The 115,343-nt window shown below is 60.9% G+C and carries 71 protein-coding genes, 1 pseudogene and 1 riboswitch (1 of these 73 running past the window's edge); of the genes and pseudogenes, 59 read left to right on the top strand and 13 right to left on the bottom strand.

What is annotated here, in order from left to right:
* The 3 genes in view from recC to recD are tightly spaced (each overlapping or abutting the next) and all read left to right on the top strand, a layout consistent with a single transcriptional unit that may run on beyond the window.
* On the top strand, window positions 1-542 hold the 3' portion of the coding sequence (gene recC, locus ACJO3M_RS12290; RefSeq protein ID WP_407001646.1) for an exodeoxyribonuclease V subunit gamma. Its footprint begins 3,052 nt before the window's first position; the window shows 542 of its 3,594 coding nt (coding positions 3,053-3,594); its start codon lies off the left edge, out of view; its stop codon occupies window positions 540-542.
* Window positions 539-4,261 (top strand): exodeoxyribonuclease V subunit beta, encoded by a 3,723-nt coding sequence (gene recB / locus ACJO3M_RS12285; protein WP_407001645.1) that lies wholly within the window; start codon window positions 539-541, stop codon window positions 4,259-4,261. The genes recC and recB overlap by 4 nt, the downstream gene beginning before the upstream one ends.
* Window positions 4,258-6,531: an exodeoxyribonuclease V subunit alpha gene (gene recD, locus ACJO3M_RS12280; RefSeq protein ID WP_407001644.1), complete on the top strand. Its 2,274-nt coding sequence runs from the start codon at window positions 4,258-4,260 to the stop codon at window positions 6,529-6,531. Before recB ends, recD begins: the two co-directional genes overlap by 4 nt.
* Window positions 6,532-6,712: 181 nt before the next feature.
* On the opposite strand, the gene ACJO3M_RS12275 is transcribed toward recD, so the two are convergent.
* On the bottom strand, window positions 6,713-8,521 hold the full coding sequence (locus ACJO3M_RS12275; protein WP_407001643.1) for an ABCB family ABC transporter ATP-binding protein/permease: 1,809 nt from the start codon (window positions 8,519-8,521) through the stop codon (window positions 6,713-6,715).
* A 213-nt stretch (window positions 8,522-8,734) separates the two neighbouring features.
* Here ACJO3M_RS12275 and ACJO3M_RS12270 point away from each other — a divergent pair, with 213 nt between their 5' ends.
* From ACJO3M_RS12270 to ACJO3M_RS12255, 4 genes are all read left to right on the top strand, one after another.
* Complete coding sequence (locus ACJO3M_RS12270) at window positions 8,735-10,573, top strand: ABC transporter transmembrane domain-containing protein (RefSeq protein ID WP_407001642.1); 1,839 nt, start codon at window positions 8,735-8,737, stop codon at window positions 10,571-10,573.
* A 116-nt stretch (window positions 10,574-10,689) separates the two neighbouring features.
* Window positions 10,690-11,967: a 4-aminobutyrate--2-oxoglutarate transaminase gene (gabT, locus tag ACJO3M_RS12265; RefSeq protein WP_407001641.1), complete on the top strand. Its 1,278-nt coding sequence runs from the start codon at window positions 10,690-10,692 to the stop codon at window positions 11,965-11,967.
* Window positions 11,968-12,341: 374 nt separating this feature from the next.
* Window positions 12,342-14,060 (top strand): carbohydrate-binding module family 20 domain-containing protein, encoded by a 1,719-nt coding sequence (locus ACJO3M_RS12260; RefSeq protein ID WP_407001640.1) that lies wholly within the window; start codon window positions 12,342-12,344, stop codon window positions 14,058-14,060.
* Between the two features lie 97 nt (window positions 14,061-14,157).
* Window positions 14,158-14,919, top strand: coding sequence for a VC0807 family protein (locus tag ACJO3M_RS12255; RefSeq protein WP_407001639.1), 762 nt, complete (start codon window positions 14,158-14,160; stop codon window positions 14,917-14,919).
* Between the two features lie 93 nt (window positions 14,920-15,012).
* On the opposite strand, the gene gyrB is transcribed toward ACJO3M_RS12255, so the two are convergent.
* The 5 genes from gyrB to dnaA form a co-directional block, all read right to left on the bottom strand.
* A complete protein-coding gene (gene gyrB / locus ACJO3M_RS12250) occupies window positions 15,013-17,427 on the bottom strand; it encodes a DNA topoisomerase (ATP-hydrolyzing) subunit B (protein WP_406988786.1) in 2,415 nt (804 codons plus the stop codon).
* A gap of 83 nt (window positions 17,428-17,510) precedes the next feature.
* Window positions 17,511-18,641, bottom strand: a complete 1,131-nt coding sequence (recF, locus tag ACJO3M_RS12245) for a DNA replication/repair protein RecF (RefSeq protein WP_407001638.1) — start codon at window positions 18,639-18,641, stop codon at window positions 17,511-17,513.
* Window positions 18,642-18,799: 158 nt separating this feature from the next.
* A complete protein-coding gene (locus tag ACJO3M_RS12240) occupies window positions 18,800-20,074 on the bottom strand; it encodes an ABC1 kinase family protein (RefSeq protein ID WP_407001637.1) in 1,275 nt (424 codons plus the stop codon).
* A gap of 91 nt (window positions 20,075-20,165) precedes the next feature.
* Window positions 20,166-21,266: a DNA polymerase III subunit beta gene (gene dnaN, locus ACJO3M_RS12235; protein ID WP_407001636.1), complete on the bottom strand. Its 1,101-nt coding sequence runs from the start codon at window positions 21,264-21,266 to the stop codon at window positions 20,166-20,168.
* Window positions 21,267-21,322: 56 nt separating this feature from the next.
* Complete coding sequence (dnaA, locus tag ACJO3M_RS12230) at window positions 21,323-22,774, bottom strand: chromosomal replication initiator protein DnaA (RefSeq protein ID WP_407001635.1); 1,452 nt, start codon at window positions 22,772-22,774, stop codon at window positions 21,323-21,325.
* A gap of 647 nt (window positions 22,775-23,421) precedes the next feature.
* Between dnaA and rpmH the strand changes: the two genes are divergently transcribed.
* From rpmH to ACJO3M_RS12200, 6 genes are all read left to right on the top strand, one after another.
* Window positions 23,422-23,556, top strand: a complete 135-nt coding sequence (gene rpmH / locus ACJO3M_RS12225; RefSeq protein WP_008172542.1) for a 50S ribosomal protein L34 — start codon at window positions 23,422-23,424, stop codon at window positions 23,554-23,556.
* Window positions 23,557-23,571: 15 nt separating this feature from the next.
* Window positions 23,572-23,976 (top strand): ribonuclease P protein component, encoded by a 405-nt coding sequence (rnpA, locus tag ACJO3M_RS12220; protein ID WP_407001634.1) that lies wholly within the window; start codon window positions 23,572-23,574, stop codon window positions 23,974-23,976.
* On the top strand, window positions 23,976-24,269 hold the full coding sequence (gene yidD, locus ACJO3M_RS12215; RefSeq protein ID WP_406988777.1) for a membrane protein insertion efficiency factor YidD: 294 nt from the start codon (window positions 23,976-23,978) through the stop codon (window positions 24,267-24,269). The genes rnpA and yidD overlap by 1 nt, the downstream gene beginning before the upstream one ends.
* A gap of 4 nt (window positions 24,270-24,273) precedes the next feature.
* The gene (gene yidC / locus ACJO3M_RS12210; RefSeq protein WP_407001633.1) at window positions 24,274-25,980 is read left to right on the top strand and encodes a membrane protein insertase YidC; all 1,707 of its coding nucleotides are present in this window, start codon (window positions 24,274-24,276) and stop codon (window positions 25,978-25,980) included.
* A gap of 96 nt (window positions 25,981-26,076) precedes the next feature.
* Window positions 26,077-27,441: a tRNA uridine-5-carboxymethylaminomethyl(34) synthesis GTPase MnmE gene (gene mnmE, locus ACJO3M_RS12205; protein ID WP_407001632.1), complete on the top strand. Its 1,365-nt coding sequence runs from the start codon at window positions 26,077-26,079 to the stop codon at window positions 27,439-27,441.
* A gap of 144 nt (window positions 27,442-27,585) precedes the next feature.
* A complete protein-coding gene (locus ACJO3M_RS12200) occupies window positions 27,586-28,332 on the top strand; it encodes a substrate-binding periplasmic protein (protein ID WP_407001631.1) in 747 nt (248 codons plus the stop codon).
* Window positions 28,333-28,392: 60 nt separating this feature from the next.
* Here the strand turns inward: ACJO3M_RS12200 and thpD are convergent, their stop codons facing one another.
* On the bottom strand, window positions 28,393-29,328 hold the full coding sequence (thpD, locus tag ACJO3M_RS12195) for an ectoine hydroxylase (RefSeq protein WP_407001630.1): 936 nt from the start codon (window positions 29,326-29,328) through the stop codon (window positions 28,393-28,395).
* Window positions 29,329-29,512: 184 nt separating this feature from the next.
* Window positions 29,513-30,274, bottom strand: coding sequence for a thioesterase II family protein (locus tag ACJO3M_RS12190; protein WP_407001629.1), 762 nt, complete (start codon window positions 30,272-30,274; stop codon window positions 29,513-29,515).
* Between the two features lie 85 nt (window positions 30,275-30,359).
* Here ACJO3M_RS12190 and ACJO3M_RS12185 point away from each other — a divergent pair, with 85 nt between their 5' ends.
* The 5 genes from ACJO3M_RS12185 (at window position 30,360) to ACJO3M_RS12165 (ending at window position 36,562) form a co-directional block, all read left to right on the top strand.
* Window positions 30,360-32,651, top strand: a complete 2,292-nt coding sequence (locus ACJO3M_RS12185; protein ID WP_407001628.1) for a TonB-dependent siderophore receptor — start codon at window positions 30,360-30,362, stop codon at window positions 32,649-32,651.
* An 84-nt stretch (window positions 32,652-32,735) separates the two neighbouring features.
* Window positions 32,736-33,545, top strand: a complete 810-nt coding sequence (locus ACJO3M_RS12180) for an ABC transporter ATP-binding protein (RefSeq protein ID WP_407001627.1) — start codon at window positions 32,736-32,738, stop codon at window positions 33,543-33,545.
* A complete protein-coding gene (locus ACJO3M_RS12175) occupies window positions 33,542-34,561 on the top strand; it encodes a FecCD family ABC transporter permease (RefSeq protein WP_407001626.1) in 1,020 nt (339 codons plus the stop codon). Before ACJO3M_RS12180 ends, ACJO3M_RS12175 begins: the two co-directional genes overlap by 4 nt.
* Window positions 34,561-35,610 carry a FecCD family ABC transporter permease gene (locus ACJO3M_RS12170; RefSeq protein ID WP_407001625.1) on the top strand — a complete coding sequence of 350 codons (1,050 nt, stop codon included), beginning with the start codon at window positions 34,561-34,563 and terminating at the stop codon, window positions 35,608-35,610. Before ACJO3M_RS12175 ends, ACJO3M_RS12170 begins: the two co-directional genes overlap by 1 nt.
* A gap of 19 nt (window positions 35,611-35,629) precedes the next feature.
* On the top strand, window positions 35,630-36,562 hold the full coding sequence (locus ACJO3M_RS12165; RefSeq protein WP_407001624.1) for an ABC transporter substrate-binding protein: 933 nt from the start codon (window positions 35,630-35,632) through the stop codon (window positions 36,560-36,562).
* 25 nt (window positions 36,563-36,587) lie between these two features.
* On the opposite strand, the gene ACJO3M_RS12160 is transcribed toward ACJO3M_RS12165, so the two are convergent.
* Window positions 36,588-36,797 (bottom strand): MbtH family protein, encoded by a 210-nt coding sequence (locus ACJO3M_RS12160; protein ID WP_407001623.1) that lies wholly within the window; start codon window positions 36,795-36,797, stop codon window positions 36,588-36,590.
* 195 nt (window positions 36,798-36,992) lie between these two features.
* Between ACJO3M_RS12160 and ACJO3M_RS12155 the strand changes: the two genes are divergently transcribed.
* The 8 genes from ACJO3M_RS12155 (at window position 36,993) to ACJO3M_RS12120 (ending at window position 69,490) form a co-directional block, all read left to right on the top strand.
* Entirely contained in the window at window positions 36,993-37,988 is a 996-nt protein-coding gene (locus tag ACJO3M_RS12155) for a TauD/TfdA family dioxygenase (RefSeq protein ID WP_407001622.1), read from the top strand.
* 71 nt (window positions 37,989-38,059) lie between these two features.
* On the top strand, window positions 38,060-40,117 hold the full coding sequence (locus ACJO3M_RS12150; protein ID WP_407001621.1) for an AMP-binding protein: 2,058 nt from the start codon (window positions 38,060-38,062) through the stop codon (window positions 40,115-40,117).
* Complete coding sequence (locus ACJO3M_RS12145; protein ID WP_407001620.1) at window positions 40,114-44,778, top strand: non-ribosomal peptide synthetase; 4,665 nt, start codon at window positions 40,114-40,116, stop codon at window positions 44,776-44,778. The genes ACJO3M_RS12150 and ACJO3M_RS12145 overlap by 4 nt, the downstream gene beginning before the upstream one ends.
* Before the next feature lie 70 nt (window positions 44,779-44,848).
* Entirely contained in the window at window positions 44,849-54,358 is a 9,510-nt protein-coding gene (locus ACJO3M_RS12140; protein ID WP_407001619.1) for a non-ribosomal peptide synthetase, read from the top strand.
* A gap of 34 nt (window positions 54,359-54,392) precedes the next feature.
* Window positions 54,393-63,263, top strand: coding sequence for a non-ribosomal peptide synthetase (locus tag ACJO3M_RS12135; protein WP_407001618.1), 8,871 nt, complete (start codon window positions 54,393-54,395; stop codon window positions 63,261-63,263).
* On the top strand, window positions 63,260-67,138 hold the full coding sequence (locus ACJO3M_RS12130; RefSeq protein ID WP_407001617.1) for a non-ribosomal peptide synthetase: 3,879 nt from the start codon (window positions 63,260-63,262) through the stop codon (window positions 67,136-67,138). Before ACJO3M_RS12135 ends, ACJO3M_RS12130 begins: the two co-directional genes overlap by 4 nt.
* On the top strand, window positions 67,135-68,832 hold the full coding sequence (locus ACJO3M_RS12125; RefSeq protein ID WP_407001616.1) for a cyclic peptide export ABC transporter: 1,698 nt from the start codon (window positions 67,135-67,137) through the stop codon (window positions 68,830-68,832). Before ACJO3M_RS12130 ends, ACJO3M_RS12125 begins: the two co-directional genes overlap by 4 nt.
* 10 nt (window positions 68,833-68,842) lie before the next feature.
* Window positions 68,843-69,490: a nitroreductase family protein gene (locus tag ACJO3M_RS12120; protein ID WP_407001615.1), complete on the top strand. Its 648-nt coding sequence runs from the start codon at window positions 68,843-68,845 to the stop codon at window positions 69,488-69,490.
* Between the two features lie 42 nt (window positions 69,491-69,532).
* On the opposite strand, the gene ACJO3M_RS12115 is transcribed toward ACJO3M_RS12120, so the two are convergent.
* Window positions 69,533-70,243, bottom strand: a complete 711-nt coding sequence (locus ACJO3M_RS12115) for a 4'-phosphopantetheinyl transferase family protein (RefSeq protein WP_407001614.1) — start codon at window positions 70,241-70,243, stop codon at window positions 69,533-69,535.
* 393 nt (window positions 70,244-70,636) lie between these two features.
* A complete protein-coding gene (locus ACJO3M_RS12110) occupies window positions 70,637-72,457 on the bottom strand; it encodes an acyl-CoA dehydrogenase C-terminal domain-containing protein (RefSeq protein WP_407001613.1) in 1,821 nt (606 codons plus the stop codon).
* A gap of 246 nt (window positions 72,458-72,703) precedes the next feature.
* Between ACJO3M_RS12110 and ACJO3M_RS12105 the strand changes: the two genes are divergently transcribed.
* The 19 genes from ACJO3M_RS12105 (at window position 72,704) to ACJO3M_RS12015 (ending at window position 93,112) form a co-directional block, all read left to right on the top strand.
* Window positions 72,704-73,273 carry a DUF3833 domain-containing protein gene (locus tag ACJO3M_RS12105; RefSeq protein WP_407001612.1) on the top strand — a complete coding sequence of 190 codons (570 nt, stop codon included), beginning with the start codon at window positions 72,704-72,706 and terminating at the stop codon, window positions 73,271-73,273.
* Window positions 73,274-73,284: 11 nt separating this feature from the next.
* On the top strand, window positions 73,285-74,379 hold the full coding sequence (locus ACJO3M_RS12100; RefSeq protein ID WP_407001611.1) for an efflux RND transporter periplasmic adaptor subunit: 1,095 nt from the start codon (window positions 73,285-73,287) through the stop codon (window positions 74,377-74,379).
* Between the two features lie 3 nt (window positions 74,380-74,382).
* On the top strand, window positions 74,383-77,529 hold the full coding sequence (locus ACJO3M_RS12095) for an efflux RND transporter permease subunit (RefSeq protein WP_407001610.1): 3,147 nt from the start codon (window positions 74,383-74,385) through the stop codon (window positions 77,527-77,529).
* 384 nt (window positions 77,530-77,913) lie between these two features.
* Entirely contained in the window at window positions 77,914-79,800 is a 1,887-nt protein-coding gene (gene mnmG, locus ACJO3M_RS12090; protein ID WP_407001609.1) for a tRNA uridine-5-carboxymethylaminomethyl(34) synthesis enzyme MnmG, read from the top strand.
* Between the two features lie 9 nt (window positions 79,801-79,809).
* Window positions 79,810-80,454, top strand: a complete 645-nt coding sequence (gene rsmG / locus ACJO3M_RS12085; protein ID WP_407001608.1) for a 16S rRNA (guanine(527)-N(7))-methyltransferase RsmG — start codon at window positions 79,810-79,812, stop codon at window positions 80,452-80,454.
* 22 nt (window positions 80,455-80,476) lie between these two features.
* Complete coding sequence (locus ACJO3M_RS12080; protein WP_406988756.1) at window positions 80,477-81,271, top strand: ParA family protein; 795 nt, start codon at window positions 80,477-80,479, stop codon at window positions 81,269-81,271.
* A 50-nt stretch (window positions 81,272-81,321) separates the two neighbouring features.
* Complete coding sequence (locus tag ACJO3M_RS12075) at window positions 81,322-82,194, top strand: ParB/RepB/Spo0J family partition protein (RefSeq protein ID WP_407001718.1); 873 nt, start codon at window positions 81,322-81,324, stop codon at window positions 82,192-82,194.
* A 208-nt stretch (window positions 82,195-82,402) separates the two neighbouring features.
* On the top strand, window positions 82,403-82,795 hold the full coding sequence (locus tag ACJO3M_RS12070) for an ATP synthase subunit I (RefSeq protein WP_407001607.1): 393 nt from the start codon (window positions 82,403-82,405) through the stop codon (window positions 82,793-82,795).
* 15 nt (window positions 82,796-82,810) lie between these two features.
* Window positions 82,811-83,665, top strand: a complete 855-nt coding sequence (gene atpB / locus ACJO3M_RS12065) for a F0F1 ATP synthase subunit A (protein ID WP_406988751.1) — start codon at window positions 82,811-82,813, stop codon at window positions 83,663-83,665.
* A 56-nt stretch (window positions 83,666-83,721) separates the two neighbouring features.
* Complete coding sequence (gene atpE, locus ACJO3M_RS12060; RefSeq protein WP_203299202.1) at window positions 83,722-83,949, top strand: F0F1 ATP synthase subunit C; 228 nt, start codon at window positions 83,722-83,724, stop codon at window positions 83,947-83,949.
* A gap of 94 nt (window positions 83,950-84,043) precedes the next feature.
* Window positions 84,044-84,514 (top strand): F0F1 ATP synthase subunit B, encoded by a 471-nt coding sequence (locus ACJO3M_RS12055; RefSeq protein WP_406988749.1) that lies wholly within the window; start codon window positions 84,044-84,046, stop codon window positions 84,512-84,514.
* Between the two features lie 12 nt (window positions 84,515-84,526).
* Window positions 84,527-85,063 (top strand): F0F1 ATP synthase subunit delta, encoded by a 537-nt coding sequence (locus ACJO3M_RS12050; protein WP_407001606.1) that lies wholly within the window; start codon window positions 84,527-84,529, stop codon window positions 85,061-85,063.
* A gap of 28 nt (window positions 85,064-85,091) precedes the next feature.
* Window positions 85,092-86,636: a F0F1 ATP synthase subunit alpha gene (atpA, locus tag ACJO3M_RS12045; protein ID WP_407001605.1), complete on the top strand. Its 1,545-nt coding sequence runs from the start codon at window positions 85,092-85,094 to the stop codon at window positions 86,634-86,636.
* Between the two features lie 66 nt (window positions 86,637-86,702).
* On the top strand, window positions 86,703-87,563 hold the full coding sequence (gene atpG / locus ACJO3M_RS12040) for a F0F1 ATP synthase subunit gamma (protein WP_407001604.1): 861 nt from the start codon (window positions 86,703-86,705) through the stop codon (window positions 87,561-87,563).
* A 55-nt stretch (window positions 87,564-87,618) separates the two neighbouring features.
* Window positions 87,619-89,013 carry a F0F1 ATP synthase subunit beta gene (gene atpD, locus ACJO3M_RS12035; protein ID WP_407001603.1) on the top strand — a complete coding sequence of 465 codons (1,395 nt, stop codon included), beginning with the start codon at window positions 87,619-87,621 and terminating at the stop codon, window positions 89,011-89,013.
* A gap of 37 nt (window positions 89,014-89,050) precedes the next feature.
* Window positions 89,051-89,473 carry a F0F1 ATP synthase subunit epsilon gene (locus tag ACJO3M_RS12030; protein WP_406988743.1) on the top strand — a complete coding sequence of 141 codons (423 nt, stop codon included), beginning with the start codon at window positions 89,051-89,053 and terminating at the stop codon, window positions 89,471-89,473.
* A gap of 164 nt (window positions 89,474-89,637) precedes the next feature.
* The gene (glmU, locus tag ACJO3M_RS12025) at window positions 89,638-91,005 is read left to right on the top strand and encodes a bifunctional UDP-N-acetylglucosamine diphosphorylase/glucosamine-1-phosphate N-acetyltransferase GlmU (RefSeq protein ID WP_407001602.1); all 1,368 of its coding nucleotides are present in this window, start codon (window positions 89,638-89,640) and stop codon (window positions 91,003-91,005) included.
* Window positions 91,006-91,048: 43 nt separating this feature from the next.
* The gene (gene glmS / locus ACJO3M_RS12020) at window positions 91,049-92,881 is read left to right on the top strand and encodes a glutamine--fructose-6-phosphate transaminase (isomerizing) (protein WP_407001601.1); all 1,833 of its coding nucleotides are present in this window, start codon (window positions 91,049-91,051) and stop codon (window positions 92,879-92,881) included.
* 99 nt (window positions 92,882-92,980) lie between these two features.
* Window positions 92,981-93,112, top strand: coding sequence for a hypothetical protein (locus ACJO3M_RS12015; protein ID WP_407001600.1), 132 nt, complete (start codon window positions 92,981-92,983; stop codon window positions 93,110-93,112).
* Here ACJO3M_RS12015 and ACJO3M_RS12010 read toward each other — a convergent pair.
* Window positions 93,105-93,465, bottom strand: a pseudogene (locus tag ACJO3M_RS12010) (integrase core domain-containing protein); the annotation flags it as partial. The gene ACJO3M_RS12015 and the pseudogene ACJO3M_RS12010 overlap by 8 nt on opposite strands.
* A 440-nt stretch (window positions 93,466-93,905) precedes the next feature.
* Here ACJO3M_RS12010 and ACJO3M_RS12005 point away from each other — a divergent pair.
* The 11 genes from ACJO3M_RS12005 to ACJO3M_RS11955 all read left to right on the top strand — a co-directional run bounded on the left by ACJO3M_RS12005 (window position 93,906) and on the right by ACJO3M_RS11955 (window position 108,047).
* Window positions 93,906-94,199 carry a helix-turn-helix domain-containing protein gene (locus ACJO3M_RS12005; protein ID WP_407001599.1) on the top strand — a complete coding sequence of 98 codons (294 nt, stop codon included), beginning with the start codon at window positions 93,906-93,908 and terminating at the stop codon, window positions 94,197-94,199.
* On the top strand, window positions 94,199-94,516 hold the full coding sequence (locus ACJO3M_RS12000) for a HipA N-terminal domain-containing protein (protein ID WP_407001717.1): 318 nt from the start codon (window positions 94,199-94,201) through the stop codon (window positions 94,514-94,516). Before ACJO3M_RS12005 ends, ACJO3M_RS12000 begins: the two co-directional genes overlap by 1 nt.
* Before the next feature lie 115 nt (window positions 94,517-94,631).
* Window positions 94,632-95,471: a type II toxin-antitoxin system HipA family toxin gene (locus tag ACJO3M_RS11995; RefSeq protein ID WP_407001598.1), complete on the top strand. Its 840-nt coding sequence runs from the start codon at window positions 94,632-94,634 to the stop codon at window positions 95,469-95,471.
* 210 nt (window positions 95,472-95,681) lie between these two features.
* On the top strand, window positions 95,682-96,656 hold the full coding sequence (locus tag ACJO3M_RS11990) for a helix-turn-helix transcriptional regulator (protein ID WP_407001597.1): 975 nt from the start codon (window positions 95,682-95,684) through the stop codon (window positions 96,654-96,656).
* Window positions 96,657-96,769: 113 nt separating this feature from the next.
* Window positions 96,770-98,875, top strand: a complete 2,106-nt coding sequence (locus ACJO3M_RS11985; protein ID WP_407001596.1) for a TonB-dependent siderophore receptor — start codon at window positions 96,770-96,772, stop codon at window positions 98,873-98,875.
* A gap of 186 nt (window positions 98,876-99,061) precedes the next feature.
* Window positions 99,062-101,188: a TonB-dependent siderophore receptor gene (locus tag ACJO3M_RS11980; RefSeq protein WP_407001595.1), complete on the top strand. Its 2,127-nt coding sequence runs from the start codon at window positions 99,062-99,064 to the stop codon at window positions 101,186-101,188.
* 133 nt (window positions 101,189-101,321) lie between these two features.
* Window positions 101,322-101,421: riboswitch (glycine riboswitch) on the top strand.
* A 187-nt stretch (window positions 101,422-101,608) separates the two neighbouring features.
* The gene (locus ACJO3M_RS11975; RefSeq protein ID WP_407001716.1) at window positions 101,609-102,832 is read left to right on the top strand and encodes a D-amino acid dehydrogenase; all 1,224 of its coding nucleotides are present in this window, start codon (window positions 101,609-101,611) and stop codon (window positions 102,830-102,832) included.
* 310 nt (window positions 102,833-103,142) lie between these two features.
* Window positions 103,143-104,648 (top strand): sodium/proton antiporter NhaB, encoded by a 1,506-nt coding sequence (gene nhaB / locus ACJO3M_RS11970; protein ID WP_407001594.1) that lies wholly within the window; start codon window positions 103,143-103,145, stop codon window positions 104,646-104,648.
* Window positions 104,649-104,733: 85 nt separating this feature from the next.
* A complete protein-coding gene (locus ACJO3M_RS11965; RefSeq protein ID WP_407001593.1) occupies window positions 104,734-106,221 on the top strand; it encodes a SulP family inorganic anion transporter in 1,488 nt (495 codons plus the stop codon).
* Window positions 106,222-106,306: 85 nt separating this feature from the next.
* Complete coding sequence (locus ACJO3M_RS11960) at window positions 106,307-107,158, top strand: universal stress protein (RefSeq protein ID WP_407001592.1); 852 nt, start codon at window positions 106,307-106,309, stop codon at window positions 107,156-107,158.
* Window positions 107,159-107,234: 76 nt separating this feature from the next.
* Complete coding sequence (locus ACJO3M_RS11955) at window positions 107,235-108,047, top strand: substrate-binding periplasmic protein (RefSeq protein ID WP_407001591.1); 813 nt, start codon at window positions 107,235-107,237, stop codon at window positions 108,045-108,047.
* A gap of 1 nt (window position 108,048) precedes the next feature.
* Here the strand turns inward: ACJO3M_RS11955 and ACJO3M_RS11950 are convergent, their stop codons facing one another.
* Complete coding sequence (locus ACJO3M_RS11950) at window positions 108,049-108,771, bottom strand: DUF3047 domain-containing protein (RefSeq protein ID WP_407001590.1); 723 nt, start codon at window positions 108,769-108,771, stop codon at window positions 108,049-108,051.
* A 728-nt stretch (window positions 108,772-109,499) separates the two neighbouring features.
* On the opposite strand from ACJO3M_RS11950, the gene ACJO3M_RS11945 reads away from it, so the two are divergent.
* The 3 genes from ACJO3M_RS11945 to ACJO3M_RS11935 all read left to right on the top strand — a co-directional run bounded on the left by ACJO3M_RS11945 (window position 109,500) and on the right by ACJO3M_RS11935 (window position 115,311).
* Window positions 109,500-112,271 carry a ribonucleoside-diphosphate reductase subunit alpha gene (locus ACJO3M_RS11945; protein WP_407001589.1) on the top strand — a complete coding sequence of 924 codons (2,772 nt, stop codon included), beginning with the start codon at window positions 109,500-109,502 and terminating at the stop codon, window positions 112,269-112,271.
* Window positions 112,272-112,333: 62 nt separating this feature from the next.
* Complete coding sequence (locus ACJO3M_RS11940; RefSeq protein ID WP_407001588.1) at window positions 112,334-113,392, top strand: ribonucleotide-diphosphate reductase subunit beta; 1,059 nt, start codon at window positions 112,334-112,336, stop codon at window positions 113,390-113,392.
* Between the two features lie 738 nt (window positions 113,393-114,130).
* Window positions 114,131-115,311 (top strand): IS3 family transposase gene (locus ACJO3M_RS11935; protein WP_407001579.1). Its coding sequence is split into 2 segments (ribosomal slippage): window positions 114,131-114,427 and window positions 114,430-115,311, totalling 1,179 coding nucleotides; the frame shifts between segments, so codons are not numbered across the junction.
* Window positions 115,312-115,343: the final 32 nt, after the last annotated feature.

The raw sequence follows: 115,343 nt of genomic DNA, 5'->3' as shown, positions 1-115,343 counted from the left end.
ACCCCGAGGGCCAGTTGTGCCGGCTGGTGGTCGCCAGTTCCGGCCTGCTGACCGGCTCCGGTTACAGCAAGAAAGTACGTTACGCCAACCTGATGCGGGACTGGGTGATTCACCTGGCCGGTCAGCTCAGCGGGCAGCCCTTCGAAACCCTGATCTTGGGCAAGGAAGAAGGCCGCAAGTTCCGCTTTGCCCCGATGGCGCCGGAACAGGCCCGGCAGCATTTCGACGCGATCCTCAGCCGCTGGATGGACGCCACCACCCGGGCACTGCCGATTCACTGCGAAGCCGGCTTTGCCTGGATTACCAGCTTCTACCAGAGCAAGAAATTCCTGGGCGACCACGAACGGGCGATCAGTGATGCGGAGCAGGCCTACAGCACAGCCCTGGAACGGGACACGGGCTACCTGCGGGGGGCGTTCGAGAACGCAGAGTTACTGCTGGCCAGTGGTGAATTCGAAGCCCTCTTGCATGAACTCTATGTGCCCCTGTGGGAAGCAGAGCAGGACAAGTCGGCCGCAGAGCAGATCGGGAGCATGGAATGACTGACCAGATGAACAACCGCAATCCGAATCTGAACCCGTTAACCCTGCCCCTGAGCGGCAGCGCCCTGATCGAAGCCAGTGCCGGTACCGGCAAAACCTTCACCATTGCCATTCTTTATGTGCGCCTGGTGCTGGGCCATGGCCAGCCAACCGACAGCCCGCTGCAGAACCTGCTGCCGCCCAACCTGCTGGTGGTGACCTTTACCGATGCCGCCACCAAGGAACTGCGGGACCGTATCCGTACCCGCCTGACCCAGGCCGCCGAGGTGTTTTCCGATGCGCCGGACGAAGCCGATCCGCCGGCGGAAACGGCGCTGATCTATCAGCTACGCAAAGACAGCTACCCGGACCCGGCCACCTGGCCGGAGTGCCGCAAGAAGCTGCTGCTGGCCGCGGAATGGATGGACGAGGCCGCCGTCTCCACCATTCATGCCTGGTGTAACCGCATGCTCAGCGAGCACGCCTTCGACAGCGGCAGCCTGTTCAAGCTCACCCTGGAAACCGACCAGAGCGAGCTACTGGACGAAGTGGCCCGGGATTACTGGCGCACGTTTGTTTACCCGCTGCCACCGGCAATGATGGACGAAGCCCTGAGCCATTGGAAAACCCCGGCTGACCTGCGCAAGGCCGTGCGCAACCTGATCGATGACCCGGAGAGCCTGGGCACACCGCCGGAAAACGTGCACCAGGCCATCAATCAGGTGGTGAGCGAACGCCTGGAACGATCGCAGGAACTGAAGGCAAAACCCTGGGCTCAGTGGCAGGGGGAAGTGATCGACCTGCTGAACGAGCTGAACAAGAGCAAACGGCTCCATGGCGGCAGCAAGAACGCCATGGTGAAAACCTGGGACACTCTGATTGCCTGGACCGAATCCGAGGACCTGCTGCCGGAAGGCCTCGATAAGGCCGGCTTCAGGAACCAGACCCCCGAAGGCCTGGACAATATTCTGAAAGGGGATGACTCCGCCCCCCATCACCCGGCCTTCGAGGCTATCGAAGCCCTGATGGCATTCAGCCAGAACCCGCCCAGCGCCAAATCCGACATCCTGCGCCACGCCAGCAACTGGATTGCCGAACGGCTGGAATCGGAAAAACAGAAGCGCTCGGAAATGGGCTTTGATGACCTGCTCACCCGCCTGGACGACGCCCTGCACGGCCCCCGGGGCGACCAGCTGGCCGCCACCATCCGCCGCCAGTTCCCGGTGGCGTTGATTGACGAATTCCAGGACACCGACCCGGTGCAGTACCGCATCTTCAACCGGGTCTATAACGTGGCCGGCAGCGACCCGGACACCTGCCTGCTGATGATCGGTGACCCGAAACAGGCCATCTACGGCTTCCGCGGCGCGGATATCCACACCTATCTGCAGGCCCGCCAGGGCGTACAGCAAAGCACCTACACCCTGGGCAGGAACTTCCGTTCCGCCAAACCCATGGTGGCTGCGGTAAACCGGGTGTTCGAACACAGCGACCAGCACAGCCGCGACGGCGCCTTCCTGTTTGGCAAGGGTGAGAGCTCGCCGCTGCCGTTCCAGGGGGTGGATGCCAACGGCACCAAACGACTGTGGTCAATCAACGGCGAGCTGCAGCCGAGCCTGGTGTTCTGGACCCACGAATCCGATGAAGAGGGCAAAGACGGCAACCCGAAAGGCCTGGCCAAGGGCGCGGCTACCGCCGATGTGGCCGAGACCTGCGCCAGCGAAATCGCCCGCCTGCTGACCCTGGGTCAGGCCGGACAGGCCGGTTTCGCCGTACCGGACAACCCGGATGACCTGGATCCGGTCACGCCAAAAGACATCGCCATCCTGGTCAACAACCGCAACGAAGCCGGCGCGGTGCGGGACGCGCTCGGCCGCCGTCGTATCAAGAGCGTGTACCTGTCGGACCGGGATTCGGTGCTGACGTCTCAGGAAGCCAAAGAAATGCTGTGCTGGCTGCGGGCCTTTGCCGAGCCCCGGCAGTTGGCCTACATCCGCGCGGCCCTGGCCACACCGACACTGGGGCAGTCCTGGCAGGCCATGAATCTGTTACTCACCGATGAGATCGCCCTGGAGCGGGAAATCGAACGCTTTATGGGTTACCAACAGCAATGGCAGAAACAGGGTGTGCTGCCGATGCTGCGCAGCTTCCTGGTGGATTTCCAGGTGCCCGGCCGGTTGCTGCAGCGGGCCGATGGTGAACGGCGGCTGACCGACATTCTGCACATCGCCGAACTGCTGCAGCAGGACAGCCTGCAACTGGACGGTGAACACGCCCTGGTCCATCACTACACCCAGGTCCTGCGGGCGGCGGACGAGGAAGACGAACACCGCACCCTGCGCCTGGAAAGCGATGCCGGGCTGGTAAAAGTGATTACCGTGCACAAATCCAAGGGTCTGGAATACCCGCTGGTGTTCCTGCCTTTCGGCACCGCTTACCGCGCCCAGAGTGAAAAGCAGGCCTTTGTGCGCTACCACGACGATAAGGGCACACTGATCACCGTGTTCGACCCGACCCCCGAAGACGTCGCCAAAGCCGATCAGGAACGACTGGGAGAAGACATCCGCAAACTCTACGTGGCCCTGACCCGCGCCCGCTTCGCCACCTGGGTGGGCGCTGCCGCCATCGACAACTGGCAGCAAAGCGGACTGGGCTACCTGGTCACCGGCGAAGCGGAGAGCCTAATCCCGGATTGCCTGGGCAGACTGGCCGATGGCGGACCGGAAATCACCGTGACCCCGCTGCCGGAGGCGGAAGAAACCCAATACACTGAGCAGGCTCCCGAAGCCCTTGGGCCGGCGCTGGTTTCTGCCCGGGAGGCGAAAGAGGATTGGTGGATTGCCAGTTACTCCTCCATCGAATACACCGGGATGACCGGCACCGGAATCGCCTTCACGGGAGAAGTGGAAGACGCCCAGACCCAGAACCTGCTGGAAGAAAGCGCCCAGGATGAAGGGGAAGAAACCATGCCAGCGCCGGACACCCGCAACCACCACAACTTCCCCAAAGGCGCCGGCCCCGGCACCTTCCTGCACGATTTACTGGAATGGTGTAGCCAGCAGGGCTTCCAGCGAGTTGTGGATAACCCCGCCATGCTGCGGGAACAACTCAGCCGCCGGTGCAGCACCCGCGGCTGGTCTGACTGGGTAGCGCCGCTGGAGCAGTGGCTGCTGTCACTGATCACCAGCCCCCTGCGGCTGGATCGCTCCGGCAGCGAATCCGTCAGCCTGGGTGAGCTGTCTGCCCTGCGCCCGGAGCTGGAGTTCTGGTTCGAAAGCCGCAACGTCAGTATCACAAAGCTCGATCAGTTGGTTACCCAAAACACTCTGAATCGCGCTGACCGGCCCCGGGTGGAGGAGAACCACTTCAACGGCATGCTCAAAGGCTTTATTGATCTGGTGTTCGAACACAACGGGCAGTATTACGTGCTGGACTACAAATCCAATACCCTGGGCGAGAACGACAACGCCTACACCGATCAGGCCATGGGCGACGCCATTCTCGACAAACGTTACGACCTGCAATACGTACTCTACCTGCTGGCCTTGCACCGCCTGCTGAAAGCACGGCTGCCGGATTACGATTACGACCGTCATATCGGCGGTGCCGTCTACCTGTTCCTGCGCGGGGTAAATTCAGCGACTGGAGGCGCCTTCACCGACAAACCACCGAGGGCCCTGATCGAGCAACTGGATGCCCTGTTTGATGGCGAGTCCGTATCAGGGGAGGTGGCCGCATGAGCCGGACCCGCAAATCCGAAAACCAGATCGCCCTGGACCTGGGGGATGACCTGCCGACGTCAGCCCCGCAGCAAAAAGGCACTAACCCGGTCGTCGATACTGCCGGCCTGTTGGCGAGCCTGGCGCAAACCGAAGCCCTGCTGGATCAGTGGCAACAGGCGGAATGGGTTCGCCCCCTGGATGTGGGTTTTGCCCGACTGATCCGGGAGCTCTCGGAAGAGCAGGGCGAGTGCCCGCATCCACTGATCCTGCTGCTGGCGGCCCTGACCTCCCATCAGGTGGGCCGGGGCCATGTCTGCATTGATCTGGCCAACCTGTTGGCCGATGCCGGCAACACCTTGTCGCTGCCACCGGAAGAGCCGGTTCGCGACACGCTCACCGAATCCGAAGCAGCGGAGCTCAACCATCTGAAACCCGCGGATGTGCTGGCCCGCATCACCCTTTCCGAATGTCAGTCAGCTCTGGACGCCTCTAATGCCGTTAGTGATGGCTCACTTACATCGCCATTGGTCTTGAACGGAACCCGGCTGTACCTGCGCCGTTTCTGGCGATACGAACAGCGTATTGCTGAAGGCATTTTGCAGCGCCTTGCCCTGCCGTCGCCCCTGACAAACCCCGACGCCGGCCCGGCCCGAACTCTGTCCAAAGCCCTTGGCCAACTGTTCCGGTCAGCGGAAGCGGTGGATTACCAGAAACTCGCCTGCGCCCTCGCTGCCCGTAACCGCTTTGCCGTCATCACCGGCGGACCAGGCACTGGTAAGACCACCACCGTGGTCAACCTGCTGGCAGCGTTGCAGGCCATAGCGGGAGAAACCCCGGAGCGGGCCGGCCGCAAATACCGCATCCGTTTGGCGGCGCCCACCGGCAAGGCCGCTGCGCGTCTGAATGAATCGATCGGCGGTGCGGTCAGTCGTTTACCACTGGACCAGTTGCCGGGCAACGTGCAACTCGAAGACATTCCCGCCAAAGTCACGACCCTGCACCGCCTGCTCGGCAGCCGGCCCGATACCCGTAAGTTCCGCCATAATAGGGACAACCCGCTGCTGGTGGATATCCTGGTGATCGACGAAGCCTCCATGGTGGACGTGGACCTGATGGCCTCGGTGATTGACGCCCTGCCCGCCAACGCCCAGCTGATCCTGCTGGGGGACAAGGACCAACTGGCCTCGGTGGATGCCGGTGCGGTGCTCGGGGAGTTGTGCCAGCGGGCTCTGGACGCCCACTACACCGAGGAAACCGGCCAGTGGTTGCAGGCGATAACCGCAGATCCGGTGCCGCACGCGCTGATCGACCCGGACGGCCAGGCCCTGGACCAGGCCGTAGCCATGCTGCGCAAGAGTTACCGGTTCCAGGAAGACAGCGGCATTCGCCGGCTTGCCGAAGCGGTGAACACCAGCACCCTGGATGCCAGCGTGCTACGACAGAGCCGCGATGGCGGGTTCGACGACGTTATCTGGCTCAACGGTCACCAACCGAAACCGGAACTGGAAGAGTCCCTGGCGCTGATCTGCCGCCATGCCGTATCCGGCACGCCGGAGGCGTTCCGCAACGCCGGTCAGGATCGGGTAGTGAAGGAAAAGCGGTTGCCGCCCCCGGTCGGTTACCGGTGTTATCTGGAAAGGATGAACAATCACGGCCTGACCGACAGCAGTTCTCGCGAAGACTGGGACGCCCTGGCAGTTAATGTCCTGGAGGCCTTCTATGATTTCCAGGTCCTCTGCGCCCTGCGCAAGGGCCCCTGGGGTGTGGAAGGGCTCAACGACCGGATCGCCCGGCACCTGCTGGCCGAGAAACTGATTCCCCGGGCCGAAGGCTGGTACGCCGGCCGGCCGGTGCTCATCACCGGTAACGACTACAACCTGGGCCTGATGAACGGGGATATCGGCATTGCCTTCAACGTGCCCTGGGACAAAACCGAATCCGGTGAGCCCAAATACACCCTGCGGGTCGCCTTCCCGAGCGGAGACAGCAGCGGCGGCATCCGCTGGATCTCTCCCAGCCGGCTGCAGCAACTGGAAACCGTGTACGCGATGACCGTGCACAAGTCCCAGGGCTCGGAGTTCAACCATACCTGCCTGGTACTGCCGGACCGGCTCAGCCCGGTAATGACCAAGGAGCTGATCTACACTGGCATTACCCGCGCCAGAAACTGGTTCAGCCTGATTACCGGCGATGCCCAGGTGCTGAAGGACAGTGTGGGGCAGCAGGTGGTCCGGGCCTCCGGGCTGGCGCTTAGGCTTGCTGATAACGAGCCCCCGGGACGCCAGTAAGCGGAGGGCCCTGCCAAAACACGCTCCTTCGGCACATCCATGTGACGCTCGGGCTCCGCCCTTCAGCGCTTTTTGCTCCTGCGTCGCGCTGAAGGTCCAGGGCAGGCCATCCATGGCCAGCCCGTGAAGAGCTATTCGCTCTTCACCCATGGCTCCGCACGGTTTTGGCGAGGCCCTCCGCTTACTGGCTCAACTGGGAGTTATCATCGCTCCGATGCTGCTGCTCCCACAGATGTGCATAGCGGCCACCCCGGGCTAACAGGTCGTTGTGGTGGCCGCTTTCCACAATCCGGCCGCCATCCATTACCAGAATGGCGTCGGCATCCCGCACCGTGGAAAGTCGGTGGGCGATGACCAACGTCGTCCGCTGCTGGCTGACTTCCTTCAACGCCCCCAGAATGGCCTGCTCGGACAGCGAATCCAGTGACGACGTGGCCTCGTCCAGAATCAGCAGCGGCGGGTTCTTCAGAATCACCCGGGCAATGGCCACCCGCTGCTTTTCGCCACCGGACAGTTTCAGCCCGCGTTCACCGACCCGGGTCTCGTAGCCATCGGGCAGGCTGTGGATAAAGTCTTCCAGATGCGCCATACGCGCCGCTTGGTACACCTCTTCCTCGCTGGCCTCCGGTCGGCCATAGGCCAGGTTGCGATAAAGCGTATCGTTGAACAGCACCGTATCCTGGGGCACCACGCCGATGGCGGCGCGCAGGCTGTCCTGGGTGACGTTGCGGATATCCTGACCATCAATGGTAATAGCGCCCTTATCCACATCAAAGAAACGGAACAGCAGCCGGGCGAGGGTAGACTTGCCGGCACCGCTGGCGCCGACCACGGCCACGGTATGGCCCGCCGGAATCGAAAAATCCACGTCCCGCAGAATCGGGCGGTCCGGGCGGTAGGCAAAATGGACGTGGCGGAAGCGAACCTCTCCGTTATCCACAGCCAGAGCCCTGGCATCAGGAGCGTCCTCAATGCCCGGCTGGTCACCCAGCAGCCCGAACAGACGCTCCACATTCACCAGCGCCTGACGGATTTCGCGGTAGACAAACCCCAGGGCATTCAGCGGGATAAACAGTTGCAACAGGTAGGCGTTGATCATGGTGAAGTCACCCAGGGTGATCTCGCCGCTGGCCACTTCCCGCACGGCCATGGCCATAATGGCAATCATCGCCAGACCGATGATCAAGGCCTGACCCGAGTTCAGGGCCGCCAGTGACAACCGGTTTTTCAGACGGGCCTTTTCCCAATCTTCCAGATCCCGGTCATACAGTTGAGCCTCAAAGTTCTCGTTATTGAAATACTTCACCGTCTCGTAGTTAAGCAGACTGTCCACTGCACGGGAATTGGACTGGTTGTCCCGGGCATTGGCTTCCCGTACGAACTTGGTCCGCCACTCGGTAATTTTGATGGAGAAGACCACGTAAACGACCACCGCCACCAAAATCGCCAGCACGTAGCCCACGTTGAACACCACCAGCAGAATCCCTGCGACCAGCAGGATTTCCAGAATGGTGGGCACTATGTTGAACAGGGTAAAACGCAGCAGGAAACTGATGCCATTGGTACCGCGCTCGATATCCCGGGCCAGGCCACCGGTCTTCCGGTCCAGATGAAAGGCCAGTTCCCGATTGTGCAGATGTTCAAACACCCGCAACGACACCCGCCGCATCGCTCGCTCCGCTACCCGGGCAAACACCGCATCCCGCAGCTCACTGAACAGGGTGCTGCCAAACCGGAGCAGGCCGTAGGCCACCACCAGCAGGACCGGAATCCACAACAGCAATTCGCCGCCCCGGTTCTGGTCCAGGTAATCGACGATGTACTTCAGCGCCACCGGCGTCGCCACGGTGGCCAGCTTGGAGATCACCAGAAAGCCCAGGGCCAGGAATACACGGCCGCGGAATTCCGCCAGATAGGGCCAGAGACCGGCTATTACCTTCCAGTCCGGTTTGTGGTCAGCGGGGTAGTCGTTATCGGCGTAAGCGCGCACTAGGGGGTATCCTTTGGTAGTTTTGTCGGATTACGCTGCGCTAATCCGACCTACGGTCTCCAGAGTTTGGGAGCGCGGGTGGGTGGCAGGGTCTTCCGGGACCGTCAAAAACCAGGGATGGTTTTTGCCGAGCGTACAGGGACGTATTCACAGCGTGTCCCGGAAGACCCTGCCACCCACCCGTGCTCTTCCCGGATGTATGATAGGTCTTGTATGGAGTACAAACCGTATTGTTGCCAGAGTCTACCGCACCCCGTATCCAGGAGGCACATCATTAATACCCGTCATCGCAAGGCCTTGAAGCTGGTTATTGGATTTATCAGCCCCTACCGTCGGGCGGTGGTTGGCGCCGTGGTGGCGCTTATCATCACGGCCGGTATTACCCTTGGTCTCGGACAGGGTTTACGAATTCTGGTGGACCAGGGACTGGCTACCCAATCGCCCGGGAACCTGGCGAGGGCCATCGGTCTGTTTTTTGTGCTGGTGCTGGGCCTGGCGGTCGGGTCGTTTTCGCGGTTTTACCTGGTGTCCTGGATCGGGGAGCGGGTGGTGGCGGATATCCGCAAGCAGGTCTTTAACCACCTGATTGACCTGCATCCCGGCTTCTTTGAAAAGAACCGGGCGCTGGAGATCCAGTCCCGGTTTACCGCCGATACCACGGTGTTGCAGTCGGTGATCGGCTCCACGATCTCTATTGCCCTGCGCAATGCGCTGATGCTGGTGGGTGGTCTGATGTTGTTGTTTGTCACCAACGCCAAGCTGGCCAGTGTGATTTTTCTGGGCTTCCCGCTGGTGATCGTACCGATTCTGTTTTTCGGTCGCCGGGTCCGTCAGTTATCCCGTCTCAGCCAGGACCGGGTGGCCGATGTCGGCAGTTACGTGGGTGAAAATCTGGCCCAGATAAAAACCGTTCAGGCGTTCAATCATCAGCCCCACGACCGCCGCTTTTTCGCTGAAGTGTCGGAGCGGGCGTTCGACATAGCCCGTGCCCGCATTCAGCAACGGTCCTGGCTGACAGCGTTGGCGATCGCGCTGGTCATGGGGGACGTTGGGGTGGTGCTGTGGATCGGTGGGCTGGATGTCATCCATGGCCGGATCAGCCCCGGTGAACTGGCCGCTTTCGTGTTCTACAGTCTGCTGGTCGGGGTGGCCGCCGGCGCACTCAGCGAAGTGATCGGAGAGCTCCAGCGCGCCGCCGGTTCCGCGGCCCGATTGTTTGAACTGTTGCAGACGCCATCGGAACTGACCAGCGAACCGGAGAACGCGGTACCGCTGCCAGCCAACGTCAGCGGTCGGATCGACATTCAGGGGCTGACTTTTCGCTATCCGTCGCGGCAGGAAGTAGCCGCCATCAACCACCTGGACCTCCACATCCGTGCCGGTGAGACGCTGGCGCTGGTGGGCCCTTCCGGTGCCGGTAAATCCACCCTGTTCGATCTGCTGCTGCGCTTCTACGAACCGGAAGCCGGCACCATCAACATCGACGGCATTCCTGCCTGCAAGCTCACCCTGGCGGACCTGCGACGGTGTTTTGCCCTCGTGCCCCAGGATCCGGCGCTGTTTCATGGTTCCGTGCTGGACAACATTCGCTATGCCCGGCCAACAGCCAGTCTGGAGGAGGTGAGGGCAGCCGCCGTGATTGCCCATGCCGATGAATTCATCCAGGCGCTGCCACAAGGGTATGACACCCGGTTGGGAGACAGCGGTCTCGGATTATCGGGCGGTCAACAACAACGACTGGCCATTGCCCGTGCGTTACTGGCGGATGCCCCCATTCTGCTGCTGGATGAGGCCACCAGCGCGCTGGATGCGGAAAGCGAACACCTGATTCAGCAGGCGATGCCGGCGCTGACCGAACAAAGAACCACACTGGTCATTGCCCACCGTCTGGCCACGGTTCGCGATGCCGACCGGATTGCGGTGATGGATCAGGGCAAACTTCAGGATATCGGTCGCCATGACGAGCTGATGCAGCGTAACCCGCTCTACCAGCGCCTGGCACGGCTGCAGTTCCGCGATTCCGGGGAGGAAACGGCCACTGCTATCAATTAGTCGGTTTGTGAACCGTCACCGTACTCCTTACACTGATAGAGAGATTCCAGGGCGGCGACCCGGCATAGCCCGGTCGCCGCCGAATATTCGAACCTGATACCAGGGAGAATGGCAAAGTGAGCAATAAAGAATTGCAGGCACTCAAAGAACGCTACGTTGCAGCGGGCGCGGCAAGTCCCAATGAACAGTTTGCCGATCACGCAACCAACGCGGAACTGTGGGATGCCGATGGCAACCGGATGATCGATTTTGCCGGCGGCATCGGTGTCCTCAACATCGGCCACCGCCACCCGAAGGTGGTGGAAGCCGTGAAGGCCCAGCTCGACAAGCTGATGCACACCTGCCAGACGGTCATGCCCTATGAGGGCTACGTTAAGCTGGCAGAGAAACTCAGCAGTGTGAGCCCGGTACGCGGCCACGCCAAGGTCATGCTGGCCAACTCCGGTGCCGAAGCCCTGGAAAACGCCATCAAGATTGCCCGTGCTGCCACTGGCCGCACCAACGTGATCTGTTTTGACGGCGGCTACCACGGACGTACCTTCTACACCATGGCGATGAACGGCAAGGCCGCGCCCTACCAGACCGACTTCGGTCCGATGCCCGGCACGGTGTACCGCGCGCCTTTCCCGGTGCCCTATCACGGCGTCAGCGAAGACGAGGCGCTGCGCGGCCTGAAGATGGCGATGAAGGCCGATTCCCCGGCAAGCCATACTGCAGCAATCGTCATTGAGCCGGTATTGGGTGAGGGCGGTTTCTATGCTGCACCGACGAGCTTTCTCAAGGAGATCCGCAAGATCTGCGACGAGAACGATATCCTGATGATTGTGGATGAGGTGCAGAGTGGCTTTGGCAGAACCGGCAAGATGTTCGCCATTGAACACAGTGGCGTTGAGCCGGATATGATTACCATGGCCAAGAGCATGGCTGACGGTATGCCGATTTCCGCCATCGTCGGTACCGACAATTACATGGATGCGTCCGGCCCGAACTCGCTTGGCGGCACCTACACCGGCAGTCCGACGGCCTGTGCGGCGGCGTTGGCGGTGTTCGAGGTGTTCCAGGAAGAGGATATTCTGGGTAAGGCCCAGGCACTCGGCGACAAGCTGAACCAGCGTTTCAGTCAGTGGCAGGACCAGTTCGAGCATGTGGATAATGTGCGTAACCTTGGTCCCATGGCGGCTTTCGAGCTGGTGGAAAGCAAGGACAGCCGTACGCCCAGGCCGGATCTTGCGGCAGCGGTGACCAAGAAGGCCAAGGAGAAGGGGCTGATTCTGCTGAGCTGCGGTATGTACGGTAATACCCTGCGGTTCCTGATGCCGGTGACCATCGAGGACGCTGTGCTGGAAGAAGGCTTGGCAATTGTGGAAGAAAGTCTGAAGGAAGTCGGGGCTTAATTCCCTTCAAACTTTTCTTAAGACCGGAGCCGGGCTATATGCCCGGCTTTTTTTGGTCTCCGGAATGGGTGCAGGCATCGGTGAGGGCAGGCGTTCGGAAACACGCTTCAAGCCCATCCATGGGACGCTTGGGCTCCGCCATCCATGGCTCCGCACAGTTTCCGAACGCCTGCCCTCACCGACGCTTCGTACTTCTGGTGTGACCAAAAAATAGATCCTCCCTGCGACTACGCCCCCTTTTTACGATTCAAGGATGTTATGCCGGAAAGTTGCACAATGCATGTTGCTACTTATCAGCCTGCCTGAACAGAAAACAATCAACCGTTGGCTGAGACACAGAATGCACCACAACAAAGACAATACAGGAGCATGCAATGATCCCACTACATCGGTTTGTCGCCGGGGCCGCCCTGGGCGTGGCCATGGTGTTACCCACTCAACAGGCCCAGGCGGGCGCGTTTGTTCATCTGTTTGAATGGAAATGGAGCGACGTCGCTCAGGAGTGTGAAAACTTTCTGGGGCCGAAGGGCTTTAGTGCTGTGCAGGTGTCGCCGCCTCAGGAGCATATCCAGGGCAGTGCCTGGTGGACCCGGTATCAGCCGGTCAGTTATCAGCTGCAGGGCCGTGGTGGCGATGCCAGCGCCTTTGCGGATATGGTTCAGCGCTGTAATGCCGCCGGTGTGGATGTTTATGCCGATGCGGTGATCAATCATATGGCCAACGGTTCCGGAACAGGCACCGCCGGCTCGAACTATGACTCCGGTTCTTTCAGCTATCCCATCTACAGCAGCAACGATTTCCACTCCCCCTGTACCATCAATCCTGAAGACTACGGTAACGATGCCTGGCGGGTGCGTAACTGCCAGTTGGTGGGGTTACCGGATCTGGATACTGCGGATGGCTACGTGCAGAACACCATTGCCGGCTATCTGAACCATCTGACATCCCTGGGTGTGAAGGGCATTCGCATTGATGCGGCCAAGCATATGTCGCCGTCCGACATCAGCGGCATCCTGTCGGGGTTGAACGATCCGCTCTATGTGTTCCAGGAAGTGATCGACCTCGGAGGCGAGGCGGTGAGTGCCGGGGAATACACCGGTATTTCCAATGTCACCGAATTTCGCTACAGCGCCGCCATTGGCGATGTGTTCAAGAACCAGCAACTGGCCAATCTGAACAGCTTTGGTGAGAGTTGGGGGTTCCTCGCCGGTGGTGATGCTGTGGTGTTCACCGATAACCATGACAATCAGCGTGGCCATGGTGCCGGCGGCAGTAACGTTGTGACCTACAAGGACGGCAGCGTGTACAACCTCGCCAACGTGTTCATGCTGGCCTGGCCTTATGGCTACCCGAAGGTGATGTCCAGCTACAGCTTCTCCGACGGTGATCAGGGACCGCCCGCCCAGGCCGTTTACCAGGATGGTAGCGCGCAATGTGGTGACGGCTGGGTCTGTGAACATCGCTGGGACGCCATTGCCGGTATGGTGGAATTCCGCAACGTGACCGATGGTACCGGGGTATCCGGCTGGTGGGACAACGGCAACAACCAGATTGCGTTCAATCGCGGCAGCAAGGGCTTTGTGGCGATCAACCGGGAAAGCGGGGCTCTTTCACGAACCTTCAATACCTCGCTTCCGGACGGTCAGTATCGCAACATCGCCGGAGACGGTAGCTGTGTCGGTGTCCAGAACGGACAGGTGACGCTGGATATCCCTCCGATGGAGGCAGCGGCACTGCACACAGGCGCGCCCTGTGACGGTGGTGATAACGACGAGCCAACGGACAATAAGGGCGTTACGGTGGCCTTTGAGTGCGCCAACGGTTCCACCGACTGGGGCCAAAGTGTGTATGTGACCGGCAACAACAGCGAACTTGGCAACTGGTCGCCTGCAGACGCACTCAAACTGGATTCGGATAGTTACCCGACCTGGAACGGCGTCTTCACTATGCCCGCTAATGCCAGCATTGAATGGAAGTGTATCAAACGCAGTGAGACCGACCCGGATAGTCAGTTAGTCTGGCAACCCGGGGCCAACAATCTCCTGCAAACTGGGGACTCCGGCTCTGCGGCGAGTACGTCGGGAAGCTTCTGACCCCGCTTACGTAACCCGTTCGATTCATCGTATACTGCCGGGGAGTTCTCCGGCAGTGCCTTTCGGCCTGCTGTTGTTTCACCAACCAGGCTAAACCATGACATCTCCGAATTCCTCCAACGTTCCGGACCACAAGCCAAGGCCCTGGGTTGATTTACTGGTCAGTATTATTATTCCCTCCGTGATTCTGATGAAGCTGAGCGGTGATGAGTATCTGGGCAGCGTGAATGCCCTGCTCATTGGCCTGGCCTTTCCTCTGGGATGGGGGCTTTTCGAACTCATCAAGTACCACAAGAAGAACTTTATTGCGGTGCTGGGTCTGATCAGCGTGGGGCTGACCGGTGGTATTGGGCTGCTGGAACTGGACGCCGGGTGGCTGGCGATCAAGGAAGCGGCCATTCCCGCCATCATTGGTTTGGCCGTGCTGATATCCACACGCACCAAATATCCCCTGGTGCGCACCTTGCTGTACAACCCGTCGGTTCTGAACGTCGACAAGATCCAGGCAGCGCTGAAAGAGCAGGGTAGCGAAGACGAGTTTGAGGCAAGACTGTTGAAGGCGACCTATTTCTTCAGTCTGACGTTCCTGTTTTCTTCCATCATGAACTATGTACTGGCGAGGTGGATTGTCGTCAGTCCCTCCGGTACCCAGGCCTTCAATGAGGAGCTGGGCCAGATGACGTTGGTGAGTTACCCGATGATCGCCATTCCATCGATGATCATGATGATCGCCATTTTCTATTATCTGTGGCGCGCCATTCGCCGGCTCACCGGTTATACCCTGGAAGAGGTGATGGCGCCGCATCTCGCAGACCAACATGAGAACAGCGGATCCTCGGATTCCGGGTCGGGAAAGTAGGCTGCCGGATAGGAAGAAAACAACTCTTTGATTTTCAATAAAAAAGGCGACCATTTGGTCGCCTTTTTTATTACTTCACTGGCGCAGGTGTGATCACACGTCCAGATTGGTCACTTCCAGAGCGTTAGTCTGGATAAAGGCACGACGCGGTTCAACGTCATCCCCCATAAGCGTGGTGAAGATCTGGTCTGCAGCAATGGCATCCTCGATGGTGACCTTCATCATGCGACGGGTTTCCGGATCCATGGTGGTTTCCCACAGCTGCTCCGGATTCATTTCACCCAACCCCTTATAGCGCTGGATGTTGAGGCCGCGCTGGGCTTCCTTCATCAACCAGGCCAGGGCGCCTTCGAAGGACAACACGGTCTGCTTACGCTCACCGCGCTGAATGTAGGCGCCTTCCTCAATCATTCCGTCCAGGGTTTCACCCATTCGCGCAATGGCGGCGTAGGAGGAGGATTCGAAGAACTCATGGTTGAACACGTGGGTGTAGGGAATCCCGTGCACGTAGATCACTACCTTGGGTAGGTAGAGGTTGCGCTCGGAATCCTTTTCCACCGAGAACGTGTACTTGGTGCCGGTACGGGTATCCAGATCCAGGCCCTCGCCCAGACGTGCGACCCAACGTGCAACCGCTTCTTCCTCTTTAAGGTCTTCCGGCTTCAGGGTCACGTTCTGCAGCATCTGCTCCAGTACTTTGGCTGGATAGGCGCGGGACAGTCGATCGATCATCGCCATCACCGCCTGGTAATCCTTCACCATGGTTTCCAGTGCCGAATCCTTGATTGCCGGTGCCTCCGGGTTCACGAACAGCTGAGCGCCTTCCAGGGCCGTCTGGGTCAGGTAGGAGACCTTGGCCTTCTCGTCCTTCAGGTACTGCTCCTGCTTGCCGCGCTTGACCTTGTACAGCGGCGGCATCGCGATAAACACGTGCCCACGCTCGATGATTTCGCGCATCTGACGGAACAGGAACGTCAGCAGCAGGGTTCGGATGTGGGAACCGTCCACGTCCGCATCGGTCATGATGATGATGGAGTGATAACGGAGTTTTTCCGGATTGAACTCCTCGCGACCAATACCACAACCCAGCGCCGTGATCAGCGTGCCCACTTCCGCGGATGACAGCATCTTGTCGAAACGGGCTTTTTCCACGTTGAGGATCTTACCTTTCAGCGGAAGAATGGCCTGGGTCTTGCGGGCGCGGCCCTGCTTGGCACTACCACCGGCCGAGTCACCCTCCACAATGAACAGTTCAGACAGGGCAGGGTCTTTTTCCTGGCAGTCCGCCAGTTTTCCTGGCAGTCCGGCAATATCCAGGGCGCCTTTGCGACGGGTCATGTCCCGGGCCTTACGCGCCGCTTCACGGGCCCGCGCAGCCTCGATCATCTTGTTCACGATGAGCTTGGCTTCGTTGGGCTGCTCCTGCAGAAAGTCGGCAAAAGACTGATACAACTCCTGCTCCACCGCCGTTTTCACTTCCGACGACACCAGCTTGTCCTTGGTCTGGGAGGAGAACTTCGGATCGGGCACTTTCACACTGATGATTGCCGTCAGACCTTCACGGGCGTCGTCACCGGAAGTACTGACTTTGGCTTTCTTGCCCAGGCCTTCATGTTCAATGTAGTTATTGAGAGAACGGGTCAGGGCCGCACGGAAGCCGGCCAGGTGGGTACCACCGTCACGCTGCGGGATGTTGTTGGTGAAGCAGTAGATGTTTTCCTGGAAGGCATCGTTCCACTGCATGGCCACTTCCACCGCGATACCGTCTTCCCGCTCGTTATTGAAGTGGAAAACCCGGTTAATGGGCGTCTTGGTGCTATTCAGGTGCTCTACGAATGCCCGCAGCCCGCCTTCGTATTCAAAGACCTCTTCCTTGCCACTACGCTCGTCAGTAAGGCGAATACGGACACCACTGTTAAGGAATGCCAGCTCACGGAGCCGTTTGGCCAGAATATCGTAGTGGAATTCAATATGGGTAAAGGTGTCCGGAGACGGAATGAAGTGAACCTTGGTGCCACTGGCATCGGTGTCGCCCACCACACCCAGAGGTGCATTCGGTACGCCATGGCTGTAGGACTGTTCGTATACCTTGCCTTCCCTGCGGATGGTCAGCGTAAGGGTAGAGGAGAGGGCGTTTACAACAGAGACGCCCACGCCATGCAGACCACCGGAAACCTTGTAGGAGTTATCATCAAACTTACCGCCGGCGTGAAGCACGGTCATGATAACTTCCGCTGCGGATACCCCTTCCTCTTCGTGCAGGTCGGTTGGAATCCCCCGGCCATTATCCTTGACCGTAACGGACTCGTCCGGGTGGATAATAACGCCAATCTCGGAGCAATGACCGGCCAGGGCCTCATCAATGGAGTTATCCACCAGCTCAAACACCATGTGGTGGAGACCCGTGCCATCGTCGGTGTCGCCAATGTACATCCCGGGCCGTTTCCGAACCGCATCCAGTCCTTTCAAGACTTTGATACTGGAGGAATTGTAGTTCGATTCGCTCATTAGGTACTCCTGATGGGTGATTACCGGGTCTGCCGTATGGCTGGTTCCAATTCCTACCAGCGCCACGCTGCGCCACCCAGATCTTATTCTTCCGTCAATTTGCCATGTTCCACGTGGAACATCCGATATTCCGGTTTTGCGTCCCCCCAGAGTTCATCAGGGCGGGGCGATTCGATGGAGGTAATGAATACCTGACATCGCAATTCATACAGTTTTTGAGCAAGCATCGCCCGGTGGCTGACATCCAGTTCGGCGTTGATGTCATCCAACAAGAACGTAACCTGCTTGCCAAGATTGCTCAGCACCATGCCTTGAGCAATCTTCATCAGAATCACAAGGGTTTTCTGCTGCCCCCTGGAGAAGGTCTCTGCAACCGGCCGGCCCTGAAACCGCAACTTCACATCTGCGCGATTGGGACCATACAACGTGTGCCCCATCCGCAACTCCTGCTCCCGATGAGCAGCAAGCACATCGGACAGGGACTGGCTGATGTCCCAGCCAGGGTAAAAGTCCATTTTCATGCCTTCGACCCAGGGCGCATCAACCTCTGCCAATAAACGCTCAAATGCCGATTCAAACAAGCCAAAAGCAGCGCGTCTGGCTTCCGTCAGTCGATTGGCCAACTGCGTATACTGACTGTCCCAGACCCGGATCAAGGCTTCGTCTAGTCTACCATTTCTCAGCGTTTGATTCCGCTGTGACGTCACTCTTTGACACTGTTGCCACACAGAAGCAAAAGAAGGTTCCACGTGGAACACTGCCCAGTCCAGAAATTGCCGACGCTTTCCCGGACCACCCGCGACAATATCGAATACACCTGGATCAATCACCGATACCGGAAGGTGGCGTGCCAGCGAAGACAGGTTCTTCACCGCTTCGCCGTCCACCCGTAACGTGGTTTCTTTTTGACTGATGTCCCGGGCGAACCCCAATCGATGTATCAGCGCTCCGGGTTCCGCACTCTGACGTGTTACTTCATCCAGCCCCTGGTCGAGACCGCCAAATACCGTCAGGCGTTGTTGTCCGTGTTGTACAACGGCCTGGTGGCGACTGACCCGAAAGGATCGCCCGAGTCCCAGATAACCAATGGCTTCCAGTACACTGGTTTTGCCACTGCCATTCTCGCCAGACAGCAGGTTGAAAGACGGAGAGAAATTCACAGGCGCGGAGGAAAGGTTCCGGAAGTGTTCCGTTTGCAGTTTGACCAGCGCCATAAAGTCAGGGATTTTCCGGAGAGTGAATCAGAAACAAAAAAGGCAGCGCCCGCGCTTTGCGAGTGCTGCCTTAGTGTACAAAACCCTCGGCAGGAAGGCGACGGATTAAGGCACATTCGCCAGCACACCACGTCCTCCCGCCAGGGCTGTAGATACGCTCAGTGGAGCATGTTCAGTCGCTCATCCATGAACACATCCATTTCCGGCGCCAGGATATGCACATAACGATCAAAATAGAGGAACTGCTTCAGCAGCAGGGCAAATTCCCTGGGGAAATGCAGACCGTGGCTTTCACCAATTTTCACCATATCCATAAGGATGTTGTTTACATCATCCTCGGCCTGATCCGCTTCGTAGGGCACATGGTCCGGCACCATGGTGTCCATCTGCTGGTAGAGTTTGCGCAGGTCGCCGGCCAGGGCCGAGGCTTCCACCCGCTCGTGAGTAATTCCGATCCGGATCATGGCATCAGCCATACCGTCAAAATTACCGACCATCACAGCAGAGATGAAATCACTGACTGCTTGCCAGGTATCGGGACGAATACGACCAACAATACCAAAATCGATAAATCCGACCCGGCCGTCCTTCAACACCATCAGGTTGCCCGCATGGACATCGGCGTGGAAAAACTCGCACTGGGTCAGACTGGAAAACCAGGTGTTCATCGCGGTGATCAGCGTTCGCTCCGGATCACGGGCATAACCACGGATGCTCTCGAGATCCGTCAGCGGAACGCCATGGAATCGTTCCATGGTAAGAATGCGGCGGGTGCTGCAATGTTCATACACCAATGGCACTGCCGCGTCTTCATTGTGGGTGGTGTGGAGGAAATCGCGGAATACCTTCAGGTTGTTTGCTTCCTTGATGAAGTCGCACTCTTCCATCATGGTGCGCTGGATTTCTTCCACAATCCCCGAGAGCGAAGTCCATGACAGCTTCGGCGCCAGGGTTTCCAGGATTTTCGCTGACAGGTACAGGAAGTTCAGATCCGTCAGCAGAATGTTTTCCACCCCGGGCTTCTGCACCTTGATAACCACCTCTTCCCCGGTCAACAGCCTGGCGGAATGAACCTGGGCAATGGACGCCGACGCCAGGGCTACCGGATCAATCTCGGCAAACACCTGATCGATGGGACGCCCCAGCTCCTCCCGGATGATCTTCCGGATTACACTGAAAGGCAGGTTCGGCGTTTTATCGAGGCAGTATTGGAACTCCTCGACATATTCCTTGGGGAAAAACGTGGGGGAACTGGCTATGAACTGCCCGAGCTTGATGTACGTGGCACCCAGGGATTCGAAGGTCTGGCGCAACAACCGTGGCGTGGGTGGCCGATCCCCCCGCAACCAGTTAACACCGGTGCGGCCAAGCACGGATACCGTCTGGCCGATCCGGAATGCGCCTTTGATACTGTTGGTCACCGTTGCCTTCATTATTTCACCTCGACTTAAGCTGAACCCGATGTATAACTGTTCCCCGACATCCGCCGCGGGGCCACCTTCCTGTGGCCCGGCTCAACAACCATCACAGGCGCATGGGCATGACCACGTACAGGCAGCGATTATCGTTCTGCGCTTCGATCAACGCACTGCTGTTGGGGTTGGACAGGGTAATCTTCACCTGATCCTCATCCAGCGCGTTCATCACATCCACCAGATAGCCTACATTAAAGCCGATCTGCAGTGATTCGCCCTGATACTCCACCGGCAGCGCGTCTTCGGCCTGTTCCTGGTCCGGGTTGTTGGCGAATACCTGTAGCTCATTAGGCGCCAGGTTCAATCGCACACCGCGAATATTCTCATGGGACAGGATCCCCGCCCGTTGCAGGGTATTCTTCAGTGTCGACCGATCGGCCAGGACGATCTTATCGCCACCGCGAGGAACAACGCGATTGTAGTCCGGGAACTTGCCTTCGATCAGTTTCGACGTAAAGGTGTAGCTTCCGACGGTCGCCCGCAGGTGATTGTCACCGATCACCAGGGTAACGGGCGTCTCCACGTCATCCAGCAGACGCGCCAACTCCAGCACACCTTTACGCGGCACAATCACCTGACGGAGTTCACTGCCGGTGGGCAGATCGAAGTGTGCCATTGCCAGTCGGTGGCCATCCGTCGCCACGGTCCGCACGTGCCCCTGATCCACTTCCAGCAGCAGCCCGTTAAGGTAGTAGCGAACGTCCTGCTGGGCCATGGCAAACGCCGTGGCATCGAACATACGTCCCAATTCCTTCTGGGGCAGCTCCAGACGAAAGCTCTCGGCATCATCCTCAACATTCGGGAAATGCTCGGCCGGCAACGTCGACAAGGTGAAATGACTTGCCCCGCAACGCAGGTGCAACCGGTCGCCCTCCAGGGCCAGTTCGATGGGCGCTTCATCACCCAGTGCCCGGCAGATATCCGCCAGTTTGCGGGCCGGCACCGTGATCTTCCCGGGCTGATCCACATGCACCGGCGTGATCCGGCCCACCAACTCCACTTCCATGTTGGTGCCGGTCATGGTGAGGGTATTGTCCTCGGCCACCAGCAACACATTGGACAGCACCGGCATGGTCTGTTTGCGCTCTACCACCCCGGCAATGGATTGCAGCGGGGTAAGCAGTGATTCTCGGCTGATCGTCAGTTTCATGGCACTCAGCAGTCTTTTATTGGAAGGTGAATGTTTGTCCGCAACCATCCCGGTGATCAGGTGGTCAGCAGCCTCATAAAGTTCTGATAATCCTCACGGATACTGGGATCCGTCTCCTGCAGTTCCACGATTTTCTTGCAGGCGTGCAGGACGGTGGTGTGATCACGGCCCCCAAAGGCATCGCCGATCTCCGGCAGACTGTGGTTGGTCAATTCCTTGGATAATGACATGGCCACCTGCCGCGGACGGGTTACCGTCCGGGTTCGCCGTTTTGACAGCAAATCCGCCACCTTGATTTTGTAATACTCCGCTACGGTGCGCTGAATATTATCAATGCTGACCTGCTTTTCATGCAGAGCCAGCAGATCTTTCAGGCTTTCACGAATGAACGGCGGGGTAATTTCCGATCCGGTGAAGTGAGCATTCGCTATCACCAAACGAAGCGCTCCTTCTAGCTCCCGAACATTCGACCGGATTTTCTGGGCAATAAAAAAAGCCGCTTCGCTGCTCAGCTTGACGTTGGCCTGCTCGGCTTTTTTCATCAGGATCGCAACCCGGGTTTCCAGTTCCGGTGGTTCCACCATCACCGTCAGCCCCCAACCGAACCGCGACTTGAGCCGCTCTTCCATATCCACAATTTCTTTCGGGAAGCGGTCGCACGTCACGATGACCTGTTGCCCACCCTCAAGCAACGCATTGAAGGTGTGGAAAAACTCTTCCTGGGAACGCTCTTTGCGGGCGAAGAACTGAATGTCATCAATCAACAACGCATCCACCGAGCGATAGTACCGTTTGAACTCATTGATGGCGTTCAGCTGCAACGCTTTGACCATATCCGCCACGAACCGCTCGGAACGCAGGTAGGCCACCTTGGCGCGGGGATTGCGCCGCACGATGTCATTGCCGATGGCATGCATCAGGTGGGTCTTACCCAGACCGACACCGCCATACAGGAACAATGGGTTATAGGCGCCGCCAGGGTTTTCCGCCACCTGCATGGACGCAGCCCTGGCCAACTGGTTGGATTTACCCTCAACAAAGGTATCAAAGGTAAAGCCCTCATTCAGGAAGCTCTGATGCTTGATATCGCCTTCTACCTGAACCGAACGCCGCCCCCTGTCATGGGTGGGTTTCACGGAAGGAGACGAGACCGTCGCCGCCACGCCTTTCTCTTCTTCAGTCACCGAACTGCCGGCTTCTTCCTGCGCAGCCCCACCTGCCTGATTGTCGGGCTCTGAACGTGTCACCAGATCTCCGGCCTTGGGCGCCGATCCGACTTTCATGTTCACACGGGGCGCCTGCCCCCCGTTCAAATCCTTCAGTACTTCTTCTATACGCCTGAGGTATTTTTCGTTCACCCAGTCCATAACAAACCGGTTGGGCGCAAACAGCATCAACTGACCTTCACGGTGGTCAGACTGTAAGGGCCTCAGCCAGGTATTGAACTGTTGGGCGGGAAACTCGTCCCGGAGTACTTCTAGACACTGATGCCAGATGGTATTCGGCACAACAGCCTGCCTCCGATGCCTCAGAATTTTCTCAAACCGGATTGCTTTAACCCGATGCCAGAGATGACCCGGAATTCTACCTCGCGGGCCCCTCAAGTAAAAGAGGAAAAACCGGTTCATGAACAGCCTGTGGAAATTTATTTTATTTATTTTCAAGTTTTTACAAACTTACCTACAGGGTTGTGTACAGAAAAATAATACACCTTCCGGTTACCCACAGCCCTGTGTGTATACCTTGCGTTTAACCCTGTGCGTAGCCTCTTGACCAATGCAGGGATAAGTCGGGTTTTAACCACCCCCCGGAGTTACTCACAATCCCTGCATCGCTTATGCACAGATCTCACGCCGCCTTGTCAACTTCTTTGTAAACCTCCTAAAGACATGAATTTCAAGGTCTAAATACGCTTATCCACAGAAAAGGCGCTCAGTAATAACAGTAATAATTAATCCTTAAGAAGATTAAAAAAGACCTACTAATATTATTAGTGATTGGCCAGGTGACCCCTTCCTCCGCACTTTCCACACCTCCCCCTGCATTAGCCATTGAATTCGTCCGTCAGTTTGCATAGAATGCCGCTCCTGTTTTGGCTGTTCATTTTCCAGCCAACCATTGAATTTCCAAATACCTGAAATGTGAGATCATCACCATGAAAAGAACGTTTCAACCAAGCGTACTGAAGCGTAAGCGCGTTCACGGTTTCCGTGCTCGTATGGCCACTGCCAACGGTCGTAAAGTGATTTCCCGTCGTCGTGCGAAGGGTCGCGCACGTCTGTCTGCGTAAGACATCGTCCGCCTCATGAAGGCTTTGAGTTTCCCGAAATCCCACCGGTTACTGAAACCAGGCGATTACGGCAAAGTCTTCAACGACGTAAGAATCAGAGTTCCGCACCGGAATTTTCTGATCCTGGCGACTCCCAATTCGTTGGGACACGCCAGGGTCGGTCTGGTGTTTTCCAAGAAAAACCTGAAGCTTGCCGTTCAGCGCAATCGTATTAAACGACGTGTGCGGGAAACCTTCAGGCTCCAGCCTGATCTACCGGGCCTGGATATTATCGTTCTTGGCAGGCAGGGTCTGGCTCAGCTTGATAACCAGATCGTCACTGCTACGCTGAATGACCTCTGGTCACGGCTGATACGAAAACATCGACATATTCAATCGTCGACACCGGATCCCTCTCCCACCGGTAAAGGAACGGATTAATGCGCAAATTGCTGCTCCTGCCAATCCGCCTCTACCAGTATGCAATCAGTCCCCTGATGGCCAGCCACTGCCGGCATTATCCAACCTGCTCGCAATACGCCGTTGAAGCCATCACCCATCATGGTGCTTTCAAAGGACTTTTTTTTGCCGTAGGACGATTGTTGAGGTGTCATCCATGGGCCGAAGGCGGGTATGATCCGGTACCGGGTACCGACCATTGCGGGGAAACCCCGGGATTAACGTCCTGTGGGCAGGCTACCCATTCCCATAACACGAACCAGACCAAACAGTAAGTTTATGGATATTCAACGCATCGTATTATTTGCCGGCCTCGCTATTGTCAGTTACCTGATGGTACTTGCCTGGAATGAAGATTATCACCAGCCGCAGCAGCAACAGGTTGCCCAGCAGACCACCTCTTCAGCACAGACCGGCAGCGCCGATAACCTGAAGCTCCCGGAAGAGTCTGGCAACGTGAGTGATGGTGAATTCGCCACTCCCGAGGACGACAGCCAGAGTGTCAGCAGCACCAACGGTGCAGGAAGCGGCGAAGTCAGCGACCAATTGATTACCGTTCGCACCGATGTGCTGGAACTCAAGATTGATCCCGTGGGCGGCAACCTGGTGGAAAGTTCCCTGCTGGATTACGACAAATCCCTCGATAGCAAGGCATCCCTCAAGATTCTCACCAACTCGGGCAACCGCACGTATGTCCTTGAGAGTGGCCTGATTGGTCGCGACGGTATCGACAGCAGCCGTAACGGCAACCCTCCGGTCTATGAATCCGCTACCTCCAGTTATGAGCTATCGGAAGACGCCAATGAACTGATTGTTAATCTCACGTTTACCACGGAATCCGGCGTTGAAATCACCAAGCAATACCAGTTTGCCCGTGACAGCTACGAGATCGGCATGCGCTACCTGGTCAACAACCAGTCCAACCAGGACTGGAAAGCCAACCTGACCGGCAAGATTGTCCGTGACCAGACTCCGGATCCCACCGCCCAGAACAGCCTCGGTATCAAGGCTTTCCTCGGCATGGTGGTGAGCACTCCGGAAGATCCCTATGAAAAGTATGATTTCGGTGATCTGACGGAAAATCCGATCAATCGGTCAGTAACCAATGGCTGGCTGGCCTTCCTGCAGCATTATTTCCTGACCGCCTGGGTCCCGGAACGGGATCAGCCGGCCCAGTTCCAGACCACCCAGCGTGGCCAGCTTCATGTCATGGGCTTTGTTTACCCTGCCACGACGGTAGCGCCGGGCGAAACCGCTGAAATCGGCGCCCGTGCCTACATTGGCCCGAAGATCATTGACCGGCTGGAAGGCGTCGCGCCGAACATGGATCGCACCGTCGATTTCGGTTTCCTGTTCTTCATCGCTCTGCCGCTGTTTATCGTGCTGGAATGGTTCTACGGCCTGGTTGGCAACTGGGGTGTGGCCATCATTCTGCTGACAGTGTTGGTCAAGGCAGTATTTTTCCACCTGTCTGCCACCAGTTACCGTTCCATGGCGCGGATGCGGGCGGTCGCGCCGCAGCTGACCCGTCTGAAAGAGCTGTACGGGGATGATCGTCAACGCATGTCCCAGGAGATGATGGCGCTGTACAAGCGGGAAAAGATCAATCCGCTGGGTGGCTGCCTGCCGATCCTGGTGCAGATGCCGGTCTTTATATCCCTGTACTGGGTCCTGTTCGAGAGCGTACAGCTGCGCCATGCACCGTTCATGCTGTGGATAAACGACCTGTCGGTGATGGACCCCTACTTCATCCTGCCGATCCTGATGGGCGCCAGCATGTTCCTGCAGATGAGCCTTAACCCGACGCCGCCGGATCCCATGCAGGCCAAGATCATGAAGATGATGCCGCTGATCTTCACCGTGTTCTTCCTGTGGTTCCCGGCAGGTCTGGTACTGTACTGGCTGGTGAACAATATTCTGTCCATCTCCCAGCAGTGGTACATTACGCGGAAGATTGAAGCGGAAGTTGCGGGAAGAAAACACTGATCTGCGGATCCCGTGTCTGACACCGTAACCTGACAGAGGCTCCTTCGTGGAGCCTCTTCTGGTTCAGGACCACAGGAAAGGACCATAGAAAGCATTATGCAATACGTCACCGATACCATCGCCGCCATTGCCACCGCGCCCGGTCAGGCCGGTGTCGGTATTGTCCGGGTGTCCGGCCCGGCCGCGCGGGACATTGCCTGCCGCATGCTGGGGTATGAACCGCGGCCTCGCTACGCCCATTACGGACCGTTTTACGACCAGGGCGATCAGTTGATCGATGAAGGTATCGGTCTGTTCTTCCCCAATCCCAACTCCTTCACCGGCGAGGATGTCTTTGAACTCCAGGGTCACGGCGGCACGGTGATTCTGGATCTTCTGCTGCGCCAGGTCTGTGAACTGGGTGCTCGCCTCGCCCGGCCCGGCGAGTTCTCCGAACGGGCATTTCTCAACGACAAACTGGACCTCACCCAGGCGGAAGCCATTGCCGATCTGATCGAAAGCAGTTCGGAGCAGGCTGCGCGATGTGCTGTCCGCTCCATGCAGGGGGTGTTTTCCCGTCGTATCGAGAGTCTGGTGGATGCGGTCACGCACTTACGCATCTATGTGGAAGCCGCTATCGATTTTCCGGAAGAAGAAATCGACTTTCTTGCCGATGGCAAGGTGGCCGCTGATCTGCAAGAGCTGATTACCGACCTGGATGGCATTCTGGCAGAGGCGGAACAGGGTACGATCCTCCGTGATGGCATGAAAGTGGTGATTGCCGGCCGGCCCAACGCCGGTAAGTCGAGCCTGCTCAACGCGCTTGCGGGCCGTGAGGCGGCCATTGTGACCGCCATTGAAGGCACCACCCGGGACGTGTTGCGGGAACATATCCACATCGATGGCATGCCGTTACACATCATTGATACCGCCGGGCTACGGGACAGCCCCGATGAAGTCGAACAGATCGGCATTGCCCGGGCCTGGGATGAAATCCGCCAGGCGGACCGGATCCTGTTGATGGTGGATGCCACCACCACGCCGGAAACCACTCCCCATGAGATCTGGCCGGACTTTATCGATCAGTTGCCGGCATCGGCGCCGGTGACGGTGATCCGCAACAAGGTGGACCTGTCGGGGGAAACCGTCGGGCTTGTGGATAACCCGGACGCCCCGGTCATTCGTCTGGCCGCCAAGTCTGCGGAGGGATTGGAGATTCTGCGGGATCACCTGAAGGAGTGCATGGGGTTTGCCGCCACCACCGAGGGCGGGTTCCTGGCCCGTCGCCGGCATCTGGATGCGCTGGAGCGTGCCCGCACGTCCATGCTTCAGGGCCAGGGTCAGTTGGACGGCTTTGGCGCCGGTGAGCTATTGGCGGAAGATTTACGTGCCGCCCAGGATGCCCTGGGAGAAATTACCGGGGTGATGACCCCCGATGATCTGCTGGGGAAAATCTTCAGCAGTTTCTGTATCGGGAAGTAACTATAGCAACCACAGAAATGTCGCCCTTACGAAAACAAACAGTAATTGTATAAAACACCGTTAAATCATCAGGTAAACTCCTCCGCCGCATAACGAGCGCATCACAGACCTTGTGATGCGTACACCATTGCAAGGAGGAACGCTGTGCGGAAACTGTCTTTATTCCTATCCCTGATTCTGGCGCTGGCTGCAGCTCCCCAGGTCAGTGCATCCGAAAAGCTCTATTTTTACACTGAGAATTTCCCGCCTTACAACATGAGTGCCACCGGTCGGGCGTTCGAGCACAACGGTGACAGCATCGACGGTCTGTGCACCGAAATGGTCAAGGCCATTCTCAGCCACACCAGCCTGGATTACATTATCAAGCTCCGTAACTGGGACTACGGCTACAATCGCGCGAAAGACAAGAAGAATCACGGTATCTTCTGCACCACCTACACCGACAGCCGCGCCCCCATGTTCAAATGGGTCGGACCGCTGACCAAGAACCTGTGGACGGTGTTCGCCCCAGCCAACACCGACCTGCAGATCGACAAGCTGGAAGATGCCCGGGGGCTTTTGTTTGGTGGCTATCGTAACGACGTGATGACCGAGTACCTGCTGGAGCGTGGTTATAAGGTCTCCGCGCTGGACAGCGACGACCTCAACCCCAAGCGTCTGGAGCTGGGCCAGGTCGACCTGTGGATTGCCGACCGCCTGGCAGGGCCCTACTTCGCTTCCCAGCAGGATGTTGAGGGGTTACAGCCGGTTTATTCCTTCAATGACACGGAGCTGTACCTGGCGATCAACCCGGCCACTCCGGACAGTGTGGTTGAGGAATTGAACGCAGGGCTGAAGAAGGTTCATGAAACCGGTATGTACGAAGCCATCGAGACCAAGTACGGCCTTTGATGTCGACCGGTATGATCAGGCGCTGACGGGGGAATGAGCGCCCCCGTCAGTCCGGGGCGCTCAGCCGGTGCGGTCGAGAGCCGGAACCCCTGTCGGCTGCAGTGCTTCGGTACGGCTCCGGTTGCCGAGGAAATCCGGCCGGGGCTTGTTGCCGCAAAACGGGTTCACCAACTGGTTTTCCACACTGTTGTAAACGAAGAACAGGTTGCTTCTGGGCCAGGGCGACATGTTGGCATTAGAGGCGTGCAGTGTGTTGCACTCGAAAATGATCAATGAGCCAGCCGGGCCTGTGGGTGCCTTGATACCATGTTGGTCGATCATGCGGTCCAGATCCTGATCACTGGGAACGCCAAGTTCCTGCTTTTTCAGGGAAGACTGGTAATTGTCTTCGGGCGTCCGCCCGACGCAGGGGATAAAGGTCTTGTGGGAACCCGGTACCAGCATCAGCGGGCCGTTGAAGGGCGTGTTGTCAGTCAGGGCAATGGAGAAACTGACCGACCGCATACGGGGCATACCGTCCTCGGCGTGCCAGGTTTCGAAATCCGAATGCCAGTCGAACCCCTTACCATGAAACCCGGGTTTGAAGTTGATGCGCGACTGGTGAATGTAGGCATCGCTGCACAGCAGCTGGTGCACCATGTCGAGAATCCTGGGATCCCGGGTTAACTTGTCGAACCGGTCCGAAAGCTCATGAATACCGAAGATGGAGCGGATCTCCTGCTTGCCCGGTTCGGTGATGGTGCCTTCTGACTGCAGCACCGCTTCATCGTCCTCATAGGCCCGCAGGTCCTCACGGAATTTTTCCACCGTGGCGGGATCGAGGAAATTATTGAACACCAGGAAACCGTCCCGCTCGTACCGGGCCAGGTCGGTTTCAGTCAATGGGCCATCGTGCCGTTGGTTACCGCTGCTGTGGATAACCGGGTCCAGCCGCTCAAAGCTTGGTGTCGGACGCTCCAGGCGGGTTGGATAAAAGTCGTCAGTACGAGTTTCCATAGTCGAACCTCCCTATCGTTCTACCGCACGGGCCCCCTGCATCGGGGGCCCGTGCCATAAAATAATGTGTTGATTCGTTGAGGAATTCCGCGCGAATGACGGACGTCTGTTAGATAAGGTCGATAGCAAGGATTTCAATACCGGAAACCATCGTCACATCCTTGCGGCGAAGATCGGGACCGGATCAGGACCGAGAGCCTTCATCTGTAAGCAACAGCTCGCCCATAAGACCGTTGATATGGTCGACAACCGGGGCCTGCTGGTTGTTCAGATAGAAGTGTCCGCCGGGGAAAAACTGCAAACCGAATGAGCCGAGCGTGTGCTGTTGCCAGGCACGCATACCGCTCAAGGTCGTGCTGGTATCCTGATCGCCGGCCAGGGCATGGATGGGGCAGGTCAGTGGTGTACCGGGCAGGAACCGGTAAGTTTCGTACAGCCGGAAATCGGCACGGACTATCGGCAGCAGTAGCTCCATCAGTTCCCGTGAGTGCAGGACCGACTCCGGCGTGCCGCCCAGCTCCCGCAGGAACTCGTGTAACTGTGAGGTTGGGGCAAGGTGTAGTTGTCGCTGGGGAATCGGCTGGCAGGGCGCGCACCGCGCCGAGACGATCAACGCCTGGGGCGATGGCTGGCCCCATCTTGCGAGGTGCCGTGCCATCTCAAATGCCACCAGCGCCCCCAGGCTATGCCCCAGCAGCATGAAACGACCGCGGCCCCGGCGACAGATCTGATCGGCGAGGGCTGCCGCCAGGTCCACCAGGGTCTCCGCAAAGGGCTCATTGAAGCGGGCGCCCCGGCCTGGCAATTCCAGGGGTACCAGCTCAATCCGATCTGCCAGGTTGTGTCGCCACGGTTGGTACATGGCGGACGAAGCTCCGGCGCAGGGCAGGCAATACAGGGTTATTGGTGAGGCAACCGGGAGGGCTGGGGCGTCTGTCTGATGCATATATTAATGATAAGTATTCTCATTAGATATGGCAAATGATAGTATCTCGCGCCTAAGTTAACCAAATGTTAAGGAGTCAGGCGGAATGTACCATGATAAAGACGGCCTTCGACCGTATTTGCGGTCAAGCAGCGCGATACTGTGTGTCGGTCTTGCGTTGACTGCTCCCTCCCTGGCCTTCGCCGAAGAAGAGACGGAAAACGAAGAGCACCAGCAACTTGACGAGCTGGTTGTGCGTGGTACCGACATGAACAAGTATGTTTTTGACGAGACCGCATCCGTGACCGGTTTCAAGGCCGATACCGATGAACTGCCCCGATCGGTACAGATTATTCCGGAGCAGGTGATACTCGACCAGAACGCCAAGACCCTGACCGAGGTGTTGCGCAATGTCGCGGGTATCAGCCAGGAGCCCGGTTTTGGCGGCACCGAGGACCAGTTCCGGATCCGTGGTATCCGCAATAACCACCTGTTTGTCGATGGCAATCCGGTCAGTCCCCGCTATCGGGTGGATGTCTCCAACATTGAGCAGGTTGAGGTAGTCAAGGGACCAGCCTCCATACTTCACGGCCAGGTCAGCCCCGGGGGTGTCATTAACGTAGTCACCAAGAAGCCCCAGGCGCAGCAGGCCACTTCGCTGCAGCTGGACGTGGGCCAGCACGGCGAGCGGGAGGTCACTTTTGACAGCACCGGCAAGCTGAACTCGGACAACCTGCTGTACCGTACCGTTGTTGCCGTTGAAAATTCCAGCAGTTTCCGCGAAGTATCCACCACTGAAGGCACGTACGACGATTCCGTTGATCGGTTAAGTGTTTCGCCTTCGCTGACCTGGCTGCCGACAGATCAGGACGAAGTGACCTTCCGGCTCAGCCTGAACGATCAGGAGCAGTCAATTGACCGGGGCACCGTTGCCGTCCAGGACGCGAACGGCGACATCGAGATTGCCGATATTCCCCGGGATCGTCGTTTGGGTACCCGATTTGACGTCCGGGACAGTCAGGACCTTCTGGCGCAGGTGGACTACAACCACTTCTTCAGTAACGGCTGGACCAATCGTTTCAAGATTGGCACCTTCCACAAGGAATTCGATGACTACCAGGCGCGGCCTGCGGCGGGGCTTGATCCCAACCTTACTCTGGTTGCGGTACAGGAAGCCAATGGCCTGCTGGTGCGCCCCCACGATTCCAACATGGACGTCACCGAGCGGGATTTCTTCGTATCCAACAGTCTTGACGGTTCCTACAAGCTGGCCGGCATCGATAACCACCTCTATGTCGGCGCCAACTTCTACCGTCGTGGCGTGGATCACACCGATGGCTTCGCCCTGACCGAATCCGGTACGCCCGGGATACTTACCCTCGATTTCGATACCATCGATGTCTTTGCCGACCAGCAGCCGGCGCTGGCCGAGCCGAAGGCTCAGACGGCGGTCAGTCGTAACGACGAGGTCACCAAGGAAACCGGCCTGTCCATCCAGAATCTGGCGGAGCTGACGGATCAGTTGAATCTGCTGACCGGTCTCCGTTATGACTACTTCGAGCGCGAAGCCGACCAGACTGCTTTCCTGACGGCGTTGAGCCCCCTCGCCTACCAACAGAACGCAACCCCCGAGCAGCGCCGGGTGTCGGACAACAACGACAACATCAGCGGCCAGGTGGGCCTGCTGTACAAGGTCATGCCTGATCTGTCCCTGTACAGCTCCTACAGTGAATCCTTTCAGCCCAACTATACTGATATCACTGCCGGTGTGGAGTCCCCGGAAACCCTGGATCCGGAGCTGGCCAAGCAGGTCGAAGTGGGCGTAAAGAGCCAGTTCTTCGACGATCACCTGCGGCTGTCGCTGGCCTGGTACGACCTGGAGCGTCGTAACGTCGCCAAGGCGGACAACCTGCAACTGCGGTTGAACGGTGAAGAGCAAAGCCAGGGTATCGAGCTTGAAGGTTCGGTGCAGGTGACCGATGGCATGAACGTGATCTTCAGCTACGCTCACGTCGATGCCGAGATCGTCGACGATGGCCAGGAATCATTGGATAACGAGGGTAACACGCCCTATGGCGTACCCAGCGATTCGGCACGTGTGTGGGGTACCTATGAATTCGTTGGCGGGCCACTGCATGGCCTGGGTCTGGGCGCTGGCGCGGTATACACCAGCAGCCGTGAGGGCGACGACGCCAACACCTGGAAGGTTCCGTCCTATACGGTTTTCGACGCGGCGGCATGGTACTATGTGCCGGTTTCCGGTCGTTCGCAGATTAAACTGCAGGCCGGTTTCAAGAACCTGACGGACGAGACATACTACCCGGCTAGCCAGAACGCTTTCCGCGTTACCGTTGGCGAGCCCAGAACCTTCTACGCCAGTGCCCGCGTGGAGTTCTGATCCCGCCGGGCCAGTGTGTCCAGCAGCGCCACCTCCGGGTGGCGCTGTGTTTTATAAAAGGATCAATCGTATGGAGAGGTTCCGTTGCTTTACGCGAAGAATATAAGTGTCCGCTTCGGGCCCCAGCGCGTACTTGACGACATTGATCTCTCGATACCCGCTGGCCGCTTCACCGCCCTGGTGGGGGCCAATGGATGTGGCAAGACCACCCTGCTGAATGTACTGGCGCAGTTGATCAGGCCCGGGAGCGGCACTGTCTCACTGGGGGATGAACCGCTGGCCGGGCTGTCCCGCCAGGACATCGCCCGCCGTATCGCCCTGCTGCCACAGATGACCGGAACCCCGGTGGGCCTGTCGGTCAGGGAACTGGTGATGCAGGGCCGTTACCCCTGGCAGAACTGGTGGCGGCAGTGGTCTCCCGAAGACCAGATTGCCATCGATAACGCCGTGGCACTGACCCATATCGAACCGCTGCTGGACCGACCGCTGAACGAACTGTCCGGCGGCCAGCGTCAGCGTTGCTGGATCGCCATGACCCTGGCCCAGGACACGCCGGTACTGCTGCTGGACGAACCCACCACCTACCTCGATATCGCCCATCAGGTGGAGCTGCTGGAACTGGCCGTGGATCTGGCCGCCCGGGGCAAAACCGTGGTGGCGGTACTGCACGACCTGAACCAGGCCGCCTGTTATGCCGATCACCTGGTGATGCTGCGGGACGGTGTCATCCATGCCGAGGGCGAGCCGGAGGCGGTGTTTACGTCCGCCAACCTGGATGCGGTCTTTGGCTTCGACGCCCACATCATCCGCGATCCGCATTCCGGTAACCCCCTGTGCGTGCCCCGCTCCGGCGCCGCCCGGCGCGAGGCCCCGCAGCCGGAGGTCTGTCAGTGACCGCGCAGGAGACATGGCGGGACCTGCACAGCCCCGCCAGCGCTCGTCTGCTGGCCGGACTGGGGCTCCTGATGCTGGCGCTGGTTGTGCTGATGTTCCTGCACCTGGGCATGGGCGCCAAGGCGCTGTCCTGGAGTACCACCTGGCAGGCGTTGTTCCATTACGATCCCGCCAACCTGGATCACGCGGTGGTACGGGACAGTCGTCTGCCACGGCTATTGGTGGCTGCGGTGGTGGGGGCCGCCCTGGCGGTGGCCGGGGTCATCATCCAGTCGGTGGCCGATAATCCCCTGGCCGACCCCGGTATCCTCGGCATCAATGCCGGCGCCGCCTTTTTCGTGGTGGCGGGCCTGCTGATGGTGCCGGGTACGGCATTTATGTACGTGCCCTGGTACGCGTTCCTTGGCGCCGTGGTGGCGGCGGTGATCGTGGTTTTACTGGGGGGGCGTGGCCATAACCCGGTGCGACTCACCCTGGCCGGAGCGGCGGTAACCGCATTATTTGGCGCGATGACCGCCACCCTGCTGTTGCTGGATCAGCAGGGGCTGGAAAAGCTGCGCCACTGGCTCACCGGCGCCATCGGCGCCAGCGATGGTGAAAAACTGTGGCAGGTTTGGCCCTACCTGGTGATTGGCCTGGTACTGGCGCTGTCCCTGGTGCGCTCTCTTGACGCCCATCGCCTGGGGTCAAGGGCCGCCGCCGGACTTGGCGTCAACATCCTGCGGCTCAAGGTGGTGGGGCTGCTGGCCGTGGTGTTGCTTTCCGGCGCGGTGGTGGCCCTGGCCGGCCCTATCGGTTTCGTCGGTCTGGTGGTACCCCATGCGGTGCGGCTGATGATTCGTGCCGATTACCGCTGGATGATGGGGTATGCGGTGGTCACCGGGGCCGTGTTGGTGGTGGCCGCAGACTTGCTGGCCCGGGTGGCGGTCCGCCCCTATGAAATCAATACCGGCATTGTCACTGCCCTGATCGGTGGACCGGTATTTATCGCCCTGGTCATCCGGAGGGTGAAATAATGAAGTGGACCACGCCTGCCATGGTGCGGCTGGGCAACCTCTCCTTTCGCTTTCGTCCTATCGACCTGGCCTGGGTCACGGTACTGTTGGCCGGGCTTACCGCTGGCGGCATGATTGCCGCGGGCCTGGGCAGCTTTCCGCTGTCCTGGCAACAGGTCTGGCTCGGCTTCTGGGGGCTGGGCGAGGATGCCATGGCGCAGCAGGTGCTGTGGCAGTTCCGCCTGCCGCGCATTTTTGCCGCCATGCTGGTGGGGGCGTCCCTGTCGGTGGCGGGGGTTATCCTGCAGTCATTGACCCGCAACGCGCTGGCGTCGCCTGGCCTGATTGGTGTGGAATCCGGAGCCAGCGTAACCCTGTTGCTGTTCCTGGTGCTGTTTCCTGGCCTGCTGCCGGGATACCTGCTGCCGTTAACCGCCATGGCGGGCGGGCTGGTAGTAGCCACGATGATTGTCCTGTTGTCCTGGAAGAACGATTTCTCCCCATTGCGATTGATCCTGGTGGGCATCGGTATGTCCTCGGTGCTGGGGGCGGTGGCGGAGCTGCTGATCACTTACGGTGATATCGACCGGGTGGAATCCGCGCTGATGTGGCTGGGGGGCAGCCTGCACAATGTCGGTTGGGCGGATGTCAGCAGCCTCGCGCTCTGGTTCCTGGTGGCTGGCCTGCCGGTGATGCTGGCGTTCCGTCAGCTCAATGTGTTGCAGTTGGGTTCGCTGGTGGCCACCAGCCGGGGCCTGGCCCAGCGGCGGGCTCTGATCGGTTTGCTGCTGGCCAGTGTGATGCTGACCGCCAACGCAGTGGCCACCGCAGGCACCATGGTATTCGTCGGCCTGATCGGCCCCCACCTGGCCAAGCAATGCTGTGGCGACCGGCACGGTATCCTGCTGCCTTTGGCTGCCCTGAGCGGCGCACTCCTCGTGCTGGTGGGTGATACCCTGGGGCGCACCCTGTTTGCGCCCCTGCAACTGCCCGCCGGCCTGGTCATCGCACTGGTGGGCGCGCCCTATTTCATCATCCTGATGGCCCGCCGCCGTGATTTTTCAAACTAAGGGAAGGAGAACCGTAACCATGTTCCCGAAGGTATTTTCGACCTTGTTACTGGTCATACTGACGACAAGTACCGCCATGGCGGAAGATACCCGTGTGTTCAAGAATCGTTTCGGGGAGGTGGAAGTACCCGCCGAGCCCCGTTGCGTGGTCTCGCTTCACGATTTCAGCCTGACCGTGCAGCTCATGGAGTTGGGGATCAGGCCCTGTGGCTCCACAGGTCGTAAGAAACTGGCTTCAGAGCCTTTGTTCCGCGGTGTTCAGCACCGGTTCGACGTGGCCGGTATCCAGTATGTCGGCAGTCACAAGGCACCCGACGTGGAGGCCATTGCCGCCCTCAAGCCCGACCTGATTCTCGGCCTGTCCTATCATGAGGATCTCAAACCCATGCTGTCGGTGATCGCGCCGGTTGTCCTGCTGCCGGTACAGGAGACGGGTATCAAGGATTACGCCGGTCAACTGGCCGAGCTGGTCGGCCGCGAGGACCGCTACCAGGATATGCTCAAGCACTACCAGTGGCTGGTCGACGAGTTCAGACGCCTGGTGGAACGGCCGCAGGACATCACCATCACTACCCTGGAGATCTACGAGGACAATTTTCAGCTGATTGGCCGTGGCGGCATGGATGAGGTGATCGGTGACCTGGGGCTGGGGCACCCGGACGCCTACGAGGACGCCCGTTTCCATGTGCCCTATAGCCTGGAGCGGGTGGGCGATTTCGATGCCGATTTCATCATCGATACCTACGAACCGATGCTCAGCAGTCGCGAGCAGACCGCCAGCTTTCGCGAGTCCGCCCAGTGGCAGAACCTGTTCGCCGTTCGCCACGGCCAGTTCCTGTACTTCAACCGCAGCCGCTATGGCGATTCCATGGGGGGACTACTGGGGACCGCCTCACTGCTGTTGTCCCACATTGCCGAGCGGGACTGGGTGTCGCGCGCCGACCAGCAATAGCCGGCGCGGCGGGGCACCAGCCCCGTCATGACATATCCGTCATTGCCTCTCGCAGGCTCTTGGGACGCATATCAGTCCAGGTGTCCCTGATGAAAGCCAGGCATTCGTCCTTGCTGCCGGTCTTGCCTGCCTCGCGCCAGCCTCCCGGTACCGGCTTGTATTCCGGCCAGATCGCGTATTGCTCCTCGTCGTTGACAACAACGCTGAACACGGTTTCGGGACTATCCAAACTCATCGTTGAATACCTCCATTGAAGTGGTTGGGGTGGATGGTCGGCCCGGGTCTGACAGGTTCCCGGCTATTTCTGCGCTAAATTTAATGCCTATTAGAAACTAAACGATAATAATTATCAATTGTATTAATGTGTTTCCTTGTGTAAATTCTACATCCAGCGACTGGTTTGAACGCATACACAGGATTGAGGAAACCCATGACAAGTGTGACAACGGGGGAGCTTGCCCAAGCAACCACGAATGGTCTGGAAATCAGCGGGAACACACTTCCCCTGATGGTGAGTCCACAGCAGCAGGGAACGCCATGGCAAGACTGCATGGCCGGCATCAAGGGCCTGGTGGACCGGCATCTGCATCAGGTGGGGGGGCTGTTGCTACGCGGTTTCCGGTTCAACGGCGAGGACGGATTCGAAGCCTTCGCCCGCGACTTCGGCCACGACCTGTTGACCTACGACTACGCCTCCACGCCCCGCACCCGGCTTAACAAGGGGGTGTATACCTCCACCGAGTACCCCGCCCACCAGGTGATCCCGCTGCATAACGAGCAGTCCTATACCCTGCAATGGCCGATGAAGATCTGGTTCCACAGCGTCACGGTGGCCGAGTCCGGTGGCGAGACGCCCATTGCCGACAGCCGCGAGGTCTATCGCCGCATCGACAGCGGCCTGCGTCAGCGTTTTGCCGACAAGGGTCTGATGTACGTGCGCAACTATGGCAACGGCCTGGATCTGCCTTGGCAGCAGGCCTTCAACACCGACGAGCGTGCCGATGTGGAGCGCTTCTGCAAAGCCAACCAGATCGATTTCGAATGGAAAGACAACGGCGAGCTGAAAACCCGGCAGCGCTGCCAGGCCGTGGCCCAGCACCCGGTCACCGGTGAGTGGGTCTGGTTCAACCAGGCCCACCTGTTCCATATCTCCAACCTGGCGCCCCAGGTCCGTGACACCCTGCTGTCGGTGGTGGGTGAGTCCGAAATCCCGCGCCACGTCTATTACGGCGACGGCACACCCATTGAGACCGCTGCCCTGGATGAGATTCGCGGCGTACTGGATGACGTCCAGGTGTCGTTTCCGTGGCAGGCCGGCGACGTGATGATGCTCGACAACATGCTGGTGGCCCACGGGCGCGGTACCTACCAGGGAGAGCGCAAGGTAGTCGTGGCCATGGCCGAACCCTATTCACGGCCTGCCTGAGCCGCCCGATCCGCTGGCCAAAGCCAGGACTCAGCTGAGAACAAACTGCAATTTACAAGGAATGCCAAAGGATGCAGCAGAATAACTCCTTCCCCGCAGAGACATCGGCCGACCATTGGGTGGCCTGGTTGCGCCAGCAGGCGGAGCATCAGCCGGATCGGCGGGTCTTTGAGTTCCTGCCGGATGGCCGTGAAGTGGCCGACTGGCTGAGCTACGCCGAACTGGACCGTCGGGCCCGCCTGGTCGCCGCGAACCTGCAGTCGCTGGCGCCTGAGGGCAGTCGGGTGCTGATCCTGATGCCCAACGGCATCGACTATATCGTTGGCTTCTTTGCCAGCCTGTACGCCGGCATGATCGCCGTTACCGCCTATCCGCCCCAGCACAAACGCCGGGACTGGCGCCGCCTGACGGCCATCGTGGAGGACTGCAGTGCCGGCGTGCTGTTGACCGATGAAGATTGCCTGGGTTCGGTGACGGACTGGGCCAGTTCACAAAAGCTGTCCGCCCCCGTGGTTGCAGTAGCGGCGGCACCCGCGGCTGAGGCCGAAGCCTGGCGGGAACCCCGGCTGTCCTCCGACGATATCGCCCTGCTGCAGTACAGCTCCGGCTCCACTGGCACACCCAAGGGGGTGGCGGTCAGCCATGGCAACCTGTTACACAACGTGGCGATGATCCAGCGGGAGATGAGGATCGACGCCAGCGATGTCTGGGTCTCCTGGCTTCCCCTGTTCCACGACATGGGGCTGATCGGTCTGATGCTGACGCCGCTGTATTGCGGCAGTCGCGTCCAGATGATCCCGCCGCCGTTGGTCATGCAGCAGCCGCTGCGCTGGCTGGAGCTCATCGCCAGCAGCCGCGCCACCATCAGCGGTGGCCCCAATTTCATTTATGACCACTGTGTGGATCGGGTAACGCCGGAGCAGGTACGGGCTCTGGACCTGTCGCACTGGCGAGTTGCCTTCAACGGCGCGGAACCCATCCGGGCGGTCACCCTCGAACAATTCGTCAGGCACTTTGCCGGCGCCGGTCTGAAGGTCAATGCACTGGCGCCCTGTTACGGGCTGGCGGAAGCCACCCTGTTCGTGACCGGTACGCCCCCGGGGGAACCTTACGCCACGCTGACCGTGGAGGACGCCGAGCTGGCTCTTGGCCGGGTCCGTCCTGTCGATCGGGGTCGCACCCTGGTCAGTTCCGGACCGATTAACCCACAGATGACGGTACGTATCGTCGACCAGCACCACCATCGCCCCCTGGCAGACAATGAGGTGGGGGAAATCTGGGTCAGGGGCGCCAGCGTGGCCGGCCGTTACTGGGGGCGGGACAAGCTCAGCACCGACATGCTGGCGGCGGAGCTGGACGGCCAGGGCCCGTATCTGCGCACCGGTGATCTGGGCTTTGTGCATGACGGCCAACTGTTTGTCTGTGGCCGGGCCAAGGAACTGATCGTGATCCGTGGTCGCAACCTCTACCCACAGGACATCGAGGCTACGGTGCAGGAAGTCAGTCCCCTGCTGACCCGTCATGGCGGCGCCGCCTTCGCGCTGGAGACAGCGGCGGGGGAGGTCGCGGTACTGGTACAGGAAATCACCCGGTCGGCGGTGAGAGAGATCAGGTCCGGCGGCAACCTGGACGGTCTGGTCCGTGATATCCGCTCCGCCGTGGCGCGGGACCATGATATCCCCCTGCACGCCGTGGTACTGATTTCGCCTGCCTCCCTGATGCGCACCACCAGCGGCAAGATCCAGCGAGGCGCGGCATGCCAGGCCTATATGCTGGGTGAACTGACGGTGGTGACCCAGTGGTGCGCTGAAGAGGACGGGAAATCGCAGGCAGCTTTGCCCCTGCCAGAAGGGGATGCCGCAGGCATCGCCGACTGGCTCTGCCGCTGGATCGCCGCGGAAACCCGGGTGGCGCCGGCCCAGATGATCCCCGACATGGCCCTGGTGGACACCGGACTGGATTCCATGGGCGCCCTGACCCTCACCAACGAACTGGCCACGCGTCTTGGAATCCGGTTGCCGTCGGACACGCTTTCACGTCATGCCACCATTACGGAGCTTGCGGACTACCTGGCAACGGCCACGACCACCGAGGCGCCGGCCCCGGCCTGGCAGGAGGGCGCACTATGAGTATCCCGACCCTGTTGCACGAATGCTGGACCCGGGGAATTACCCTGTCCGCCAACGGTGACCAGCTGGCGTTCCGGGCCCCGCCTGGCGCCCTCGACGATGCCCTCAAGGACCGCCTGCGGGAACACAAGACTGCGATACTGGCCGAACTGGCCGGACAGGCGGAGACCGGTCAGACGGACTATTTTGCGCCACGCCCCCTGGGGGCCAACGAACGCTCCCTGTGGTTCCTGTACCGCATGGCCCCCACCAGTTGCGCCTACAACCTGGCCTATGCCGCCCGCCTGCAACCGGGTGTTACCGCCGCGACGGTGGAGCGGGCCTTCAACGTCCTGCAGCAACGTCACCCCATCCTCTGCAGTCCCTATGGCGAGCGGGACGGTGATGCGGTGCAGTGGCTGGACACCGGGCATCCCCCACGGCCACTGGATCGGCGTTCGTTCAGCGGCGAGTCCGAACAGGACATCCGGGTGTACCTGGCGCGGGAGGCGGACCGGCCGCTGGCCCTGGAATCGGGCGAAGTATGCCGGGCACTGCTGGCGAGCAATGCCCGGGAGGACGGGGACCAACACTACCTGCTGCTGGTGGTGCATCACATCGCGGCGGACTTTGCCTCTTTCGAGCAGTTACTGGCAGAGTTTGTCGACCTGGCGGGCGGGGAGTCTGCCGCCGAGCCGGGCAATCCGGACACCTCCGGTTATCGCGCCTGGGTGGCGGAACAATCCCGGGTGATCCGTGATGAGGGCGAGGAGCATGGTGACTACTGGCGCCAGCAGCTCGAGGACGCCCCCGGCCTGGAACTGCCCACGGACTTTCCCCATCCGGCGCAGCAGACCTTCGAGGGGGAAGAACTCAGCTTTACCCTGCCGTCGTCGGACAGCCGGCGCTTGCGGGAAGCGGCCCGCAGCCTGGGAGTCACCCCTTACATCTACTGGCTGGCCCTGTTCCAGTGGTTCCTCGGCCGGCTGTCTGGCCAGCGGGACTTTGTAATCGGTACCCCCAGCAGCGGCCGGCTCACTCCGGAACTGCACGCCCTGGTGGGCTACCTGGTCAACCCGGTGCCCTTGCGTTGCCGCCTGGACGACGACCTGACCCTGGCTGACTGGGTACGCCGGGTCCAGAGGCAGGCCACGGAGGCCCTGGGCTACCAGGCCTATCCCTTCGCCACTCTGGTGGAGCAGTTGCAATTGGGCCGCGAAACCGGGCGGGCGCCGGTGTTCCAGCACATGTTTACCCTCAACCGCGAACGGTCGTTGCCGGGGCGGGAGCGGGTGATTGCCCGCGAACTGATGGCGGAGCAGCGGGGCGCCGCCCACGAACTGAACCTGGTGGTAGTGGACCGGGACGACGGCTTCCTGGGCAAATGGCGCTACAACCGGGCGCTTTACCGGCGCACCACCGTAGCCCAGTTGCGGGAACTGTTCCTGGACCTGGTGCGCCGCTCCGTGAATAACCTGGACCAGCCGTTGGCCGACCTGCAATGGCTACCCGAAGCCCTGGCGGGCCAGTTGACGGGGCCACGAACGCAATGGCCCCAGCCCGGTGCCTGGGAGGCCTTCGTCCACCAGGTACGAACCCGCCCTGATGCTCTCGCGATCCACGAACTCCCGCCGAGCGGGGAGGGCGAGCAGCAGCTGAGTTACGGCGAACTGGCCGCCCGGGTCAATGGCTGTGGCTGGGCCCTGCAGGACCGTGGGCTTGCGGTCGGTGACCGGGTCGCCCTGTGCCTGCCCCGGGGGCTGCCATGGGTCACGGCCCTGTTGGCCACCTGGCAGCAGGGCGCGAGCTACGTCGCGCTGGACCCGAAATGGCCGGCGGCGCGGCTGGCCTGGACCTGCGAGGACGCCTCGCCGCAACTGGTGGTGGGGCTGGGGGAGCGGCCGGACTGGCTCCCCCCGTCGGTCCAGTGGCTGGACGCGACAGCCGGATGGCGCGCGCAACCGGGCGAACTGGTTGCGCGCACCGATCCCTCGGCACCGGCGTATGTTATCTATACCTCTGGCTCCACTGGGCGTCCCAAGGGGGTGGTGGTCAGTCAGGGCAGCCTCCTGCAATACAGCCAGGCGGTGATGGAACGCCTGCAACTGCCCGGCGACGCCAGCCTGGCCAGTCTGGCCGGCGTTGCCACCGACCTTGGTTACACCGCCCTGTTCGGGGCGTTGCTGACCGGACGTACCCTGCGCCTGCTGGACGAAGACCTGGCGTTTGATGCCGAGGGTCTGGCGGACCAGTTGGAGCAGGCGCCGGTGGATTGCCTGAAACTGGTGCCCTCCCACCTCAAGGCCCTGCTGATTGCCTCGCGGCCGGCGCGACTGCTGCCACGTCGCTGCCTGGTGTGCGGCGGCGAGGCCCTGACCCGGGAGCTGGTGGACCAGGCCAGGAGTCTGGTGGCGGAGCTGCGGATTGTTAACCACTATGGCCCCACAGAAGCGACGGTGGGGGCCATCACCTACGAGGTACCCAACCCCGCGCCGGAAACCCTGCCCATCGGACAGCCGCTGGCAAACGTAACCGCCAGCGTACGCAACCCCCGGGGTGAACTGCTGCCCCGGGGCATATCCGGGGAACTCTACCTGGCGGGGGCCACCCTGGCCGAGGGTTACCTGAACCGGTCGCAGATGACGGCGAAGGCCTTTGTCCGGTCGGAGCGCGGCGAAGTCCTCTACCGTACCGGGGACCGGGTCAGTATCGATCGCAACGGCCAGCTGCGGTTTATCGGCCGCGTCGATCACCAGGTGAAGATACGGGGTTACCGGGTTGAACCCGGCGAGGTGGCCAACACCGTCAAAGCCCAGCCAGGGGTGCGGGACGCGGTGGTGGTGAACCGCCCCGACAGCCGCGGCCAGAACCGCCTGGTGGCCTACCTGGTGTGCGACGAGGCGGCAATGGCGCCGGTGCGTGAGGCGCTGGCGGCAATCCTGCCCGACTACATGGTGCCCGCCGTCTGGATCCCGCTGCCGGGCCTGCCCCTCAAGGACAATGGCAAGGTGGACAGCAGCGCGCTGCCGGACCCGGACCAGCAGGAACCGGCGGAGGCCGCGGACGATGCCGGGGATGCCAGCGAGGACGGCGTGGTGGGCACCTTGCTCGCCATCACCCGGGAGTTGCTGGGCAACGACAGCATCAGCGCCACCGACAACTTCTTCGCCGTGGGCGGCGATTCCATCCTCAGCCTGCAGATCATTGCCCGTGCCAAGCAGCAGGGCCTGCAACTGACCCCCAAACAGATCTTCGAACACCAGACCATGGCGGCCCTGGCCCAGGTGGTGGAACGCACCGGGGAAAGCCCCGTCGCCAGCGCCGAACCGGACGTGCCCCAGGACGGGCCTTTCGCGCTAACGCCCATCCAGCAGTGGTTCTTCGAGCAGGATCAGCCCCGGGCCCACCACTGGAACCAGTCCCTGCTGCTGCGCCAGCACGAACCATTGCAGGAAAACCGGCTGCGGGAGGCGGTGGCCCGGCTGCTGCAGCGCCACGCCAGCCTGAGACTGTATTTCGAGCGGGAGGGGGATCAGTGGCAACAGCGCTACGCCCCCTACCAGCCAGCCATGGCCGGGCAGGCCTTCGCGGTGGATCAGGGCACGCCCGACATGGCGAACCTGCAAGCCTGGCAGGGGGCGATGGCCCTGGACCAGGCGCCGCTGTTCCGGCTGGTGTACTTCCCCGCCAGCGGCCATCTGCTGTGCACCGCCCACCACCTGGTGGTGGACGCGGTGTCCTGGCAGACCCTTACCCGCGACCTCGAAGGCCTGTATCTGGCCGGCCCCGAAAGCCAGCCACCGCAGCCGCCCGCCGGCGCCAGTTTCCAGGCCTGGTCCCGAGCGCTGCAGCAGCGGGCGGAGCAGCCGGACCTGAGCGGGCAGCTGGACTATTGGCGGCAACAGCTCGAGGAACTGCCGGAATTACCGGCGCAGGCCAACCGCTATGCCGACAGCCGCACCCTCAGCGTCACCCTCGATGCCGAGACCACCACGCGGCTGCTGGGAGGATGCCACGAGGCCTACAACACTCAGGCCCAGGACCTGCTGCTGGCGGCACTGGCGCGGGTGATCGGCCACTGGCTCGGCCAGGGTCGGGTCACCATCGAACTGGAGAGCCACGGGCGCTCCGCCGAATCCTGGGCGCCGGACATCAGCCGGACCCCGGGCTGGTTCACCAGTCGCTACCCCCTGGCCGTGCCGGTGTCCAATGCGGACGAGGCGGCCGTGGTGTCTGCCAAGGAGGCATTGCGGTCGGTGCCGGAGCTGGGCGTTGGCTACGACCTGCTGCGCTATCGCCAGGCCCGGGACTTGCCCCGGGCGGAGCTGATCACCTTCAACTACCTGGGCCAGTTCGACCACTGGGACGCGGAATCCCGCCTGTTCCGGGTTGAGGAATGGGCTTGTCCCGGCGCCCGGGCGCCGGAAAACCACCGCACCCACTGGCTGGACGTCAATGCCCTGGTGCTGGGTGGCTGTCTGAAGGCGGAGTGGCGCTATGCGCCGGCGGTGCACGGAGAGCCCATGGTGCGCGAGCTCGCCGAGGCGTTTATCCGTGAGGTGGCGGCCCTGGTAGAGCATTGCGGTAATCCCGGCGCCGGACGGGCCACCGCGTCCGACTTTCCCGATGCCGGGCTGTCGGACGACGAGCTGCAGGGCCTGCTGGACGTATTGGATCAATAACGGCTGGCAGGCGCGCGGCCCGGTCCGGCGTTTTTCCAAGGTTTTCAATTTCAGAGTGTTGAGTGGCGTCATGACTGACAAGGCAAAGTCCGTTTCCAAGAACATCGAGGCAATCTACCCCCTGGCGCCCATGCAGCAGGGACTGTTATTCCACAGCCTGATGCATCCGGGCAAGGGCATGTATCTGTTGCAGTACCGGCATGTGATGGAAATGCCGAACCTCGACCTGACCCTGTTCCGTCAGGCCTGGCAGCAGGTGGTGTCCCGCCACGAGGCGTTGCGTACCTCCTTCGTCTGGCAGAAGCAGAAGCGTCCGTTGCAGGTGGTGCATCGACAGGTGGAGCTGCCAGTGAGTTACGAGGACTGGTCGCACCTGGACTCCCAGACCCAGGAGCAGAAGCTGGACACCTTGCTGCGTAACGAGCGTGCCGAGGAATTTGACTTCACCCGGGCGCCGCTGATGCGGGTCCGGTTGTTCAAGCTGGCGCCGGATACCTACCAGTTCGTACGCAGCTACCACCACATCCTGATGGACGCCTGGTGCTTCTCCATCATCATGATGGACTTCCTCAACTGTTATCGCGCGCTGTGCCGGGGTCAGGAACTGCAATTGCCCAAACCCCGGCCCTACCGGGACTTTATCCGCTGGCTCGAACAGCAGGACCCGGAACAGCACCGGCCATTCTGGCAACAGCGGCTGGCGGGCTTCACCGCGCCAACCCCTCTGGGTGTCGACCGTCCGGGGCTCGGCCGCGACGCCGGGGAGCCGGTGGTGGACTGTGTCCACTGCCTGAGTCCGGAACAGACCCGCCGCCTGCAGGCGGCGGCCAGCGGTCTCAATATCACTCTCAACACCTTGGTGCAGGGAGCCTGGGCCCTGTTGCTGTCCCACTACAGCGGCGAGAGCGACGTGCTGTTCGGCGTTACCGTGGCGGGACGCCCCGCTGAGCTGGAGGGCATGGAGGCCATCGTCGGCCTGTTCATCAACTCCCTGCCGCTGCGCTGGCAGGTGCAGGGGGACCAGTCCCTGCGGTCGTGGCTACAGGCCCTGCAAAGGGAAAACCTGACACTGCGTGAGCATGAAACGGTATCCCTGGCCCAGATCCAGGGCTGGAGCGAGGTGGACAAACAGGATCTTTTCCACAGCCTGTTCGTGTTCGAGAACGCCCCCATGGATGCCGGGCTGCGCCAGGAAAACCTGGAATTCATCATCAAGGACGCCGCCAATCGTACCCACACCAACTACCCGATCACCGTGGTGGTGATTCCCGGCGAGCAACTGCACCTGCAATTGACCTACCAGACCGACCGCTTCAGCCATCCGGTAGTGGAGCGGATGCTGGCCCATTTCACCACCCTGCTGACCAGTATGGGCGAGTGCCTGGTAACCGGGGAAGACAGCGAGCGCCGGCTCCGGGACATTGCCATGCTGTCGGATACCGAATGCCACCGGCAATTGCGGCAGTGGGCCGAGGGGCCGCGGCAGCCTGTGGAGCCGCTGTACATCGAGCGCATGGAGGCAATGGCGGTGCGCCACCCCGGGCGGGAGGCCCTTCGCTACCGCGACCAGGGGATGAGTTATAGCGAACTCAATACCCGCGCCAACCTGCTGGCGCAGCAACTGATCGATCGCGGGGTGGGGCCGGACACCCTGGTGGCGCTGCTGGATGAGCGCGGCCCGGCGCTGCTGGTGATGATACTGGCGGTGCTGAAGGCGGGCGCCGCCTGGTTGCCGCTGGATCCCAAACACCCGTCGCGGCGCATTGCCACGGTGCTGACCCAGGGCCGGCCCGTACTGCTGGTGTCCTCGCCCGAACTGGCAACCCTGGCCGGAGAGGCGGCCGGGCTGGTAGAGGGCGCGGCCACCCCGCACCTGACTTTTGATCTGTCCGGTCAGGCCCTGGAACCCTGCGACAACCCGGGGATAACCGTTGGTCCCGACCACCTGGCCTATGTGATCTTTACTTCCGGTTCCACCGGAACGCCGAAGGGCGCCATGGTGACCCAGGAAGGCATGCTCAACAACATGCTGGGCAAGTTCCCCAGCCTGGCGCTGACAGACTCCGACGTGATCGCCCAGACCGCGTCCCAGTGTTTCGACATCTCGGTCTGGCAGTGCCTGACCGGCGTCATCCTCGGCGCCCGTACGGTGATCCTGCCGGATTGCGTGGCCCAGGACCCGGAGGCCCTGGTGCGGGCGGTGGCCGGGCACGGCATCACCATCCTGGAGATCGTGCCGTCGCTGATGCAGGGGCTGCTGGATCAGCGGGAGGCGGCCGCCGGCCTGGCCAGCCTGCGCTGGCTGCTACCCACCGGCGAAGCCCTGCCTCCGGTATTGGCGCGGCGCTGGAGTGAGTGTCTGCCCGACATACCAATGATGAACGCCTATGGCCCGGCAGAATGTTCCGACGACGTGGCCTTCCATCCCCTGGTTGAGCGGCTGCCCGAGAGTGCCAGTAACGTCCCCATTGGCAGGGCCACGGCCAACAACCGTCTGTACCTGCTGAACAACCAGATGGAGCTGTTGCCCGAGGGCGCGGTGGGAGAAATCTACGTGGCCGGTGTCGGCGTTGGCCGCGGCTACCTGAACGAGCCGGAACGCACCGCCGCGGTCTTCCTGCCGGACCCCTTTGCCAGCGACGGCTCGCGCCTCTACCGCACCGGCGACCTGGCCCGCTTCCTGCCCAACGGTGACCTGGAGTACGTGGGGCGATCGGATTATCAGGTGAAGGTGCGCGGCTACCGTATCGAGCTGGGGGAGATTGAATCCCGCCTGCGCCAGCACGACCAGGTGCGCGAGGCGGTGGTGCTGGCCTGTGACGACGTACGCCGTGCCAAGGTGCTGGTGGCCTACGTGGTGGCCGACCCCATGCCGGCGGTGGAGGCGTTGCGCAAGTTTATCGCCGACACCCTGCCGGACTACATGGTACCGGCGGCCTTCGTGCCGCTGCCCCGGCTGCCGCTGAACGCCAACGGCAAGGTCGACCGCAAGGCCCTGCCGGCGCCGGATTTCGCCGCCCAGAGCGCGGCCAGCTACGTGGCGCCGACCACCCCGCTGCAGCAGCAACTGGTGTCGGTGTGGCAGGAGGTGCTGGGGCTTGAACGCATCGGCATCCACGACAACTTCTTCGAGCTGGGGGGGCATTCGCTGCTGGCCACCCAGCTGATCGGCCAGCTGAGTCGGCAACTGGATCGCGAGGTGCCCCTGCGCAGGGTGTTCGAGAAGCCCACCGTTGCGGAACTGGCGGAGGACCTTGAATCGCAACAGGTCAGCCAGGACGAAACGGGGCCACGGCCGCAAACACGACCAGAGGTGCTGCCGCTGTCCTTCACACAGCAACGCATGTGGTTCCTGCAGCAGCTGGAGCCGGACAGCCCCGCCTACAACCTGCCCGGAGCGGTGCGGCTGCTGGGTGATGTTAACCACGAGCACCTGCGCCAGGCGCTGCAGGTGCTGGTGGACCAGCACGAGGTGCTGCGTACCCGCTTCGTCAACCGGGACGGCGCGCCGGTCCAGATCATTGAGGCCAACCAGCCGGTGGAGTTGCCGGTGACCGACCTGCGCAGTCAGGAGGAGGCCGGACAGGCGCTGCACCAGGCCCTGCGCCGGGATGCCATGGCGTCCTTCGACCTCGAGCATGGGCCGCTGTTGCGGGCTCACCTGTACCGGGTGGACGACCATGAGCAGGTACTGACCATCAACTGCCACCACATCATTGCCGACGGCTGGTCCCTGCGGCTCATCGTGGAGGCCTTCTGCCACCACTACCGCACATTGCAGGCCGGTGGAACCCCGGCGGCGGAACCCCTGGCCCTGCAATACGTCGACTACGCCCTGTGGCAGCGGCAGTGGATGGAAGGCGAAGACTGCCAGCGGCAGCTGGACTACTGGCGGCAGCGCTTGGACGGGGAGCGGCCGCTGCTTACCCTGGCCAGCGATTATCCACGGCCGGAGCAACCAAGCCAGCAGGGCGGCCGCTACAAGGTCACCCTGCCCAAGGCGCTGGCGGACGACGTCAAGGCCTTTGGCCAGCGCCAGGGCCGGGGCAATTTCATCACCCTGCTAACTGCCTACCAGCTGGTCCTGCACCGCTTCAGCGGCCAGGACGACATCCTGGTGGGGGTACCGGTGGCCAACCGCCATCATGGCGTTGTCCAGTCGCTGATCGGCTGCTTCGTCAACACCCTGGTGTACCGTCTCCGCCTGGACCCGGCGGAGACCCTGCAGGCCCTGGTGGCCCGCGCCCACCAACAGTCGGTGGAGGCCCAGGCCCATCAGGACCTGCCCTTCGACTACCTGATCGAGCAGTTGGGCGTGGAGCGCCAGCTCAGTCATAACCCCCTGTTCCAGGCCATGTTCAACTACCTGCCAGGACTGGCCACTGACCGCTTTGACCTGGGGGGCGTGGTGGCCGAGCTGGTGGACAACCGGCCCGACACCGCCATGTGCGACCTCAAGCTCGACGTCCAGGAACTGGCGAACGGTTTCGAGCTGAGCTTCGAATACAGCCGCGACCTGTTTGCCGAGACCGGTATCGCCGCCATGGCCGATTACTACCAGGGCGTGCTGGCGCAACTGGTGCGCCGCCCCGAACTGCCCTGTGGCAGCGTGTCGCTGCCCGCCGACCAGCACAGCCTGCTGACGGGAGCGGAGCAGCCTGAGCCAGCGGACTGGCTCCAGCGTTTCCGCCAACAGGTGGAACTGGCGCCCCAACAACCGGCCCTGGTAACGGGGCAGGCCAGCCTCAGCTATGGCGAACTGGACAGCATCACCGATCGCTGGGCGGCGTCGCTGCGGCAACGGGGAATCGGTCCGGACGACCGCGTTGCCCTGTGCCTGGAGCGCAGTCAGGCGCTGCCCATGGCGATGGTGGCCATCCTCAAGGCAGGCGCTGCCTATGTCCCCCTGGACCCGGGCTATCCCGATGAGCGGGCGGCGTACATACTCGACCACGTGGGTCCCGGCCTGTGCCTGACCCAGTCGGATCTGCGGCAGCGGGTGTCCCGCTGGAATGCCGGGGTGTCCCTGGTCGAACTGGCGGAGCTGGAGTCGGACTGTTCCTCAGAGCCCACAGCGGCCACGCCCGACCAACTGGCCTATGTACTGTACACCTCCGGTTCCACCGGGTGTCCCAAGGGGGTGGCCATCAACCGCGGCAACCTGGCCAATTTGCTGGGCGAGCTGGATCACCGCCTGCCCTTGGGCCATGGGGACCAGGTGCTGGCGCTGACCACCGCCACCTTCGACATTGCCGTGCTGGAGTTGCTGGTGCCGCTGGCCGCGGGCGCCACCACCGTGATGGCGGACAGCCAGCAGGCCCGCGATGCCCGCGAGATCGACCAGCTGCTGGCGCAGCATGACATCACCGTACTGCAGGCCACCCCCGCCACCTGGCGTTTGCTGGTGCAACACAGTCAACAGTCATGGCAGGGACTGCGCGCCGTGGCTGGTGGCGAGGCCCTGTCCGGGGCACTGGCCGAGGCCATTACCGGCCGGGGCGCCGAGCTGATCAACGGCTATGGCCCCACCGAGGCCACCGTCTATGCCACCTTCCAGCCGGTGGATTCCGCCACTGCATCGGTGCAGGTCCCGATTGGCGCGCCCATCGCCAATACCGCCTGTTACGTGCTGGACGACCAGTTGCGCCCGGTACCGCCGGGTGTGGCCGGCGAGCTGTACCTGGCCGGTGCCGGCGTCGGTCGCGGCTATTTCGCCGCGCCGGAACTGACCGCCGCCGCCTTCCTCCCGGACCCCTTCGGCACCAGCTCCGGTGGCCGCATGTACCGCACCGGTGACCAGGTGCGGCGGACGGCGCAGGGCGGGCTGGAATACCTGGGCCGGCGGGATTTCCAGGTCAAGCTGCGGGGCTTCCGCATCGAACTCGGAGAGATCGAGGCGGTGCTGGAGCGCCACCCGCAGGTGGAGGCCGCCGCCGTCAGACTCTGGGGCGAGGGTGAGCAGGCCCGCCTGGTGGGCTACATGACCGGTGCGGCGGACGACGACCAACTGAAAACCCACCTGGCGGCCCATCTGCCGGACTACATGGTGCCCGGGCAGTTCGTTCGGCTGTCGGCCATGCCCCTGAACGCCAACGGCAAGGTGGACCGCAAGGCGCTGCCGCAACCCGAGGCCCCGACCACGACCAGCAATCGCCCGATGACCGGGGCGGAACAGCGCCTGGCGGACATCTGGCAGGAGATCCTGCAACTGGACAGGGTTGGGCCGGAAGACAACTTCTTCAACCTGGGCGGGCACTCGCTGCTGGCGGCACGGGTGGTGGCCCGTCTTGCTGAACGCCATGGCGTGCAACTGCCCCTGCGGCGGCTGTTCGAGAGGCCGGTGCTGGCTGACCTGGCGGCGGAGCTGGACTGCGACGCCGGCGGAGAGGTGGTCACCATCCCGCCGCGGAGCGACGACGGCCCCGCGCCCATGCATTTCACCCAGCAGCGGCTGTGGTTCATCGACCGCTTCGAGGACGGCAGTCGCGCCTACAATCTGTCCGTGGCACTGCAAGTGGATGGCGACATCGAGCCCGGGGTGTTGCAGAAGGCGCTGACCGCCCTGGCCCGGCGCCAGCACAGCCTGCGCACCGGCTTTGCCGAGGATGACGGCCAGCTGCTGCAAATCCTGATGGACCCGGCGACAGTGGTCGAGGTGCTGGCGCCGGTGCAGCACTGCGAAGCGGAGCAGTTGCCCGACCGGCTTCAGGCTGAGGCGGTCCACCGGTTTGACCTGGCCTCCGCCCCCTTGTGGCGGGTAAAGCTGTACCGCCTGCCCGCACAGGGCAGCGTGCTGCAACTGACCATCCACCACATGATCGCCGATGCCTGGTCCCTGGAAATCCTGGTGCGGGAACTGGACACGCTCTATCGCCATTACCAGGCAAACCCGGGCCAGCCTGCAACCGGGGCGGGCCCGCTACCGGCGTTGCCCCTGCAGTTCGCCGATGTGGCCACCTGGTGGCAGGGGCCGGAGGGCCGGGCACGGATCGAGGAACAGCTGGACTACTGGCGTGACAAGCTGGCCGGCGAGGTGCCCCTGCTGGATCTACCCACCGACTTGCCCCGGCCGAGCCAGCAGACTTACAACGGTGAGCGCTACCGCTTCTCCCTGCCTGCCGAACTGGTTGACCGGCTCGGTAACGTCTGCCGCGAGCAGGGACTGACGGTGTTCACCCCGTTGCTGACCGCCTGGCAGTTACTGCTGTCCCGCTACAGCGGCCAGCGTGACCTGTGGCTCGGGGTGCCGGTAGCACAACGCCACCATGGCCACACCGAACAACTGATCGGCTATTTCGCCACCACCCAGGTACTGCGCTGCTCCCTGGCGCCACAACAGCGGGTGGCGGAACTCTGGCAGCAGGCCCGGCAAGTGACGCTAGAGGCCCAGCAGTACCAGGACGTGCCCTTCGAGAAGCTGGTGGAGGCCCTGGCGGTGGACCGGGATACCAGCCATGCACCCCTGTTCCAGGCCCTGTTCAACCTGATCCAGCTACCCTCGGCCGACGCCAGCGAATTCGCCGGTATCGGTGCCCGGCGGCTGCCGGTGGAGAATAACCAGGTGCTGGCGGATATCGCCCTGCAGATCGAACAGGCCGGCGAGCACTGGCACTGCACCCTGGAGTACAACACCGATCTGTTCCTGCCCGCCACCATGGCCCGCTATGCCGAACATTTCCAGCAGTTGCTGGTGGCGATGCTGGTGCAGCCGGAGTCGCGGTTGTGTCAGCTGACCCTGGATGAACCGTCCCCGGCACAGGCACCGTGGAACCGGACCGAGGCGGCCATCGACTGGCAACAGGATCTGATCGCCCGCTTCGAGCGCCAGGCCGCGGCCACTCCCGGGGCCATCGCCGTGGAATGCGGGGACCAGGCGCTCAGCTACCGCGACCTGAACCGGCAGGCCAACCAACTGGCCCATTACCTGCGCGAGCAGGGGGTCACGGCCAACCAATTGGTGGCAGTGCGGCTGAGCCGTGGTCCGCTGTTGGTGCCGACCCTGCTGGCGGTGCAGAAGGCGGGGGCGGCCTACCTGCCCCTGGATCCCGGCCACCCCGCCGAGCGACTGACGACGATTCTGCGGCATGCCCGCCCGGCGCTGTGCCTGACTGAATCTGCCCTGCCCGCCCTGGAGGGTGACAGCGGGGCCAGGACGGCTGCGGTGGACCGACTGCCCCTGGCGGACTACCCGGATAATGACCCCAGGCTGACAGCGCAGCCGGGGCAGTTGGCCTACGTCATCTATACCTCCGGCTCCACCGGGCGGCCCAAGGGGGTACAGATCAGCCGCGCCAACCTGCTCAACTTCCTGCTGGCAATGGACCAGCAACTGCCGCTGACCGACGCGGACCGCTGGCTGGCGGCGACCACCTGCGCCTTCGACATCTCCAAACTGGAGCTGTTCCTGCCGCTGATCAAGGGTGCCCGCATTCGTCTGGTGGAGACCGGAGAGGCGGCGGACGGCGAAGCATTGTTCGCGCACCTGGAAAACGCCACGGTGTTCCAGGGCACCCCCGCCAGCTGGCAGTTGTTGTTGCAACACCGGCCCGATAACTGGCCCGCCATTCGCGGGCTGGTCGGGGGAGAGGCAGTGCCGGCGGAGCTGGCCAACCGGCTGCGGACGCTGGGGGTGGCGTTAACGGTGGTGTACGGCCCCACCGAGACCACCGTGTGGTCCACCTGCCTGTCCCTGACGGGATCGGTTGAGGGGATTGCGCCGATTGGCCTGCCGCTGCTCAACACCCAATGTTATGTGCTGGATGACTGCCTGCAACCGGTACCGGCCGGTGCGGTGGGCGAACTCTACATCGCCGGCGCCGGCGTGGCCCAGGGCTATCAGGCTGCGCCGGAGCTGACCGCCGCCGCCTTCCTGCCGGACCCTTTCGGAACCACTCCGGGGCGCCGCATGTACCGCACCGGTGACCTGGTGCGCCAGGGTGCCGATGGCAACCTGGCCTATGTCGGTCGCAGTGATTTCCAGATCAAGGTACGCGGCTTCCGCATCGAACCCGGGGAAATCGAGTCGCTGTTGCGCGCCTACCCCGGAATCCGGGAGGCAGTGGTGATGGCCGACGAACACCAGCGCATCGTTGCCTGGGTACAGGCGGACACTCCTGAAGCCCGGCCCGACACGGCGGCGCTGCGCGCCTATCTCGAGGAGCGGGTGCCCGCTTACATGGTGCCTTTCACCTTCGTGCCGGTTTCGCGCTTTGCCCTCAACACCAACGGCAAGATCGACCGGCGCGCCCTGCCTCGGCCGGCGGAGTCGGATCTGGTCCGTCACGACTATGTGGCGCCCACCACCGAACTGGAGACGCAACTGGCGGATATCTGGAGCGAGCTGCTGGCGCTGCCCCGTGTCGGCGTTGAAGACAGCTTCTTCGAACTGGGGGGGCACTCGTTGCTGGCAATGCGGCTGATCAGCCGGGTCGAGGAGCGGTTCGGCGTCAGGCTGCACCTGCGGGAACTGTTCGCCGAACCCACGGTGGCGGCACTGGCGCGGCAGGTGGACACGCAAGGCGCCCGGAACCGCAACGAGCTCGACGCCATGGACCAGTTACTGACGGAATTCGAGGACTGATGACAGCATGCATGACAGGACGGAGGGAGCGACAATGAACCAATCCAACGCTACGGAGATTGCGCGGCGGCTGGCGGCGCTCCCCGAGGAGAAGCGCCGGCTGTTCCGGGAACGCCTGGCGGAGCAGGGGATCGATCCCTGGCGCCTGCCCATCGTGGCCCGGCCCCGCGAGGCGGCGGCACATTACCCATTGTCCCTGGCCCAGCGGCGGTTCCTGGCGGCCGAGGAGCTGGGTGGCCGTGCCCTGTACAACCTGTGTTCGGTGCTGCGTTTTCACGGCAAGGTTGACCTGGAGGCGTTAAACCAGGCGGTGCGCCAGGTGGTCGATCGCCATGAGATCCTGCGCACCCGCTTTGCCGGCGATGCCAATGGCGAGCCCTGCCAACGGGTGGAAGACGACCTGTTGCCACCGCTGGAGGTGGAGCCCGTCCGGGTGGCCGATGGCGATACCGGGGCCTGGAGCCAGGCCGAGTACCACCGCCAGCTCGACCAGAGGTTCAACCTCCGCGAAGAGCCGCCGCTGCGGGTGCGCTTCTTCGATACCGGTCATGGTGAGTACTGGCTGTTCTTCACCATCCACCACATCGCCTTCGATGCCTGGTCGGCGCAGCAGCTCAACCAGGAAGTGGCCGCCTGTTACCAGGCGGCCGTGGAGGGCGGTCGCGCCGAACTGCCGGAACTGCCTATCCAGTACCGCGATTACGTCCTCTGGCAACGGGAGTGGATGACCAGCCAGCACTACCGGGACCAGTGCGAACACTGGCGCGAGGTACTCGGGGATGCTCCACAGGCGCTGAACCTGCCCACCGACCGGCCCCGTCCGGCCAGCGCCGAGCGCCGGTTCAGCGGCGGCAACCTGAGCCGGCCACTGCCAGCGGAACTCAGTGCCGGCATCCAGCGGGCGGTCAGGGAGCTGGGCACCACCCTCTATATATACGGCCAGACAGTCTTTACCTGGCTGCTGGCGAAATACTCCCACGACCGGGATATCTGCCTGGGCACCTCCATCGCCAACCGCCAGCGGGAGGAACTGGCGCCGCTGATCGGCCCCCTGCTCAACACCCTGGTCATGCGCCACGACCTCACCGGTGATCCGTCGTTCCGCGACGCCCTGGTCCGCAGCCGGGAAGTGACCGCGGCGGCCTTCGACAACCCGGACGTGCCCTTCGAGGAGCTGCCGGCGCTGCTGGACCGCGACCGGGGCGAGGGCCTGTTCCGGGTGATGTACGTCCAGCTCAGCCTGCCGAAAAGCCGCCAGTTCGAATTGCCGGGCGTGGCGGTGGAGATGGTGGAGCCGGAACGGCACCAGGCCCGCTTCGACCTGACCCTGCGCCTGTTGGAGCAGGGGGATGGCCGCCTGCGACTGGACCTGGAATACAGCGACGAACTGTTCGAGCGGGCTACTGTCGAGCAAATGCTGGCGCACCTGCAGGACATTTTCCAACAGACTCTGGAACAGCCCGGGGTACGCCTGTCCCAGTTGCACTGGCGTCATGGTGTCAGCGAGCTGGCGACGGCTCCGCTGGCCCGGGCCCCGTGCCCGCTGGATCGGCGGGTGGCGAGCCTGGCCCGGCAACAGCCGGACGCCTGTGCCCTGGTGGCCCCCGAGGGCCGTTACAGCTACCGCGAACTGATCGGCGCTGTGGACAACCTGGCGCAGCGCATGGCCCTGACGGGCATGAGCGAGGGCGACCGGGTGGCGCTGTGCCTGCCTCGCACGCCGGTGCAGGTTGCCGCCATGCTGGCTTGCTGGCGCCTGGGGGCAGTGGTGGTGTTCCTCGACCAGGCCTTGCCCGCCCAGCGCCTGGCGGACCTGATCGAGGACAGCGATTGCGCCCTGGTGCTACTGGCCGCACCCCTGGATGTGGCCGGTGGTCGGCCGGCGCTGCGGGTGGACCAGTGGCCGGGGTCGGCAGATAACGCCGCCCCCGAACAGGGTGTGGGGGAAGAAAGCCGCAGCCAACCGGGGCAGGCGGCCTACCTGATCTACACCTCCGGCTCCACCGGACGGCCCAAGGGGGTGGTGGTCAGCCACCACAGCCTGAGCCATTACGCCGCGGCCGTGACCGAACGCCTGCAACTGCCGGTGGGCGCCCGCCATGGCACCCCGGCGACAGTGGCGGCGGACCTGGGGCTGACCTCGGTGGCCGGCGCCCTTCACCAGGGCGGTACCCTGGTACTGCCGGACCCGGCCTGGGCGTTCGACCCGCCGGCCCTGGCGGATTACCTCGACAGCGAGCCGGTGGATTGCCTCAAGATCGTGCCGTCCCACCTCAAGGGACTGCTGGCGGTGGAGAATCCCCGGCGGTTGCTGCCCCGGCACACCCTGGTGCTGGGGGGCGAGGGTCTGGATGCTGGTCTGGTGGTGCGGGTACGCGAACTGGCGCCGGAGCTGCGTATCGTCAACCACTATGGCCCCTCGGAGGCCACCGTGGGGGTCTGCAGCCATGCCGTCGAGACCGTCGAGACACCCGTGGCGGACACGGCCACCCCCTACCTGCCACTGGGCTCGCCGTTACCGGGCTGCCGGCTGCGGGTACTGGATGAAGACCTGAACCCGGTTCCCCGGGGCGCCAGCGGGGAACTTTACATCGAAGGACCGCAACTGGCCCTGGGCTACTGGCGCCGGCCCCACCTGACCGCAGGCGTCTTCCTGCCGGCGGCGGACGGCAGCGGCCGCGGGTATCGCACCGGCGACCGGGTGCGCATCAACCCCCGGGGTGAACTGGAATTCCTGGGACGGGTGGACGATCAGGTGAAGATCCGTGGCTACCGGGTGGAACCCGGCGAGGCCGCGCAATGGCTTAACCTGCAACCCGAGGTGTCGCTGGCGGCGGTGCTTGCCCGCGACCTGGGCCGGGGCCAGCAACTGGTGGCCTATGTACAGGCCGCCGACACCGCCCCGGACCTGGCCCGATTACAGGCACGGATGCGCGAGCAGCTGCCCGACTACCTGGTGCCTGCCCACTGGCAGTTGATGGAGCACCTGCCCTTTAACACCAATGGCAAGGTGGACCGTCAGGCACTGCCCGATCCCCAGACGGGTGAGCAGTCCGCCGAACCGGCGGAAGCCACCCGTGAACTGACCGCTACCGAAGCCCGCCTGGCCGACTTCTGGCGCCAGTTGCTGGGCGTGGAGCAGGTAACGCCGGACGACGATTTCTTCCAGTTGGGCGGTGATTCGATCCTCAGCCTGCAACTGATCGCGCTGGCGGCCCAGGCCGGGCTGCCGCTGACCCCGCGCCAGGTCATGGCGGACGGCCGCCTGCGGGCGATGGCCGGGGAAGCCGATCCGACGAACACGCCTGACGCCGGGCTTCCGCCCCGCGTCGAGCGGTCGCGGCCACAGCCACTGTCCCCGGCCCAGCGCCGCCTGTGGTTCCTGCAGCAGCTCGACCCGCAGAGCGCCGCCTACAATGTCCCACAACTGTTGGCGGTGACCGGACGGCTGGACGTGGCGGCGCTGCGGCAAAGCTGCGAGGCTCTCGTGCGCCGTCACGAGTCCCTGCGCTGTCGCTTCTTCGAGCGGGACGACCAGGTCTGGCAACAGGTGGCGGACGAGGTATCGCCGTTGTTCCAGGTCCATCCCGACCGGGGCGCTGACTGGCAGGCGGCGGCTACCCAGGCCGCGAGCCGGGCCTTCGACCTGGAACAGGGGCCGCTGCTGGCGGTGGACCTGTTTCCCGTCGGGCCGGAGGAGTACCGGCTGCTGATCAATGTGCACCACATCGCGGTGGACGGCTGGTCCATGGCGCTGCTGGTGCGGGATTTCGTGGCGGCCTACCAGGCCTCGGTGGAGAACCGCCCGCTGGACGATGCCGAGCGTACCGTGGACTTTCTCGACCTGGCGGTCCGGCAACACCAGGCGGTGGCGGACGGGCGCACCGATGCCCAACTGGCGTACTGGCGTGAGCGGCTGACGGGCGCCGACTTCGACCTGCCGTTGCCGCTGGACCACCCCAGACCTGCCCACCAGACCAGCGAGGGCCGGCGGCTGGAGCACTCCGTGCCGGATGCGGTGACCCGCGAGGTGAACGGGCTGGCCCGCGGTCTCGGGGTATCGCCGTTTACCGTCTACCTGGCCGCCTACCAGGTACTGTTGTGGCGCTACAGCGGCCAGTCAGACTTCACCGTCGGGGTACCGGTGGCCGGGCGGGACGATCCCCACAGCCAGGAGCTGGTCGGCCTGTTCGTCAACACCCTGGTCCACCGCAGCCGGCTGCGGCCGGAGCAAGCCCTGTCGGACTACGTGCAACAACTGGGACGCCAGCACCAGGAGGACCTGGCGCACCAGGAACTGCCTTTCGAACAGTTGGTGGATGCCCTGGCGGTGGAACGGGACCTGTCCCGCTCCCCCCTGTTCCAGGTCATGTTCAACTACCAGAAGGACCACCGCGGCGAGCGGCGCATCGAACTGCCTGGCCTGGCCGTGGAGCCGCTGACGCTGGAGCGGGTCAGCGCCAAGTTCGACCTGACCTTCAACCTGTTCGAACAGCAGGATTCCGGCGGCGATGACAGCACCACGCTGCTGGTGGAGTATCCGCCGGCGCTGTTTGAGGAGGCGACCGTGGCCACCCTGGTGGCGGATTACGTCGAGCTGTTGCGGAGTTTTGGTGAAGGCGCGCAACATCGCCTGGAATCCCTGCCGCTGGCGTCCACCGGGTCGCTGCCGGAAGCCGGCGAGGTCCTGCCGGCCGCGGAGCTGGAAGACTTCGTCGCCCGTTTCGACGAGCGTGCCCGGCGCCACCCGGACCGGATCGCGGTGATCAGCGGCGACCGTCAGCTGCGCTACGGCGAGCTGGCCCACACCGCCAACCGCCTGGCGCACTGGCTGCTGGCCCAGGACATTGCGCCGGAAACCCCGGTGGCCTTCTGTCTACCCCGGGATGAGCGCCTGCTGATATGCCTGCTGGGCATCCAGAAAGCGGGCCTGGCCTATGTGCCCATTGATCCGACCCATCCCGCCGAGCGCAACGGCTATATCCTGCAACAGGCCGCACCGGCCCTGTGTCTGTGTGCCGATGAGACCCGCCAGGGTGTGGCGGGCACCGCCGGCCGTACCCTGGTCTGGTCCGAGCTGGAACTGCAACTGGCACTGCAGCCGGCCGGGGTGCCGGACTGCCCACCGGCGCAGCCGCAGCAGCTGGCGTACACTCTGTACACCTCCGGTTCCACCGGCCGGCCCAAGGGGGTGCAGATCAGCCGTGGCAGCTTTGCTAACTTCCTGGTGGCCATGGAACGCATCCTGCCCCTGGAGGAAGTGACCCGTTACCTGGCCCTCACCACCATCACCTTCGACATCGCCGGGCTGGAGCTGTGCCTGCCGCTGGTGCGGGGTGGCACCGTGGTGATGGCGGACGACGACCAGCGTCACGATCCGCAAGCGTTGCTGGCGCTGATCCGCGCGCGGCAGGTCCAGTTGGTGCAGGCCACGCCGGCCACCTGGAGCCTGCTGCTGGAGGACGACGGTGGCGACCTGGCGGAGGTGGTGGCCCTGACTGGTGGCGAGGCGCTGCCGGCGGAACTGGGCAAACGCCTGGCCAGCGCGGCGCGGCAGGTGATCAACGTCTATGGCCCCACCGAGACCACCGTGTGGTCCTCCTCCAGCCCGGTGACCGGGGCGGTAGCGGACGGCGTGCTGTCCATTGGCCGGCCGCTGCTCAACAACCGCTGTCACGTGCTGGACGACCGGCTCAACCCGGTGCCGGTGGGTGTCGCCGGAGAGCTGTACATCGCTGGGGAGGGCCTGGCCCGTGGCTACGCCGACCAGCCGGCACTCACCGCTGAGCGCTTTTTGCCCGATCCCTTCGGTCCGGCCGGGGGGCGGCTTTACCGCACCGGCGACCGTGCCCGCTGGCTGGCCAGCGGCGAGCTGCAGTACCTGGGCCGTACTGACGGCCAGGTCAAGGTTCGCGGTTTCCGGGTGGAACTGGGGGAGATCGAGGCCGCCCTGCAGCAGCACCCGTCGGTGCGCCAGGCGGCAGTGGTGGTCCACCAGGCGGCACTGGCCGTCTATTGGGTGACCCGGGACGGTTGCCAGGTGGATGCCGCCGGACTGCGCGCCCATCTGGCGGAACGATTGCCGGAGTACATGGTGCCGACCTGGTACCAGCCGATGACCGAGCTGCCCCTGAACAGCAACGGCAAGGTGGACCGCAAGGCGCTGCCGCAGCCAGACGGCGGCAGCCGCCAGGACACCGCCCCCGCCGCCGCGCTGAACGGAGCCGAGCAATACCTGGCGGCCATCTGGTGCGAGGTGCTGGGCATCGATGAGGTGCGGGCGGACGACAATTTCTTCCACCTGGGCGGTCATTCCCTGAAGGCGACCCAGGTTCGCTCACGTCTGCGGGCCGAGGGCGTGGAGCTGCCGCTGAAACTGTTTTTCGAGGAGCCGGTACTGGCGGCGCAGGCGCGGGCGCTGTCCCGGGTTCAATCCGCCGCCGTACAGCGGGCCGCCATTCCCCGGGCACCGCGTGATGGCGATCTGCCGCTGTCCGATGCCCAACGCCGGGTCTGGTTCATGCAGCACCTCAACCCCCGGGATGCCAGCTTCAACATGGCGTTTGCGGTGGAGCTGCGCGGCGCCCTGGACCCGGCGGCATTGCGGCAGGCATTGCAGCGGGTCAGCGAGCGCCACGAGATACTGCGCACCACCTACCACCAGGTGGGTGACGAGCCGGTGCAGCGTATCCACCCGCAGTTGCCGCCGGACTTTGCCACCACCGACCTGCCGCCCGGGGCGGTGGATGCCGATCTGGAGCGCCTGTTGGCGGCGGCGTCCTGCCATCCCTTCGACCTGGAGCGGGAGGCGCCCCTGCGGGTGCGGCTGTACCGGCGTGGCGAGCGGGACTTCGTCTGCCAGTTCATCCAGCACCACATCGCCTCCGACGCCTGGTCCACCACGGTGCTGCTGGACGAGGTCATTGCCTGCTATGGCGAGGCGGGTGGTGGACCAGCCGGTGAAATGCCGCCCCTGACGATCCAGTATGCCGACTATGCCGCCTGGCAGGTGTCGGACGAGCGCCGGGAGCAGCATCGTCAGGGCCTGGAGTTCTGGCGCCGGACACTGGCCGGCATGCCGCCACAACTGGCGCTGCCGTTCGATTTCCCGCGGCCGGAGCGGGACGATGGCCGGGGCGACGCCGTGGACTTCCAGTGGCAGGGGGAGCAGTGGCAGGCATTGCAGGCCTTCGCAAAAGATCAGGGCGCGTCCCTGTTCATGGTGCTGTTGGCGGCTTTTGGCCTGGTGCTGCACCGGGAAACCCGCAGCGAGGACCTGGTCATCGGCACTGACGTCGCCAACCGGGATACCCCCGACACCGAGGCGCTGATCGGCTTCTTCGTCAATCTGGTGGCGCTGCGGCTGAAACCGCAACCGGACACTTCCTTTGCCGGTTACCTGCAACAGGTGCGACAGGTGTGCCTGGAGGCGTTTTCCCACCAGGACGTGCCCTTCGACCGGGTGGTGGAGACCATGGGCCAGCCCCGCCAGGGCAATGTCCATCCGCTGCTGCAGGCGCTGCTGGTGATGCAGAACACGCCCGGCCAGCAACAGCGATTGCCGGACATCGAGGTGACGCCACGGGCCACCCCCCAGCACCATTCCAAGTTCGATATGGCGCTGTTCGCCAGCGAGGAAGAGGCCGGCCTGCAATTGCGCTGGGTCTACCGCCCGAGCCTGTTCCGCCGCGCCACCATCGAGCGGCTGCGGGATGGCCTGTGCGATATCCTGGCCCAGGCCCTGGCCGCACCGGACACCTCTTTAACCGACTTTGACCTGCACGCCAGAGGTAAGGCATCCATGACTTCATCCACGCAAAAACAGCGTAAGCTGTCCAAGCTTGGCAAGCTCAAGCGTCAGCCCCCGGTCGCCGACCGCGCGCCGGTGGACTGCCGTCCCCTGAACAGCGGTCAGCCCTTTCCCCTGCTGGTGGAAAGCCGCGAGGCCGACCTGGACCCCCACGCCTGGGCCAGCGCCAACCGGGCACAGGTGGAGCAGTGGCTGGGAGAGCACGGCGGTATTCTGTTCCGGGGGTTCCAGCTGCCGACACCGGTAGACTTCGAGGGATTCTGCCAGGCGCTCCATCCCGAGCTGTATGGCCAGTACGGCGACCTGCCCAAGAAGGACGTGGGGCAGAAGATCTACCGGTCCACGCCCTATCCCAATGACCGCATGATCCTGTTCCATAACGAGAGCGCCCACCAGCACCGCTGGCCCCGGCGACAGTGGTTCTACTGCGAGGTGCCGGCGCCGGTGGGCGGCGCCACCCCGATTGTCGATTGCCGCCAGGTGTACCGGGCGCTGCCGGGCTGGCTGCGGGACAAGCTGCAGGACAGGCAGTTGCTCTATATCCGCAACTTTACTGGTCAGATCGACGTCACTTGGCAGCATTTCTTCAGGACCGAGCGGCGGGACGAGGTGGAGGCCATCTGCCGCGAGGGGGATATCCAGTTCGAATGGGGCGAGGGCGACACCCTGCACACCCGCCAGCGGGGGCCAGCGGTCATTCGTCACCCGGCCACCGGGGAACTGAGCTTTTTCAACCAGATCCAGCTCTACCACATGGCCTTCCTTGAGGAGGACGTGCGCGCGCAGTTGCTGGACGGGGGAGGCGAGGAACGCCTGCCGCGCCATGTCTGTTACGGCGACGGCGAGCCATTGGAAGATGAGGCCATCCAACTGATCAGCGCGGCCTACGAAGATCACGCGGTGCGCTTTGACTGGCAGGCGGGCGACGTGGTGATGCTGGACAACATGCTGGCGGCCCATGCCCGCGACCCGTTCGAAGGGGAACGACGGATCGCGGTGGCCATGGGGGACATCTACCGCCGTGACCAGGTGGCGGCACCCAGGGCCACCGACGAGCCATCCGCAACTCACGTCATTGAGGAGCCACAGACATGAATTCCGTTGCCACAGGTGAACCGCTGTCACCGCAACAGAAAATGCTGGCCGAGACCGCCCCGCCATTGCGGTGGGTGTGGCTGGGCCTGGGCGAGGGCTTGCAAGCCAGGGACGTGGAACAGGCCCTGGGGCGGTCTATTACACGCCACGAAGCCCTGCGTACCCGCTACCGCCAGGCCCGGGGCTGGACCGGGCTGCGCCAGGAGGTAGTAGCGCCGGAAGACCTGCGGCTGGACTGGAGGGTCGGCGGTGCCGGAGAGGGCACCGAACCCCAGCTCTGGCGAGCCCGCGCGGAGGACGCGGTGGCGCAACACCAGCCGGACCTGTTGGCCTGGCTGTACCAGGATGCCAGGGGCGGCAGCCGCCTGTTGCTGGGAGTTTCGCCCCTGGCGGTGGACGATGCCAGCCTATTGCGGCTGCGCGACGCCCTGCGTGCCGGCGATGCCGTGCCGGCGGATGAGCCCCCCATGCAGTATCGGGAATACGTTGCCTGGATTCGTGAGTTGCAGGCGGACGACGAGGACGCCGGCGAAGGCGCCCAGTTCTGGCGCAACCAGGGCCTGGAGCGCCTGCCCGGCGGGCGTCTGCCGGAAATCTACGGTGAGCCCGCCGGTATCTTCGGGCGGGCGCGGTGCTCCTGGCCTGCCGACTTGCAGCAACGGCTGGCGACCCTGGCGCAGGCCTGGGACTGCCCGCAGCCGACGCCCCTGCTGGCGGCCTGGGCAGCGCTCCTGGGCCGGCTCAGGGGCAGTCACGCCCTGCAACTGGGCTGGCAGCATGACTGCCGCGACGACTATGACGAACTCGCCCCCAGCATCGGCCTGTTCGGCCAGATCCTGCCTCTGGCCTGCCACGGCAGCGCAGGGCAATCCCTGCGAGGCCTGGCGCGGGAGCTGAAAACGGGCCTGGAGGCGTTGCCGGAGTGGCAGGAATACGCCAGCCTGGCGGAGGTGCAGCCCCTGTCGCAGCCCAGCCGCCAGGCCGGCATGCTGTGGCGGACGCAGGCGGACCGCCAGGCGTTGCAGACCGATACCCCCACCAGTCCCTGTGAACTGCTGTTGCAGGCCGTCCACACCGAGCAGGGCGACGGCCAGTTGATCCTGGATTTCGACAGCGGCCTGTACCGCCAGGCCCAGATGGAACGCCTGCTGGCACGACTGCTACGGCTGGTGGAGCAGGTACTGGAGTACCCGGAGACAGCCCTGGCGGAACTGGATCTGTTGCTGGACGACGAAGATATGGCCAGCGGGGCATTACCGCCGTCGACCGCCAGGGCTGATGCGGTGGCGGATGTGGTTGGCGGGTTCCGCGAACAGGCGGCAGCCCACCCCGGACGCGTCGCGTTGCGTGCTGGTCAGCGCGAGTACAGCTATTGCGAGCTGGACAACGAGAGTGAGCGGGTGGCCGCGGCCCTCCAGGCTGCTGGCGCCGGCCCCGAGCGGCTGGTTGCCCTCTGCCTGCCCCGGGGGCCCGAGGCCGTGGTGGCCATGCTCGCGGTGCTGAAAACCGGGTCGGCCTACCTGCCCCTGGACCCGCAGCAGCCCGCCCGGCGACTGGAGACCATACTGCGGGACGCCCGGCCAGCGGTGTTGCTGGTAGCGGATGACGACACCGACGCTGCCGCCCTCACGCAAGGGCTGGAAGGGCCCTGGCAGACCCTGAGCTGGTCGCGGGCCCGGTCATGCACCGGGGCACTGGCGCCGGTAACCCGCGAGCCTTCGCACCAGGCCTACGTACTCTATACCTCCGGCTCCACCGGGCAGCCCAAGGGCGTGCAGGTGGAAAACGCCCAGTTGAACCATTATTGTGCCCACGCCATCGCGGCCCTGGCGTTGCCCGAGGGCGGCCACTATGGCCTGGTGTCCTCACTGGTGGCGGACCTGGGCAACACGGTACTGTTTCCCGCCTGGCTCCGGGGCGGCTGCCTGCACCTGCTGGACCGGGCCACGGTCACCGACGGCCAGGCGTTTGCCGATTACCAGGCGAACTGGCCGCTGGATGTGCTGAAGATCGTGCCGTCCCACCTGGAGGCGCTGCTCACCGGGCAGTCCGTCTCGGCGCTGCTGCCCAGGCAGCGGCTGGTGCTGGGGGGTGAGCCTGTCGGCACCGCCCTGTTGCGGGAGTTGTCCGCCGCCGCGCCGGGCTGCACCGTGTACAACCATTACGGGCCCACCGAAGCCACCGTCGGGGTGCTGTGGTCGGAGGTTGACCTGGCATGCCAGGAAACTGCCCTGACCGATCCGATCGGCGACAACCGGATTTACCTGCTGGACCCGGCGGGGCGTTCCGTGCCCCGGGGCCAGGTGGGGGAACTCTGTGTCAGCGGCCCGGGCGTGACCCGGGGTTACCTGGGCAACCCGGAGGCCACCGCCCAGGCTTACACGGCCAACCCTGCGGGGGGTGGCCGCCTGTACCGCACTGGTGACCTGGCGTTGCAGCAGGCCGACGGCGCCATTCGTATCCTGGGCCGGCGGGATCATCAGGTGAAGCTCAGGGGATTCCGCTTCGAACTGGAAGAAGTGGAACGCGCCCTGCAGGCCACGGCGGGCGTGGAACAGGCTGCGGCGGTGCTGGACGGGGAGGGCGAGCAGGCCTGCTTGCTGGGCCTGGTCACCGGCGGCCAGGTTTCGCCGGGCTCTGCCCCGGAACCCGTGCCAGATCCCGCAAAAGTGCGGGAAGACCTGGCGCAACGGCTGCCGGACTACATGGTGCCGGCCCGCATCCTGGTGGTGACGGCACTGCCGTTGAACGACAACGGCAAGGTGGACCGCAAGGCCCTGCCGGAGCTGGCACGCCGTGCCGCACAACGGGTCCGGGTGGCGCCGCAGAACGAGCTGGAACGCCTGGTGCTGGCGGTCTGGCAGGACGTGCTGGGACAGGACGATATTGGCGTGACCGACAATTTCTTCGACATCGGAGGCCATTCGCTGGCGGCCATCAAGGTGGTGGCCCGCCTGCGGGACCGGCTGGAGCGGCTGCTGCCCACCACCCTGTTGTTCGAGGCCCAGACCGTCCGCGCTTTGGCCGGCCGGGTGGAGCAGGGCAATGGAAACCAGCGCTGGCTGACCTACGGCGAGGCGCAGGGCGACCTGGCGGTGGTGCTACTGCACGCGGTTTCCGGCCACCTGCTCACCCTGCGCCCGTTGATCGACGCTCTCCAGGGCAAGGTCCGGCTCCACGGGCTGGCCGCCGATGGCGCTGCGCTGGAAGACAGCTGTCCCGAGCGCCTGGGCGAGGTGCTGGACGGCTATGTAGCGGCGATACCGGAGAGCCTGCGGGACACCCCGCTGGTGCTGGTGGGCTGGAGCCTGGCGTCGCGGCTGGCGCTTTTGCTGGCCGAGCGGTTGCAGGCCAGGGGTTTCCGGGTACACAGCCTCACCCTGCTGGACTACGACCCCAACCATACCCTGCAGGGGGCCGGAGACGAGTCGGGGCAATTGCTGGCGGATCTGGACTACTATTGCCAGAGTCACCAGATCGCCCTGCCGGATGGCTCCCGCCAGGCCCTGGCCCGGGAAGTAGCCGGCTGCGACTATGCCACGGCGGTGGAACGGGCGTTGGTGTCCGCCGAGCTGCGGCAGGCGCTGGGTGATGGCATACCGGAAGACTGGATTCGCCAGCGGGTGATGGTTCGCTGGCGGTTCAAGGAACTGATGTACGGCGTGGCTCTCCCCAGGGTAGACCTGCCGCTTTGGGTGTGGACCTGCCGCGACGGGCGGTGTGATCCCCGGGCCTGGCAGGCGTATAGTACCCGCGAGGTGCGGAGCGCCACGGTTGAGGCGGACCATGTGTCCATCCTGGCCTCGTCGGACATGCACGGGCAGCTGCTGGACCAGTTGCTCTCGATACCGGTTAATACGGAAGTGGTTTCATGACATTGATGATGACATTCCTGCGCCAGGTGCGCTGGCGAATCGCGCTGGCGGTGCTGGCCAGCAGCATCAGCGCCGCGGCGGGCATCGGGCTGATCGCCTATATCAACCAGACCCTGGATACCGGCATGGCCGACACCGGCCAGTCGCTGGCCCTGTTTGCCGGCCTGGTGGTGCTGGTTTTCGTCAGCGGCGTCAGTTCCCAGGTGCTGCTGGTGCGGCTGGGGCACAGCCTGGTGTACCAGCTCCGTCTCAAGCTGGTGGCCCAGGTGCTGGGAACCTCCCTGGCGCGGCTGGAGGCCCTGGGTGGGCCGCTGGTGTACAACGTGCTGACCCGCGACGTCACCATGGTGGCGGCGGCCTTCAAGCAGCTGCCGATTTCCCTGTACAACGGGCTGTTGCTGGTGGCCGGCATGGCCTACCTGGCCTGGCTGAACCTGCCCCTGTTTCTGGTTACCCAGGTGGTCATCGCCCTCGGTGTCTGGGGGGATATCCTGCTGGGGCGGCTGGTCAAGCGCCTGATGGGCCGGGTACGGGACCTGGACGACACCCTGTTCGAGCACTTCGAGGCCACCATCGAGGGGCGCAACGAGCTGGGCCTGAGCCGGTCACGCCGGCGTTACCTGTTCCAGCGCCGGCTTGAACCCACGGCGCGGGAGTCCATGCAGGCCGCCAGCCGTGCCGATGCGCTGTGGGCCATCAACCTCAACTGGACCACGGTGCTGGTGTTCCTGTTGCTGGGCGCGGTGTTCTTTGCCGGTATGGGCTGGGGGCTGGTGAGCCGGGACGTTCTGGTGGGTTACGTACTTGCCATCATGTTCCTGCGCACCCCCATCGCCATGATCCTGGACGCGGTACCCGCCATTATTCGTGGCAATGTGGCGCTGCGGGCCATCGACCGGCTGGGCCTGGGGCCCGCCGAGGATTTCTCAGAGGCCGATGAGCGCGAACCACTGCCGCCGTTCCAGGAACTCTGCCTGGAGGGAGCAGGCTACCGCTACCCGGGTCAGGGGGACGAAGCAGGGTTCCACCTGGGACCGCTGGACCTGCATATCCGGCGGGGCGAGTTGATCTTTCTGGTGGGGGGCAACGGCAGCGGCAAGTCCACCCTGGGCAAGCTGATGACCGGCCTCTACCTGCCCACCGAAGGCCGGCTGACCCTTAACGGTGAAACCCTGGATGAGACGACTGCGGCGCGGCACCGGGGCTATTTCGCCACCATCTTCCCCGATTTCTATCTGTTCGCCGATGTGCTGGACGCCGAGGGTCGGGATGCCGGGGTGGACGAGCGGGTGCAGCACTACCTCCGGCGCCTGGCGCTGGACCACAAGGTTGAGGTGCGGGACGGTCGCCTGTCCACCACCGCCCTGTCCCAGGGGCAACGCAAGCGCCTGGCGTTGCTGCTGCTGTACATGGAGGACCGGCCGGTATTGCTGTTGGACGAGTGGGCCGCCGACCAGGACCCGACGTTCCGGGAGGTGTTCTACCGGGAGATCCTGCCGGAGCTGCAGGCGGCGGGCAAGACGGTGGTCGCCATCACCCACGATGACCGCTATTTTGCACTGGCCGACCGGGTCTACAAACTGGACAGTGGCCAGCTGGTGCCCTATAACGCCCCACCGGACTCGTCACCGCATCCGCCGGAGCTATCACCACAAGAGTTGCGCGAACGCGTAACGGAACAACCGGGAACCTGACTGGATTGCCATGCCATTGACCCGCGACAACGATCACTGCCCGGATTCCGGGCAGGCCGACATGGGCGCCATAGAGGCGCTGATGACCCGCCGTTCCTACGTGCGCAGCCTGCTGCGCCACCCGGCACCGACCACCGGGGAACTGGAAACCATCCTGCAGGCGGCAATCTCGGCGCCGGATCACGGCAACCTGAGGCCCTGGCGTTTCGTGGTGGTGCGGGGCGAGGCCATGACTGACCTTGCCAGGCTGGTGCGGGAGTTGTACGCCGGCCGGGACATGAGCGCCGACGACCTGCAGGCCTTCGTTGACGAGATCGCCGCTACGCCGATGATGCTCTTCGTCTGCGCCGAGGTGGTGGCCGGCCACCGGGTGCCGGACCAGGAGCAGCAGATGTCCGCCGCGGCCGCCTGCCAGCAGATGCTGGTGGCAATCCACGCCCTTGGCTACGGCGCGATCTGGCATTCGGTGGAGCGCCATCCGGCAGTCTGGGAGCGGCTGGGGCTGGCGGAGAAGGACAGCATCGTGGGGGTGCTCTCCGTGGGCACCCCGGACCCGCGCAAGAACCGTCCCCGCAAGCGGCGTTCGTTTACTGACTTCACCTGGGAGTGGCATGCCGGTGGCGATCTGCGGCCCTGGCGTGCCGTGGACTTGCCGTAATGCCAAACCGAAAGTAACCCCGGCCCCGGACGCTGGTTTGAGTTAGGAGGAGCGGCCAGGTAACAGGGTCAACGTGGCCAGGGTGTCTTCATCCAGAAAGCGGTAATGAGCCTGGAAGTCGGTGTACTTCGGGAGTTGGGCGTGCAACTGTTCGTTGAGTTGGAAGGAAATGATTTGCCTGTGAGTATCAATGTGGACGACGGTAACCGCATCAAAGTCAAAATAGTGGCCGACCAGTGGGTAGGCGGACTTGAAGAAGCTCTCTTTTAACGAGAAGAGCAGAGTGAAGACCGTTCTGGGATTCAGGTTGTCACAGCCCAGCAAGCGGTGTTCCTCTCTGACCAGAACCAGGTCACGGGACTGTTCCAGCGTCTCCTCGCTGACGATGTTTTCAATGTCGACTCCGATGCTCCGGGTTTTGGGATCGGTGCTGACAAGCGCGCATGCCCAGGCCCGGCTGTGACTGATCGATCCCTTGACGCCGCGGGGCCATAACGGACATCCGTGTGGCCCGATCTCCACCGGCTCTCTACCAAGGCCCAGTGCCGACAGTGCCTTGCGGGCGCAATATCGACCTGCGAGAAACTCCGCCCTGCGTTTGGCGACAGCACGATTCAACGAGGCTGGAAAAGGAATGCCCAGGGTAGGGTACAGGCTGTCCCTGTAGCCATCCCGGTTGTACTTACACCAGTACTGGTCAAATCCAGATGGCAGGGTCAGTGGATAGGCACAGGGGGTAATGAATGGTGTCATGGGGCTGTCGTATCATCAGGCCAGGTATCGAGTGGCCGTATGGGCAAAAGGCGATGGGGTACCGCGACTCAAATCCAGCATGTGGGTAACCTTGAATACGGGTGGGGAAGGCAGCTGAGTTTATAAGTGTCACTCTTTAATATCAATGATAATAGTTCTCATATGAGTCACGCTTTGGTTCAATCGCCCACCGCGGATCGTCCCGATGCGTCGGATGGTGTTCGTTCAGATTCGGAGTACTTGGATACTGGTGAACTGACGGGATACTTGGAAAAGGCGCTGTCCGCGTCCACTTGAGCAGTTACTCCAAGGCTCCCGCCGTGGGGGCTGATGGGCGGCGAGCCCTGGCCCCCTAGTCGCGGGAATGGTTAGTAGCGGGAATGGTAATCAACGCTAGCCGTTGAATGCCATATGCTCGGCATCCAGCTGCATCAGGTTCTTACTGGGGCTGAGCATGCTGGTAGCGTGGGCCTGTGCGCGGGGCAACAGGCGTTCGTAATAGAACTCCGCGGTGGCCAGTTTGGCCTTGTAGAATTCCTCGGACTCGTCACCGCCGTTGTCCAGTTTGTCGGCTGCGACTGCCGCCTGACGCGCCCAGATGTAGGCCATGGACACATAACCGCTGTACATCAGGAAATCGTGGGCGGCGGAGCTGACCACATCCCGGTCCTTGCGTGCCGCCAGCATCAGGCGAACGGTCAGCAGGTTCCATTGCGCGGTGAGCTTCAGCAGTTCCACCGCGAACGGCCGCAGGCGTTTGTCGGTCAGGTGCTTGCGGGCGAAGTTGGCGATGATCAGGGTGAACTCGCGTACCGCCCCGCCCTGGGTCATCAGCAACACCTTACGGCCCAGCAGGTCCAGTGCCTGGATGCCGGTGGTGCCTTCGTACAGCGTGGCAATCCGGGTATCGCGGGCAATCTGTTCCATACCGTGTTCACGGATGTAGCCGTGGCCGCCGAAGACCTGCATGCCAATATTCGCTGCCTCGTTACCCAGTTCGGTGAGGAAGCCCTTGAGGATCGGGGTCAGGAAGCCGAGCTTGTCGTCGTATTTGTCGGCTTTTTTCTCATCACCTTCCGCATAACCTTCCACCATGTGATCCGCCACCCGGGCCGCGTAGTACAGCATCCCGCGTCCGCCTTCGGCGATGGCTTTCTGGGTCAGCAGCATGCGGCGTACATCGGCGTGGTGAATCAGTGCATCAGCGACATGTTCAGGATCTTTCTTGCCGGACAGCGCACGCATCGAGCGACGCTCCTTGGCATAGTCCAGTGCCCACTGGTACGACAATTCCGCTGGGCCAACGCCCTGGATGGCGGTACCAATACGGGCGGAGTTCATGAAGGTGAACATACAGTTCAGGCCTTCGTTCTCGGGCCCGATCAGGAAAGCGGAGGCGTCATCAAAGTTCATCACGCAGGTCGCGGACGCCTTGATGCCCATTTTCTTTTCCAGGCTGCCACAGGTCACGCCGTTGCGCTCGCCGACACCACCGTTGCCGTCCGGCAGGAACTTGGGAACGATGAACAGGCTGATGCCCTTGGTGCCCTTGGGCGCATCCGGCAGCCGGGCCAGCACGATGTGGACAATGTTTTCGGTCAGGTCATGGTCACCGGAGGAAATGAAGATCTTGGTGCCGGTGAGCTTGTAGCTGCCATCGGCCTGGGGTTCGGCCCTGGTTTTCACCTGGCCCAGGTCGGTACCGCACTGGGGTTCGGTCAGGCACATGGTGCCACCCCAGCGGCCTTCCGTCAGCGGCGTCAGGTAGGTCTGTTTCTGGTCCTCGGAGCCATGCAGGTAAATGGTGTTCATGGCGCCCAGGGACAGGCCCGGATACATCGAGAACGGCCAGTTGGCGGTGCCCATCATTTCCTGCTTCAGCAGACCCATGGAAGCCGGCAGGCCCTGACCGCCGTACTCTTCCGGCGCGGAGAGGCCCTGCCAGCCGCCCATGGCGTACTGTTCGTAGGCTTCCTTGTAGCCTTTTGGCGTGGTGACCACACCGTCTTCCAGCTTGCAGCCCTCTTCGTCGCCGGGCTGGTACAGCGGGCTGAGGACTTCCTCGCAGAACTTGCCGCACTCGCTGAGAATCGCCTCAACAATGTCCGGGGTGGCGTTTTCACCGCTCTTCAGTGAGGCGTAATGGCCCGGGTAGTCAAACACGTCGTTGAGCAGAAATTTCATGTCGCGCAGGGGCGCCTTGTAAACCGGCATAACAATACCTCTGTCCTGTCAGGGAATCGGGTGGAGGGCAACAGGCTCTCCGATAGGAAATGTTTTACGGCATTCAAACGGGTGTTCCATTGACGAAAACCGCCTGCCCGACTGTCAGAAAGGACAATTGGCTGAAATGACGATGCCGGTGCCGGGCTTCATGAAGGGTTGATCGAAAACCTGGCTATGGGCGTATTTTCAGGAAGATAACGTGCGAATGAATTCTGTTTCGGGAGTGTAAAAGTCATGCAAATACCCAGACCTTCGGCTGAACAGGCTGGCCCGCGGGTGTCCTTGTGGTTATTGTTGTCGGTACTGGTTCTGGCCGGCTGTGCCGGACCATCGCTGGACGAATACAGCGGTCGCGAACCTCAACTGGTCCCCGAGGCCTTTTTCAATGGCGAACTTTCCGCACGGGGTGTGGTCAAGGATTGGTCGGGTGCCGTCATCCGTACCTTTGACGCGGATATTGATGCCAACTGGGATGCCGAGGGCGTTGGCACGCTGGATGAAGTATTCCGCTTTGACGATGGCGAGGTACAGACCCGGACCTGGATACTGACGCCGTCCAACGACGGCTACCATGCCGATGCCGGTGACGTGGTGGAGCCTGGCACTATGCGGTGGCGGGGTAACGCCATTCACATGAACTATGTATTACGGGTGTCCTACGGCGATGGCACCATCGACGTCCGCATGGACGACTGGATGTACCTGGTGACACCGGACACGCTCATCAACCAGACCACCATGAGTAAGTGGGGGATGGATGTAGGGGAAGTGGTGTTGGTGATCACCAAAAACGATAAAGACTGATTGAGACACTTATGCTGAAGCAATGGCTGATCGCGCTGGTTCTGGTGGCTGTAGCAGTCGGTGGGGTCTTTGCCTACCGTTATATGGATCAGGGCCCGGACGGCGGCGATCAACGGGTCCGCCCGGCAAGCGTGGTCAATATCGCCACACCGAGTCTGGAAACCGTTCGGGACCGGGTTAATGCAGTGGGCAGCCTGAAAGCGCTGGAAGCCGTTGAACTGACCACCGAGGTCAGTGGCCGCGTGGTGGAGCTGAACCTGCGCAGCGGCCAGCGGGTAGACCGGGGCGATCTGTTACTTCGCCTGGACGATCGCCAGGCGCGGGCGGACGTGCGGGTGTCCGAAGCCCAGGTGGCGGATGCGCGGCGCCAATATGACCGGGCCCGCAGCCTGCGTTCAAACAACAGCATTTCCCAGTCTCAGGTGGATGAACTGCGAACCACCCTGGACGTGGCGCAGGCCCAACTGGAAGCGGCGCGAACCCGTCTGGATAATCATCGCATCACGGCTCCGTTCAGCGGTGTCGTGGGGCTGAGTGATATCAGCCTGGGGGCTTACCTGGAATCCGGCACTGCTGTTGCGACCCTGGACTCCACTGATCGTATGGAGCTGGGTTTTGCCATTCCCGAACGGTTTCTGGGGCAGATCAACCTCGGTCAGGCGGTAGTGGGCGGTTCCCCTGCCTTCCCGGATGAAAACTTCGGTGGTGAACTGGTGGAGCTGGGTACCCGCATCAGCGAATTGAGCCGCACCCTGCCGGTGAGGGCGTTGATCGATAACCCTGACGGCAAACTCCGTCCCGGCCAGTTCATGTCAGCCAGCCTGACCCTGCGTGAGCGCCAGGCCCTGGTGATTCCGGAACAGGCGGTGCTGATGCGCGGCGCCGACAAGTATGTGTTCATTGCCGAAGATGGCAAGGCGCGCCGGGTGTCCGTGACCCTCGGTTCACGTCAGCCGGGATGGGTGGAAGTGTCGGACGGGCTGGCGGCGGATGATCCGGTCATCATCACCGGCCAGGACCGGCTCAGCAGCGGCGATCGCATCGAGGTGGTGGAAGACGACAAGGCGATTCCGGACAACCGCTTTGCCACATCGCTGGAGTCGTAATCCATGATCCTGTCCGATGTATCGATCAAACGCCCGGTCTTTGCCACCGTCCTGAGCCTGTTGATTCTGGTTTTCGGCCTGGCCGCCCTGCTGGGTCTGCCGGTGCGGGAGTATCCCGATATCGATCCGCCGGTGGTGTCGATATCCACTGACTATATCGGCGCGGCCGCCGAAGTGGTGGATACCCAGATTACCCAGGTTATCGAAGGCGCGATCAGTGGTATCGAGGGCATCCGTTCCATTGAGTCCAGCACCGAGCAGGGTGAATCCCGCACCAGCATTGAATTCAACACCTCCCGCAACGTCGATATTGCCGCCAATGATGTCCGTGATGCCGTCTCCCGGGTCAGTAACGAGCTCCCGGAAGAAGCCGATCCCCCTGTGGTGAGCAAGGCCGATTCCGATGCCCGCCCGATGATGTGGATAACGCTTCGCAGTGACATCTGGGACAGCGCCGAACTGAGCGATTTTGCCGACCGTGTGCTGGCGGACCGGCTTTCGGTACTGGATGGCGTGGCGGATGTGCGTATTGGCGGCGAACGCCGCTACGCCATTCGTGTCTGGCTGGACCGGGAGCGGCTGGCGGCCCGCGATATTACCGTGGCGGAAGTGGAGCGCGCGTTGCGGGCGAACAATGTGGAACTGCCGGCGGGCTCGGTGGAGTCCGCCACCCGCGACTTCACCGTGCGCGCCGAAGGCCGGTTATCCACAGTGGAAGAGTTCCGCGAACTGGTGATCCGCCGCGATGGCAATGACCTCCTGCGTCTTGGTGAAGTGGCGAACGTCCAGATGGGGGTGGAATCGGACACCAGCCGCCTGCGGGCCAATGGCCAGACCGCCATTGGCATGGGGGTGATCCGGCAGTCCAAGGCCAACACCGTGGCGGTGTCGGACCTGGTGCAGCAGGAACTGGAGAAGATCCGCGAGACCCTGCCGCCGGAAATCACCATTGCCGAAAGCTACGACGAATCCATTTTCATCCGTGCCTCCATCAAGGAAGTGATGATCACCCTGGCCATCGCGGTGTCGCTGGTGATCCTGGTAATTTTCGTGTTCCTGCGATCCTGGCGGGCAACACTGATCCCCGCCGTAACCATCCCGGTGGCAGTGATCGGCGCCTTCATCGGTCTGGGCGCCCTGGGTTTTTCCATCAACGTGCTGACATTGCTGGCGGTGATCCTCGCCATCGGTCTGGTGGTGGACGATGCCATCGTCATGCTAGAGAACATCCAGCGCCGTATTGATGACGGCGAGCCGCCGTTGCTGGCTTCCTACCGTGGCGCCAAGCAGGTGGCGTTTGCGGTTATAGCCACCACTCTCACGCTTGTCGCGGTGTTTGTTCCCATCTCGTTTATGGGCGGGAACATTGGCCGGCTGTTTGCGGAATTCGGCTTTACCCTGGCGGCCGCTGTGGTGGTGTCCAGTCTGGTGGCGCTGACCCTGGCCCCGATGCTGTGCTCGAAATGGCTGAAACACAGCCCGGAAACCGAGGAGGGTCACCGGCTCTGGAGCGCCATTGAGAAAGTGTTGAATGGCCTCACCCGGGGCTATGAGCGCATGTTGCGGTTCTCCCTGCGCCAGCCGGGTTTGCTGCTTGGCCTCGGGCTGGTGGGCATGGTGCTGATTGCGGTGGTGTTTCCCAAGCTGCCCCAGGAACTGGCGCCGATTGAAGACCGTGGCGTGATAATCATGCCGGTCAGCGCACCCCGGGGATCGACGGTGGAATACACCGATCATCACGTGAAAAAGGCCGAAGAACAGTTGCTACCCTACCTGGAGGAGGGAATTGCCGATCGTCTGCTCTCTATCGTCGGGTTCCGTAATGAGGCCGACAATGCCTTCTTGATCATGGGGCTCACCCCCTGGGAACAGCGGGATATCAAGCAACAACAGGTCACCAGCGAACTCCGGGGCCAGCTTGCCGGTATTCCCGGCATCCGCGCCGTGGCGGTGAATCCGCCGGGGCTGGGGCAGCGGGGGTTCAACCAGCCGGTGGAAATCGTGGTTGGTGGTCCGGACTATGAATCGGTCCAGGCCTGGAGTGAGGAACTGCTGGAACGGGCCAAGGAGAATCCGGACCTGCTGAATCTTGAGACCGATTTCGAGCTGACCCGGCCGGAGTTGCGGGTGAATATCGACCGCGAACGGGCGGCGGACCTGGACATCACGGTGGAGGATGTGGGGCTGACCCTGCAGACCATGCTGGCGTCCCGCCAGGTGACCACCTATGTCGATCGCGGTCGGGAATACGACGTTATTGTGCAGGCGGCGGATGCCGATCGCGCCACGCCTGAGGACCTTGGCCAGGTCTTCCTCCGCCCCCGTGAGGGCGGTGCGCTGATTCCCATGGAAGCCCTGGTGTCGGTGCGTGAAATCGGCGCCAATCCCGACCTGCGGCGCATTGATCGCTTGCCGGCGGTGGTTATCAGCGGCTCGCTCGCCGACGGTTACGATCTGGGCTCGGCCCTGACGTACCTGAATAACCTGGCTGTGGATAATCTGCCCCCGGAGGCCCGCATCAGCTACAAGGGGCTCAGCCGTGAATTTCAGGACTCCTCGGCGGCCATTTACCTGACTTTCGGGCTGGCCTTCGTCATCGTCTTCCTGGTGCTGGCGGCGCAGTTCGAAAGCTGGATACACCCGCTGATCATCATGCTGTCGGTCCCGTTGGCGGTCACCGGCGCGCTGTTTGCGCTGTATTGGGCCGGCATCAGCCTGAACATATACAGCCAGATTGGTATCGTCATGCTGCTGGGGCTGATGGCCAAGAACGGCATCCTGATCGTGGAGTTCGCCAACCAGCTCCGGGACAAGGGCTATGAAGTCCGGGATGCCATCCTTGAAGGGGCTATCCTGCGCTTCCGGCCGGTACTGATGACCACCATTTCGACGGTGTTTGGCGCCATACCGCTGGTGATCGCTACCGGTGCCGGAGCTGAAAGCCGCGCTTCCATCGGTGTGGTGATCCTGGGCGGGCTGGTATTCGCCACCACCCTGACCCTGTTCATCATCCCGGTGCTGTACAACCTGCTGGCACGCTTTGCCAAGTCCACCAACGCGGTGGCGGTGGAGTTGGAGAAGCAGGCCAGCCAGTCCGGTGGCGGCCAGGGGCTGGCAACTGCGCCACAAAAGCGGGCGGATGATTTCTGACCGGCTTTTGCCCGTTCCCTGTCTGTCAGCTGTGGATAAAGGTTTGAATAAGCTACGGACAAGCGTTGGATGAATATAATTGAATTCAATAAAAACAATAAGTTATTGTGCATTTTCGGCTGTATAATAAGTGTTCTTGCATGTGGATAACTTTCTTGAAAACTTTTCTGAGAACAGTTTTCCAAGCCACTGAAAATATAACGATTTCTGTCTCGTTGTTGTCCCACAGGGCATGCCGCGTGGCCTCTTCGGCATGGTTGCCCCGGGGCGTTGGTTTTCATTGTTGGCCGCTCTGGTTAAAATTTGCACATTCTGACTGCATTTTCCGGGGCAAGGCGTTATACTCCCCGCCCTGTTTTTATCCCCCGATTTCCGAGGTGAACTGTGGATTTTCCGAGCCGTTTCGATGTCATTGTCATTGGTGGTGGCCATGCCGGTACCGAGGCCGCGCTGGCGGCCGCACGCATGGGTTCGCAAACCCTGCTGCTGACTCACAACATTGAGACCCTGGGGCAGATGTCTTGCAATCCGGCCATTGGTGGCATTGGCAAGAGTCATCTGGTCAAGGAAATCGACGCCCTGGGCGGCGCCATGGCCGAGGCCACGGATCAGGCCGGTATCCAGTTCCGCGTGCTGAACAGCCGCAAAGGGCCTGCGGTTCGTGCGACCCGTGCCCAGGCGGATCGGGTGCTGTACAAGGCGGCCATCCGTCATACCTTGGAAAACCAGCCCAACCTGACGCTGTTTCAGCAGGCGGCGGACGACCTGATTGTGGAAAACGATCAGGTCACCGGCGTAGTCACCCAGACCGGTATCCGCTTTAATGCCCGGACGGTGGTGCTGACCACCGGTACATTCCTGGGTGGGGTTATCCACATCGGCATGCAGCAGCATTCCGGTGGTCGTGCCGGCGATGCACCGGCCAACGCCCTGGCCAAGCGCCTGCGGGAGCTGCCGTTCAACGTTGGTCGCCTGAAGACCGGCACCCCGCCACGGATCGACGCCCGCTCTGTGGATTTCTCGGTGATGCAGGAACAGTGGGGGGATGATCCCACCCCGGTCATGTCGTTCATCGGCAGCCGTGCCCAGCATCCCGAGCAGGTGTGCTGTTACGTCACCCGTACCACCGAACAGACTCACGACATCATCCGCAGCGGCTTTGACCGTTCGCCGATGTTTGCCGGCAATATCGAGGGTATTGGTCCACGTTACTGCCCGTCCATCGAGGACAAGGTCAACCGTTTTGCCGACAAGAACTCCCACCAGATCTTTGTGGAGCCGGAAGGGCTGACCACCAACGAGCTCTACCCCAACGGTATTTCCACCAGCCTGCCGTTTGATATCCAGCTGGCGGCGGTGCGTTCCATCCCGGGGTTCGAGAATGCCCATATTACCCGGCCCGGTTACGCCATCGAGTATGACTTCCTGAACCCCCAGGATTTGCGTCATACCCTGGAAACCAAGTTTATCCAGGGCCTGTATTTTGCCGGCCAGATCAATGGCACCACCGGTTATGAAGAGGCCGGCGCCCAGGGCCTGCTGGCAGGCATCAACGCCGCGCTGAAAGCCCAGGACAAGGACGAATGGTATCCGCGCCGCGATGAGGCCTATCTGGGTGTACTGGTGGACGACCTGATTACCATGGGTACCTCCGAGCCCTACCGCATGTTCACCAGCCGTGCCGAATACCGGCTGATCCTGCGGGAAGATAACGCCGACCTGCGCCTGACCGAAACCGGCCGCAAGCTGGGTCTGGTGGATGACGACCGCTGGCAGAAGTTCAACGACAAGCGTGAAGCCATTGCCACCGAGCGCAGTCGCCTGGAATCCACCCGCATTCATCCGAATACGGACGCCGGCGAACGCGCCAACGGGTTCCTTAAACAGCCGATGAGCCGCGACCAGTCGCTGGCGGAACTGCTGCGTCGTCCCGAGATTGCCTACAAGCACGTGGCCGACATCGGCGCGGCTCAGGCGGAGGACCCGGTGGTGGCCGACCAGGTGGAAATCGAGATCAAGTACGAAGGGTATATTTCCCGTCAGACCGACGAGATCGAGCGCCTGCGCCGCAACGAGAACACTGCGTTGCCGGTGGATCTGGACTACGATGCTATTGGCGGCCTGTCCAACGAGATCAAGCAGAAGCTCAAGACCGTACGGCCGGAAACCGTGGCCCAGGCCTCGCGCATCCAGGGCGTGACGCCGGCGGCGGTATCCCAGTTGCTGGTGCACCTGAAAAAGCGCGACCTGTTGCGCAAGCAGACGGCCTGATCCGCGCTTATGAGTGACGCACTCTGGCAGCGCCAGCTCGAGGACGGGCTGGCGGACATGGGGCTTGACCTCAACGCACACCAGCAGCAGCAACTGCTGGCCTTTCTGGCGTTGTTGAACAAGTGGAACCGCGCCTACAATCTCACGGCGGTGCGTGATCCCCGGGACATGGTGTCACGCCAGCTGCTGGACAGCCTCAGCATCCTGTCATTTGTGACCGCGGAGCATCTGCTGGACGTGGGCGCCGGCGGTGGCCTGCCTGGTATTCCCCTGGCCATTGCCCTGCCGGACAAGCGGTTTACCCTGCTCGACAGCAACAGCAAGAAAACCCGGTTCCTGACCCAGTGCGTGCTGGAACTGGGTCTGGAGAATGTCGAGATCATTCACGGCCGCGCCGAAAGCTGCGATCCCGACCTCCGGTTCAGCCAGGTCAGCAGCCGGGCCTTTACCGCGCTGGAGAACCTGGTGACCTGGTGCGGGGATTTATTGGCAGATGATGGTGAGTTCCTTGCCATGAAAGGCCAGTTTCCGGATGATGAAGTAGCTGCGCTTCCGGCAGGATGGCAGGTAAAATCCCGCCATCCGTTGCACGTACCCGCCTCAGACGGCGAACGGCACCTGCTGGTGATCGACCGGGCGGGGCAACCCCAGTAATCCAGTATCAAGGAGGCAAGACATGGCGCGCGTGATTGCAGTGACCAATCAGAAAGGCGGTGTGGGTAAAACCACCACCTGCGTGAACCTTGCCGCCTCCCTGGCTGCGACCAAGCGCCGGGTATTGCTGGTGGATATGGATCCCCAGGGCAACGCCACCATGGGCAGTGGTGTGGATAAAAATGCCCTGGAACTGTCGGGCTATGACATGCTGACCAAGCGCGCCACTGCCGCCGAAGTGACCTTCCTGGCCGAAGCCTCCGGTTTTGATCTGTTGCCCGCCAATGGCGACCTGACCGCCGCGGAAGTGGAACTGATGAACGAGATCGGTCGCGAACACCGCCTGCGCCTGGCCCTCAATACCGTTCGTGACAACTACGATTACATCCTGATCGACTGCCCGCCGTCCCTCAGTCTGCTGACCGTCAACGCCCTGTCCGCTGCGGACACCGTGTTGATTCCCATGCAGTGTGAGTACTACGCCCTGGAGGGGCTGGCGGCATTGATGAACACCGTCGAGCAGATTCAGGAAACAGTGAATCCCAATCTGCAGATCGAGGGTATCCTGCGTACCATGTACGATCCCCGCAACAGCCTGACCCTGGATGTGTCTGGTCAGCTCAGCGAGTATTTCGGTGACAAGGTCTACCGGGCGGTGATTCCCCGCAATGTGCGCCTGGCGGAAGCGCCCAGTTATGGCGTGCCGGCGCTGAAATATGATCGTGCCTCCAAAGGGGCTGTGGCGTACCTGGCATTGGCCGGAGAAATGGTCCGTCGCCACAAAGCGCAAAAGACATCCACGGCCGTTGCCGTGTAGACTACCTCTCCTTTGCACACTGATTTTCACCGGGAAGAATGACAGACACCATGGCGGCGAAGAAACGAGGACTGGGTGAGCGCGGGCTGGGCGCCCTGCTACAGGGTTCCAGGGTCAATCTGGATCAGGAGCTCCATGACCACGACGGTGAACTCCGCGAGGTGCCGATTGACCTGATTCAGCGTGGCCGTTTCCAGCCCCGCCGTGATATGGATCCGGCCGCCCTGCAGGAACTGGCCGATTCCATACGTCAGCAGGGTGTCATGCAGCCGGTCGTTATCCGCCCGATTGCCGAGGGCCGCTACGAGCTGATCGCTGGTGAACGTCGCTGGCGGGCCACCCAGATGGCCGAGTTGGACAGCATTCCCGCCATCATCCGTGATGTGCCGGACGAAGCCGCCATCGCCATGGCGCTGATCGAGAACATCCAGCGCGAAAACCTCAACCCCGTTGAAGAAGCGTTTGCCCTGCAGCGGCTGCAGGACGAATTCGGCCTGACCCAGGCCCAGGTGGCGGAAGCGGTGGGTAAAAGCCGCACCACCATCACCAACCTGTTGCGCCTGATCGGTCTGACCGAAGACGTCCGCCTGATGCTGGAACACGGTGATCTGGAGATGGGCCATGGCCGCGCCATGCTGACACTGCAGCCGGAACAGCAGATGCAGGTGGCGAAACAGGTGGTGGCCAAATCGCTGTCGGTTCGTCAGACTGAGGCGCTGGTTCGCCGCGTGCAGCAGGAAACGCCGGATCGCAAGAAGCCCCGGGGCGAAGTGGATCCGAACATCCGCGCGCTGCAGGACGATCTTGCCGAGCGCCTGGGTGCCCGGGTATCTATTGATCATGGCCAGAGAGGCAAGGGCAAACTGGTGATCGAATACAGCTCCCTGGACGAACTGGATGGGATTTTGGGCCACATCCGTTAAGGTTTGTGACATTTCATCCCAAAGTACCGTCTGAGCCTTAAACCACCACATGTCGTGATTGTGATGGTTAGAAAGCACAACTTGTGTGAAGTTGCTGTGATCTGGCGAGAGTTCTGGTTATTTTTCCACCAAATTTTCCCATCGGTTCTGTTGAACACCTCTCGGTTAACACATATAATTTCGCGCGCTTGGAATGACAGCAGGTGGTATGAGCAATAACCGATCACGAATCACCCGCTTACCTCTGGCCCGATGGTTGGCCATTGAGTTTACCGTTATCGTCATTCTGAGCCTGTTGTGGACTATAGAAAGTCGTTTGGCCGGGTATTCCGCTTTCGTAGGCGGTCTTATATTTGTCATACCAAACGCGTATTTTGCCCACCGGATGTACCGGTTTGAAGGCGCCCGACAGGCGCACCTGATGGTGGGAAACATGTTCCGGGCGGAAAGCATCAAGATCGCCCTTACCGCAGTGTTTTTTGCGGCCGTTTTCATCTTAATGGAGCCAGTACATGTACCGGCTCTGTTATTCACTTTTGCTGTGATGGTTGTGATGAGTGCAGTGTTGCGCTTCCTCATCCGGCCGCAACCACAGCGATGACTGGACGAGAGCAGTATGGCAGCTGATACCCCAGTAGAGTATATAAAGCACCACCTAACGAACCTCACCTACGGCAAACTCCCGGAAGGCTACGAGCGCGCGGACGGTACCCTTGTCGATGAAGCCACCTGGACGTTCGCACGAACTGCCCAGGAAGCTTCGGACATGGGCTTCATGGCGTTTCACGTAGACACCCTGGGCTGGTCCCTGTTCATGGGTATTCTCTTCCTCGGCTTGTTCCGCTTTGCGGCCAAGCGTGCAACCACCGGCGTACCAACTGGCCTGCAGAACGTGGTGGAGATGACCGTTGAATTTATCCAGGGCGTGGTGAGAGACGGTTTCCACGCCCGCAATCCGCTGATTGCGCCGCTGGCACTGACGGTCTTCGTCTGGATCCTGCTGATGAACACCCTGAAGCTGATCCCGGTCGACTACATCCCCACCATTGCCCACGCGATGGGACTGGAATACTTCAAGATCGTGCCGACCACCGATCCCAATGGTACCTTCGGTATCTCCCTCGGCGTGTTCCTGCTGATTATCTTCTACAGCCTGAAAGTGAAAGGCATCGGCGGCTTCGCCAAGGAACTGTCCATGCAGCCCTTTAACCACTGGCTGCTGATACCGTTCAACCTGTTCCTGGAAGTGCTGGTACTCATCGTTAAACCGATCAGTCTGGCATTGCGTCTGTTCGGCAACATGTACGCCGGTGAGGTCATATTTATCCTGATTGCGCTGCTGCCGCTGTGGGCCCAATGGACGCTGAACGTACCCTGGGCCATCTTCCATCTTTTGGTAATTACGCTGCAGGCCTTTATCTTTACAACGCTGACTGTGGTATATCTCAGCGCGGCGCACGAAGATCACTGATTAAAACGCTTTAAAACACAAACCCTTAACTATCTGAGAAAACTGAGGAGTCTTCAATGGAAATGGTATTTATTGCAGCAGCGATCATCATCGGTCTGGGCGCTCTGGCTACTGGCATCGGCTTCGGCCTGCTGGGTGGCAAGCTGCTCGAGTCCACTGCACGTCAGCCGGAAATGGCTAACCAGCTGCAAACCAAGACATTCATCATGGCTGGTCTGCTTGACGCGGTTCCGATGATCGGCGTTGGTATCGCGATGTACCTGATCTTCGTTGTTGCTGGTTAATCAGCCGTAAGATGCGGGCGCCGCTTCACTGAATTGAGGTCGCGCCCGATTTTCCGGACACCAGGACGCAACGAATAGCAAGAGGTATATTGCCGTGAATATAAACCTTACGTTGATAGGGCAATCGATTGCCTTCGCTATTTTCGTCTGGTTCTGCGTCAAATATGTATGGCCGCCGATTACCGCGGCCATGGAAGCGCGCCAGAAGAAAATTGCCGACGGCCTTTCTGCCGCAGATCGGGCATCCCTCGATCTGGAACTTGCGCAGGAGAAAGCCTCCAAGGAACTGCACAAGGCGAAAGAAGAAGCTGCAGCCCTGATTGACCAGGCCAACAAGCGTGCCGCCCAGATTGTCGAGGCGTCCAAAGACGATGCCCGCAAGGAAGGCGATCGGCTTATTGAGCAGGCCAGGGCGGAAATTCAACAGGAGCGTATTCAGGCTCGCGACGCACTGAGAGCAGAAGTGGCAGCACTTGCCGTTGCCGGTGCCGAGAAGATTCTGGAAACCTCTGTAGACGCCAAAGCTCACAGCGAGATGCTGGAAAAGCTGGCCGCAGAACTCTAAAAGAGGGTCATCATGGCAGAACTGACAACGTTAGCCCGACCCTACGCGAAAGCCGTTTTTGGTGCCGCGCAAGACCAGAACGCCGTTGATCTCTGGGATCAGGCTCTGGCTTTCGCCGCTCAGGTTGCGGCTGACCAAGAGGTAAAGAACATCCTGGCCAATCCCGGCCTGTCTGAGCAACGCAAGGCGGAACTCTTCGCTGACTGTTTTGAAGAGCCGCTGCCTGAAGCACTCAGAAACTTCCTGTTGATTCTTGCTGAAAGCAAGCGTCTGGTCCTGCTGCCGGAAGTTTCAGCCCTGTTCAACCTGTACCGTGCGGATCTTGAACGCACTGTAAACCTTCAGGTGAGCACGGCGTTTGAAATGACCGCGGAACAACAGCAGCAGCTAATCGACGCGCTGTCCAAAAAGCTGGAGCGCAAGGTGACCCTGGAAACCGCAGTGGATCAGTCCCTGATCGGCGGTGCAGTAGTAAACACGGGTGACCTGGTTATCGACGCTTCAGTCCGAGGCAAGCTGGCCAAGATGGCCAAGTCTCTGGGCTCCTGATTTCAGCACAAGGTTTGAGGACAAAGGCATGCAGCAACTGAATCCATCCGAGATCAGTGACATCATCAAGAAGAGAATCGAAAAGCTCGATATCTCTTCCGATGCTAAGAACGAAGGTACGATTCTCTCCGTTTCCGACGGTATCGTACTGATCCACGGTCTTGCCGACGTTATGTACGGTGAGATGATTGAATTTGCCAACGGCACTTACGGCATGGCGCTGAACCTGGAGCGCGATTCTGTTGGTGCGGTTGTACTGGGTGACTACGAAGATCTGGCTGAAGGCCAGAAAGTTCGTTGTACCGGTCGTATCCTGGAAGTTCCGGTTGGTCCGGAGCTGATGGGTCGTGTAGTCGACGGTCTGGGTAACCCGATTGACGGCAAGGGCGAGCTGGGCACTTCCCAGACCTCTCCGGTCGAGAAGGTTGCACCGGGCGTTATCGCCCGTCAATCCGTTGATGAGCCGGTACAGACCGGTCTGAAAGCGATCGATACCATGGTTCCGATCGGTCGTGGTCAGCGTGAGCTGATCATCGGTGACCGTCAGATCGGTAAGACTGCGGTTGCGATCGACGCGATCATCAACCAGAAGAACACCGGCATCAAGTGTATCTACGTTGCCGTTGGCCAGAAGCAGTCTTCCATCGCCGCGGTTGTCCGCAAGCTGGAAGAGCACGGCGCCATGGACCACACCATCGTGGTTGCTGCCGGTGCCGCTGACCCGGCCTCTATGCAGTTCCTCGCCCCGTACTCCGGTACCTCCATGGGTGAGTACTTCCGTGACCGTGGTGAAGACGCCCTGATCATTTACGATGACCTGTCCAAGCAGGCCGTCGCTTACCGTCAGATCTCCCTGCTGCTGCGTCGTCCGCCGGGCCGTGAAGCCTTCCCGGGTGACGTATTCTACCTGCACTCACGTCTGCTGGAGCGCGCATCCCGCGTGAACGCTGACTACGTAGAGCAGCTGACCAATGGTGAAGTGAAAGGCAAGACCGGTTCCCTGACCGCCCTGCCAATCATCGAGACCCAGGCCGGTGACGTATCCGCGTTCGTACCGACCAACGTGATCTCCATTACTGACGGTCAGATCTTCCTGGAAACCAACCTGTTCAACTCCGGTATCCGTCCGGCGATGAACGCCGGTATCTCCGTATCCCGGGTAGGTGGTTCAGCCCAGACCAAGATCATGAAAAAGCTCGGCGGTAACATCCGTCTGGCCCTCGCCCAGTACCGTGAACTGGCGGCGTTCGCCCAGTTCGCCTCTGACCTGGACGAAGCCACCCGGAAGCAGCTTGAGCACGGTCAGCGCGTTACCGAGCTGATGAAGCAGAACCAGTACAGCCCGATGTCCGTCGCGGAAATGGGTACCGTACTGTTCGCAGCTAACGAAGGTTTCCTGGACGATGTCGAGGTTAACAGTGTGGTTAAGTTCGAAGCGCAACTGCTGGACTGGATGCGTTCCGAACAGAAAGAACTGCTCGACAAGATCGGTGAAGACGGTAATTTCAATGACGAAATTACTGCCGGCCTGAAAGCTGCTCTGGAAAAATTCAAGACCACTCAAAGCTGGTAAGCCCGAGGCCCGCTGCGGCGGGCCCGTTGGTCTACATGAGTGTCTAACTTGAAAAGGCAGTGACTTATGGCCGTCGGAAAAGAAATACGTAACCAGATCGGAAGCATCAAGAGCACGCAGAAGATCACTTCCGCCATGGAAATGGTGGCGGCAAGTAAAATGCGTAAAGCTCAGGAACGCATGCAGGCGACTCGCCCGTATGCGCAAAAGATGCGTCAGGTAATCGGGCACATTGCCAAGGCAAACCAGGATTACCGACACCCGTTCATGCAGGATCGTGACGTCAAACGCGTGGGTTACATCGTGGTTTCCTCCGATCGGGGACTCTGTGGTGGCCTGAACGGCAACACGTTCAAGCTTCTCGTTCGTGAAATGCGTGAATGGAAAGGCAAAGGTGTTGAGACCGACCTCTGTGCCATCGGGCAGAAAGGTGCATCATTCTTCCGCAATTATGGCGGAAACGTGGTTGCCGCTCTGACCCATCTGGGCGACAACCCCAGTGCAGAACAGCTGATCGGTAACGTCAAGGTTATGCTCGACTCATTCGAATCAGGCAAGATTGACCGCCTGTACCTGGTGAGCAACGAGTTCGTGAACACCATGACGCAACAGCCGAAAGCGGAACAGCTTCTGCCGTTGCCTGAAGGCGAAGATGAAGAAGTCGGTCACCAGTGGGATTACATCTACGAGCCCGATGCACGCCCCATCCTGGATGGGCTGCTACCACGTTATATCGAATCCCAGGTGTATCAGGGAGTGGTAGAGAATCTGGCTTGCGAGCAGGCTGCTCGGATGATTGCCATGAAGAGCGCGACTGATAACGCTGGCAGCATCATTGACGAGCTTCAACTGGCTTATAACAAGGCCCGTCAGGCAGCCATTACGCAAGAGATATCGGAGATTGTGAGCGGCGCGGCTTCGGTTTGACCCGGCCCACAATCCTACTGGTTTTAATGACTATCAAGATAACGAGGAACCGAGCATGAGTAGCGGACACATCGTTCAGATCATTGGCGCGGTTATCGACGTGGAATTCCCACGTGACTCCGTGCCAGGCGTTTATGACGCACTGCTGCTTGAAGGTGGTGAGACAACTCTGGAAGTCCAGCAGCAGCTGGGTGACGGCATTGTACGTACCATCGCGATGGGCAGCACCGAAGGCCTCAAGCGTGGCCTGAAAGCAGAAAACACCGGCAAGCCGATTTCCGTGCCTGTTGGTACCAAGACTCTCGGCCGTATCATGGACGTTCTGGGTCGTCCCATCGACGAACAGGGCGAGATCGGCGAAGAAGAGCGTTGGGCGATTCACCGCAAGGCCCCGGGCTATGCCGACCAGGCGGCGTCTGCCGACCTGCTGGAAACCGGCATCAAGGTTATCGACCTGATCTGCCCGTTCGCCAAGGGTGGTAAAGTTGGCCTGTTCGGCGGCGCCGGTGTTGGTAAGACCGTTAACATGATGGAACTTATCAACAACATCGCCAAAGAGCACTCCGGTCTGTCCGTATTCGCCGGCGTAGGTGAGCGTACCCGTGAAGGTAACGACTTCTACTACGAAATGAAGGACTCCAACGTACTGGACAAGGTAGCCATGGTTTACGGGCAGATGAACGAGCCTCCCGGAAACCGTCTGCGTGTTGCCCTGACCGGCCTGACCATGGCCGAGAAGTTCCGGGACGAAGGTCGTGACGTACTGTTGTTCGTGGACAACATCTACCGTTACACCCTGGCCGGTACCGAGGTATCCGCACTGCTGGGCCGTATGCCGTCCGCGGTAGGTTACCAGCCGACGCTGGCCCAGGAAATGGGTGAGCTGCAGGAGCGTATCACCTCCACCAAGGCCGGTTCCATCACGTCCATCCAGGCGGTCTACGTACCGGCGGATGACCTGACTGACCCGTCTCCGGCAACCACCTTCTCGCACCTGGATGCGACCGTGGTACTGAGCCGTGACATCGCCTCAAAGGGTATCTACCCGGCGATCGATCCGCTCGACTCCACCTCCCGTCAGCTGGATCCGCTGGTGATCGGCGATCAGCACTACGATGTTGCCCGCGGCGTGCAGAACGTTCTGCAGCGCTACAAGGAACTGAAGGACATCATTGCGATTCTGGGTATGGACGAGCTGTCTGAAGACGACAAGCTGATCGTATCCCGCGCCCGTAAAATCGAGCGTTTCCTGTCCCAGCCGTTCCACGTTGCTGAAGTATTCACCGGTTCTCCCGGTAAGTACGTATCTCTGAAAGAGACTATCGCCAGCTTCGAGGGTATCCTCAATGGTGAATACGACGATATGCCGGAGCAGGCGTTCTACATGTGCGGCGGTATCGAAGAAGCGATTGAGAAGGCTAAGGCAATGAAGGCGAAGGAAGGTAAGTAATTCCTTTCTTCACTTTCTGACCCAAGAGGCGTAAGAAATGGCTATGACCGTACATTGTGACGTCGTTAGTGCCGAGGAGAAGATCTTCTCCGGCCTGGTGGAGATGCTGACCGCTACTGGTACCGAAGGTGAACTGGGTATCCAGTACGGCCACGCTCCGCTGCTAACGGCCCTGAAGCCCGGTGCAGTCAGGATCGTCAAGCAGGGTGGCGCCGAGGAAGTGCTGTACGTTTCCGGGGGTTACCTGGAAGTACAGCCCAACCTGGTGACCCTGATGGCCGATACCGCCGTTCGCGCGAAGGATGTGGACGAGGCAGCGGCACTGGAAGCCCAGCGCGAAGCCGAGAAGGCACTGGCAAACAAAACAGGCGAGTTCGAGTATTCCCGTGCCGCAGCAGAGTTGGCGGAAGCCGCCGCCCAGCTGCGCACCATCCAGAAACTGCGCAATCACATTCGTTAATAGCGATTGTCAGTCTGGTATCGCCTGATCTGAAGCCGCATCCCGAAGCGGATAGCCGGTTTCTTTCCGAATCGTCCGATTCGGAGGGAAATCCGCCATCTGTCAGGGATGCGGTTTTTTCGTTTATATAAACAACCCGACCATTGACCGGGGGTTCCGTTGTTATGAGTCCGCTACACGTCGTTATCTTGGCTGCCGGCCAGGGTTCGAGAATGAAATCCGCACTGCCCAAGGTCCTTCACGCCGTGGCGGGTCGCCCCATGCTCCATCATGTCATCGCGACCGCGCGTCAGCTTGAGGCCGAGCAGATTCATGCGGTGATCGGCCATGGTGCGGATCAGGTCAGGGCGGCCACCACGGAACAACCGGTGAACTGGGTGCTGCAGCAGGAACAGCTGGGAACCGGCCACGCGGTGGCCCAGGCATTACCGGACCTGCCGGATGATGCCAGGGTACTGGTGCTCTACGGTGATGTACCGTTGACCGGCGCCGGTACGCTGGAGGCACTGGTGTCGCAGATCGATAACGACACCCTGGGCCTGCTGACGGTGACTCTGGAGAATCCCCAGGGGTATGGCCGGATTATCCGCGACGACGAGGGCAAGGTGACGTCCATCGTCGAACAAAAAGACGCCAGTGACGCCCAGCAGCAGATCCGTGAAGTTAACACCGGCATCCTGGCGGTATCGGCCCGGCGCCTGAAGGACTGGCTGCCCCAGCTCTCCAACCGCAACGCCCAGGGCGAGTACTACCTGACCGATATCATCGCCATGGCGGTGGAGCACGGCATGCAGGTCACGGTTTCACAGCCTGAGGACGCCTTCGAAGTGCAGGGGGTGAATAACCGTCTGCAACTGGCGGAACTGGAACGCTGGTTTCAGCGTCGGGAAGCTGAACGCCTGATGACAGAAGGCGCCACGCTCGCCGATCCCGCCCGCGTAGACGTTCGTGGCAATCTGACGATTGGCAACGACATCCTGATCGACGTCAACGTGGTGTTTGAAGGTGATGTGGAACTGGCGGACGGCGTCTCCATTGGTCCGGGCTGCGTTATCCGCGATGCGAAAATTGCCGCTGGCGCACAGATCAACGCCCATTCGGTGATTGAAGGCGCCGAGATTGGCGCCAACGCGCAGATAGGCCCGTTTGCCCGCCTTCGCCCAGGCACCCGCCTGGCCGACGACACCAAGGTGGGCAACTTCGTTGAGACCAAGAAGGCGGTTGTCGGCGAGGGCAGCAAGATCAACCACCTCAGTTATGTGGGCGATGCCTCACTGGGTCGTAATGTGAATGTGGGTGCAGGAACCATCACCTGCAATTATGATGGTGTGAATAAACATCAGACGGTGATCGGGGATGGTGTCTTTGTGGGCTCCAATACCTCCCTGGTGGCGCCGGTAACGGTTGCCGAAGGCGCCACCATCGGCGCGGGCTCCACCATTACCCGTGATGTGTCTGATCGCGAACTGGCGGTGGCCCGTGGTCGTCAGCGCAACATTGCAGACTGGGACCGGCCGGTCAAAAAGTCCTGACCGGTCCGGTAACACAGCGAATTTTCTGACAGGTGAGTAACACATGTGTGGCATTGTAGGTGCGGTATCGGAACGTGAGGTTCAGGGCATTCTTCTGGAAGGCCTGCGCCGGCTCGAGTACCGGGGATATGACTCCGCCGGCATGGCGGTCATGGATGGTGGCAATACCGTGCAGCGTGCCCGGGAAGTGGGCAAGGTCGCTGCTTTGGCGGACGCCATTGGTACAAATGCCCTGGAAGGCACCGTTGGTATTGCCCATACCCGTTGGGCAACCCACGGTGAACCGTCCCGCCTCAATGCCCACCCCCACATGTCCGGTGACCGGCTGGCCATAGTCCATAATGGTATTATCGAGAACTATCAGGACCTGCGGGATGAGCTCAGGGCCGAGGGTTTCGAGTTCACCTCCCAGACCGATACCGAAGTGGTCGCCCACCTGATCGAAAAGCACTACCGTGAGCAGCGTAATTTGCAGCACGCGGTTAAATCTGCCATTGGTCGCCTTCGTGGCGCCTATGCCCTGGCCGTGGTCCATGCCGATGAGCCCGACCACCTGGTGGTCTGTCGTGAAGGCAGCCCGTTGGTCATTGGCGTGGGCATTGGCGAGAACTTCATTGCCTCCGACCAGCTCGCGCTGCTACCGGTCACCGACCGTTTCATGTTCCTGGAAGAGGGCGATATCGCCGACATCCGCCGTGACCGGGTCGAGATTCATGACCGCGACGGCAGCCTCGTTGAGCGCCCGGTTACCCGCTTCGAGCATGGTGCGGATTCCGCCGACAAGGGCGAATACCGCCACTTCATGCTCAAGGAAATCCATGAGCAGCCGCGGGTGATCAAGGCCACCATGGAAGGCCGTCTGACCAATACGAACGTTCTCGAGCAGGCTCTGGGTACCTCCGCAGGCAAGCTGCTTGAAAACGTGGGCCATGTCCAGATCATTGCCTGTGGCACCAGCTACCACGCCGGTATGGTGGCGCGGTACTGGATCGAGGAACTGGCCGGCGTACCCTGTTCCGTTGAGGTGGCGTCCGAGTTCCGTTACCGCAAACACGTGATTCAGCCCGACACCCTGTTCCTGTGCATATCCCAGTCCGGTGAAACCGCGGATACCCTGGCCGCCCTGCGCCAGGCCAAGCAAGCGGGATTCCGCGCCGCGCTGGCCATTTGCAACGTGCCGGGCAGTTCCCTGGTACGGGAATCCGACCTGGTGATCATGACCCAGGCGGGCCCGGAGATTGGTGTCGCCTCCACCAAGGCGTTCACCACCCAGTTGACGGCATTGCTGATCTTTACCCTGGCACTGGCGCGTCACAATGGCCTGTCTGAAGTCGCCGAAGCAGAGATCGTGGAAGCCATTCACCTGTTGCCGGGCCAGGCTGATCAGGTACTGGCGCTGGATGCCGAAATTGCGGAGATGTCCCGGGCGTTCATGGACAAGAACCACAGCCTGTTCCTCGGCCGTGGCTCACAGTTCCCGGTGGCCCTGGAGGGTGCGCTGAAGCTGAAGGAAATCTCCTATATCCACGCCGAAGCCTACCCGGCCGGTGAGCTCAAGCACGGCCCGCTGGCGTTGGTGGACAGTGAAATGCCGGTGGTTACAGTGGCGCCCAACAACGACCTGGTTGAGAAACTGAAGTCCAACCTGGAAGAAGTCCGCGCCCGCGGTGGTGAACTGTTTGTATTCGCCGACAGGGCCGCCGACGTGAAGCCCCAGGACGGTATCCATGTAATGGAACTGCCCTCGGTTCACCCGATCACCGCCCCGATCGTCTACACCATTCCGCTCCAGTTGCTGTCCTATCATGTGGCAGTACTGAAGGGCACCGATGTGGATCAACCACGGAACCTGGCGAAGAGTGTGACGGTGGAATGACAACCGTAACCGCCAAAGGATGATTGTGGGTTCATAATAAAGCTGGTAACTGATGACCGATGTGTCAGAGTCAGGCTATTTCCTCGGGATTAATAGGGAATGGCCAGCTACAAGCTCGACAAGAAAACCGAAAAATGGATCAAAGAAGGGCGCGGCAAAGGTAGCGGTGAAGATTACCGTCCTTGGCTCACGGTACGAGATCTATCCTCGAAGGGGGTAGTGGTCAACTAATCCCGGACAGTATTTGAAGGTTTTCCTCAGCCGCAACGGGCGAAATACCGCCATTGCATGCATGAGGTCGTTGCCGTTCGTAGTAGTCCATTAGATAACCACCCACATCTTTCTTGGCCTCGGGCAGGTTCCGATATCCCAAGGCCGGTATCCACTCAGATTTCAGACTCCGGAACAGTCTCTCCATCGGTGCGTTGTCCCAGCAGTTCCCTCGTCGGCTCATGCTTTGTGTCATTCGATAGCGCCAGAGCCTTGACCACCAGATCTGCATCCGGACTGGATGACATCGCCCAACCAGCAACGCGGCAAGCATACAGATCCAGCACGACAGCCAGATAACTCCACCGCTGGCCTGCTTGTAAGCGTGAGGGCCTGGCTGCTTGCAGATCAGCCCAAGCTCGCTCATTAAGCGTCGAACCTTGCAGCGGGCTTCCAACTCCTGAATCCGGCGCTGCTCCGGGGTTAAAGCCTTACCCTTCGGGGTGACACCCTCACGCTCCTCGGTCAGCTGTTTGAACTCAGGAGAAAAAGAACCTCACATCAACCCGGGGCCGTATGGGGATCAAGCGAGTTTCCGGGTCACAAAGAGCCAGACTAAGAGGGTAGAACCCCGGAGAGCTTCTAGAATGTCGAGTGCGGCGAACTTTCACACGCCTGCACACTAAAGTGCAAAAAAAGCCACTTTTAACCACTAAAAACCACTTTAACAATGACAGTGGCGGATCTGAGCACTATACTGTTTTTAATGTGTTAATTAATTGGTTTTTAATCAGTAAAGTGAGTAGGGCCGGTTATGAAATCAAAGCAGGGTCTTCTGGAAGCCTTGAATGAAGAAATCCAGCGATTGCAGGCATTGGCGAAACAAATTGAGTCTTCTGATGAACCGGATTTAAGGCCAGTATCTGAACTGGCAGACATCATGAAGTCTCGCAGGGATTCGCTTACGTTAAGCTCAGGAGAAGTGGGCGACCTCTCTGGTGTTTCGGGCACAACAGTTAGAGCTATGGAGAAAGGTGGAAACCCAACAATTAAGAGCCTTCAGGCCGTTGGGAAGGTACTTAATTTCAAGCTTTGGATTGAAGTGTGATGCGAGCACAAGTGAAGATGTATGGAGTACTGGCAGGCATACTGGAACGCAGCGGAAGCACCGTTACTTTCCAGTATGACAAACGCTACCTGCAACTCCGTCAGCCTCCGTTGAGTCTAAGCCTACCATTGCGAAAAGAACCTTTTGTATCTGAGGGACTTCCAGCCTTCTTCAGCGGACTGGTAAGTGAAGGCTGGTTGAAGCGGGTACAGGCCAGAGAACAACGCATAGACCCTGAAGACAACTTTTCGCTGCTGGTACACAACGGCGAAGATCTCCCTGGAGCCGTGACCATTGAACTGCTTGATATGCCTTAAAACTCTGCCAGAGACAGCTACATCGTCATACCATGGTTACTGCTTGGATCGAATGTTCGGAAGCCATAAGCTGAGTCTTGAGCTGGCGGAAAGCCGTAGCGACCTGGTGACCTCAATGCCGAAGAAAACACATGGTTTCTCCATCAGTGGCGTGCAGATGAAAGCGCAACTGAAAATTGAGAAGGGCGAGTTGAAGCTTGTCGACCATGGAGGGCAGTTCATCATGAAGCCCTCGCCGGAAGAATACCCGAACGTTGCCGAGAATGAGCACGCCACGCTCATCCTGATGAGAAAAGTCGGCTTCCCAGTACCTCCTTGCGGCCTGCTGAAACTAAAAGACGAGCACCTGGTCTTTGTCATCCGGCGCTATGACCGGGACTTCGAGACTGGCGAGAAAATCCATCAGGAAGATGCGATGCAGGCGTTGGGCATAACAAATTCCGATTCGTCGCAGAAATACACTGCCGCTAGCTATCAGAGGGTAGTAGAACTGGTCGTTGAGCATGCGGGTGTGGCTGTGGCAGCGGAACTGCTCGAACGCATTGCCTTCAGCTATTTAGTAGGCAACGACGACCATCATCTGAAAAATATCAGCTTCCTGTTTGATCCAGTCTTCAAAATGACACCTTGCTATGATGTGTTGGCCTCTACGCTATACGGGGCCTCAAGCATAGAGAGCCCGTTAGCGCTTCCTATGCTTGATGAGGGAGAGCCGAAGTATTACCGAACCATGGGCAACGGCTTTTACGCTGGTTCGGATTTCCTGGAGCTCGGAATCAAAGCCGGCATGCCTGAAAAAGCGGTTAAGAAACGACTTCACGCGCTGACAAATAAGGTTCGTAAAGAGGCGAGCGGGATAATTAACGCCTCATACATGCCAGAGGGCATGAAAGCGGACTACCTTGATCTCGTAATGCAAAGGCTCTCGTTTATGGACGTGATGCAGGTCGAATGACGCACAAAAATAGTATCTGTCGTGTTGTGGACCGGGGTAAGTCCATTTTGTGGTTACCCAAGTCCTCAAAAACAGGGGCTGAAGAGAAGTATAGTTACCAACTTTTTATGATCCCACAATGATAATAGCTCTCATTATTGTTGAGGCTGTCCAAAGCGCCTGATATTCTGGCCTTCGTTAAGACCCGCTAATAACGGAGGCCAGATTTCCTTGCCGGAACTTCACGGCTCTTCCCCACATCGTCCGTTTTCCGCCCATGATTTCCTGAGTTTTGGCCGGGATTACGGCATTGATTACCAGTTTCCCAACTTGTTGGGTCTGGGCGCTCGGTCGCTTAACCAGCCAGTCGCCAAAGGGCTGGTTAACGAAATCGTGCTGCCATCCGGGTTCCGGCTGACCAATTCCGATCTGGACGTGTTACAGCCTTACGAGTCGCTGTCGCTGGGGCATTCGCCGCTGTTGATCGTCGTGGTATTACAGGGGCGTATCAGTCTCGAAGCGGGGGGCTGGCAAAGTGAGTTGCATCCCGGCATGGCGCTGAGCCTTCAGCTTGGTCCGAACCACCCGCTCCATGCCGTGCAGTTGCCGGGCCAGCGCCTGAAAACCGTCACCCTGGCACTGGACTCGCGCCATCTTGCGGGCCCCAGCCCCCACAATGCGCTCCTGACCGAGCTGCTGGACACCTCGCAGCAACCGGTTTACTCCTGGCGGGTACCGTCAAGCCTGCTCAATGTGCTGAAACAACATATTGAAACCTCATTGCCTGACTTGCAGAGAAAACTTCTGCTGGAGGGCATTGCCCTGCAGCTGATGGCGCTGGGTTTGCCTGGTCATGATATCCGGGAGCCGAGGCACGCCGGGGTATCCCGACAGGATATCCGGCGCCTGGAATCGATACGTAGCCTGCTTGAATATGCGCCAGCCGAGGACTATTCCCTGGGCGATCTTGCTCACCGGGCCGCCATGAGCACCAGTAGCCTGCGTTATAAGTTCCGGCGGGTTTATGGCCAGACGGTGTTTGAGCACCTCCGGAGCTGTCGCCTGGAACTCGCCAAGCGTTGCCTGGAAGAGGGGTACACCGTACAGCAGTCGGCGCACCGGGCCGGTTACCGCCATGCCACCAACTTTGCGACAGCCTTCCGTAAACAGTTCGGTGTTTCACCCAGCGATTTAAGTTCCTCCTGAATCACCTGTTTGGCATTCCGCATACAGGTTCCGGCACTTCCCATACCTGTAGTGCAGGTTAAAGTAGAATAATTCTCATTCCCAAATTCAGATGTACGATTGAGGTTTCATCCATGTTCCAACGCTCCAGGCTGCCATTGGCGGTGGCCCTGACTATTGCCGGCCTGACATCACCCGTATCCGCCTCGGAAACCGACCAACAGAATGACACGACGGTACTGGAAGGGCTGGACGTTATTGCGACTCGCGGTGCAACCAAAACCGAAACACCCTATGTTGAAACGCCCCAGGCCATTTCCGTGATCGATCGCGAGGAATGGGAGCGCAAAGGCGCAAAGACGGTCCAGCGGGCGGCAGATTATACCCCGGGCGTGTCCACGAACCAGGTGGGCGCCTCCAATCGCTATGACTACCTGATTCTTCGCGGTTTTTCTGACGGCAGCATCAATAACACCTACCTTGATGGCCTCAAGGTTATGAGTGATGCCGGCGCCTATAGCTCGTTCGCCATTGATCCCTGGTTCCTGGAGCGCATCGAAATCGTCAAGGGACCAACGTCGGTGCTCTATGGTCAGGGCTCACCGGGTGGTCTGGTCGCCATGACCAGCAAGCGGCCCGAATTTCAGCAGGGTGGAGAAGTACGGGCCAGTGTTGGCAATAACGCCCAGCGCAGCATCGCTTTTGATGTCACCGGCCCCATGGATGAAGAAAAGCGGGTGGCCTACCGCCTGACAGGCATTATGTCCGCATCCGATACTCAGTTCGATCATGTGGAAGAGGAGCGTCGCGCCATCGCCCCGTCGCTGACCTGGGACATGACCGACGACACCAGCCTGACCCTGCTGGCCTATCTCCAGAAAGATCCCGAGGGCGGATACCACAGCGGCCTGCCGTATGAGGGCACGGTCGAATCCCGCAACGGCCAGAAAATCGATAATACCTTCTTCGAGGGTGAACCCGATTACGACCGTTTCCGCCGTGACATGTACATGCTCGGTTACGAGCTGGAGCACCAATTCAACAACGCCTGGACCGGTCGGCAGAACGTTCGCTATCTGGAATCCGACGTGGAGCTGCAACAGGTGTATGCCTTTGGCTGGGCCAACGATACCGAGCTGGCCCGCTTTTACTCGGGCGGTGACGAGGACCTGGAAGCGCTCACGGTGGATAACCAGCTGCAGGCCGAGCTGATCAGCGGGCCGGTTGACCACACCGTGCTGATTGGCGTTGACTACCAGCAGCGTGAAAATGACGTGGTCTGGCCGTCAGGCGCGTTCCCGAACATTGATGCATTCAACCCTGAATACGGTGCCGAACCGACTGCCATGTACCCGCCGGTACGTAACCTCCGGGAACAGAAACAGACCGGCGTGTATCTGCAGGATCAACTGGCCATGGGCGGCTGGCGCCTGACCCTGGGCGGTCGCCACGACTGGGTGGAAATAGACAACACCAACCGGGATTCCGGCGTTGTTGCCACACTGGATGACACCCAGTTCAGCGGTCGTGCGGGACTGCTCTACCTGTTCGATAATGGCATTGCTCCCTACGTGTCCTACTCGACGTCGTTCTCACCCAGTGCCTTCACGGATGAAAACGGTGATCTGCTAGATCCCAGCGAAGGCAAGCAGATCGAGACCGGGCTGAAGTACCAGCCTGCGGGCACGCTAGACCAGTACACCCTGTCTCTGTTCCGCATCAAACAGGAAAACCTGGCCACCAAGCTGCCCCAGGACACTTTCTATCGCGGTATAGGTGAAATCCAGTCCCAGGGTGTGGAACTGGAAGCCAAGGCCCAGATCACCAACAACCTGAACGTACAGGCGGGCTATGCCTACACCGATGTCACCTTTGAGAAATCGGAAGCCTATCGCCAGGGCAACACCGCCAGCCAGGTACCTGAGCACCAGCTGACCCTGTGGACTGGCTATCGCTTTAACGACGGTGTGCTTGATGGCGCCAATGCGGGGCTGGGTATTCGTTATGCAGCGGATATCTACGCCGACGACGCCAACACCGAAAAAGTGCCGGACTACACCCTGGTGGACCTGGCGTTGGGGTATGACCTCGGCAAGCTGGGCCTGGAAGGTGTCAGTACCCAGCTCAATGTGCACAACCTGCTGGACAAGGAATACGTGGCCTCCTGTTACAACAGCTTGGAGTTCTGCTACTTCGGCGCCGAGCGTAATGTAACGGCGTCCGTCTCCTACCGGTTCTGATCACACCGAACGGACGTCAGCGAAATCGCTGAGATGTCCAGGGCGTTCATGGATGAGCGCCCCTTCCTTCCTCACCACACGAGAATTATCGACGCAACGGGGTATCACCTGAAAAAACAGGGCTTTTATGTTTTAGGCGTAAATGCGAATATAAAAGATTATCATTTACCAAAAGGACTGGTTGATATGATGCCTCAGAAACATAACCCTCACGCCCTGTTCACGCCCCGGACCGTCGCTCTCGCTGCCCTGGCACTGATGCCAACACTGCCGGTAACTGCGCAGGCGGACCCCGGGCAGCCCGACGCTTTCGATGACCCGGTCATGCTCCAGGCGATTGAGGTCACTGGCAGAGAGGGCAGGACCGACTTTGTGGAAACCACCTTTTCTGCCACCAAGACGGAAACCCATGTCCTGGACATTCCACAGTCGGTCGGCATAACGACCAAGGAAGTCATCGAGGAACAGAACCTGGTGCAGCTCAACGACGTGGCGCCCTATGTGGCCGGGGTTAATGAGTTCTCGGTCTACGACGATATAACCATTCGGGGGTTTCGTAACCAGGACGACCGGCGGGTTAACGGTCTTCGGGTCTACAATAATTTCTGGTCTCAGCCCTACATTGCCAATGTCGAGCGGGTGGAGGTGATCAAGGGGCCGTCGGCCGTGCTCTACGGCCAGGCCAGCCCTGGCGGTGTGATCAACATTGTCACCAAGAAGCCGCTGGCAGAGAGCCGTCATGAACTGCGGGCAGACCTGGGAACGTTCGGATCGGGTGACAACCAAGGCCTTGTTGCCTTCGACACGACAGGCCCCGTTAACGAAAGTGGCTCCTTCCTGTACCGCTTCAATACGTCGACATGGGACAACGATTCATTCAGAACGGCTGTCTTTGACAAGGGTTACAGCGTCTCGCCCTCGCTGTCATGGGTTCCCAGCGAAGACACCCGGGTAAACCTGGAACTGAGTTACACCAACCGCGAGACAGTGCTGGACCGCGGCCAGCCGAATCTCGCCGACTCTGACTCCCTGGGCGCGGTGCCGATTGACGTGTCGGTGACCCAGCCCGGGGACGGGCTCGACTTCCGGGACTATACGGCTGCGGTGTCACTGGACCAGGCGCTGTCGGACAATTGGCGCCTGGCGGCGGCGTTCCAATACCATCATTATGATGAGGATCTCAGCGAGCACCGCACGGGCAACAGTTTGCCGTCCGGCAGCGAATACAACGTCAAGTACGGTGATCGTGACACCGAAGCAGAGACCCTCAGCGGTACTGTCTATGCCACTGGCAGGTTCAACACGGGCAACGTATCCCACAGGCTCGTGGTTGGCGCCGACGCGCTGAGTCAGGAGGATGAGTCCCGGCACCGGAGTGCCAGCGACGTATTCGTTTTCGACGTTCTCAATCCCAGGAATATCCGCCGGCCGGTGGACAGCTACACCCTGACCGAGTCTTCGGGAAGTCCCTGGGGGGCAGACAACTGGCGTACCGGCATTTTCCTGCAGGATCAGATTACCCTGGGCGACTGGGACTTGCTGGCCGGCCTTCGCTATTCCAGTTTCAGCACCGAGCCCGTGGGTGGTGACAGGAATTCAGACAGTGATCTGGCCCCCCGGCTCGGGGTGGTATACCGCCATACTGAAAGTCTGAGCTTCTACGGCACCTACGCTGAGGGCTTCGAGCCTAATTTCGGCTATACCAAACAGGAGGGCGGTCCTTTCGATCCGACCACCAGCCGCTTGTACGAGATTGGCGCCAAGCAGCTGGCATTCGGTGGTGATCTGCTGTTCACCGCAGCGCTGTATCACATCATCAACGACGACATCGTGACCCCGGCTGACATAACCGGCAATATCGAACTGATGCGCCAGCGCGGCCAGGAGCAGGCCAGTGGCCTGGAGCTGGAAGTGGTAGGCAACGTCAGCGAGCGCCTGTCTGTCATTGCCAACTATGCCTATAACGACGCTGAAATCACCGAAGACGAGGTCTCCGAAAATGTCGGCAAGACCAAGGAAGGGGCGCCACGTCACGCAGCCACCCTGTGGGGCAAGTACCGGTTGGGTAGCGGCTTTGCCGTTGGCGCCGGCGCGGAGTACGTTGGTGAACGGAAAACATTCGAGGACGGCTTTACTCTGCCCGACTACACGCTTTTTAACGCTGGCGCCTTCTACCGGGCGGGCGATCTGGACGTTTCCCTGCTGGGCAAAAACCTGACAGACGAAGAGCACTGGACGGGTGGGTACTACCCTGGCCGCGTATACCCCGGCAATCCGCTGAAGGTTACCCTTTCCGCCCGCTACACTTTCTGACGTCATTTCATCGTTTCCGCGGTAATGCCAGGCAGCGGCGGGTGGCGAAGCCAAACGGTTGTGACCGGGGTCAGTGTCACGAAAAGGAGTTATTTGCTATGGTGCGAGGCAGACTGGTGTAAACAGTAGACCAGACATGTCAGCGGGAGAGACCGAATCGCACAACCGATGCGCCCGGCGCCGAAGGAGCAACTGCCCCGGAAACTCTCAGGCAAAAGGACCGCTGACATGATGACTTTCCGAAGAGCTGTCGACGACCGCGTCAGTCGGCACACCGAAGGAGCAAGCCGCCGGTTTCGCTGAAACGGCGTGTGAATCTCTCAGGTTCCGAGACGGAAGGGGTGCTTGCTACCCTCTGGGTAGGAAGGAATCCCTTGACGCCTCGTGGAAAATGCCCTGGAGAGCTCCATGAAGAATGCCATGAAGAGAATTGCGGTTATTGGCGGTGGTATCACCGGTATTACCACGGCTTACACGCTGGCCAAGCGCGGCCTGGATGTGACCGTTTACGAAAAGCACCGTTACGCGGCGATGGAAACCTCCTTTGCCAACGGTGGCCAGCTGTCAGCCTCCAATGCGGAGGTCTGGAATAACTGGCAGACGGTGATCAAGGGCATCAAGTGGATGTCCCGCCGGGATGCGCCGCTGCTGGTTAATCCCAAACCGTCCTGGCACAAGCTGAGCTGGTTTGCCGAGTTCATCGCGGCGATTCCCCAGTACGAAAAGAACACCACCGAAACCGCCCGTCTGGCGATCGCCGCCCGTGAGCATCTGTTTAACTGGGCTCAGGAAGAAGGCATCGATTTCGACCTGAAGAAACAGGGCATCCTGCACATCTATCGGGACAAGGCCGGCTTCGACCACGCGGCGAATGTCTCGAAACTGCTGGCCGCCGGTGGTCTGGAGCGTCGGGCGGTGACGCCGGACGAAATGCGTGCGATTGAGCCGACGCTGGCGGGAAGCTACTACGGCGGTTTCTATACCGAAAGCGACTCCACCGGTGATATCCACAAGTTCACCAACGGCCTGGCCGAAGCGATCCTGCGCCTTGGGGTCAGGACCTGCTACGAACACACCGTTACCGAGCTCAGCGCTGACCAGAACCACGCCTGGGTGACGGCCTACGATGGCGAACAGCAACACCGTGACACCTTTGATGGCGTGGTGATTTGTGCCGGCGTTGGCAGCCGGGCGCTGGCGGCAAAGCTGGGCGACCGGGTCAACATCTATCCGGTCAAAGGCTACTCCATCACCGTTGAGCTCGACGACGAGGACTCCCGGAAATCAGCGCCGACCGTCAGCCTGCTGGACGATGCCACCAAGATCGTCACCAGCCGGCTCGGCGACGGCCGCTTTCGTGTTGCGGGTACCGCAGAATTCAGTGGCTACAATCGCGATATCCGCGATGACCGGATTCAGCCGCTTACCCGCTGGGTGGAGCAGTGTTTCCCGGGGGTCTGTACCCGACGTGTGGTGCCGTGGGCGGGGCTGCGTCCCATGCTGCCCAACATGATGCCGCGAGTCGGGGCGGGGCGCCTTCCCACGGTGTTCTACAACACCGGCCATGGCCATCTGGGCTGGACCTTGTCGGCGATTACCGCCGAGATGCTGGCGGATTCCGTTGAGGCGGCGTCTTCAGCCTGATCCTGACCGAGGAGCGGCATGGGGTAAGCGACAATGGTGGCTCATTTTCTTACCCTCTGTTCATTTTTCTGGTACCATTCGCGCCCCTAAAACACGCGCACCCGGAAACCTGTTCCATGCCCGCCCCCGACAAACGCTTTCTGATGATCACTCCGCCCTAGCATTCGGCTGACCTGTGCTGCTGGTTAACTACGACCAATGGTGGGGATTTTTACCACCTGTGGCTGACTGACCGGTACACAAATATCAAGGAAGATGCGACTTGCCTGTCGCATTATTGTTATCGCCCGATCACTCAGAAGATTTTGTAATGCCCAACTCGGTCATCTCAGGTTTTACCCACAACTTTCTCGGCAAGGCGCCTGTCTGGTACAAGCAGGTCATTCTGCTGTTCCTGATCATCAACCCCATCGTGTTGTATGTGTTTGGTCCCGGCGTCACAGGCTGGCTGCTGATCGGTGAGTTCATCTTTACCCTGGCCATGGCGCTGAAGTGTTACCCGCTGCTGCCCGGTGGCCTGCTGGCGGTGGAAGCTCTGCTGATCGGCCTTACCACGCCTGATGCAGTGTATATGGAAGTACTCACTAACTTCCCCGTCATCCTGCTGCTGATGTTCATGGTGGCCGGCATCTACTTCATGAAGGAGTTGTTGCTGGTGACCTTCACCCAGATCCTAGTGGGTGTTCGTTCCAAGTCGGCGCTGTCGCTGCTGTTCTGTGCCGCCGCCGCGCTGCTGTCGGCCTTCCTGGATGCGCTGACCGTGACGGCGGTGATTATCAGCGTGGCGGTGGGTTTTTTCTCGGTGTACCACAAGGTGGCGTCGGGCAAGGGTTACCAGCACAAGGATCACAACGCCAACAGCGATGACGACGTCATCGAACTGCACCGGGAAGACCTGGAGAATTTCCGGGCGTTCCTGCGTAGCCTGTTGATGCACGGTGCCATCGGTACCGCGCTGGGTGGCGTGGCCACCATGGTGGGTGAGCCCCAGAACCTGCTGATCGCCAAGGTGGTGGGCTGGGATTTTGCCAGCTTTTTCCTGCACATGGCGCCGGTCAGTATCCCGGTGCTGTTTGCTGGCCTGACCACCTGTTGGCTGCTGGAGAAGCTGCGCTGGTTCGGTTACGGCGGTCGCCTGCCGAAGCCGGTGCGCCGTGTACTGGAAGAGTTTGCCGATAACGAGCGCAACAAGCGCACCAAGGCCGATCAGGCCGCCCTGTGGATTCAGGCTTTCGCGGCGCTGGTTCTGGTGGTGGGGCTGGCGTTCCATCTGGCGGAAGTGGGGCTGATCGGCCTGCTGGTGATTATCCTGATCACCTCGTTCACCGGCATTACCGATGAACACCAGATCGGCAAGGCATTCCAGGAGTCCCTGCCGTTCACCTCGCTGCTGGTGGTGTTCTTTGCCATCGTCGCGGTGATCCACGAACAGCACCTGTTCAAACCCATTATCGAGTATGTCCTGTCACTGCCGATAGAGCAGCAGCCGGGCATGTTCTTTATCGCCAACGGCCTGCTCTCATTGATCAGTGACAACGTCTTCGTTGCCACCGTGTACATCAGCGAGATCAAGCAGGCACTGGATGCGGGTAGCATCAGCTACGACCACTTCCAGACCCTGGCCATTGCCATCAACACCGGTACCAACCTGCCGAGTGTGGCAACCCCCAACGGACAGGCCGCGTTCCTGTTCCTGCTGACTTCCGCCATTGCTCCCCTGGTCCGGCTTTCCTACGGCCGCATGGTGATCATGGCCTTCCCTTATACCATCGTTATGGGCGCCGTCGGCCTGTACATGGTCATTAATCACATCTGAACATTGCGGCTTTACACTCCCCGTCGGGCTTTTGGCCGGGCGGGGATGCTGTCGTTCTGCAGTCTTGAATTAACCGGAAACGTTTATGATCAAATCGTTAAAAGACAATTGGCTCTCTAACGTTCGCGGTGACCTGCTGGCAGGCATCGTGGTGGCGCTGGCGCTGATTCCCGAGGCCATCGCCTTCTCCATCATTGCGGAGGTGGACCCCAAGGTCGGGCTATACGCCTCCTTCTGTATTGCGGTCATCATCGCCTTCGTGGGCGGCCGCCCGGGCATGATCTCCGCCGCTACCGGCGCCATGGCGCTGCTGATGGTCACCCTGGTGAAAGAACACGGCCTGGAATACCTGTTGGCCGCCACCCTGCTGACCGGTGTGTTTCAGATCGGCGCTGGTTACCTCAAACTGGGTGGACTGATGCGGTTTGTGTCCCGCTCGGTGGTGACCGGTTTCGTCAACGCTCTGGCGATCCTGATCTTCATGGCCCAGTTGCCGGAGCTGACCAACGTGACCTGGCACGTGTACGCCATGACCGCCGCTGGCCTGGGCATTATCTACCTGTTCCCGTTGATTCCGAAGGTTGGCAGAATCCTGCCGTCTCCGCTGATCTGTATTGTCGGCCTGACCGCCGTAGCGATGTACCTTGACCTGGATATCCGCACCGTCGGCGATATGGGCGAGCTGCCGGACACCCTGCCGATCTTCCTGTGGCCGGATGTGCCACTGAACCTGGAAACCCTGATGATTATTCTGCCATATTCCGTGGCGCTGGCCGTGGTCGGTCTGCTGGAATCAATGATGACCGCCACCATCGTGGACGATCTCACCGATACCAGCAGCGATCGCAACCGCGAGTGCAAGGGCCAGGGCATCGCCAACATCGGTTCCGGCCTGCTCGGCGGTATGGCGGGCTGCGCGATGATTGGTCAGTCCATCATCAACATCAAGTCCGGTGGCCGTACCCGCCTGTCCACGCTGACCGCCGGTGTTTTCCTGCTGGTAATGGTGCTGGTGCTTGACGTCTGGCTGGTCCAGATCCCCATGGCCGCGCTGGTGGCCGTGATGATCATGGTCTCCATCGGTACCTTCTCCTGGGATTCCATCCGCAACCTCAAAGAGCACCCGCTGTCCACCAACATCGTGATGGTGGTGACGGTGATTGTCGTGGTCGCCACCCACAACCTGGCGTTCGGTGTGCTGGCTGGTGTCTTGCTTGCGGCGCTGTTCTTCGCCAACAAGATTGGCCACTTCATGATTGTCAGTTCCGATCTGGACGAAGCCAGTGAAACCCGCACCTACCGTGTCGTTGGCCAGGTGTTCTTCAGCTCCTCCGAGAAATTCACCGCCTCATTCGACTTCAAGGAAGCGGTGGATAAGGTGGTGATCGACCTCAGCCGTGCCCACTTCTGGGATATTACCGCTGTAGGCGCCCTCGACAAGGTGGTGATCAAGTTCCGGCGTGAAGGTGCGGATGTTGAGATTATCGGCCTTAACGAAGCCAGCGCCACCATCGTTGATCGTTTCGGCGTGCACGACAAACCGGATGCGGTTGACCAGCTGATGGGGCACTGATATGACTACTGATCATACTCAAGGCCGCGCTGATGCAAATCCGCATAATGACAATAAAGAGTCGAACCAAGGTAGCGAGGTAACGATGACCCGGATCGTAGGTTGTATTGATGGTTCCAGGGCGGCACTGGCCGTGTGTGATTATGCGGCGTGGGCCAGCCAGCGTATGGAAACACCGCTGACGCTGTTTCACGTGTTGGATGAGGAGCGCTACCCGGCAGAGACTGACCTGGCGGGCAGCATTGGCCTGGGTAGCCGGGAACACCTGATGGAGGAACTGGCGGAACTGGACGAGAAGCGCAGTAAGCTGGCCCTAGAGCAGGGCCATCACATGCTTAACGCCGCCGAAGAGCGGGTGAAGTCCCGTGGCGTTGAGGATGTGATCAAGCGCCAGCGCCACGGTGACCTGACGGACTCCCTGCTGGCGATTGAAAACGAGACCCGCCTGCTGGTGATGGGCCTGCACGGCGAAACCAGTACCGAACGTGATGTACACATCGGCAGCCAGCTGGAAACCGTGATCCGCAGCGTACACCGTCCGATTATGCTGGTGCCCGATAATTTCTCCGAGCCGCGCAGCGCGATGCTGGCGTTCGACGGTTCCGCCACTGCGTTCAAGGGTATCGAACTGCTGGCCAACAGCCCGGTGTTCAGGGGCTTTCCCCTGCACCTGGTGATGATCGGCCCGGATACCAACGATCGCTGGGAACAGCTCAAGAAAGCCGAGCGTATGCTGGCGGACCTGGGGTGTGAAGTGCATCTGGCCATTCGTGCCGGCGATGTGGAGAAAACCCTGCACGCCTATCAGGAGGAGCACGATATCGACCTGCTGGTGATGGGCGCCTATGGCCATTCCCGCATTCGTCAGTTCCTGGTGGGCAGTACCACCACCAACATGCTCAAGACCGCCGAGAAGCCCCTGGTTATCCTGCGCTAGGGGTGGGTGAGAGCGACGTGCATAATCGCTGCGCTCTGTTAGTCTTTAATGAGACCGCAACAAAACGATGAAGGCTATGGGCAGACGGTGTTTTCGGTTTTACAGGGCGTGGGCACTGGCTACCATGCTGGCCGCTGCGGGGCTGATGGTAGCGGGGCCTGCCCAGGCCGATGGCGACCGCCCGGTGCTGAGAATTGCCTACGCTGAATTCCCGCCCATTGAATACCGTAATGCCGATGGCGAAGCGGATGGCCTGTTCATTGATCTGACCCGCAAAGTGGCGGAGGAAGCCGGTTACACGCCGGATTTTATCTATCTGCCGGTGAGCCGGATCTATCTTTACATGCAAAACGGAAACATCGATGTCTGGCCCGGCATGACCGGTATTCCGTCCCTCAAGGATGCGGTGCTGGAAACCTGGGTCAGTCCGATCCCGGTGCAACTCAGCGCCTGGTACGTGGAGGGCACGCCACCGCTGACCCACCTGGACGACCTTAACGGCAAGACACTGATTGTGATTGGCGGCTACACCTATGGCGGCCTGCTGGGCAGGCTGGAAGCCTTCGATAACATAGAGATAACCGAAGCGCCCAACCACCGCTCAGGTATCGATATGTTAAAGCGTAACCGCGGCGACTATCTGCTCGACTACCGGCAGCCCGTGCGGGAAATTCTCACGCATCCTTCGGATCGGATGCTCAGGGATTCCGAAGTCAGAACCCGCAACGGCGCCTGGATCTTCTCCCTGGCCAACCCGAGGGCTGCCATCCTGCGTGAGGAATTCGACGATGCCTACCTGCGGCTGGTGGAGCGGGGTGAAGTTCCACCGGCGCGAGAGCTGAACAAGGGCTTTTTCATACCCGGTTACCCGGAAGATCTGCTGCAGTAACTCACTGACTTAATTTCAGGTCGCCATACCAGGCGGTAGCCGATTCCCCGGTGTTGTCGGAATCCGACATGATGGCCACGCCCCTCAGACGCGGGGGCTCGTCACCGAACGCTGCCCGGTAATCCGCCACGATATCCCGCTCCACGGTTACCCATTCGCCGGCCTTCTCCTCACCGGAAGTGACCGCAATCATCATGGTTTCCTCGGCGTAAGGGTTGGCTACGGTTTCCCCCTTTGCAAGCTGGTTGGCCCAGATGTAGTTGATGGCGTTGCCCGGGAGCTCTTCGCCAAACAGGGCTTCCACGGTCTTGCGTTTGGCACGCTCGAACCAGCCGGCCTTGTCCGGTTCGAACTCGAACGCCACATAGATGCGGGCAGGGTAGTCGTCCCCGGACTTCTTGCGGGCATCCCCTTTTTCAAAGGTGTTGGATACCTTCCACCGCCAACGCAGAACCAGCGAATCCCCGGGGTCGACATCCAGGCGGGCAATCAGGCCTGAGGCACTGTTACGGGTTTGGGCCTCGATCACCTGGGTGCCGTCTTCCTCAATCAGTCGGTAGGTGGTGTAGCGATCGATTTTCGGGAATTCCAGTGGCTCCCAGCCATCGTCCAGCTGATCCATTTGCGAGAACGGCTTGATGGTGGTGCCCGCAACCACGACCCCGCTGGCGACCAGTAGTGCCGTGCCCAGAAACAGCGACTTCAGTGAATCCGGTTTTTTCATAGTAGCGTCCATTGATGAATCCGATGACTGTGTGGTTGACCGCGACCGTCATAAAAAGTGCCTTGTTGCCGTGGCATTTCGTGTATATAGTGTCCCTATCCTTGGTCATATACCAGATATAGTGTTTATTTTCTAAACACTTCGACGGTATCGGGAATCCGGTGAGACTCCGGAACTGACGCGCAGCGGTATTGGGGAACAAGCGTGGCACCATGACACTGGCAAGGAGCCCCTGGTTACCTCCTGAATCGCCTCTGCGTGCTCTGAAAGCTGCAGATGTAAGGCGCGGCTCGCCGCCAATGGCCCAAGCCCTTGGCAAGAGTCGCAACACAGCATGTGCAGCTTTCAGAGCGCGCCCTTTGGGGCTTTCAGAGCGATTCACAATCGGCGTTGCGACTTTTTGAAAGGCCCCGGCCTTACTGCAAAGTCGCGCCTTGACTGTGAATCGCTCTGAAAGCCAGAGGCGACTCAGGAGGTAACCAGGGGCTCCAAGCCGGGAAGTCGCCACGCAAGGCCGAACCACACGGTTCACGCCCCTGAGTCCGAAGACCTGCCAGGGAAAACAACTGCACCTTCGCGTTCAAGGTGAGCAGGACCGGATCAGGTACATACCCGTGGCCCCGTAGGTCGGATTAGCACAGCGTAATCCGACATCATTGGCTGCCGCCTCCCCGATTCTCTGCCTACGCGAAGGACATGGAAACCAACGCGTATTCAGGAGAACCGACATGTCCACCGCCACTGCGGCCCACCCCCCGGCCGATGCTTCCCAACCAGACGATACCGCTTCCCTTCAGGTAATTAAACGCAACGGCACCCTCGTTGGATTCAATCCAGCGAAAATCAGCGTGGCCGTCACCAAGGCATTCCTGGCGGTGGAAGGCGATAAAGCCGCCGGCTCCGCCCACATCCATGATGCCGTCCAGCGGGTCACCGAGCAGGTCATACACGCCATCAGCCGGCGCCTGAAAGCCGGTGGCAAAGTGCATATCGAAGACATCCAGGACCAGGTGGAACTGGCGTTGATGCGGGCCGAAGAGCAAAAGGTTGCCCGCGCCTACGTGCTGTACCGGGAAGAACACGCCCGCGAACGGGCTCTTCATTCACCGATGGAAGCCCACCCGCACCTGACCGTCAAACAGGCCAATGGCGACACCGTGCCGCTGGACCTGGGCCTGATGAAGCTTCAGGTAGAGCAGGCCGCCGCCGGGCTGGAAGGCATTGATGGCGAATCCCTGGTGGAAGACGCCCTGCGCAATCTCTATGACGGCATCGGCGAGGAAGACGTGCTGTCGGCACTGGTGATGACCGCCCGTGGTCGCATCGAACAGGAGCCGGACTACAGCGCGGTCACCGCCCGCCTCCTGCTGGAACAACTACGCATGGAAACCGCCACGGCACTGGACCTGCCCCGCAGCCTGCCGCTGGCGGAGATATATCCCCAGGCCCTGAGCGCCTTTATCGAAGCCGGCATTCAGTACGAATTGCTGGACGAGGCCCTGGCCACTTTCGATCTGGAGCGCCTGGGCGCCGCTATCAAGCCGGAACAGGATCTGCAATTCGGCTTCCTCGGCCTGCAGACCCTGTACGACCGCTACTTCCTGCACTGGAACGGCGCCCGCCTGGAGCTGCCCCAGGTGTTCTTCATGCGCGTGGCCATGGGCCTGGCGCTGCGGGAAGACAACCCCAACGAACGCGCCATCGAGTTCTACAACCTGCTGTCGTCCTTCGACTACATGGCGTCCACACCGACGCTGTTCAACAGCGGTACCCGCCATTCCCAGCTGTCCTCCTGCTACCTCACCACCGTGGGTGACGACCTGGAAGGCATCTACGGCGCCATCCGCGACAACGCCATGCTGTCCAAATGGGCCGGCGGCCTGGGCAACGACTGGACGCCGGTGCGCGCGCTGGGCTCCCACATCAAGGGCACCAACGGCCAGAGCCAGGGCGTGGTGCCATTCCTGAAAGTGGTGAATGACACCGCCGTGGCGGTGAACCAGGGCGGCAAGCGCAAGGGCGCGGTGTGCGCCTACCTGGAAAGCTGGCACCTGGACATCGAGGAATTCCTGGAACTGCGCAAGAACACCGGCGATGAACGCCGCCGCACCCACGACATGAACACCGCCAACTGGGTGCCGGACTTGCTGATCGAACGCATGCGCGAAGACCGCGACTGGACGCTGTTCTCCCCCAGCGACGTGCCGGACCTGCACGACCTGTATGGCAACGCCTTCCGTGAACGCTACGAGCATTACGAGGCGCTGGCGGAGCAGGGCAAGATCAAACTGTCCAAGAAAATCCCTGCCAAACAGCTCTGGCGCAAGATGCTCACCGTGCTGTTCGAGACCGGCCACCCGTGGATCACTTTCAAGGACCCGTGCAACCTGCGTTCTCCGCAACAGCACCAGGGCGTGGTGCACAGCTCCAATCTGTGCACTGAAATCACCCTCAACACCAGCGCCGACGAAATCGCCGTGTGCAACCTGGGCTCGGTGAACCTGGCGGCCCATATCCGCGATGGTGAGCTGGACGTACAACGTTTGGAGCGTACCGTAGCCACCGCCGTGCGCATGCTCGATAACGTCATCGACATCAACTACTACGCTGTACCCCAGGCCAGAAACTCCAACCTGAAGCATCGCCCGGTCGGCCTTGGCCTGATGGGCTTTCAGGACGCGCTGTATCAACTCGGTCTGCCGTACACCAGCCCGGAGGCGGTAGAATTTGCCGATGTCGCCATGGAACAGCTCAGCTACTTCGCCATCCGCGCCTCGGCCACCCTGGCCGGCGAACGGGGCGCCTATGAAACCTACGAAGGCTCCCTGTGGCACCAGGGCACCCTGCCCATCGACTCCATCAGCCTGCTGAAGGAAGCCCGGCGCGAAGGCGACCTGTCCGTGAACACCAACGTCCGGCTGGACTGGACCCCGGTGCGGGAGCTGATCGCGAAGAACGGCATGCGCAACAGCAACGTCATGGCGATTGCCCCCACAGCGACCATTTCCAACATCGTGGGTGTGTCCCAGTCCATCGAACCGGCGTACCAGAACCTGTTCGTGAAATCGAACCTCTCCGGCGAGTTCACCGTGGTCAACCCGTCATTGGTGCGGGACCTCAAGGCCGAAGGCCTGTGGGACAACGTGATGGTCAACGACCTGAAATACTTCGACGGCAGCGTGCAACAGATTGACCGCATTCCGAATGAACTCAAGGCCCGCTACGCCACCGCGTTCGAGATCGACCCCCGATGGCTGGTGGAAGCCGCCTCGCGCCGCCAGAAATGGCTCGACCAGGCCCAGAGCCTGAATCTCTACATGGCCGAACCCAGCGGCAAGAAGCTGGACGCCCTGTACCAACTGGCCTGGGAACGCGGCCTGAAAACCACCTACTACCTGCGCTCGCTGGGCGCTACCGGCGCCGAGAAATCCGCCCCGGTCGCCGCGCCGCAACCCCAGGTATGCAGCATCGACGAGCCCGACTGCGAAGCCTGCCAATAAACCGTAGGTCGGATTAGCAAAGCGTAATCCGACTTCCCAATGAATTTGTACGAGGCATAACCATGCTCAACTGGGACGACGAACCAAATAACCAAACCAAACCGGCAACCCCCGAAGGCCCGGCCCCCGTCAACGTCGACGACAAACGCGTCATCAACGGCGAAACCGACATCAACCAGCTGGCGCCGTTCAAGTACCCCTGGGCCTGGGAGTACTTCATGAACGCCAACAAAAACCACTGGACCCCGCTGGACGTCAACATGGCCCAGGACGTCCACGACTACCACCACCGCCTGACTGCACCGGAGAAGCACGTGTACGAAAACGTGCTGGCGTATCTCACCACCTCCGACATCCTGGCCATGCGCAACATCGGCCTGGCGGTGATGGAGAAAATGAGCGCCCCGGAACTGCAGATCTACCAGGCCCGCCAGGTGTACGAAGAGGCCATGCACACCTGGGCCTACCAGCACTGCATCGAAACCCTCAACCTGGACCAGAGCGAAATCTACAACCGCTACCGCGTGGTGCCCGCCATTAACGGCAAGATCCAGATGGCCAACCGTCGCCTGGACGCTGCCATGCGCTCCGACATGAACCTGCGCAACAAGGACGACCTGCAGGAGTTCGTCATGTCTTACCTGTTCTTCGCAGCGGTGTTCGAAGGCGCCTGGTTCTACAACGGCTTCAGCCCCATCTTCGCCCTGCAGCGCCGCGGCCTGATGCGCGGCACCGGCGAACAGCTGCAATACATCCTGCGGGACGAAGCCATGCATTTCTCCTTCGGTCTGAAAGTGGTCAACCAGATCCTGGAAGAAGAAAACATCACCCTGGACCCGAAAGCCGTCAGAGACATGTGGGACGAATCCGAAGCCGCAGAAACCGCCTACGCCGACTACATTCTGCGGGACCCGATTCTGGGCTACTCCGCCGAGTACCACAGCGAACAGTTCCGCTTCGTGGCTAACCGCAGGGCCAGAACCGTGGGCCTGGAAGAACCGTTCCCGGGGGCGAAGAACGTCTCGCCCTGGCTCGATGAGCAGGCCACCATGCGCAAGGAGAAGAACTTCTTTGAAACGCGGGTGATTGAGTACCAGACCGGGGCGCAGTTGGAGTGGTAGATCGCGCGGGAAATTGAATGGAAAAACGGTCATTGCGACCATGAACTGGGCACAACTTTGTTTATGAGTAAATTAACTCATGAATTCATGTGCTTACAGATGGTTCCGAAATTTGGGATAGTAGGCGTAATGATCGTTTTTGCATTGTGGTTTTAAGGGCTTAATGCACGGAACTGATTGACGGGACTGGATTTTCTGCCTAGTTTTGAGGGATTGTTGAATTGAGATATGAGTCAGTGGAAAAGTGATCATTCAGACTCATATACAAATGTTAGGCATTTTATGGAAGTATCGAAGCTCAGCATCTGGGCTCTTTTAACGCTCCCGTTTTATCGTTCAGTTACTTGGCAAGAGTCACTTTCTGAGCTTGGTAGTCGTGGCCTCCCAAACCTTCTTGTCCGGCTTGTCTGGATACTTTTGTTTCCTTTCGTGGCGTTTTCCCGGACCGATGATGACTACGCAATTATGGATGTGGCCCCGGATTTAGGTGACTGCATTTGGTCTCTTGGCACTTTTTCATTGCTTGCGGGATTTGTGACATTGCCAATATTTGCAGTAATCGACGGTATTCCTACCTGGCTTTCTGGCCTACTTATCGCAGGCTGGCCAGTGTGCAAGTTTCTTTCGATACCGTTTACCAGGAGGAACCTTTGATGCCTAACAAGTCGGTCAACCGGACGCTGGACTTCCCCCAGTGTAGTGGACACGCATCGATAACTCCGCAATAGGAGAAAACCGATGCCGGAGATGATCACGGGGAAGAAAACTCAGCAGTACAGCACTGAGTTCAAAGTCAAAGCGGTGGAGTGGAGTCACCAGGCCCACCGAAGTGTCAAAAGCGTAGCCGAAGCGCTGGATATCCACCCCTTCATGCTGTCACGCTGGCGCAAGGAATACCATGAAGGAAAGTTCGCCATGAAACGGGTCAAGAAAGCGCCAGCCGAGGCCAAGCAGAAGATCCAGGAACAGGACGAGGTTGCCCGCCTGAAACGCCGGATATCGGAGCTTCAGGAGGAAAACGACATTCTAAAAAAGTTTCAACGTTTTCAGGCCGAGGAACGACGGAAGCGTTCCGATTCGTCTGGAAACACCGACGGGAACACGGAGTAAAGGCCCTGTGTCGGCACCTGGAGATCTCACGATCGGGCTACTACGCCTGGGCAAACCGGAAGCCCAGTCAACGAGCCGCTGAGAATGCGGAGTTGCTGTTGAAGATCCGCCGCATCTACAACGAGAGCAAAGGCCGATACGGCAGTCCTCGGGTTTACCAGGCGCTTCGACGTGAGGGCGTTGAAGTGGGTGAAAATCGAGTGGCCAAGCTGATGCAGGAATGGGGCATGAAAGCTCGAGTAGCCCGTGTATACCGGCGTTTGACGAAGCTGCGTGATGACTTGAAAGCCTTGCCGAATCATCGTCTGAATGCCGAGAAGCCCGTCACGGTAAACCAGCAATGGAGCAGCGATGTCACCTACATCAAGCTGGGCAAGAAATACGTGTTCCTGGCGGTGGTGCTGGACTTGTTTTCACGGAGAATCATCAGTTGGCGACTGGGAGAGAATCTGAATGCAGACTTCGCCAGGGCCACGCTCAGGGAGGCCTTCAAAACCCGAAAACCGGCTTCAGACCTGTTATTTCATACCGACCGAGGCATCGAGTATCGGGCTCATAAAACACAGGCTCTGCTGAATCGGCATCAGGTGCGCCACAGCATGAATCGCCCTGGGCAGTGTACTGACAACGCGGAGGTGGAGTCCTTCTTCAAGACGTTGAAGGGAGAATTGCTACACGCCACCAGCTTTGTGACGCTGAGACAGTTACGAAAGCATATAAGTGACTATATTGAAGACTTCTATAATAGCCACCGGCTGCACAGTGGCCTTGGCTACCGGACTCCGCTAGAGTTCGAAGGAATTAGCTGATGGCGCGTGTCCGATTTATTGGGGGAAGTCCA

It is taken from the genome of Marinobacter alkalisoli (assembly GCF_045449795.1).
Classification (GTDB): domain Bacteria; phylum Pseudomonadota; class Gammaproteobacteria; order Pseudomonadales; family Oleiphilaceae; genus Marinobacter.
This window is presented reverse-complemented; position numbering and strand designations above follow the sequence as displayed.

Excerpts from the sequence above, each read along its gene's own strand:
- recB (WP_407001645.1), top strand. The coding sequence starts at position 539 with ATGACTGACCAGATGAACAACCGCAATCCGAATCTGAACCCGTTAACC.
- recD (WP_407001644.1), top strand. The coding sequence starts at position 4,258 with ATGAGCCGGACCCGCAAATCCGAAAACCAGATCGCCCTGGACCTGGGG.
- ACJO3M_RS12270 (WP_407001642.1), top strand. The coding sequence starts at position 8,735 with ATGGAGTACAAACCGTATTGTTGCCAGAGTCTACCGCACCCCGTATCC.
- ACJO3M_RS12260 (WP_407001640.1), top strand. The coding sequence starts at position 12,342 with ATGATCCCACTACATCGGTTTGTCGCCGGGGCCGCCCTGGGCGTGGCC.
- ACJO3M_RS12255 (WP_407001639.1), top strand. The coding sequence starts at position 14,158 with ATGACATCTCCGAATTCCTCCAACGTTCCGGACCACAAGCCAAGGCCC.
- gyrB (WP_406988786.1), bottom strand. The coding sequence starts at position 17,427 with ATGAGCGAATCGAACTACAATTCCTCCAGTATCAAAGTCTTGAAAGGA.
- recF (WP_407001638.1), bottom strand. The coding sequence starts at position 18,641 with ATGGCGCTGGTCAAACTGCAAACGGAACACTTCCGGAACCTTTCCTCC.
- ACJO3M_RS12240 (WP_407001637.1), bottom strand. The coding sequence starts at position 20,074 with ATGAAGGCAACGGTGACCAACAGTATCAAAGGCGCATTCCGGATCGGC.
- dnaN (WP_407001636.1), bottom strand. The coding sequence starts at position 21,266 with ATGAAACTGACGATCAGCCGAGAATCACTGCTTACCCCGCTGCAATCC.
- rpmH (WP_008172542.1), top strand. The coding sequence starts at position 23,422 with ATGAAAAGAACGTTTCAACCAAGCGTACTGAAGCGTAAGCGCGTTCAC.
- rnpA (WP_407001634.1), top strand. The coding sequence starts at position 23,572 with ATGAAGGCTTTGAGTTTCCCGAAATCCCACCGGTTACTGAAACCAGGC.
- yidD (WP_406988777.1), top strand. The coding sequence starts at position 23,976 with ATGCGCAAATTGCTGCTCCTGCCAATCCGCCTCTACCAGTATGCAATC.
- yidC (WP_407001633.1), top strand. The coding sequence starts at position 24,274 with ATGGATATTCAACGCATCGTATTATTTGCCGGCCTCGCTATTGTCAGT.
- mnmE (WP_407001632.1), top strand. The coding sequence starts at position 26,077 with ATGCAATACGTCACCGATACCATCGCCGCCATTGCCACCGCGCCCGGT.
- thpD (WP_407001630.1), bottom strand. The coding sequence starts at position 29,328 with ATGGAAACTCGTACTGACGACTTTTATCCAACCCGCCTGGAGCGTCCG.
- ACJO3M_RS12190 (WP_407001629.1), bottom strand. The coding sequence starts at position 30,274 with ATGCATCAGACAGACGCCCCAGCCCTCCCGGTTGCCTCACCAATAACC.
- ACJO3M_RS12185 (WP_407001628.1), top strand. The coding sequence starts at position 30,360 with ATGTACCATGATAAAGACGGCCTTCGACCGTATTTGCGGTCAAGCAGC.
- ACJO3M_RS12170 (WP_407001625.1), top strand. The coding sequence starts at position 34,561 with ATGAAGTGGACCACGCCTGCCATGGTGCGGCTGGGCAACCTCTCCTTT.
- ACJO3M_RS12165 (WP_407001624.1), top strand. The coding sequence starts at position 35,630 with ATGTTCCCGAAGGTATTTTCGACCTTGTTACTGGTCATACTGACGACA.
- ACJO3M_RS12160 (WP_407001623.1), bottom strand. The coding sequence starts at position 36,797 with ATGAGTTTGGATAGTCCCGAAACCGTGTTCAGCGTTGTTGTCAACGAC.
- ACJO3M_RS12155 (WP_407001622.1), top strand. The coding sequence starts at position 36,993 with ATGACAAGTGTGACAACGGGGGAGCTTGCCCAAGCAACCACGAATGGT.
- ACJO3M_RS12150 (WP_407001621.1), top strand. The coding sequence starts at position 38,060 with ATGCAGCAGAATAACTCCTTCCCCGCAGAGACATCGGCCGACCATTGG.
- ACJO3M_RS12145 (WP_407001620.1), top strand. The coding sequence starts at position 40,114 with ATGAGTATCCCGACCCTGTTGCACGAATGCTGGACCCGGGGAATTACC.
- ACJO3M_RS12140 (WP_407001619.1), top strand. The coding sequence starts at position 44,849 with ATGACTGACAAGGCAAAGTCCGTTTCCAAGAACATCGAGGCAATCTAC.
- ACJO3M_RS12135 (WP_407001618.1), top strand. The coding sequence starts at position 54,393 with ATGAACCAATCCAACGCTACGGAGATTGCGCGGCGGCTGGCGGCGCTC.
- ACJO3M_RS12130 (WP_407001617.1), top strand. The coding sequence starts at position 63,260 with ATGAATTCCGTTGCCACAGGTGAACCGCTGTCACCGCAACAGAAAATG.
- ACJO3M_RS12125 (WP_407001616.1), top strand. The coding sequence starts at position 67,135 with ATGACATTGATGATGACATTCCTGCGCCAGGTGCGCTGGCGAATCGCG.
- ACJO3M_RS12120 (WP_407001615.1), top strand. The coding sequence starts at position 68,843 with ATGCCATTGACCCGCGACAACGATCACTGCCCGGATTCCGGGCAGGCC.
- ACJO3M_RS12115 (WP_407001614.1), bottom strand. The coding sequence starts at position 70,243 with ATGACACCATTCATTACCCCCTGTGCCTATCCACTGACCCTGCCATCT.
- ACJO3M_RS12110 (WP_407001613.1), bottom strand. The coding sequence starts at position 72,457 with ATGCCGGTTTACAAGGCGCCCCTGCGCGACATGAAATTTCTGCTCAAC.
- ACJO3M_RS12105 (WP_407001612.1), top strand. The coding sequence starts at position 72,704 with ATGCAAATACCCAGACCTTCGGCTGAACAGGCTGGCCCGCGGGTGTCC.
- ACJO3M_RS12100 (WP_407001611.1), top strand. The coding sequence starts at position 73,285 with ATGCTGAAGCAATGGCTGATCGCGCTGGTTCTGGTGGCTGTAGCAGTC.
- ACJO3M_RS12095 (WP_407001610.1), top strand. The coding sequence starts at position 74,383 with ATGATCCTGTCCGATGTATCGATCAAACGCCCGGTCTTTGCCACCGTC.
- rsmG (WP_407001608.1), top strand. The coding sequence starts at position 79,810 with ATGAGTGACGCACTCTGGCAGCGCCAGCTCGAGGACGGGCTGGCGGAC.
- ACJO3M_RS12080 (WP_406988756.1), top strand. The coding sequence starts at position 80,477 with ATGGCGCGCGTGATTGCAGTGACCAATCAGAAAGGCGGTGTGGGTAAA.
- ACJO3M_RS12075 (WP_407001718.1), top strand. The coding sequence starts at position 81,322 with ATGGCGGCGAAGAAACGAGGACTGGGTGAGCGCGGGCTGGGCGCCCTG.
- ACJO3M_RS12070 (WP_407001607.1), top strand. The coding sequence starts at position 82,403 with ATGAGCAATAACCGATCACGAATCACCCGCTTACCTCTGGCCCGATGG.
- atpB (WP_406988751.1), top strand. The coding sequence starts at position 82,811 with ATGGCAGCTGATACCCCAGTAGAGTATATAAAGCACCACCTAACGAAC.
- atpE (WP_203299202.1), top strand. The coding sequence starts at position 83,722 with ATGGAAATGGTATTTATTGCAGCAGCGATCATCATCGGTCTGGGCGCT.
- ACJO3M_RS12050 (WP_407001606.1), top strand. The coding sequence starts at position 84,527 with ATGGCAGAACTGACAACGTTAGCCCGACCCTACGCGAAAGCCGTTTTT.
- atpA (WP_407001605.1), top strand. The coding sequence starts at position 85,092 with ATGCAGCAACTGAATCCATCCGAGATCAGTGACATCATCAAGAAGAGA.
- atpG (WP_407001604.1), top strand. The coding sequence starts at position 86,703 with ATGGCCGTCGGAAAAGAAATACGTAACCAGATCGGAAGCATCAAGAGC.
- atpD (WP_407001603.1), top strand. The coding sequence starts at position 87,619 with ATGAGTAGCGGACACATCGTTCAGATCATTGGCGCGGTTATCGACGTG.
- ACJO3M_RS12030 (WP_406988743.1), top strand. The coding sequence starts at position 89,051 with ATGGCTATGACCGTACATTGTGACGTCGTTAGTGCCGAGGAGAAGATC.
- glmU (WP_407001602.1), top strand. The coding sequence starts at position 89,638 with ATGAGTCCGCTACACGTCGTTATCTTGGCTGCCGGCCAGGGTTCGAGA.
- glmS (WP_407001601.1), top strand. The coding sequence starts at position 91,049 with ATGTGTGGCATTGTAGGTGCGGTATCGGAACGTGAGGTTCAGGGCATT.
- ACJO3M_RS12015 (WP_407001600.1), top strand. The coding sequence starts at position 92,981 with ATGGCCAGCTACAAGCTCGACAAGAAAACCGAAAAATGGATCAAAGAA.
- ACJO3M_RS12005 (WP_407001599.1), top strand. The coding sequence starts at position 93,906 with ATGAAATCAAAGCAGGGTCTTCTGGAAGCCTTGAATGAAGAAATCCAG.
- ACJO3M_RS12000 (WP_407001717.1), top strand. The coding sequence starts at position 94,199 with ATGCGAGCACAAGTGAAGATGTATGGAGTACTGGCAGGCATACTGGAA.
- ACJO3M_RS11995 (WP_407001598.1), top strand. The coding sequence starts at position 94,632 with ATGCCGAAGAAAACACATGGTTTCTCCATCAGTGGCGTGCAGATGAAA.
- ACJO3M_RS11985 (WP_407001596.1), top strand. The coding sequence starts at position 96,770 with ATGTTCCAACGCTCCAGGCTGCCATTGGCGGTGGCCCTGACTATTGCC.
- ACJO3M_RS11980 (WP_407001595.1), top strand. The coding sequence starts at position 99,062 with ATGATGCCTCAGAAACATAACCCTCACGCCCTGTTCACGCCCCGGACC.
- ACJO3M_RS11975 (WP_407001716.1), top strand. The coding sequence starts at position 101,609 with ATGAAGAGAATTGCGGTTATTGGCGGTGGTATCACCGGTATTACCACG.
- nhaB (WP_407001594.1), top strand. The coding sequence starts at position 103,143 with ATGCCCAACTCGGTCATCTCAGGTTTTACCCACAACTTTCTCGGCAAG.
- ACJO3M_RS11965 (WP_407001593.1), top strand. The coding sequence starts at position 104,734 with ATGATCAAATCGTTAAAAGACAATTGGCTCTCTAACGTTCGCGGTGAC.
- ACJO3M_RS11960 (WP_407001592.1), top strand. The coding sequence starts at position 106,307 with ATGACCCGGATCGTAGGTTGTATTGATGGTTCCAGGGCGGCACTGGCC.
- ACJO3M_RS11955 (WP_407001591.1), top strand. The coding sequence starts at position 107,235 with ATGGGCAGACGGTGTTTTCGGTTTTACAGGGCGTGGGCACTGGCTACC.
- ACJO3M_RS11950 (WP_407001590.1), bottom strand. The coding sequence starts at position 108,771 with ATGAAAAAACCGGATTCACTGAAGTCGCTGTTTCTGGGCACGGCACTA.
- ACJO3M_RS11945 (WP_407001589.1), top strand. The coding sequence starts at position 109,500 with ATGTCCACCGCCACTGCGGCCCACCCCCCGGCCGATGCTTCCCAACCA.
- ACJO3M_RS11940 (WP_407001588.1), top strand. The coding sequence starts at position 112,334 with ATGCTCAACTGGGACGACGAACCAAATAACCAAACCAAACCGGCAACC.